Source organism: Rhodococcus sp. FW305-130, from assembly GCF_058788335.1.
Genome location: NZ_JBYTAP010000003.1, coordinates 227547 through 310306 on the forward strand (window position 1 = coordinate 227547; position 82760 = coordinate 310306).

Below are 82760 nucleotides of genomic sequence, written 5' to 3' on the forward strand. Positions count from 1 at the left end.
GATGTTCGCTTCGCTCATTCCTGATTGACGGCAAACACTTTTGCGAAGTAGTCGGAAACGTTCTCCGGGTGACCACGGAATCCGAGGTAGCCGTCGGGGCGAATGACCAGCGCCGCCGTACCTTCGACCCCATACGCGGCGCATACCTGCGAGTCGTTGTCCTCGATGATCGGCACCAACGAATCGACGGTCACGGTTCCCGGTGGCACTATCGCGTAGACGTCCAACATGCGGTGCGCTGATCGAATGGCGGCGTCGGCGACCTTCTCGAGGCTGTTGATGCTCTCTGTGGATCCGTCCGAAGTCAGCAGTAGCGTGTGGTCGACTCCGGACAGCAAGTCGAACAACCGAATTGGATACTGCACACCGTCTCGGCGCATTCCGCGGGCATCGGGTGCACGCTCGCCCGGTTGAACGTGTGGACTCGAAGAATCACGCCCGGTGTTCAGCGGACTCTCCGAGTAGTCGATCAACAATTGAGCCTGGCGCCGCATTGCCGTGTCGATCGAGGACTCTCGCGAACCGATTCCTTCTCGAGCATTTCGGACGGTCATGCCGACGACTTCTTCACCGACCGGACGTCTTTCGGCATCGTAGGTCTCGAGAAGATCTGCTGTTGCAACGCCTTTGACGGCGAGCGCTACCTTCCATGCGAGATTGTGGGCGTCCTGGATCCCGGTGTTCATGCCCTGCGCGCCAGTCGGGGGATGGATGTGCGCGGCGTCGCCGGCGACAAAAACCCGTCCGCGACCGTAAGCGTCGACGATGCGGTGGCTGATGCGGAAGACCGAGGACCATCGCAGCATCGAGGTGGTTGTCGGTTCTGGGGACAGTCTGTCGAGCACGGCCTGGATGTGATGGAGTTCAGGTGTCTTGCCGGTTGAAAAACCGTGTTGTACAGAGGCTTTGTTCGACGATTCGTCCGGCATCAAATCGTCCGGAACGAGCATCGACATGCGGTACCGCTTGTGTCCGGGAAGTGGGATGCAGACGAGTAGGTCGTCGGTGGTTCCGTCGTCGGTGGTGTGGTTGGCGCGGACGGAGTAGCCGCTGGGGATCGACCAGTCGACTTCGACGTCACCGAGCATGTAGCTTTCCGCAAACGCGCCGCCCTCGAAGCTCAGGCCAAGCCCTTTACGGACCACGCTGTGAGCGCCGTCGGAACCCACCAGATACTGGACATTCACGGTGCTGCCGTCGCTGAGTGTGCAGGTGACGGCGCCGTCGGATTGTTCGAATGCGGTGAGACCGACTCCGCGTTCGACGGTTGTCCCCAGCTCGGCGAGTCGCTCGGTGAGGATGCGCTCCGTCGAGTACTGGGGGAGGCAGAGGAACCAGTAAGGAACGTCCTCGGGGAGGGTGAGGTCGACGCGGGCGACCTCGACGCCGTTCGTGTACATGATCTGACCGCGCATCAGTGTCGAGGCGTCGAGTGCATGGCGGAGCACCCCCATGTTCTCGAAAAGTTCGAGAGTGCGTGGCTGAATCCCGACGGCTTTCGCGTATTGCCGCGGTTCGTCGAGGGGGTCGACTATTCGACAGGAGATGCCGCGTCTGCGCAGCTCGATCGCGGTGGTCAAACCGATCGGGCCGGCGCCCGCTACCAATACGTCGGTATCCATGAGGACCCACTCACGTCGGGGACAGTCGGTCATTTCAGTATGGGCAAGCGAACTTCTGTTTTGGGGAAATTGACCCTAATCGGACATTTTGGGGGTTTCCTGCATGGATCGAAGATCGTGGGAAGATCGCGAGGTGAGGGCAGACGAGTTGCATCATGAGCCGCCGGGGTACCGCTGCCCGTTCTGTCGCTACGCGCTCGGTGAGTTCGACGAGTACAACGCGTCGACCGACCTCGTCGCCCGAACCGACAATGTAATTGCTCGGATTTCCCCGAAGTGGTGGCCGGACAACCCTGGCCACGTACTTGTGTCACCGATCGAACACTTCGAGAATCTCTACACTTTGCCCACGAGCGTCGGGCACTCGGTGTTCGACCTGGTTCAGGCTGTGGCTGTTGCAATTCGTGAAGAATACGGCTGTGACGGTGTCTCGACCAGGCAGCACAACGAACCGGCGGGCAACCAGGACGTCTGGCACCACCACGTCCACGTATTTCCGCGCTACGAGGACGATCGCCTGTACTCCCGGCATGGCGAAGCGTCGTACGTTTCACCCCAAGCTCGAGCGCCTTTCGGTGCACTTTTGCGCCCTCGGTTCCTCGAATTCTGATCCAATACGCACTCGGCCGAGTGCTGGGGCAGGCGGAGGAACCGGGTAGTGAATTCGCGAAATGGCCATTTCCGCGTAGGCGTCAGCGTATCGGCTCGAGATCACCTGGCGTCCATGTCTGGTCGAAGAATGGCTTGCCAGGGCCGTAGAGACGAAGGATCACGAAGTAGCCCTTTCCCGGCAGAGTTCGGAGCCAGTTCGTCTCGTCTGCAGCGTTCGGCTTGGTCGGCCCGAAGTAGATGTCGTGTGACCCGTCGGGGTTGATCGTTGGTTTGTCCATCGTGTTGACCGAGGGGAAGGGTTGTCCGTTGTCGAGGCCGGACGCGGTGACGCTGTCGTAGAGAGCAACTGACCAGAAAAGCGCCGCGGGCAAGTCCGGAGGTAGATGAAGTGAGTACGAGTTCCCCCCGTCCAACCAGTTTCCTTCGGAATCTTTCATGGTCGCCGGGTACTTTGCGCCCTTGTCGACGATGTTCACGACCATGCCAGGTGAATTGGAGTACGCCGCAGTGAAGAACGCACCGCGCTGCTCGAGATTCGTGAATGTGCCGCTCGATTGGAACTCGGTATTCTCGCCGGCGAAAGTGTTGACCCACGGTTGATTTGGATAGTAGGTGCCCCCCGGTTCGAGCGCCAGCAAGCTGGTCACGGTCACCTTGGACATCTTGAATGCTGTGCGAGCGGCCTTGTCGAGAAGTTCTCGGTCGTCAGGAGTGGGATCGAATGCTTTTCCCTTTTCGATTCCGAGTGTGTGGAGAAAGCCGCGCAGGTCAAGGTCATAGGGGTCCACGGCCTCGCTCTGGATGAACCTGTCGAGCATCTCGAAGTAGGTGCCGTCCTGTGGAAAGAGCATGTTGCATTCCACCCCTGAAGCGCGAGGGAACTGCATGGGTAACGCGCCGTCCTTCTGTCCGAGGGGATAGATGACGGTGCTCTCGATCCGGTTGACAGCGGGAGACAAATCGGCGGGATCGGCGAAGAACGCACGCCAGAAAAGGAATACGTTGTTGGTGCGTGAGCGGTAGATGTATCCCTCGGCCGGTTCCGGCCCGGAGTACCCGGGTGGCAGCAGCACGTATGTCGCACCGGATCCGGCGTCGGGCCCCGCCAAGCCGACATCACCTTTCCAAGTGTGTCCCTCGATAGTGGGGCCGACGATCGGACGTTGCCAGAAGTCGTCGAAAATCCCCTGGACTCCCGCCGGGGCCTCGACGACCAAAGGGCCGTATTTGTCGAGATCGAGATATCCCATGGCATAAACGACGTCGAAGTTCGGGGTTGTCACGAGAGTCTTTGCATCGATTCGGTTTTGCCATATCGGGAGGACGTTGTATCCGGCACCGAACGTCGATTCCGAACCCTCTTTCATCGCCCAGATGTTGATCGCCGGCAATGACCACAGATAGCTCTGTACGGCTCGTTGGAACACCAACTCGTTTCGCAACGAGATCGAAGTCTCGCGAGTCGGGAATCCGGTCTCGAACTTCGAGTCCGCCAAGTCGTCGTAGTGCCCCATCGTCGATCCTCTCGCTCGGTCGCGGCGTGGCAGTGCGCGCCGACTTCGACCACACAATCACGGTTGGAGCGCTGGGGGATCGCCCGTCAAGGATGAGAACTGCGCTCTGGCGAGCGGATCGACCGGGGATTCCGAAGGCGACACCTGGCCCTCCCCGAGCTTCCAGCGTGTACAAATCAGCATGTTTGTAAAACTTTTACCTTCAAAATCGTTGACAAAAGACCGCAATTTGTCCACTCTCTATACATAGATGTTGTTCGTGTCGCGGGTTGCCGCGCAGGACGCACTCACTGATCCGAACGAGAACTGGAGAATTCGATGGCGGCGTTGGTGTACACCGAGCCAGATGGTCGGCTCGCAACTTGGAGAGACCGGAAACGCTACTTGTGGCTGTTGGCGCTGATTCCGTCATCGGCAACTTTCATCGCCGTGGGGCTTGTTACCGCCACCGGATGGAATGTCTTCTGGTGGACCGGCCCACTGATTGCGTTCGCTCTCATTCCCGTCATCGACATCCTGGCGGGTGAGGACGGGAAGAATCCGCCCGACGAGGTGATCGACGAACTCGAGAACGACCGCTTCTACCGGTGGTGCACCTACGCCTATCTGCCGCTGCAGTACACGGCCTTCTTCCTGTCCTGCTACATCTGGGCACGTTGGGATTTGAGCGTTCTCTCCAATATCGGACTCGCAGTGACGATCGGTGTGACGGCCGGAATCGGCATCAACACAGCCCATGAACTCGGGCACAAGAAGGAGAGCGTCGAGCGCTGGTTGTCCAAAATCGTTCTCGCACAAAGTGCTTACGGTCACTTCTACCTCGAGCACAACCGTGGCCACCATGTGCGAGTGTCGACTCCGGAAGATCCGGCGACCTCGCGCTTCGGTGAGACCCTCTACGGTTTCTGGCCGCGCAGCGTCGGCGGGGGATTGAAGTCGGCGTGGCATCTCGAGAAGACCCGCTTCGAGCGTTTGGGCACCACGCACTGGAGCATCAAGAACGACGTGCTCAACGCCTGGCTCATGTCGGTTGTTCTGTTCGGTGTCGCGCTTGCAGTATTCGGGATCGGCATCGCGCCGTACCTCGTGATCCAGGCGTTCATCGGGTTTTCGCTGCTCGAAGCGATCAACTACCTCGAGCACTACGGACTCCTGCGTCAGAAAACCGCAAGCGGACGGTACGAGCGATGCACGCCGGCGCACAGCTGGAACAGTGATCGCATCTGCACCAACGTCTTCCTTTATCACTTGCAGCGGCACAGCGATCACCATGCGAATCCGACACGTCGTTACCAGGCGCTTCGCAGCATGGAAGAGGCCCCTCAGCTCCCGAGCGGCTACGCCAGCATGATCATGCTCGCCACCGTTCCACCCCTGTGGCGCAAGGTGATGGACCACCGCGTCCTCGAGCACTACCGAGGTGACATCACCCAGGTCAACATCGCGCCGAAGAAGCGCGCCAAGATCCTCGCGGCCTACGGGGTGAATGCATGAACGCCTACATCTGCCCGATCTGCGACTACACGTACACCGAATCGACAGGCGCTGCGCGAGAGGGTTTTCCGCCAGGTACCGCGTGGTCGAGTATCCCGGACGACTGGTGCTGCCCCGACTGCGGCGTCCGCGAGAAGGTCGACTTCACCCTCGTCACGCAATCCTGATCGAAATACCCACCGGTGAAAGGAAAACCGATGTCCGAGACTGCCACTGCTTACAAATTGTTCCGCTGCCTCCAGTGCGGGTTCGAATACGACGAAGCGATCGGCTGGCCCGACGACGGTATCGAGCCGGGTACTCGCTGGGACGAGATTCCCGAAGACTGGTCCTGCCCTGATTGTGGTGCTGCCAAAGTCGATTTCGAGATGGTCGAGGTGGACCGCTGATGACAGCGGTCAGTGAACCCGACACCCGGACCGTGGTGATCGTGGGCACGGGCATCGCCGGTTCCGGTGCTGCGCAGGCCCTACGCAAAGAAGGGTTCGGCGGCAGCATCATCCTGATCGGCTCCGAAACGGAGGAGCCGTACCGACGTCCGGCGCTGTCGAAGGAACTACTGTCCGGGAAAGCGTCGATCGATCGGGTTCGGTTGCGACCGCCGACTTTCTGGACCGAGCAGGGTATCGACCTTCGGATCGGCGTGACTGTCACGAGTATCGACACAGATTCCCGCACAGTATGTTTAGTCGACGGGGACAGCATCGACTACGACGTTCTGATTCTTGCCACTGGTGGACGGTCCCGACGGTTGACCGCGGAAGATTCTGAGCGCGTTCACTATCTTCGGGATATCGCAGACATGCGACGCTTGCAATCCCAGCTGATCGAAGGATCCTCGCTATTGGTGGTCGGCGGTGGCTTGATCGGATCGGAGGTGGCGTCAACGGCACGCGACTTGGGTTGCAGTGTGCAGGTTCTCGAAGCACAACCCGTGCCCCTGTCCAGGCTGCTTCCACCGTCGATAGCGGAGAAGATCGCCGCGCTGCACAACTTGGGCGGCGTCACCTTGCAGACGGGAGTCGACCTCGAGACGCTCACGACGGGTGCCGACGGCGTCACCGCACGTGCGCGTGACGGACGCGAGTGGACAGCGAACTTGGCCGTGGTCGCAATCGGATCCTTGCCCGATACCGATGTGGCTGCTGCTGCGGGTATTGGAGTGGACAACGGGATTACGGTAGACCGATACCTCAGAACGTCTGTCGATGGTGTGTACGCGATCGGCGATGTGGCCAACGTGCCCAACGGTTTTCTCGGCGGCATGCACCGTGGTGAGCACTGGAACACTGCGCAGGACCACGCCGTCGCAGTTGCCAAGACCATTGTGGGGAAGGCGGAACCTTTCGAATCCGTCCCATGGAGTTGGTCGAACCAATTCGGCCGCAACATTCAAGTAGCTGGTTGGCCAGGCGCGGACGACACCGTGATTGTTCGAGGAGACTTGGACTCCTATGACTTCACTGCGATCTGCATGCGCGATGGAAATATCGTCGGTGCTGTGAGCGTGGGCCGGCCGAAGGACATTCGCGCCGTCCGAACCCTTATCGAACGCTCCCCGGACATCAGCGCCGACGTACTCGCCGATTCGAACAGGGATCTGACCGAACTTGCGGCGGGTCTTGTCGCCTTACCGGTGCTCTGAGTTCGTGACTTCTGTTGCTTGCGTGTCCACCGTTTTGACACCGAGCACGGGCGATGGAAATCTTCCCGATATGTCCACCGCTCGTGCCCGTGTCCCGTACCACGAGGCAGCTCGTCAACTTCTCCGTGCGTCAGCGCTCGACGCCACACGCGAACTCTTGACCGAGAAATCGTGGAACGACATCACGATGGCGCATATCGCGGAAGCTGCGGGTATGAGCCGGCAGACGTTGTACAAGGAGTTCACGTCCCGGCAGGGATTGGCGTCCGGATACCTCATCCGTTTCGTCGACGAGTTCCTCGAAGAGGTGGAACGCGAAGTAGCGCTGCACCATTCGGACCCCCGAGGTGCGGTCTCGGCGGCCTTCCGTGCATTCTTCGACGCCGGTGCCCGGGATCCGATGGTGGTCAGTATTGTCGGTCCTCGTCCGCAACATGACCTGCTGAGCCTGGTCACCACCGACGGGACTCCACTGCTCGAACATGCGAGCGCGAGGTTGGCCGAGATCTTCATGACCAGTTGGGCGAACGTCGACCGCATCCATGCCGAGATGTTCGGCAGCACGATAGTGCGTCTGGCGATCAGTCACGTGACGTTGTCCTTCGGTACTCCAGATCAGATCGCCGAGAACCTGGGGGAGATGTTCGGGCCGTTCCTCGATCAAGTCATCGGTTCGGGCACAGTCGAACCGAACTGAGCCGACAGGATCGATACGGTTTCCGAGCTAGGACGGAAGTTCGATCGAGACTGATCGCCGTAGTTCTTTGGTGGGAAGTTTCGCCGATATGTGTGAATCCAAGTCCCGCTTCTCGGTAGCGTGCCGGACGTGCGTCGAGGTGCAGCCCGTGGGCGGCTCTCGTCAGATTCCGTCAACGGTGGAGGGTTTCGAAGATGAAGAGTCGCAATAAGTCTCGAGTGATGTCGACAGTTGCGCTAGTTGCAACATTTGTCATGGCCGGTGCAGGTGTGGCAATCGCCGACGAATCATCGTCAGGGTCTTCCGGCAGCGGATCGCTCGGTTCCTCCGGTGCGGCAGAGGTTGATCCGTTGACCTTCGACGGTTGGGGCACGTGCCCGATCGAGGATCTCGAGGTGACGACGTGCGCCAGCGTCGTAGTTCGCGGAGGGACCATGAAATTGGGCGCGCTTTCGGTGCCGATCCCGGACGGAAGTCTCAAGGTTGCGGGCGGCGTGAAATACGCGACCCAGCCGGACAACAGTTTCATCGAGACGTTCGTCGCCAAGCAGGACGGGTCCAACGGGGTCTATTCCAATCCGATTTCGGTACCCGGAGGTGCTCTCGGGATCGATACTCCGCTGGGACTGACTCAGATCAGCGCGACGGTGGAATCGGTGGGAGTCCCGGATCTGAAGGTTCTCGAGCAGGAACTCACCATGCCTGTTCGATTGAAACTGTCTAATCCGTTGCTCGGTGACGATTGCTACATCGGTTCGGTTTCGAATCCGATCAACCTTCACCTGACCACAACCGGAAACCCTCCGTCGGAACCTATCGGTGAGTTCCCCGGTGCAGTGTTCCCGGCAGTCCCACATTCGGATGCTGTGTTTGCGGCGCCGGGAGCTAGCGGATGTGGACCGCTCGGTGCGCTCAACTGGGCGGTGAATCTACGCGGGGGAGTGCCGGCGGCCAGCGGAAAGAACTCTCTCACCACGTCGAGCGACGTCTACGCGGTGGCCGCACGAAAGGTGCGACCGCCTGCCTGACGGACGCACAGTCGCTGGAACGTAGAACGAGGGCCGACCCGTGGTGGGTCGGCCCTCGTTCTACACAATCAGGTCAGCTGACCTCGGGATCACGGACCGTGATGGTGCCGTCCCTTACTGCGTCGGCGATGCTGTCGTGCAGTTTCGGGCAACCGTCTTTCAATGCCGTCGACTGACCGGAAGCAATTGCCTCTTTGAAGGTGTGGCAACGCAGCGCCGGGTCGGAAGTCCACTGCACGCTGGTGTGTTTGTACGTGTTCTTGCGAACAAGTACGCATGCACCGCATGCCTTGCAGTCGACTTCCTGCAGACCCGAGTCGAGGTATTCGTGCTTGTCCTCGATCGTCTGGGCCGCGATCGCCTCGAGCCGTTCCGTTTGCCCGGCAAAGTCCGGTGCCTTGGCCCAGCGAGCCCACCGTGCGTCGGTTCCGATCGAGGCGCTCACGATTAGACCTCTGCTTCCTTCTTTGCCGCTTCTGCTGCAGCTTCCTTCTCGGCCTTCTGGCGTGCGAGGTTTTCCTCGACCTCGGCGTGCCAGGCCTCGTTTGCCTTGGTGGTGTCCACCTCGAACTCGAAGCGCTGCGTCATCTTCTCGGTGACGTCGGCCTTGTCCACGTAGAACTGCTCGTACCAGCGTCGTAGCTGGTAGACGGGGCCGTCTTCTTCGCAGAGGAGGGGATTTTCGATCTTGGTCTTGTTCTTCCAGATCGCGACGTCCTGTAGGAAGCCCTCGCTGATGCCCTCGGTGAACTTGCCGGCCAACTTGTCGGCCATCTCGTCGGAGACACCCGTCGGCTTCTTGACCGTCACGCCCCACTGCAGCACGAACGAGTCCGGGCTGATCGGGTAGTGGCAGTTGATCAGAACACTCTCGACCTCGTATCCGCTGTAGCTGTTCCACAGGGGATTGACCATGTACGACGGTCCGTAATACGCAGCTTCGGAGCGAAGAAGCGTGTCGCCGCCGTACTGGGAGGCCATTCCGATGTCGGGACGGCCGGTGGTGTTGAGGTACTGAGTGGCGATCTCACCTTCGAAGACGTTCTTGAAGTACGTCGGGAAGGCGTAGTGGATGTAGTAGAAGTGCGCCATGTCGACCACGTTGTCGATGATCTCGCGGCAGTTGGACCCCTCGATGACCATGGAGTTCCAGGTCCAGTCGGTCCATTCGTCGCTGTACGCACCCTCGATACGAGGAATCACGATCTCCTCGGGCGGCGGATTGCCCTCGGGGTCGTTCCAGACGAAGAGCTGACCGTTCTGCTCGAGGGTCGTCCACGCGCGGGTGCGTGCGAGCGGAGGCACGCGGCGGGCATAAGGAATGCCGGTGCACTTTCCGTTGCCGCCCCAGCGCCAGTCGTGGAAGGGGCAGGCGATGGAATCGCCCTTGACCTCGCCTTGTGTGAGGTCACCGCCCATGTGACGGCAGTATCCGTCGAGAACTTTGATGTCGCCCTTGCTGTCGGCGAACACCACGAGCTTCGTACCGAAAGCCTCGATCGCGTGCGGTTTGCCGTCCTTGAAGGTCTTCAGTAGACCCAGGCAGTGCCAACCGCGGGCGAAACGAGTTTGCACCGTTCCGACGTCGATCTCGCGAATCTGCGCCATTGTGACCTCACATCCCTTCTAGCTGTTAGTAGAACACGTTATAGAACTCGATCCGGTTCCGCCAGATTTTGGGGGCACTTGTTACAGCATTGCGGCCACAAACGGGACCTTTGTCAGCGTCTCGACAGAAAAGAGAACGTGTTCTAGTCTCAAGTGTAAGTGAACCAACCGATCGAGGAAGACGGGAGCGTCGAAGTGGGTAACCATGACAGCCACGAGGTGATGCAGAGGCTCGACGCACTACTGCCGGCACTGCGCGAGCGCGCACAGGAGACCGAGGATCTGCGTCGTATCCCCGACGAGTCCATCAAGGGGCTCCAGGAAACGGGCTTCTTCCGCTTGCTGCAGCCGAAGCAGTGGGGCGGGTACGAAGCCGATCCGGTGCTGTTCTACTCCGCGGTCAAGAAGATCGCCAGCGCGTGCGGTTCCACAGGGTGGGTCTCCTCGATCATCGGCGTACACAACTGGCACCTCGCCCTCTTCTCTCAGCAGGCGCAGGAAGACGTGTGGGGCAACGACACTGACGTGCGCATCTCGTCCTCTTACGCTCCGATGGGTATGGGTGAAGTAGTCGAGGGCGGATACAAGGTCAACGGTGCGTGGGCGTGGTCCTCGGGTTGTGACCATGCCAGCTGGGCCGTTCTCGGTGGTCCGGTGTTCAAGGACGGCCGCGCAGTCGATTTCGTGAGCTACCTGATTCCTCGCGAGGACTACCAGATCGACGACGTGTGGAATGTGGTCGGCCTGCGTGGAACCGGCTCCAATACGGTTGTGGTCAAGGATGTTTTTGTTCCCAAGCATCGCGTTCTGAGCTTCCGGGCGATGAGCGAATTGACCGCCCCGGGCCTCGAGAAGAACACTGCACCGGTCTACAAGATGCCGTGGGGAACCATTCACCCCACCACGATCTCGGCGCCGATCGTCGGAATGGCTTACGGCGCTTACGAAGCGCACGTCGAGCATCAAGGCAAGCGTGTTCGTGCTGCGTTCGCCGGCGAGAAGTCGAAGGACGATCCGTTCGCCAAGGTGCGCATCGCCGAGGCGTCCAGTGACATCGACGCCGCGTGGCGTCAGCTCTCCGGCAACGTCGCCGACGAGTACGCGTTGATCCTTGCAGGCGAAGAGGTTCCGATGGAACTGCGGCTGCGCGCTCGACGCGACCAGGTGCGCGCCACTGGCCGTGCGATCGCCTCGATCGACAAGCTTTTCGAGAACTCTGGTGCCACCGCACTGCAGAACGGCACTCCGATTCAGCGTTTCTGGCGCGACGCCCACGCTGGTCGCGTCCACGCCGCGAACGATCCCGAACGCGCATACGTCATGTTCGGAACCGGCGAATTCGGTCTGCCGATCACCGACACGATGCTCTAGAGGAGGCTCAGTGACAACCACCGAAGAAGCTCTCACCTACGAGTCCACTTCGCGGTTCGCGCAAGTGCGCCCCGATCTGAAACTGCACTTCCACGAGGCGGGCGTCGGAAACGACAAGACCATCGTGCTGCTGCACGGCGGTGGCCCAGGCGCGTCGTCGTGGTCGAACTTCGCCCGCAACATTCCGGTGTTGGCGAAGAACTTTCACGTCATCGCCGTCGATCAGCCCGGTTACGGGCAGTCCGACAAGCCGACGGAGCATCCGCAGTACTTCGTGCACAGTGCGTCGGCGCTCAATGATCTTCTGGATACGCTCGAGATCACCGGTCGCGTTGACCTGCTGGGTAATTCGCTCGGTGGTGGCGCTGCTGTTCGCTTTGCGCTCGACTACCCGGACCGTGCGGGTCGCCTCGTTCTGATGGGCCCCGGCGGTCTGAGTGTCAACCTGTTTGCGCCGGACCCCACCGAGGGCGTCAAGAACCTCGGGAAGTTCAGCTACCAGCCCACACGGGAGAACCTCGAAGCGTTCCTGCGGATCATGGTCTTCGATCAGAAGCTGATCACGCCGGAACTCGTCGACGAACGCTTTGCTGCCGCCAGCACTCCCGAGTCGCTGGCTGCGGCCAAGGCGATGGGTAAGTCCTTCTCCAGCGGTGACTTCGAGCTTGGCATGCTCTGGCGCGAGGCGTACAAGCTTCGACAGCGTGTGTTGCTGATCTGGGGCCGTGAGGATCGGGTCAACCCCCTCGACGGCGCACTGGTTGCGCTCAAGATGATCCCGCGCGCGCAACTCCACGTCTTCGGCGGTTGCGGTCACTGGGCGCAGCTCGAGAAGTTCGACGAATTCAACCGGCTCGCAACCGACTTCCTGCTCGACGGAGGTAAATGATGGGTATTCGATCTCTGGCGTACATGCGCATCGGGGCCACCGACATGGCTGCGTGGCGCGAATACGGACTCAAGATCCTCGGAATGATCGAGGGTAAGGGCGTCGACGCGGAATCGCTGTATCTGCGTATGGACGACTTCCCGGCGCGTCTTGTCATCGTTCCGAACGACACGGACCGTCTGCTCGTCTCGGGCTGGGAAACCGCGAATGCGGCTGAGCTGCAGGATATCCGTGACAGGTTGTCGGCAGCCGGTGTTCCGTTCAAGGAAGGCACGGCGGAGCAGCTCAAGGACCGTCGCGTCGTCGAGATGATCGCGTTCGAGGACACCTCGGGCAACTCCCTCGAGGTGTTCCACGGCGCTGCTCTCGAACACCGCCGGATCGTGAGCCCGTACGGGCACAGGTTCGTGACGGGAGAGCAGGGGCTCGGTCACGTCGTGCTCACCACCGACGACGACGATGCTTCGCTGCGGTTCTACCGCGACGTACTCGGATTCAAGCTTCGCGACTCGATGCGTCTGCCTCCGCAGATGGTCGGCCGGCCCGCGGACGGCGACCCGGCGTGGCTGAGGTTCCTCGGCTGCAACCCGCGTCACCACAGCTTGGCGTTCCTGCCGTTGCCCAACCCGACGGGCATCGTGCATTTGATGCTCGAGGTGGAGAACTCCGACGACGTCGGACTGTGCCTCGACCGGGCACTGCGCAAGAAGGTCAAGATGTCGGCGACTCTCGGCCGCCACGTCAACGACGAGATGCTCTCGTTCTACATGAAGACTCCGGGCGGGTTCGACATCGAATTCGGTTGTGAGGGGCTAGAGGTCGAGGACGAAAACTGGATCGCGAGGGAAAGCACGGCCGTGAGCCTGTGGGGTCACGACTTCACGGTGGGAATGAAGCCGTGAGTTCGCCCGACGCGTCGGTGAGTGCGGAGCAGGCTATCGATCCACGCCAGTTCCGCACGGTTCTCGGGCAATTCTGCACGGGTATCACCATCATCACGACAGTCGACGACGGTGAGCCGGTCGGGTTCGCGTGTCAGTCTTTCGCTGCCCTGTCACTCGACCCGCCTTTGGTGTTGTTCTGCCCCACCAAGGGTTCTCGGTCGTGGGCGGCAATCGAGCGGACCGGGAAGTTCGCCGTCAACGTGTTGGCGGAGGAACAGCAGGCGGTGTGTGCTCGTTTCGGGTCGCGTGAGCCGGACAAGTTCGCGGGTATCGATTGGACGCCATCACCGTTGGGGTCACCGATCATCGACAAGTCGCTTGCCCACATCGACTGCACGGTGGAAACCGTCCACGACGGCGGCGATCACTACGTCGTCTTCGGCCGTGTGTCGTCGATGAGTGAGATCAAGACCGAACGCCCGCTGCTCTTCTACCGCGGGCAGTACACAGGCATCGAGCCGGACAAGACTGTGCCGGCTACCTGGCGTGACGATCTGGAAGCGTTCCTGACGACCACGACAGAAGATACCTGGCTGTAGTGGCAACCCCGTGAGTGGTTAAGGAGTCCAGGGGCTCCTTAACCACTCACGGGGCCGGAGGCCCTACAGAGAAAAACAGGTATGACAGAAGTCGTCACCGAACGGCGTCAGCAGGATGCTACGACGCACTATCTTGTTGGATCGTCCGGCTCGCTTGACCGCCTCGATCACCGACGGCTGGACCTCGACCACCTGGTACCGGTCGGCCTCGACGGGCTCGCGTGAGAACGCCACCAAACCGAGCCGATGCAGGTTGTTCAGGTACGCGCTGATGCGGTCCAGATGGCGACATCCCGCCAGTTCTCCGATCATCGACAGACCCTCGTCGATCATCTCCGAGCCGACGCCGAACGGCCGCGCCGTACGTACGTCCACGCTCGGTTGCGCACCTGAAGTGGCCAGCAACCGAAGAATTCGAGCTTCGTCCGGCGCGATTTCGTCGAGGATCCGGTCGTAGGCCGGGTGCAGATCGTCGCGATCGGTCACGTCCGCGGAACGGTCCAGCAACCTGTCGCCGCGTGCCCGCAGCGCCGCGAGAGTGGCTTCGACACTCTGTTTGCGATTGGTTCGAGTTGCCATTGCTGCCCGTAGGTTTTCGGTCCGCGAGCCGTCTCCGCTGGAGTTCTCGGCCCGACGTTCGGATTGAACATTGGCCGATTCAGCGGCCTCTGCCGCGGCTTCGGCGGCAGCCTGAACGATCTGCCGCGTCGCCTCCTTCGCCGTTCCGAAAGCCCAACCCGTCAGCTTGATCGACGTGAGCGTCGTCGTGGCAGTCAGCCCGACAAGGCTGCGGATCAGACGCTTTTCGACGGATTCGACCGGCGCGATGTCCGCAGCCCAGTCGTACGATTCCGCTTCGACGATCAGGCGATGGTCGTGCTCACTCATACTCATACTCCGACTCATACTCCGAATATTGCGAGGTGCAGGAAACCGGCAAACGAGCCCAGCACGGCCCCGTGTACGAACAACAGCCACTCGTCCTGTTTGACGGCTGAGCGTAGTAGTTCACTGAAATCTTCCGGTGAAAGGATGCTCATGCGTTCGGTGACGAAGACACGAATCTTCTCCGACTGGCTCTCGGCGAACTCCGCGTCCTCGAAGACCCTTGGGTACAGATCGAGCACTTCGGTGGTGGCCAGGCCGGGCAGACGCTTGTAGCTCTGCGAACCGACGGTCATCTTGACCACCGACTTTGCCCAGCCGGCGGCGTCGTCGACGGATTCGCGCAGTACCTGATCGAGCATCCGCCGCGTTCGGTCCGAGCGGGGACCTTCGAGGAGTTCGGTGCCGATGTTCTCGAGCGTCACGACGTGATCGGCCAGGGTTTTTGCGTACCCGGCGATGATCTCGGTGCGACGTTTCAGGAAAAGTCCCTGCCGCCACGGCACCCAACGGCTGGGGGTGATCGGTTCGAAGATCATCGTGATTCCGAGGTAGTTCACGATGTACCCGATGATCACGCCACCGATGGGAAGCACCCACCACTGCGGAACCAGATGGAGGATTCCGACGAGCACGAAGCCCATCGGGAACCCGAAGTAGAAGCCGAAGTTCTGCATGAACCTGAGCTCTTTGTTGCCCATCGTGCGGAAGATGTCGTTGAGCAGTTTGGGATGCGAGGAGAGGTAGCGGATCACCATCAGCTTCGCGTCGATGAACTCGTCGATGTCCTCTTCGATGCGGTCGGTGATCATGCGCACGCTAGCCGGCAGATCGTCCTCCACCTTGCGGAAGACGGCTTCCTTCACCGACGTCGGAAGGTTGTGCCACAGCTGAGGATTCTCGGCCGTCATGATTCTGGTGACCACGCCGCGCACTTCACTGCGGGAGATGTTCACCAAGTGCTCGGCGATGCTGTCCGGGTCCAGGACGCGATAGAAATCGGCGATGCTGCCGACTTTCGCGAGGGATTTGTCGACGGCGATCGACGCCATCTTCTCCGCCCGCGAGGGGACGATGCCTTGCCAACCGAATCTGCCGTCGCTGGTGATCGCGGGGATCACCTGGACGCGTCGGGGGAGGAACGGGAAGAGCAGTTTGAGGCCGGGCACTTTGATCCCGTGGAAGTTGATCGGCGCAAACAGCATCAGGACGCCCGACCAATTGGTGATGTACCCGATGATTCCGGTGAACAAAGGAATGGTGATCAACTGTTCGAGCAAGTGGTCCGGCACCGTCGCACATCCTCCTCATATCCGAGAACCTCACGTTCGGACATGATTGCCGAAACTTCGCTCTTCGTGGGTGTTTCGTTGGCTACTGCTGCGCCTTCCCAGTTGCGTCAGCATAGAGGCCCGACAATTCGGGCTGTAGGTGGGTAGGAAGTTGATGTAACCTCACGTACATGGTCAGTATTGCGCACAACACGACGACGCCGGTTCTCTTCCGGCGCATCGTTTAGCAACTGCTGACCGAACCCTTTCAGCCCCGGGAGTTATCGCCCCGGGGCTTTCCTGTTTCGTCGCTCCGTGTGCGTCTCCCCTTGAACGATTTGGAGAGCTCTCATGAGCGTTGACCACCGCGAACTCGGGCGCGACCTGGAGTTTTTCGCCACCACCCCCATAGTCGGAGCCGGCCTTCCGCTCTGGTTACCGGACGGCGCCGTCATCAGGAACGAACTCGAAAAGTTCGCCGCCGAACAAGCAGCGCGCTCCGGTTGCCGGGGTGTCTATACCCCCGTTATGGCGAAGAAAGAGTTGTACGAAAGATCTGGTCATTGGTCCAAGTTCTCGGAAGACATGTTCCCCGAAATGAAGATAGGCGGAGAGTCATTTCTCCTTCGTCCGGCTAACTGTCCTCATCACGCTCAGGTATTCGCCGCTCGCGGTCGTAGTTATCGCGAGCTACCTTTCCGCGTTCGTGAACTCGGCTCGATGTTCCGTAGCGAACTCTCCGGAGTTCTCAGCGGATTGAGTCGAGTCCGACAGATCAATCTCGACGACGCACATGTCTTCTGTAGTCGTGAACAAGTGCAAGTGGAAGTGATCGTCGCGCTCGACGCGATCGAGCGCTGCTACTCGACTCTGGGGATTGCCGAACGGGGGTACCGACTCTCGATCAGAGGGGGAGAGGGGCAGTACCTCGGCACCGACGAGCACTGGGCGGACGCCGAGGATCACCTTCGCGAGGCGCTGAATGCACGCTCGATCGAGTACGTGGAAGCGAAGGGGGAGGCAGCGTTCTACGGTCCCAAGATCGACGTCCAGGTGCGAGACGCGCACGGCCGCGAGGAAACACTCTCGACCGTGCAACTCGACTTCAATCAACCGGAGCGGTTCGACCTCGAGTACACCGCTGAGGACGGATCCAAGGCTCGCCCCGTCATGATCCATCGGGGCTTGCTCGGGTCGATGGAACGCATGACTGCGCTTTTGATCGAAAGGTTCGAAGGGCGGATGCCGCCGTGGCTGGCACCCAACCAAGTCTCGATTCTGCCCGTCGGCGACCGGCACCAGGTTGAGGCCGAGCGTTTGCGGGCCGATCTCGAGGCTCGCGATGTTCGAGTGGCGATCGCGCCTGACGGATCGTTGGGACGTCGCATCCGCGAGGCACGCACTCACCGTGACCCGTACATCGCGGTGATCGGGGACAACGAGGTGCACGGCGGCACCGTCGACGTTCTGGTCCCTGCGCGTGGTGGGCGGGCGGTCGTCGATGCGAGTGTGTTTGTCGCTCAGGTGGTCTCGGGCATCGAGGAGCGTGCCCTGCTTCCGGCAGACTTCTAGCCGACGGGTAGTTCGTGGAGCGCGCGCACCAGTGGCGCGAGTTCGGGTGTTTTGCATGCCTCGTCGAGTGCGGCCTCGAGGGTGGCGTCGTGCGTCGGCCGTGCGCTTTCGAGAAGCTCGCGGCCGGCCGGCGTCAGTTCGGTGTAGATGCCTCGGCGGTCGTCGGCGCACAGGATGCGCGTCAGTAGTCCTCGATCTTCGAGTCGATTGACCAAGCGCGTCGTGGCGCTGCTGCTCAGTGCGGCAGCGCGAGCCAACTGGGCCATCCGCATGTGCCAGCCGTCCTGGCGGCTCAAAGCGTCGAGCACGGTGTATTCGACGACGGACAGTTTGTGCTCACGCTGGAGCGCGCGTTCCAGTTCGGTGTCGAGGGCGCCGTGCAGTGCTGCGAGCGTGCGCCACCCTTGCGAACGGATTTCGACGGCGTCGTCGGCGATCCCCATGTGATTCTCCTTGTCCGTTTCCTGCGACTCCAGGTTACCAGCTTGCGCATGTAGCGCGCGCGTGCAACTATTTATAGCGCGCCTGCAACTACTGCACACGCCCGCTAACGGCTTACGCGTAAATCTGTGAAAGGAACATCGAGATGCCATTGGGTCTCATTGCCCTCGCTATGGGCGGGTTCGGGATCGGCCTCACCGAATTTGTCATCATGGGCCTCCTGCCCGAGGTCTCGGCTGATTTCGAGGTCACCGAGTCCGTCGCGGGCTACCTGATCTCGGGCTACGCACTGTCGGTGGCGATCGGCGCGATCCTCCTGACCGCTGCCGTCACCCGCTTCGAGCGCAAGAAGGTCCTTCTCTCGCTCATGGTGCTGTTCATCATCGGCAACCTGATGTCCGCGCTCGCGCCCTCCTACGAGGTCATGATGGGCGGACGCATCGTCGCGGCACTGTGCCACGGTGCGTTCTTCGGGATCGGTTCGGTGGTTGCCGCCGATATGGTCGCGCCCAACAAGCGTGCTGGCGCCATCGCGATGATGTTCGCGGGCCTGACCATCGCCAACGTTCTCGGCGTTCCGTTCGGCACTCTGCTGGGCCAGCAACTCGGATGGCGCTCGACGTTCTGGGCCATCACCGTTATCGGCGTCATCGCGCTCATCGGAATTGCAGCACTCGTCCCGACGACGCCCGCCAGCACGACCGGCGGCGGATTGCGCGGAGAGTTGGGGGCATTCCGCAACAAGCAGGTATGGCTCTCGATCGCCATCACCATCCTCGGCTACGGCGGAATGTTCGGAGCGTTCACCTACATCGCCTTCACCCTCACCGAGGTCACCGGCTTCGCGACGTCCAGCGTTCCGTGGCTGCTCATCCTCTTCGGCTCGGGCCTGTTCGTCGGTAACTTCCTCGGTGCCAAGGCGGCCGACCGCTCGCTGACGAAGGCGCTGGTCTGGATTCTCGCGATCCTGACCGTCGTTCTGATCGTGTTCGCCGCTACCGCCGAGAGCAAGGTCATGACCGTGATCTCGCTGTTCTTCATGGGCGCCTTCGGTTTTGCGACGGTTCCAGGTCTGCAGATGCGGATCATGAACTACGCGTCGGCCGCACCGACCATGGCATCGGGTGCAAATATTGCCGCCTTCAACGTCGGCAACGCGCTCGGGGCATGGCTGGGCGGAATCACCATCGCCGCGGGACTCGGCTTCACCTCCCCGATCTGGATGGGGGCGGCGGTCACCGTCGCCGGTCTGCTGGTCCTGATCGTCGCGGCGAAGATCGACCGCCCGGCAGCGTCAGAGCAGTCGACGTCGAGCACCTCGCTGCACCCGACCGCCGCCTGAACCTGGCCATTGCGCTCTGACCCCATCGCGTGAACGTATCGCTCCCCTTGTCCAACAAGGGGAGCGATACGTTCACGCGGGTCAGGTGAGGCGGAATTCGGCGGTCACCCCGGAGAAGGGCGAAATCGCGCCGCTACCCCGAGCCTTCGACGCACCGAAGTGTTGGACTCGATACGTACCCGCCGGAGTATCGGCCGGAACATCCCACGTGATGCGAACGACGGAACCGTTGCTCCCGACCCGGCGCCAGTGCAGTTTGGTGGACCAGTCGTTGTCGTCGGCGACCCGTGTCCAGGATCCGCCGGTATTTCGCTGGATCTCGTAGAAGGTCCCGTTTCGGTGAGTGTCGTTCTTGGGGTGGCCGGTGACGAACTCGACGGCAACCTGCGCACCCGGTGAGCTGTCGCCGGGCTGGACGGTCGCATCGCCGAATTGTGTTCCCGGCAAGGGCTCGTCGAAGTCGACGCCAGGTCCGAAGCTGGGTTGGAACCCGGACAGGTCGGCCGGCGCGGGGCCGCGAGGAGGTTCGGTGCCGTCGCGCATCGCGGCTGCGAGAGCGGCGTACCCCTGTTGATAGGCCGGCAGTGTGTAACGGCCGAACATCGTCGAGCCGCCCTCGTACTGCTGCGAATCGTATTCCTGTGGCGTGGTGCAGTAGCTCGAGTACGAGTTCGCGTAGCCCTGGAAGATGACGTTCTCGAGCGGAACTCCAAGCTCCTCGGCGACGGTTCGACGCACTCGTAATCCGGAGACGATGGTGAATTCCGCAGGGCCACCGACGATGTAGAACTGGCCGATCCGCAGGATTTGGATCTTGAGTACGTTCGGCACCCATCCGCCCGGTGGCAGCAGGCCGACCGGAACGACTACGAGCTTGGGGGCCTGTGCATCCTGAAGCCATTGAGGCACAGGAGCATCCATGCCGCCCAAGGCGTCGATCATGGGGTTTCGGGTGCCCTCGGGGAAGATCGGAATTGCCGGCCCGTCCTCGACGCTTCCGGCGCTCATTGCCGCACCGATCGCTGCCGGTGCAGTGCGGTGCTCGCGCCCGTCCGGGGTGAATCTTCCGCTCACCACCTGATTTGCCATGTCCAGGTACATGATCCGACTGTCGACACCACCAGTGACGGTTTCGGAGGCCGAGCCGAAGGCAGTTTGAGCCGCCGCAACCTGGCGCAGCCCGATGATGCGTGCATTCTCGAATTCGTCCTCGGTCGGTCCGCGTCCGGGCTCGAGGAAGAGGTTCGGTGACATGTCGCCGCTGTTGGTCTGCGGAAAAGCGGCAATGAAGCTGGTGTCGCCGTCGAGGTAACGCACACCCCGGTCGTCGTGCTCCCAGAAGTACGCCGCGGCGCCCTTGTTGTCCCCGGAGATGAGATGGTTCTCGTTCGTGAGCGAGGCGCAGTGGGTGGCGAACCAGTTGATCGCCCCGATGTCCTTGCTGCCCCGACTGATCCGCATGACACGCATGTGGTGATCGTTGCCACCGGGGTAATAGGCCTTGTCCTCTTCGGGATTGAGGTCGAACGCCACTCGCGATCGGTTGACGCTGGCATCGGTGAGATCGGACCGCCCGAAACGGACGGAGCCCGGCGCCAGGTTCTCGTGGGCAGCGCTGATCGCCTCGACCATGCCGTTGACCTCGGCTTCGAACACCTGCAGTTCGAAGCCGAGAACTGCGAGGTTGTACGCGTAGTTGTGCGAGGCCCCACCACATGCCGCGTGTGAATGGATGGCCGTCAACATGACGTTGCGTTCGGTGTAGATTTCGCCGAATTTCCCAGCCAGCCGGCGTAGGACCTCGTCGTGAACGGACTGGAAGATCATGCAGTTGTCGACGCACACGTAGGCGACCCGTGACCCGCCGGACTCGAAGATGAAGGCGCGTGCGCGCATTCGCTGGTGCAGGCCTTCGGCGCGTTGGTCGAAGCTCGAGTAGCCCATCATGCCGACTTCGGCGACCGGTCCGGTCACGTCGGAAATTCCGACGCCCACCTGCAGTGACGCCGACGACTTGTCGGTGCGTGCGGATGAAACGGTGCGTGCCGGCGAAGCTGCGACGGCGTGGTTCGTCGACAGAGCGGCGAGCGCAGGTGCGGCGGCAGCGCCTGCCAGTACGGTGCGTCGGGTGATCTGCACGAGTGTCCTTTCGGGCGGTCTGACGCGAGTTGGTCAACCGTCCAGGAGTGTAGCCCGAGTCACACGTGACCGAAAGGGGCGCCGTCGGCCGACACTCAGATCGTTGTCGCCTCCCCGAACGTCATCGCCAGGTTTTTGATGGTCGTGGTCATCAGGGCCCGGCGGGGGAGTCCCAGTTTCCGAAGCTCCGCCGCCATCGGGTGACTACCCAGCTGAACCTCTGCTCCACCAGGGCGCGATTTGACGCCGGTCGGCGCCATGTCCCACGACGTGCACCTGGTTGCGCCGTCGAGATGCGAGTACGCGGCCAACGACATGTTGGCTCCGCCGCCAGGCACGCTGACGCCGGACTTCACACTCAACTGTGTGATGAGTTTGCCGTCGCGCGAGACGGATCCGCGCTTGACCGAGCCGACGTGCTCGGTGTCGAACTCGGCGAGCACCTTCGGGAATCCCCAGATTTCCCGGCCGGCGGCCTTGGTGAACTCTCCGTCCACCGGCAACTCGTGAATGAGTGCCCCTGCAGTTCCGGCAGCGAGCGAACGTAGATCTCCCAGCACCGAGGTTTCGGGAGGCGCAGTGTGGCTGCGCACCATGTACGTCACCCCGAATTCGTTGTACGGCCCTAGATCCCCATCGATGTAGTCGACAAAAACCAGGCCGCACAGCGCCCGGCCGGGACGGTATTGGAGGACGGTCAAGCCGGTGTAATCGATGATCGACTGCGCCGTTGCGCTGGGTACCGAGTACAACGCCATGAAGGCCGACGCGGTGCGAACTTCGACGGGCATCTCGACCTTCTTGCCCAGAATCGTGTAGCTCATGGCGCGACCACCCCGCGGAGTCCGTCGGATCCGTAGACGGGTTCGAGCATCGAGCGGAAATCCGGTCCGCGGCGCAGCATTTGGCCTCCGTCGACGTTGATGATCTGCCCGGTGATCCAGGTGGACTGCGGTCCGAGGAGGAAGGAAGCGAGTCCGGCGACGTCCTCGACCTCGCCGACGCGTTCGAGCGGAGTGTTGGCCAGGTAATCGTCCAGGATGGGGCCACCGTCGGTGATGAGCGCGACCAGATCCGTTCGGGTCAGACCCGGCCGGATCGCATTGACACGAATGTTGCTGGCGCCCAGTTCGTCTGCCGCCAATTGCACCAGGTGGTCGACGCCGGACTTCGAGACGCCGTACGCGCCGAACCAGCGATGTGTGTTGCTGCTGGCGATCGACGAGATCGCGACGATGGATCCACCGCCGCCTGCCGCCAGCGCCCGCGCGCCGTGCTTGATCGTCAGCATGGTCCCCGTGACGTTGAGGTCGACGGTGCGGCGCCACGCGTCGACGTCGAGTTGCGTGACCGGTGCGATGGTTTCGTTCCCGCCGGCGCAGGCCACGACTCCGTCGAGCTTTCCGGTGACGGAGACCGCCGCGGCAACAGCGGCGACGACGTCTGCCTCGATCGTGACGTCGGTAGGGGAGACGCTGACCGATCCTTCCGGACTCGACTGCCGGATCGATTCGGCGGCAGCTTCGAGTTTCTCCTTGTTGCGTCCGCAGATCGTGACGTGAGCGCCAGACGCAACCAGCGAACGAGCGATGCCCAGACCGATGCCACTACCGCCGCCGGTCACCAGTATCGATGTGCCGGTGAAAGTGGGTATGCCCGCTGAGGCGGTGTCGTCGTCCATGTGTGTCTCCTGGTCGTTGCTCCGGCGGGCTCGCGTGCTGATTCTGGAGGTTTTCCGGTTCGGCTTCGGTGAAAACGCCCCACGCTATATAGGAACAGGTTCTACTTATTGTGGCAAGGGTTGTGCGAGAGGTGGAGTGATGGCTACCAGACCGACCTTCGATTTGATCGACGGACGCTTCTACAGCGGAGACCTCGGGAATGTGCGCGACGCATACGCCTGGATGCGTGATCACGAGCCCGTGTACCGAGACGACGCCAACGGAATCACCGCGGCCGCGAGCTACGACGCCGTCGTCGCAGCCGAGCGGGATCCCGAACTGTTCTCCAACGCCGGCGGCATCCGCCCCGAAACGGGTCCGTTGCCGCAGATGATCGACATGGACGACCCGCAGCACCTCACGCGTCGACGCTTGGTCAACGTGGGTTTCACACGTAAGAAGGTCGAAGCCAAGGCCGGCCGTATCCGGGAGATCTGCGATCAACTGATCGACGCCGTCTGTGAGAAAGGAGAAGCCGACTTCGTCGCAGACCTGGCCGCACCACTTCCCATGGCCGTCATCGGCGACATGTTGGGTGTCCGTCCCGAGGAACGCGCGTTGTTTCTGCGGTGGTCGGATGATCTGGTGAAGGCATTGGGAAGCAACGCTTCCCAGGAGCAACTGCAGGCCATGATGGCTGCGTATGTCGACTTCACCGCGTACATGATGCGAACCATTGCCGAGCGGAGGAGCGAGCCGGCCGACGATTTGGTGAGCACATTGATTCACAGTGCGGTCGACGGCGAGGCCCTCTCCGATCAGGAAATCGTCAACGAGTCCCTACTGATACTCATCGGCGGTGACGAGACCACACGGCACGTCCTGAGCGGCGGCATGGAGCAGCTGCTGCGCCATCCGGACCAGCATCGAGCGCTGGCCGACGATCCCGATGCCATTCCCTTGGCAATGGAGGAGATGTTGCGGTGGTCCTCGCCGATCAAGAACATGGCTCGAACTCTGACCCGTGATACCGATTTCTTCGGTGCGCAACTGAAGGCGGGTGAGAAGATGCTGCTGCTCTTCGAATCGGCAAATTTCGACGAGTCCGTGTTCCTGAACGCCGAACGGTTCGATATCGGCCGCACACCGAATCCACACGTGGCCTTCGGCTTCGGAACGCATTTCTGTCTGGGTAATCAGCTGGCCAGGCTCGAGGGACGGATCATGTTCGAGCAACTCTTCGCCAGGCTGCCGGGAATGGCACTTGCCACCGACGCGCCGTTGCAGCGGCGTGCCGCCAACTTCGTGTCCGGTCTCGAATCGATGCCGGTGCGGTTTACCGCTTCGGCGCCGTCAGCCGGGTAGTTGGCAGTTGGGAGGCGCAGCATCTTCGGAGAGGGGGCTGCCCGCCGGATTGACGTAGACGACCTCGAGTACCAATGGTGTTGTCTGCGAGTTGTTTCCGATGTGCACATGATCTGAACCGCTCGGTTCGATCAAAGTATTTCCGGCGCTGTAGATCCCGTCGACGGAGCAATCGGATCGGTAGTGGCTCAACGTGCCCTGCGCGATCAGTGCGTAGAGCGTCCCGTCGTGGAAGTGCCAACCGGTGGAACCGCCGGGGTCGATGGTGATCTGACGCAGGATGTAGTCCTTGCCGTCGAAAGTCACCTGCCCGAGAATTTCACCGTGTACTCCCGTGCTCGGTGTTGCCGACGCATTGATCGGCGTCAGAGACAGCCCGATCGCTGCGGACACTGCAAGCAGAACCTGATGGCGTTTACGCATGAGCGGCCCTCCCAGACGGATGTGCTCCTGAGTGTCCTCCGTCGATGCCCGGTTTATCCCAGTTTTCGTGGATCCAGCACTGCGAAGGCAGAGGTATGCCCTTGAGAGGCGGTTACGCTCGTGCCATGCGGCAAGTCGCGACGAGGCGCCGGAGCCAGCCGCCGCCTGCGCGCTTCATGTTCGAGGCATTGATCGATCCGTACCGCCAACCCGCCCGGCACTGGCTGGAACTTCTCGAGAGCGAGATCGCACCGGAGATCGTCAGGGCTGAAGAACCGGGGCTGGTGATCTGGTCGTCGATCTGGCCGGACCGCCCCGACGCCGTCATCCGATTCGACATCGAGGCGGTCGGAAACAGCACGATGCTGCGTTGGACGCTCTTCCTCGAAGATCCCATACCGTCCGAGGCAGAGGTTGTCAGGATGCGAAAGCGGCTCAATACATTGATCAATGCGAATCTGAGGTCGATCTTCGGCTGACGTGGCGGTCAGATCGTCAGACCACCGGAAGAAGAAACCATGTCGGGCCCGTTCATCGCACTGTGAAGCTGCAAGGAAGCTCAAATTCATCCGTGTATTGGCAGTTCCTCCCACAACGGGAACACTGCCTCTACCGTCGACGGTATGGACCATCGTGCACAAGTATCTGAGTTCCTGCGCACTCGCAGGGACCGGATCAAGCCGGAACAGGCGGGGATTATCGGAGGCGGTCGTCGCCGGGTGTCCGGACTGCGCCGAGAAGAAGTCGCTTTTCTTGCTGGTGTAAGCGTGGAGTACTACGCCCGGATGGAGCGCGGCGACCTGGCCGGTGTTTCTTCGGAAGTTCTCGACAGCATCGCCAAAGCCCTTCAGCTCGACGACGCCGAGATCGACCATCTGGCTGACCTTGCTCGTGCCGCTGGACCCCCACCGCCGCGCCGACGCACCCGGCCCGGAGAGCAGACCGTAAAACCCACCTTGCAGCGTTTCCTGGATTCGGTGACGGGCGCGCCGATGTGGGTGCGGGATCAGCGCATGGACTTCGTTGCCGCAAACTCACTTGGGCGGGCGCTGTACGCGCCCCTCTTCGATGACCCGGCCAACCAGGGAAACTCCGCCCGATTCACCTTTCTCGATCCTGCGGCGCAAACCTTCTTCCCCGACTGGGAGCGCAATGCCGACGACATCGTCGCGACGCTCCGCATCTACGCCGGGCAGAATCCGCTCGATCGGCGGTTGACCGATCTGATTGGCGAACTCGTCACGCGCAGTGAGACTTTCCGGCGCAGGTGGGCAGCTCACAATGTTCGCCACCATCGGGCGGGGATCAAACGTATCCACCATCCTGCGGTCGGCGATCTCGAATTGTCCTACGAAGCGATGGGCCTTCCGGCGAATCCGGAGTGGTTCATGTTCGCCTACACCGCTGAACCTGGCAGCGCCTCCGAAGACCGTCTCAAGCTCCTCGGCAGTCTCGCTGCCACGACACCACCGAAAACAGACGTAAGGAAATGAGCATGAATCTCACTTTGAACAACGGAATCGAAATGCCCGCTCTGGGTTTCGGAGTCTTCCAGACCCCGCCGGAGACCACATCGTCGTCCGTAGCCGCGGCGCTGCGCGTCGGTTACCGACTGATCGACACCGCGGCTTCCTACTTCAACGAACGAGAGGTGGGTGAAGGAATCCGTCGCAGTGGGTTGGATCGGTCGGAAGTGTTCATCGAGACGAAGCTCTGGATCAGTGACTACGGCTATGACGAGGCTCTGCATGCGTTCGACAAGAGCGCGGGCAAGCTTGGTGTCGAACAAATCGACCTGCTCTTGCTGCATCAGCCCCTCACCACCGATTTCGGGAGGACGGTCGGCGCCTACAAGGCGCTCGAGACGCTGCTGACGGATGGAAGGGTTCGCGCGATCGGTGTCAGTAATTTCATGCCAGGCGACCTCGCAGTGCTTCTCGAACAGACCGATGTGGTGCCTGCGGTGAATCAAGTCGAGGTGCATCCCTACTTCACTCAGCCAGAGGTGCAGAAGGCGAATGCGGAGCACGGCGTGCTTACCCAAGCTTGGTCACCGATGGGAGGGATCACCAGCTACCGAGGCGACAGCGACAGGTCGACGTTCAATGATCCGGTGATCGGCGAGATTGCAGACGTTCATGGCAAGACTCCCGCGCAGGTCATGTTGCGCTGGCATGTGCAGGAGGGGCGGTCGGCCATCCCCAAGTCCGTCAACCCGGAGCGGATCGCGTCGAACTTCGATGTGTTCGACTTCGAACTCAGCACCGCCCAACTCGGTGCAATCGACGCGCTCAACACTGGCGTGCGCGGCGGTCCCGACCCGGTTTCGGTGACCCTCGAGGCGTTCCACCGGGACATCCCTGAGGCCTGAACGGACGAGACGGATGGACCCCAGGTCTCGGGGCCAGAAGTGAAAAGGGCGGACGCTCGATCGGTGTTTCGGTTCAAAGCAATCGGCACCGACTGGGCGATCACAACCGAGAACCCGGTGCTGGATGGGTTGCGACAAAGGATCGGCGCGCTCACCGAAGACTTCGACCACGTCTGGTCCCGATTCCGCGCGGACTCGCTTATCACCCGGATTGCGCACGCCGAAAACGGCGGACAGTACGAGTTCCCTGAGTGTGACGTAGCGCTATTCGAACTGTACGACCGGCTGGTTGCCGCGACGGGCGGCGCGGTGGATCCGCTCGTCGGACGCGATCTCGAACTGCTCGGTTATGACGCCGATTACACACTGGCGCCTGACGAGGTCGGGATCGCTCGACGCCAGCGCAGGGAGTATTGGCTTTCGGATATCGACCGGACTGAGTCCACGATTACCACCGTTCGTCCGGTGGTGATCGACGTCGGTGCGGCGGGCAAGGGACACTTGGTCGATCTCATCGCCCAGACGCTGCTGGATGTCGGTATCGGAGCATTCCTCGTCGACGGGAGTGGCGATCTGCGACACTGCGGACCGGAACCGCTCACCGTCGGCCTGGCACATCCTTCTTTGCCAGGGAGAGTCATTGGCACCGTTCCCCTTCGGAACGCAGCACTGTGTGCCTCGGCCACCACCCGGCGTGCCTGGGGGAAGGGGCTGCACCACGTCCTCGACGGACGGACTCGGCAACCTGTTACCGACGTTATCGCAACCTGGGTGATGGCCGCTGACGCTGCGACCGCCGACGGGCTGGCGACCGCATTGTTTGTCAGTGCCCCAGAGTCCTTGCGTTCCTTCGAGTTCAGCTGGGTGCGCATGCTTGCCGACGGCAGAGTGCAATGGTCGAACGACTTCGCCGGAGAGCTCTTCCTCTGACATACCGGCGTGTACCGAAACTCAGCTCACAGTCATCAGAAAGGGGAACTATGAAGTCTCACAACTTTGTTCGCGCGACCTTTGTCGCGGCCGCATCGCTGACCGTGTTGTTGCATGTTGTCGGGTGCAGCAATCCCGGCACCACCACGCCGTCGAACGGTACGGGCTCTCGCATCGCCGAAACGGACTCGCGCAGTAACGAATACGAAGACGGCACTTTTACCGAGAGGGGTATTTACGGTGGCGCGCCGTCGTACATGACCATCACGGTCACGCTCAGTGACGACACGATCAGCGATGTCGCCGTCGAACCGATGCCGGAGAACAACGACACTTCTCGCGGCTACCAGGAGCGGTTCGCTGCCGCTGTACCGGAAGCGGTGATCGGTAAGAGCCTCGATGAGGCGGAGGTCGGCGTTCTGGCCGGCGCCAGCGGTTGCGCCGATGGTTTCAACGACGCCATCGCGAAGATTCGTGAACAGGCGCGCGTGCCCGAGTAGGAAGGGGTGACTGCGTATCGGTGTATCAACGGTTCCTCCCACTTCGGCCCTCTCAGCCGTAGCGTCGAAAATATGGATCAACGATTTTCGGTGGACTCGGTACTCATTGTCGGAGCATCAGGCAGTATCGGCCAGCTTGTCGTGGCCGAAGCCATGCGCGTCGGATTGGACACGACGGCGCTCGTTCGCGACCCGGCCCAGTCCTCCCTGTTCCCAGAAGGCACCCGAATCGCTGTCGGCGATTTCACTCGACCCGACACGCTCGGGGAAGTCTCCGACGGAGTCAACGGGATCGTCTTCACACATGGCACCTACGGCGGCGCCGGTGAAGCTGAGCAGATCAACTACGGAGCTGTCCGCAACGTGCTCGACGCTTTGAAGCATCCGGCCCGGATTGCCCTGATGACGACGATCGGCGTCACCAAACCCACGCCCGGCCACGATTGGAAGCGCCGCGGTGAACGCCTGGTACGGGCAAGTGGCTTGCCGTACACGATCGTGCGGCCGGGGTGGTTCGACTACAACAAACCAGACGAACATCACGTCGGCATGCTGCAGGGTGACCGACGGTGGGCAAGTGATCCCTCTGACGGCGTGATCTCCCGCCAGCAGATCGCAGAAGTCCTCATCGCCGCTCTGAACGCGGACACGGCCGACCACAAGACGTTCGAACTCGTCGCTGAGCAGGGAGAGGCTCAGAGCGACCTCACTCCGCTTTTTGCCGCACTTCAACCGGATTCGGAAACAACTCTCGACGGGCCACTTGATCGCGACAACTTGCCACTGGCCGTCGAGTCTCCACGCGTGCTCAGTGACCTCGACGCCATTCGTGGACGTTTCCAACTGTCCGGACCGGCGTAGTACCTAGAGTGCTCTCGAGTAGATGTCGGCGATGACGTCTGCCATGCCGTGGATGTCTTCGGTGCGGAAGAAAGGCCTGTCCACGCTGCGAGGCGCGTCGAGGTGCCGAGTATCGGCCTTATTAACTGCGCAGCTGATGGTGGTGCCACCTGAATAAGGCCATTTCTTTAGCCCTAAGTCCTTCAAGGACTGTGACATCAAACAGAAATGGAGTTTCTGTGAGAAACGCCCCCGCCGGTGCCAGCCGTCGTAAATTCCTGCTGGGAGCTGCCGGTCTGGCCACAGTGCCGATCGTTGCCGGGATGGCAACTGCCTGCGTGAGCGACCAAACGGCATCGGACCAGTCGACATCTCCCGCCACTAGCGGAGCAGGAGCCGTCGCAGCGGCGACCACGCTCACCGATCGCCGGAGGCTCGGATCCTTGGAGGTTTCGAGTATCGGACTGGGTTGCCAGACCATGGTCGGCACGCTCTACGGCCCGGTCACCAGCCGCGAGGATATGGTCACGTTGATCCGAACCGCCGCTGATCAAGGCGTCACGTTTTTCGATACGGCCGAAGCCTATGGTCCGTTCGAATCGGAACGAATCGTGGGAGAAGCGCTCGAACCCATCCGTGACCAAGTTGTAGTGGCATCGAAGTTCGGATGGAATATCGACCTCGCGACGGGTGAGCGTCTTGGTGGTGTGAACAGCCGCCCGGACAATATTCGCGGGGCTGTCGAAGGGATGCTGGCGCGACTGAAAACTGATCGCATCGACCTGCTCTACCAGCACCGAGTCGATCCGGCGGTTCCGATCGAAGACGTCGCCGGTACTGTGCGGGACCTCATCGACGAGGGAAAGGTGCTCCACTTCGGACTCTCGGAAGCGGGCCCGCAAACTATTCGCCGGGCACACGCCGTTCAACCGCTGACGGCGATCCAAAATGAATATTCCGTACTGTGGCGCGGGCCTGAAGCCGAGATCCTGCCTCTGTGTGCAGAATTGGGAATCGGCTTCGTGCCGTGGTCTCCGCTGGGAGCGGGATTCACAACGGGGACGATCAGTCCCTTCACTCGATTTGCTGCCGACGATTTCCGTGGAGCTGTGCCTCGCAACGCCCCCGACGCGATGGCCGCGAATATGCCGTTGATCCAGTTGCTTCAAGATTGGGCAGTACGTAAGGGTTCCACACCTGCGCAAATCTCGCTGGCGTGGTTGATGGCGCAACAGCCGTGGATTGTGCCTATTCCGAGCACGACTAGGACGCCGCATCTCATCGAAAACCTTGGATCTGAAGAAGTCTCGTTCAGTCCTGACGAACTCCGAGAACTGAACACTGCAATCGCGTCGATTCCGATTCAGGGAGATCGGCTGCCGGCCGGCGCGTTGGTTGCTACCGGTATCGAAGCGCCGCTTCCCTGATTCAGTCACAGTGCTGGCCTCGCTGGCGCAGAGCATGTTCGGCAAATGATCACCGACACAACAGCATTGCTGTTCCCACGAAGGCAGATCGACCTGTGACAGATTCAGCAGAACGAGAACTGGCCACATCGAGGCCAGCGAGGCGAATTGCCGAAGGAGGATTCGGCATCGTCATCGTGTCCATTGTGCTGTTCCTGTCACTCGATGTCCACGCGATCGTGACAACCGGCAGCAGGCTCGAACCAACTATCAGCGCACACGGTCTCGGTGGCGGTCGCTGGATCTTCACCGCTGCGGTAGTCCTTCTGGCGGCCGGATCAGCCGGATTTCTGATCGCCCTCATCGGCCGACAACTCACCGTCTGGAAATCGGGCGTTGCTGCCGCCATGGCAATGTGGATCATCGGGCTGATCTGCATTGCAGCATTTCCCAAGCAAGACTGGTCCCAGCCGGTGAGCATCAGTGGCATCATCCACTGGGCGGCCAGCGCTCTGGCATTTCTCAGCCTTCCGGTCGCAGCGATATTGCTTGCGCGGCCATGGCTTCGGGATCGAAATCATGCACGCTGTGCCCGGAGAACGCTGATCGCCGGAGTGATATCGATTCTGGCCTTTGTACCACTCGTCTATGCCCTGGGTGCTGACGCGGCAACTGGAGTCGACTGGTGGGACGTCGTCACGTTCGGTTACACGGAACGACTGATCGCCGCAGCGGAAGCGGCAACTCTGGTGGTGATCGGCAAATGGGCCCTCGCACGGACCTAGACGGAAATGATGACGAATTCGATCCTCGGATCACTCGAAAAGACGTAGTCATATTCGCAATTGTCATTGTGATAATCAGTGTTGCAACATATTTGGAATCGCGACCGCTTTGAGAATGCGCAACAGGGATATTCCTGTGAAGTCGCAGTAAGCGGTGGTGGTCCTGATCGTTCTCGCCATCTCATCTGCGATTCGCCGGCCCGGAAACAGGTCACCGGAAGGGCTGTAAAGTTCTCTTCCTGACCGCCTATTCGTGGTGCTCGTGTCCATCACGATGGGCGTGAGATCGGCTACCGACCACAATCGGAAAACACTGACCTTCAGGGTTCGTCACCACGGAGACTTTTACGCGACATCTCGGCATTGACCTCCCGTGACGTAGTTGGCGGGTTACTTGGCCTGCGACCTATTTCAGCGCCCGTGGGGTCAGCATGCGGCCGAGCGCGTCGGGGTGCCCGCAAACATCGGCAACGCGGTCGTGTTTCTCACCTGATGAGTGCGTACACATCTTACGTCTTACGGACTGAACTGCATCAATTCGCTCGTTCTCCCTGCTTCGAGTGTGTGCGTCGGCTGTGGCAAGTCGAGTCAATGGTTAGCCCAATCGGACCCAAAGCTCACTCTGGACGTGGTGACGATCACATGCTAGTTTTCCTATGTCCGTAATCACAACCATGTGATCGTAAATACGAACATTTTGGGGATGCGATTTCCCGAACTGGCTCATCGAGGAGAAGCAGAGTACCTATGAGACCCACCAAGCAGAGCCGCCGCGCGGCCGCTATTGCCGTGACCTCGATTCTGGCGCTGGCAGCCTGCGGGGGTAACGACAAACCGGCCACGGTTGACGGTGTCACGTCACTGCGCGTGAACACGTCTATCCCGACTATTACGATCGCCGGTGCGCTCGCGATGGACGCACAGGACATCGACGCAGCTCACGGCCTCGATGTTCAGTTCGACATGGCCGGCGCTTCCAGCACGTTGAGCATCGAGGCAGTCCTTTCCCGCGACGCAGACCTCGCTCTGGCTGGCCCGCCGTCGATTCTGGCCGCGATGCGCGAAGGTGCTCCGCTGACCATCCTCGGTTCGACTGCGAACAACCTGCAGGTGCTGGTGATTCGACAGGACGTAATCGATAGGTTGGGTATCACTCCCGACGCGCCGATCGAGAAGCGCATGGAAGCCCTCCGCGGCCTGACGATCGGAACCAATCCGTCCGGTTCCACCTATCAAACTCTCCTACGAAACGAGTTGGGTCGGTACGGATTGAACCCCGACAACGATGTCAAGCTGATCGGCATCCAGGATTCCAACGCTCTGGTCACGGGTCTCGCTCAGGGGCAGTTCGACGCGGTTGCGACGTCCAGCGGTGTCGTCGAGCAGGCAATCATCAACAGTGGTGCGGTGGTGTGGATTTCGGGACCGCGCGGTGACATCGAAGCGACTGCCGACGTTCCGGTTCTCGCCATGGTCGGCCGCACCGATTGGGTCAACGAGAACGCCGAAGTCGTCGACAAGTTCCGCGCCGCCATGGGGGAGTCGCTCGATTCGCTCGAGTCCGACCGCGACACCCTCGGCCCGATTCTCAAGGAAAAGTACTTTCCCGCGACGGATCAAGGGGTCTGGGACCTGGCGTGGGCGGAGTCTGCAGGCGGGTACCCCGACGAGCCCACCTTCCCGCGCTCCTCCTACGACTTCTGGGTCGAGAACGATCCGAAAGGTGTTGCCGCGTATGAAGATGCCAACTACGAGGATGTGACCTATGCACCCGCGAAGGGCTAGACACACCGCCGCGGCGAGTTGCGGCGCTACCGGGGCAGACTCACGAACCAGGCGTATCGTCGTTGCCGCAGTGGCGTTGATCTTGACGCTCAGCGCATGCGGGAGCGAGAAACGAACCACTGCCGAAGGTGTCACGCCTGTCGATATCAAGATGTCCGTCGCAACCTTCACGAATGCCACTGCGCTCGTGATGGCGGCGCAGGACTTGGACGCCGCTCACGACCTGGACGTCGAACTCGACCAGGCCGGTGTGTCCAGCACGTTGAGCATCGAGGCGGTGCTGTCTCGAGATGCAGATCTGGCGTTGGCGGGCCCACCGTCAGCTCTCGCGGCGATCCGCCAAGGGGCGCCGCTGACGATCCTCGGTTCGATCGCCAACAATCAGCAGGTCATGGTGATCCGTCCAGACGTCATCGCCCGTCTGGGTATCACTCCTGATGCACCCGTTGCGGAACGGATGGAGGCACTTCGTGGGTTGACCATCGGCACCAACCCCTCCGGTTCGACCTACCAAACCCTATTGAGGAACGAGTTGGGCAGGTTCGGCATGAACCCGGACGTGGACGTCAGGATGGTTGGCATCCAGGATCCGAACGCGCTGGTGACCGGGCTGGCTCAGGGTCAGTTCGACGCGATCGCAACGGCCAGCGGCATCGTCGAGCAGGCCATCATCAACAGCGGTGCGGTGGTGTGGATTTCGGGTCCACGCGGTGACATCGAAGCCACGGCCGACGTTCCGGTTCTCGCAATCGTCGGACGCACCGATTGGGTGAACGAGAACACCGAGTCCGTCGACAAGTTCCGCGACGTGATGGCCGATGCGCTCGATGCACTTAAGACTGAACGGGATGCCCTCGGTCCTGTCCTCAAGGCCGAGTATTTCCCCGCACTGGATCAAGGTGTCTGGGATCTGGCATGGGAGGAGTCCGCGGGGGGTTACCCCGACGCGCCGACCTTCCCGCGTTCTTCCTACGACTTCTGGGTCGAGAACGATCCCGAAGGAGTAGCCGCATATGACGATGTCAACTACGAGGATGTGACTTATGGCGCTGCTCAAGACTAGAAACGCACCCGCCGTGTCGGACCGGGAGATCGACACCACGGATCTGCTGCGTGTGGAGAAGGTCGCCGTCAGCTTTACCGGCGATGTGGATGTCCTGTCGGACACCTCCCTTCGCGTCGACAAAGGAGAGTTCGTCACCCTCCTCGGCCCGTCGGGCTGCGGGAAGTCGACGCTGCTGAACATGACTGCGGGAACGCTGAAGCCGAACCGCGGCGAGATATTCTTCGGTGGGAAGAAGATCACGAGCGTCAACCGTCAGGTCGGGTACGTGACACAGGAAGACACCATGCTTCCGTGGCTGACACTCGCCGCGAACATCGGTCTTCCGCTGAAGATGCGCAAGGTCGCCAAGAGCGAGATAAAGGACCGAGTCGACGAACTGCTGCTGAATTTCGGGTTGGACCACGCAGGTCACCGCTACCCAGCGCAGCTCTCCGGCGGAATGAAGAAGCGCGGACTGCTCGCTCGCGCAATGATCTACAAGCCCGAACTGCTGCTGATGGACGAGCCGTTCGCCGCGCTCGACGCCCAGATGCGTGCACAACTCCAGCGTGACCTGCGGGCCGCTGTCCGCGACACCGGTGTCGCAGTCCTGTTCGTCACACACGACCTCGAAGAGGCTGCGCTGCTGTCCGAGCGGGTCGTCGTGATCGGCGGCTCGCCCGGCCACATCATCGACGACATTCCCATCGATCTCGGCCCGGAGCGAGATCCCGACACCCTACGTTTCGACGAAGGCTTCCGCGAAATCGGCCAAACGCTGCACCGGTCGTTGCAGAGAGCGCGAGGAATTACGCCATGAGTACGAACATCGAAGAAGTGGTCACCCCGGACCGGGACGACGCCGTCGCGGCAGTGGCGAAAGCGAGCATGCTGGGAAAGAAGAAGCGTCAGCGAAAGTCGTGGATTCAGACGTCCTCTCGGCTCGGCGCCGTGGTGGTGTTCCTGATTCTGTGGTCGGTGGCGGCCGGCACCCTCGTTGACACGTTCTATCTGCCCGAGCCGACCGCGGTGGCCGAAGAGATCTGGGATTGGATCCTCGACGGCAGCCTGTGGACGAACATCATGGCGACGATGGTGCCTGCCGCGCAGGGTTTCCTCATCGGTGGGATCAGTGCCCTCGTGCTCGGCTACCTGTTCGCGATGTCGAAGACCGTCTCGATGGTCCTCGAGCCGTTCGTCGCTGCGGCATACGGCATTCCCGTCGTGGCTTTAGTGCCGCTGCTGATCCTGTGGCTCGGAATCGGGAGGTCGCTCGCGGTCGGTGTGTCGGCGATCGTGGTCTTCTTCCTGATCTTCTACAACGTGTATTTCGGTATCAAAGACGTCAAGCAAGAATTCATCGACCAGGTCCGTATCGCCGGTGCGTCTCAATGGGACCTTGTGATGCGCGTGCGACTCCCGTCGGCCCTCGTGTGGGTGGTGGCAAGCCTCAAGCTGGCCGTGCCACACGCGCTCGTTGGCGTCGTAGTCGCGGAATTCCTCACCGGTAGTGAGGGATTGGGGTACATGCTTTCGTCCAACGCAGCACAGTTCAACGCCGCAGGCACCTTCGCCTCGGTGGTAGTGCTCGCAGCCATCAGCTTCGCCCTCGACCGCATCGTCTTCATGATCTCGCGCCGCGCGCTCATGTGGAAAGAAACAGCCGAGCGCTGACAACAAAAGTCCTCCCCAAGACTGGCTTTCTCGCCGACGCACAGGCGTCGGCGAGAAAGTCGGTCTGTTCCTTTTTCAGATGCAGGCGCGTCGAATCGAAAGGTAGACAGAAGAAATGAATACTACGAGCAAGAAACCGACCTTCGTCCTCGTACACGGCGGAAGGCACGGCGGCTGGTCGTGGCAGCGCGTCGCAGACAGGCTTCGAGCCGAAGGTCACGGGGTGTACGCCCCGACCCTGACCGGCCTCGGTGACCGAGCGCATCTTGCTTCTCGGGAGGTCGGACTCGACACGCACGTGAAAGATCTGGTGGCGGTGTTCGAGTTCGAAGACCTCACCGACGTGGTGCTGGTCATGCACAGCTATGGCGGAATGGTCGGGTCGGGCGCGATGGAGGTGATCGGCGACCGGGTGCGGTCGGTCGTCTTCTTGGACGCGGTCATGCCCAGGTCGGGAGAGTCGGTCCTCGACCTACAACCGCCAGGCCGAGAGGAGCGCATCAGGGGGACCGTCGAACGGGAAGGGGACGGATGGCTTGTGCCCGCGTCCGATGCGTCCTACTGGGGCATCACCGATCCCGATGACCTCGCGTGGGTCAATCCCAGAATCACAGCTCAGCCGTTTAAGACCTACACCGACCGACTCGGTGAGGTGCGGCGCGTGTGGGAGAAGCCGACCGTGTTCATACTGTGCCAGAACGCAGATGGCGTGGCACACATCGACTCGGCGCGGGCGCTCGAGCGCAGTCACTCCGGCGATTCGAACTTCGAGTTGTGGACCCTGGTTGCCAGTCACGACGCGATGGTGACGCACACCGAGGATGTGGCAGGAATGCTCCTTGCGGCGGCCGAGCGCGAAGTTTCCGCGGTCGTCCATTGACGCGCAACGGCGGCACCGGCGAAAAATCGACGATGATCGAGTATCTGGTCGAGCAGCGCTATTCCGATCTACCGTCGCTCGTGGTGGAGCGCACGAAGATGCTGATATTCGACCAGCTGGGATGCGCTTACGTCGGTGCGGAACTTCCGTCCGGTCGTCTTGCGTTGCAGTACGCCGGCACACTCGGCGAGTCACGGGAGTCCAGCATCGCTCATTCGTCGCGCACTATGGCGGCCGTGACGGCTGCGTTCGTCAACGGCACCGCCGGGCATGCGGCCGAGCTCGATTGCGCGCATGCGACCGAGGACTTCAGGGCCACCGGTCATCCGGCCACCGTCATCGTCCCCGCCGCCGTCGCTGTGGCCGATCGCCAATGTTCCTCCGGTGCAGACCTTGTCGACGCAGTCGCGGCGGGCTTCGAGGCCGGGGGTCGCACTATCTCGGCGGTCGGCGGCCTGTCGTGGATGCGGTCGGAGCACGGCTTGTACGCCGGGTGTCTGCATTCGATCGGAGCGGCGGTCGCGTCGGCCAAACTACTCGGGCTCGACGCCGACACCACCAGGCACGCAGCCGCCCTCACGCTGGGGCAGGCGGTGAGTCCAGTCGCGTTCTTCGGTGAGCGCCGTCATATCAGCAAATCCATCACCAAAGGCGGGCAGCCGGCGACGGCCGGTGTGGCAGGCGCACTGCAAGCGGCTGCCGGTCTCGAAGGCGTCGACGACATCTTCGGCGCACCCGGGGGCATCATCGACACGTGGGGTGAGCCCGGTCGCGAATCCGCGCTGACCGACGGCCTCGGTGAGGACTACGCCGTGTTCGGCGCGAACTTCAAGTTCTACGCCGCGGGTTATCCGATCCATTCGGCGGTCGAAGCGGCATTGAGTCTGCTCGCCGATAACGGTCTGTCCGCAGAGCAGGTGCGATCGGCCACCGTCGGCATGCCCTCGTTCGCCGCCAGCGTGGTCGACTCGCGCAACATGCCCACCATCTGCATGCAGGACATGTTGTCCGTCGCCATGGTGGCGGGCCGACTGGGCTTCGAAGAAGCACACTCGTCTGCGCTGCTCGCGAGCCCGCAGGTCTCTCGGCTTCGCAAAGCGGTCACCGTGTATGTCGACGACGACCTGGAACGGAAGCAGCCGCACGGCCGGGGGGCGCGGGTCACCCTCCGGACCGACTCCGGAGAAGTCTCGCGGCTGATCGAACATCCTCGTGGGCATCGGTTCCGCGAAAACAATGTCACGTGGGACCTGCTGCAGCTGAAGTGGCAGTCGATGCTCGAACCGCGCATGGGCGCACAGCGGTTTGCTGAGCTCGTGACGTCTGCGATGGCGCTGGAGGGCCTGGATGACGTCCGAAGCCTGACCGGCATCTTGGCCGGATGACTGTCGCAGACAACTGACGACCCAACCGACAACCGTGCGGTGGGGCTGCTTGGGACGATGCGTTCGGGCCGACCCCACCGTACTGCTCACTTCACTCTTGACCATCTATGTGATGCGCGCTACATTGCGTTACGTTCCTAATTCGGACTGAAAGTTCGTATATACGGAATCGTGTGTAACTCGGTAGGCCTGCGGTTGCGTTCAGGCCCTTTCGCTCACGAGGAGTTTTCTGTTGACGAATTATTCATCACCCCCATCGGCCGTACGCGGCGTTGCGGAACCGACGGCGACGGTGGACGCGTCCGCACCGAAGAAGAACAAGATGTCGCGGGTCGCGTTCGCCAGCTTCATGGGCACGGTGATCGAGTTCTACGACTTCGGAATCTTCGGAACCGCAGCGGCATTGGTGTTCGCGGACGCGTTCTTCCCCGCATTGGGGACCTATGCAGGCACGATCGTGTCCTTCGCTACCCTGGGCGTCGCGTTCGTGGCTCGCCCGTTCGGTAGCGTCCTGTTCGGACACTTCGGAGACCGCCTCGGGCGCAAGAAGACGTTGATCGCGACGATGATGTTGATGGGTGTCTCGACGGTCATCATCGGCCTGTTACCCACCGCGGCTACGGCCGGGGTTGTGGCGCCGATCGTGCTGATCGTCCTGCGTATCGCTCAAGGCTTCGCAGCCGGCGGCGAATGGGCCGGTGCAGCACTCTTCACATCGGAGAACGCACCGAGCGAGCGCCGTGGTTTCTGGTCGATGTTCACCAATCTCGGCGGCGCGGTGGCGAATATCCTCGCGCTGTCGACGTTCTTCGTGACCGGCCTACTCATGTCCAACGAGACGTTCATCGCCTGGGGCTGGCGAGTGCCCTTCCTCCTCAGCATTCTGCTCGTCTCGGTGGGGCTCTACGTCCGGCTCAAGCTGGAGGAGAGTCCCGTATTCACCGACGAAATGGAGAGCCAGGGCCGAAGCAGCCTTCCGTTCGTGGAGGCGATGACGCACCAGTGGCGGGAAATCCTGCTCGGCGCAGGAGCTTTCGTGTCGTCCTTCGCGTTCGGGTACATAGGCATCGCGTACTTGATCAACTACGGAACAGTGACTCTCGATCTGAACCAACAGGGCGTACTCGCTGCGGGCGTGTTCGGCAACGTGGTGAACGGGGCGTCGATGATCTCGGGGGCCATCCTGTCGGACCGATTCGGTCGCCGACCGGTGCTGCTCGTGGTGAACCTGATCGGCATCCCCTGGGCGCTGATTCTGTTCCCGCTACTGGACACCGGATCGCCGGCAGCGTTCTGGTTGGCGATCACGGTCAGCTTCTTTATCGCGGGACACGGCTGGGGTGTGTGCGGATCGTTCCTGTCGGAGCTGTTTCGGACCCGATACCGCGCAACCGCCGCCGGTCTTGCCTACAGCCTCGCAGCGATTCTCGGAGGCGGTGTTCCGCCACTCGTCGCGGCAACCCTGATCAGCAAGTACGGTGGCGCGGTCTTCGGAGTGTTCCTCGCGTGCTATGCCGCAGTCGGTTTGATCTGCACCTACGTCCTGCGCGAGACGCGCAGCCGTGCGCTCGACGAAGCCCCGCCGGGCGTCGGGTTGGACCGTGCAGGCGATTCGTAACCGTGGACCGAATCACCCGGAGACATCGAGCGGTCGAGCACCGTTCCGAGCAATCGATTCGTTGGAGCCATCAATGTCATTGACCATCCGTGCCTTCTGCGTCGGGCGAGTGTACGGCCTGCCGAAACCGTCGTTCACCTACCTGCGTGGATACGGGGAGACCCAGGATCTTCCCCTCATCATGTACGTGATCGAGGGAGGGGATTCGCCCATTGTCGTCGATACCGGCGCAGACCTCGCCCGTGCGTGGGACGACCACAAGATCAATATGGAACAGACCACTGAAGAGCGGCCGGAGGAAGTGTTGCGAGCCGCCGGAATCGACGTGCGGGACGTGGCGGTGGTCGTCAACACCCACCTGCATTGGGACCACAGTTCGAACAACCACTTGTTCCCGCGCGCGCGTGTGCTGGTTCAGCAGTCCGAACTCGACTACGCACGGAACCCACTTCAGTGGCACTGCAAGCACTTCGAGATCTCCGCCGACATCGAACCCTCGTGGAAGCGAGCCGAGGACCGGATCGATACGGTGAACGGTGACACCGTGATCGCACCCGGCGTCACTCTCGTCACGCTGCCGGGGCACACGCCCGGATCGCAAGGCGTTCTCGTCGAAGCAGAGTCGACGCGATACCTGATCGCCGGCGACTGTATCTACCTGTACGACAACTGGAATGGCGACGCCGAAGCGGACCACATCCCGGTAGGGCTCTTCACCGACCTCGTCGCCTACGACGAAAGCCTGCGCAAAATCGAAAAGCTTGACTGTGAAGTCATTCCCAGCCACGACTTCCGGGTCGTGGAGCGGGCGATCTTCGAATGAAACAACTACATGACAAAGGAAGCGTGAAAATGACTTCGGCTGGATGGACGATCGACGCCGTCGAACTCGGATTACTGCCAGACATTCCGGTCGAACACATTTACTACCAGGACACGTCCGGCCGCACGCTGAACATGCCGCTCATCATGTACGTCCTGCGATCGGGTGGGCGGACGGTGATCGTCGATACCGGCGGCCCTGCCGACGAGGAGAAAATCCTTCGCATGACCCCCTTCGGATACGTGGTGCCCGAATCGAATCGAATCGACAACGTCCTCGACAGGATCGGTGTGAACCCCGCCGACGTCGATCTCGTGATCAACACGCACCTGCACTGGGACCACTGCTCGAACAACAACGTGTTCGCGAACGCGGAAATCGTGTTGCAGGAGAAGGAACTGGCTTACGCACACGCTCCGTGCGAGGCGCATATGCCTGCGTACGGTTTTCACGCTGACGAAGCGCCCATCTTTTCGTTGGCGGAAGACCGGATCCGAACCGTCGACGGCAGTTGCGAACTCGCGCCTGGCCTCGGCGTCGTGCCCCTGCCGGGCCACTCGCCCGGTTCGCAGGGAGTCCGCGTCGATACCGGCGCGGGCACGTTCGTTATCACCGGCGATTGTGTGGACACCTACCGCAACTTCGACGAGTCGCTGCCGTCGGGCCGGTTCTCCGACCTTGACGCCTACAAAGCGAGCTTGGCGTTCCTGAGGGAAACAGGATGGACACCTCTGCCCAGCCACGACCCGAAGGTGCTGGAGAAAGGCCAGTTCGGGCAATGAAGTTCGGTCATCGTCATTGAAGGCGTTTGCAGGCGCTTCAGTTATTCCTGAATACGGAGAATCAATGTCCAAATACGAAATCCCGGAGTACAGCCGGGCCGCAGTGATCACCGAATTCGGCGGCGATCTCGAAGTGCGCGAGGTGCCGATACCGGAGCTGGAGCCAGGCGGCGCCTTGGTTCGTATCGAAGCAGCCACGGTGTGCGGCAGTGATGTTCACGTCTGGGACGGCTCGCTGAGCGCGGGCGGAATTCGCCCTATCGTGCCGCCGGTCATTCCCGGGCACGAGATGACTGGCAGGGTGGTGGCGCTCGGTGAGGGGCGAGTACCGCTGGTCGGTGGTGGAGATGTAGCCGTGGGAGACCGCATCGTGTTCGGGCCCGGTCGCTGCGGTTCGTGCTACTTCTGTGCAGTCGCGAACCAGCCCAGCCTGTGCGCCAATCGCAAGCACTACGGGGACAACTGTGAGCAGTATCCGTACCTTGTCGGTTCGTTTTCCGAGTACACGTACGTCTATCCCTCGTCGAGGAAAGTGTTGGTTCCGGACAACGTGAAGTCCGAATGGTCTTCGGCCGGAAGCTGTGCTCTCCGAACGGTGTTCAACGCGTACGAGCGACTCGGCCGAATCCAGCCCTGGCAGACGGTGGTGATTCAGGGCGCGGGCCCACTGGGATTGTTCGCCACGGCGCTCGCGGCGCAGTCGGGTGCCGAGCGCATCATCGTAGTCGGGGCACCCGACGCCCGTCTGAAACTGGCCACGGCGTGGGGTGCTCACGACGTCGTTTCGGTCGAGGACGCATCCTCGTCCGAGGACCGTGTGGCGGCGGTCCGAGAACTGACCGGCGGCCACGGTGCCGAGATCGTCCAGGAGTGGTCGGGCGGACGCACAGCGTTCGCCGAGGGTCTCGACATGGTGCGGCGAGGTGGGCGTTTCCTGATCGGCGGTCAGGTCGGTCCTCAGCTCGCCGAGATCCAACCGTCCAAGATCATGCGAAATCACCTCGACATCATCGGCTCCATGTCGGCGTCCGAATCGCACTACTGGCAGGCAATGAAATTCCTGTCGTCGACGCAGGACCGTTTCGATTTCGATCAGATGCTGACCGGCCGGTACGGCCTGCATCAAGTTTCGAATGCGTTGCGCGCAATGCAGGATCTCAGCGCAATCAAACCCGTCATCGACCCGACACTCACGGAAAGTGGGCAGCAATGATTCGTCACGAGCAGTTCTACGCCAACGGCAAATGGGTCGACTCGACGGCCACGGAGTTCATCGACATCGTCAATCCGGCAACTGAGGAACTGATCGGCCAAGTGGCGCGGGGAACGAGCGCCGACGTCGACACTGCCGCCGCTGCAGCCTTCGGCGCCTTCGGCGAGTGGTCGACGTCCACGGTCGCCGATCGAGTCGACGTCTTGAGATCTCTAGCGGACATCATCGAGCGCAACGGTGACGAAGTCACCGATTCGATCGTGGCCGAGATCGGACAGCCGCGCGCCTGGGCACAGAAGGCGTCGACCCAGACCACGATCGACGATTTACGTAACTTCGCCGACGCTCTGCCCACCGTCGTCTGGGAAGAACAAGTGGGCACCGCGAACGTCCGCCGACTACCCGTCGGCGTCGTGGGAGCGATCACCGCCTGGAACGGCCCGATCCGATCGGTATGCCTCAAAGCCGGCGCCGCCATCGCGGCCGGCTGCACGGTAGTACTCAAGTCGAGTGAGGTGGCGCCTTTGACGCCCTTTCTGCTGGCGAAGTACACCGAGGAGGCGGGTCTTCCGGCCGGTGTTCTCAACATTGTCACGGGAACGGGACCCGAAGTGGGAGAGGCGATCACACTGCATCCCGATATAGACATGGTCTCTCTGACGGGTTCGGTGCGCGCGGGAAGCCGGGTCATGGAGCTCGCTTCACGCTCGGTGAAGCGAGTCGCGCTCGAGCTGGGCGGAAAGTCCGCGAACATCATCCTCGCCGACGCCGATCTGGAGAAGGCAATTGCGGGCGGCATCGAGGACGCATTCCGGAACTCTGGCCAGGCGTGCGGGGCACTCACACGAATTCTGGTGCCGCGTGACCGCGTTGCCGACGCCGAGCGAGTCGCCGCGGCGAAGGCGGAGTCCTTCGTGGTGGGAGATCCCGTGGACCCGTCGACCCACCTCGGTCCGCTCGCCAACCGCGCTCAGTACGATCGGGTCCGCAGTCACATCGGCCGAGCCCTCGACGAGGGCGTACGGCTGGTCACCGGGGGACTGGATCGGCCGGACGGGTTGGGCGAGAAGGGCTTCTATGTTCGCCCGACGGTCTTCACCGGAACGAATCAGGACCGAATCGCACGCGAGGAGGTCTTCGGACCGGTTGTGGTGATCATTCCGTTCGACGACGAGGCCGACGCGGTGCGGATAGCCAACGACTCCGACTACGGACTCGCGGGCGGCGTGTGGGCCGGGGATCTGGACAAGGCACGCTCGGTCGCGACCCGCATCAGGACCGGACGCGTTCGCATCAACGGAGCACCCATCGACATGCGTGCACCGCATGGCGGCCTCAAGCTGTCCGGCATCGGCCGGGAGATGGGACGTCACGGCATCGAGGATTACCTGGAATATCAGTCGGTTCACGGCTGAGCCCGCGCTCAGTCGTGGATCAGTTCGGTTCTCCGGCACCACCGGTTTCTCAGGTAGGCGTCCGGCGTCGGATCGAGTTGCACACCACCATCGAACAACCGCTGTCGGCTCTGGGATGTCTTGAAGGCAAGGTTTTTACAGGCATATGCCATTCGGGCAACCGCACCGTCTGGGGTGAGTGGGCAGCAATGCTGATCAATTACTACGAGAGGGTCCGATATGGACGGTCGTATCGACCAGTTGCAGGCTCTGGCCCACTTGGATCGGGTCGGCGGCAAGCGACGAGGATGGCTCGCTACTGCGATCGAGTCTGAATGCAGCGACGTCGATCAACCGCTGGTCTCAACGTGACGGCATCCGTATCCTCCGGTGCACATCTGGGCGCGATTCCGGTACGAGTGCGCTTCGCTGCGGCGTCGGGGACTGTTCTCCAGCCCTTGAACTCGTCGATGATCGCAGTGGCAATAGTTGGCATTGCTGCCCAATTCGGGTCGTCGGCGGGGGTGTCGTGGATCATCTCGGCCATGTACATCACCACAGCGGTGTGCGCGCCGATGGCGGGCCGCCTGGGTGTGTTGCTGGGTGCCCGCAGGGTGTTCGTTGCGGGCTTGGTGCTCGTGGCGCTCGGGTCGCTGGCGGGCATGTTCGCGCCAAGTGTGCCGATGCTGATCGCGTCGTACGTCGTTCTTGCGATGGGAATTTCGGTACATATGCCGAACGCGATGACCATGGTGCGCGCGTACGCCGAGCGCTACCGGCGACAGTCGCGAACTGCCCTCACCACCCTCGTCATGTGCGGTCAGTCGGTCGCTGCATTGGGGCCGACCTTGGGCGGACTGTTGGTAGGTACGTTCGGGTGGCAGTCAATCCTGTGGGTCAACCTGCCGGTCGTCGTTCTCAGTGCGATCGCGGTACTGCGCGCCGATCTCGGGGGAGTGCAGAGTGGCCGCTTGACCGCGCGAAACGCTCTGCACGCGTTGGACGTTCCGGGTATTGCTCTCTTCCTGGTGGCCATCACGTCAACGATGCTGTGGTTGGTGTCGATGCGCGCGCAGCCGACGTGGTGGTTGCTCCCCGTGGCGGTCGTGTTCCTCTCACTGTTCGTGTGGTGGGAACGGCGGGCAACGGAACCGTTCATCGATGTTCGGGCTCTGGTCCGAAACCGGGCTCTCAGTGCGACTCTCGCACGAACACTCGTCACCTATTCGTGCTTTTACCTCATTTTCTTCGGCATTCCGCAGTGGCTGCAATACTCGCGGGGGATGACCGCGATCGAAGCGGGCCTGACGATGCTGCCCGTGGCCGGCATGAGCGTCTTCGCCACCGTACTGGGAGCCCGGACCTATCGACGGTACGGCCCACGGGTTACGTTGCTGATCGGCACGTTCGCGCTGTGCGTCGGGGGTGTTCTGATCGCGCTCGTGGAGAGCAGTACGGCACCACTGGTGGTGCTCGCTCTCGTTGCGTTGGTCCTCGGAATACCCAATGGGTTCAACAACATCGGCAATCAGAGCCTGGTTAACTCGGTGACCACGGTCGAAGAGGTGGGCACCGCGATCGGAATGTACCGCACTGCGGCGTTCATCGGTGCGAACCTCGCTGTGGTCACACTGCAGATGACCGCAGGCAATGTGGTGGACGACGCCGGACTGCACCGCACCGGGTGGTTCATCGCCGGGGTCTCTGCACTGCTGCTCGTCGGAATCGGTTTCTCACGACACATGGGCAACGCGATCAGGTCGGAAGTCATCGGTCCGTGAGGGCGGTCGATACGAAGTGAGTCCGGCCAGCACAGCGACGATCGAGGCAACGATCACGACCACGACGTACCCGGTTCCGATGTCGGGCAACGCGATCGTATTCGTCAACCGCCCGGCGACGAGACCGGGCACTGCACCTCCGGTGTAGGAGATGAGATAGAGAGTGGACAAAGTGCCGGCGCGGTCTTCTGCCGGCAGGCCGGCCAGAACGCCGCGCATACCACCGCTGTTTGCGGCTCCCTGTGCGAAACCCGCAGTGGCACTGGCGATGAGGAAAGGCGCGATTGCTGCATAGTGTAGCGAGACGACGGCGCCGATGGCACCGGCAACGAACAAGGCGAGACCCATTCGCTGAGCCGAGGAGGGGCGCCACCGTCCGGTGCAGATCCCGCCGAGCGGCGACAGGATGACGACCGACGCGAACACTACAGCGATCATCAGGGCGTCGGTGGTACCCAGGTAGTCCGCGGTGAGACCAGGCGCGAACGCTTGGTAGAAGCTGCTGAACGACCATGTTGCGACCAGGGTGCCGCCGGCGGCGAGCACTGCGCGTCCGGCTCCCGTGGGGACGTGCACGCGGGGCAGTAGCGATCGGAGTGCGCCCGGTCGGCGCCGACCGGATTCGGGGCACGCGAACATCAGCAGGGTGAAGAACGAGAGCACCACGGCGACGGATGTGAAGCCCAGTTGGCGCGGTGCCGGACCGAACTCGATGAGCGCTCCGGAGATGAGCGCTCCGAGGGGAATCGCGAATGCCGGTGCACTACTGGTGATCACCGCAGGCAACCATGGATACCGCCGGGTCGGAGCGAGATCGATCACCATGGCGCCGATTGCACTCGATGCGATCCCACACGCCAGGCCTTGAAGTGCACGGCCACCGACGAGCATGGGCAGCGTGTGGACCTGCGTCAGAATCGCAGTGCCCGCGATCGAGGAAACCATGGCCATGATCGCCATCGGGCGCCGCCCCAGATGGTTGGACAGGCGACCGAACATGAGGAGCGACAGCGCGGTCACGCACAGGTAGGTGACCGTCGTGAGGGCCAGATCTGCGTCGGTCAGCCCGTCCTCGACGCGAAAGGTGTTGTACAGCGGGATAGGTGTACCGGAGGAAAGGAAGATCAGCATCAGTGATGCCGACGCGACTACGAACGCAGCCGAGCGTGGCAGGGTGACCCTCGACGGGCTGATCATCGTACGGTCACGCACTTCATTCGAAAACTCCGTTGTCCTGGAAATCGCTACGCGTCCCAGCCAACCTCGCGGGTTCGAAGAGGAGAAGGGTCTGTCGATACAGGTACTGGCAGTGCCTCCTTCTGTGCGTCCGAAGACATTACCGTCGAGAAGTTCGGGTGTGGCATCCCCGAAGCTCGACTGCAGCTGAACCGACCCTGCCCCGTGATCGGAGCCGTTCGTCGAACCTTGACGTGCGACGTCGGTCACAGCTACTCTCGGCGGTGTTCTTTATTACGAACTGCAGTGCGCATATTTGAACAAATGGAAGGTCGGACCACCGACCGCCATTTCGGTGATCGAGGAGTGTGTCTGGTGATCGAACGCGATCAGATCTACATCAACGGCGCGTGGGTGCCGTCTACGGGGACCGATGTCCTCACCGTCGTCAACCCGGTGACAGAGGAGCCCGTTGCGACGATTCCGGCGGGCACGGTGGAGGACGTAGACAAGGCAGTAAAAGCGGCTGCGGCCGCGTTTCCCGCCTGGTCCCGGACTTCGGTAGAGGAGCGCATTGCGGTGCTGCAGAAGCTGGCGAAGCTCACCGCCGACCGGGCCGATGAGATCACGGCGGCCATCGTGAGCGAGATCGGACAACCCGCCCACATCGCAGCGGTTTCCCAGGCAGCAGGAGCAGTGCAGGACCTCGAGAGCATTGCAGAGAGCCTGCCGACCATTGTCTGGGACGAGGAGATCGGCAACACGACGGTGACGCGAGACGCCGCCGGCGTGGTCGCCGCGATCACGCCTTGGAACGGACCGATGCGCATGGTCTGCATGAAGGCGGGAGCGGCTATTGCAGCCGGTTGCACCGTGGTTCTCAAGGGCACCGAAGTTGCGCCACTGAGTTCGTTCATCTTCGCCGAGATGGTTGCCGAGGCCGGACTGCCGGACGGTGTGTTCAACCTCGTCTCCGGCGATGGACCGGTCGTCGGTGAAGCATTGGTGACGCACCCGCTCGTCGACATGATCTCGCTGACGGGATCAGTCCGCGCTGGTAGCCGTGTCATGGAATTGGCGTCGCGCTCGGTCAAGAAGGTTGCCCTCGAGCTCGGAGGTAAGTCCGCCAATGTCATTCTCGAGGACGCCGATCTGGCTGCCGCCGTCGACGACGGGATAGACGACGCGTTCCGCAACTCCGGCCAGGTGTGTGGTGGTCTCTCGCGCATGCTGGTTCCGCGTGCGCGACTCGCCGAGGCGGAAGAACTCGCCGTACGCAAGGCCGAGAGTTTCGTTCTTGGCGACCCGTACGACCCCGCCACTACTCTCGGGCCGGTTGCCAACGTGAATCAACGAGATCGTATCCGGGGTTACATCGAGTCCGGCCTGTCCGAAGGCGTCCGTCTGCTGACCGGTGGACCCGAAGCCCCCGAGGGCCTGGAGACGGGTTTCTTCGTCCGCCCGACAGTGTTTTCGGGTGACAATACCTCGCGTATCGCTCGCGAAGAGATCTTCGGTCCCGTCATCGTCATCGTGCCGTTCGACGACGAGGACGACGCCTTCCGTATCGCCAACGACACCGATTACGGTCTTGCAGGGGCGATTTGGGCGGGCGACGCCGAGCGGGCGAAGTCACTCGCCAAAAGGCTGCGTGCCGGACGTATACGCATCAACGGGTCGCCGATCAACCCGCACGCTCCGCACGGAGGGTTCAAATTGTCCGGTATCGGACGCGAATTCGGCCGGTACGGTATCGAAGAGTTCCTCGAGTACAAGTCGGTCGGCTGATCAGCAGACTTTTCGAAACGAGGTCAACGAGATGTTCACAGTGAATGCCCGCTCCACGTCTGCCCCGGGAGCTCCCTTCGAAGCAGTGGTGATCGAGCGACGCGATCCTGGTCCCGGAGATGTGGTGATCGACATTGCATTCTCGGGGATCTGTCATACCGACGTGTCACGGGCGCGGAGCGAGTTCGGGACCACGCACTATCCGCTCGTTCCTGGACATGAGATCGCCGGAGTTGTGTCAAAGGTCGGCTCCGATGTCACCAAGTTTGCGGTGGGTGACCGCGTCGGCGTCGGTTGCATCGTGGACTCGTGCCGCGAATGTGATTACTGCCGAGCGGGTTTGGAACCGTACTGCCGCAAAGATCACGTGCGCACCTACAACTCCATGGGGCGAGACGGGCGAATTACTCTCGGCGGATACAGTGAGAAGATCGTCGTGGACGAGGGATATGTCCTGCGCATCCCCGATGCCATCCCGCTCGACCAGGCAGCGCCACTGCTGTGCGCTGGGATCACCATGTATTCGCCACTGCGACACTGGAAAGCGGGACCGGGGTCTCGGATAGCGATCGTCGGATTCGGCGGCCTCGGCCATGTCGGAGTGGCGATCGCTCGGGCTCTCGGAGCCCACACCACAGTGTTCGATCTGACGATGGACAAGCATGACGACGCGATCAGGCTTGGCGCCGACGACTATCGTCTGTCGACCGACGCCGGAATCTTCAAGGAATTCGAAGGCGCCTTCGAGCTGATCGTGTCCACCGTGCCGGCAAACCTCGACTACGACTTGTTTCTGAAGATGCTGGCCCTCGACGGGACGTTCGTTCAGCTCGGGGTTCCGCACAATCCGGTCAGCTTGGACGTGTTCTCGTTGTTTTACAACCGCCGCTCGCTGGCGGGCACTTTGGTCGGCGGAATCGGAGAAACGCAGGAGATGCTCGACTTTTGCGCCGAGCACTCGATCGTCGCCGAAATCGAAACAGTGGGCGCCGACGAGATCGACAGCGCGTACGACCGCGTCGCCGCCGGAGACGTTCGGTACCGAATGGTGCTCGACGTAGGAACGCTTGCGACGCAACGGTAAGTAACGGTCGCCCGATGCGCCCCGCACCTCGAGGTGCGGGGCGCATTGCGTTCGTCGGTTGACCTGAAGGTGGCTCCACTGCGCGTGCGCTGAAACACTCACGCCTGTATGGAGTTTCATCCACGCAGTCCTCGAAGGCGCGTATCTGGTTTCCGTTGCTTGTTCCGTGTCGGGCGCTCCCTGGGGGTCGCATATGTGACAGCGAGATCCGTGCACCTTGACGAGTGACTGCGACCACATTAGTGTTCACATTGGTTCCTGATAAGGAACACAAATACGTATATACGCACAATACGGAGAGCCGTTCAGTGTCGTACTCGGTTGACGCAGGAGAGGAAATCGCTCATGAAGGTAGGGTTCATCGGCCTCGGAGGTATGGGGTCAGGGATGGCGCACAACCTCCTGAAGGCGGGCTACGACCTGATCGTCTTCGATCTCGATCGTGACCGTGGAACAGAGTTCGTCGACGCCGGCGCAACGTGGGCGGAGTCGATCGCGGACCTCGGTAGGTCGGTCGACATCGTCTTCACCTCCCTCCCTGGCCCGGTCCAGATGAAAGAGGTCGGGCTGGGCGAGAACGGTTTGATCAGCACGCTGCACCGCGGGGCCGTCTGGTACGACCTGACCACCAACTCCCCGACGGTCGTCCGAGAGGTCGACGTCGCATGCCGCGCGGCCGGGATCGAACTCTTCGATGCACCGGTCAGTGGCGGACCCAAAGGGGCCAAGTCGGGCAAGCTCGCCATCTACATCGGCGGTGACAAGGATTCGTTCGAACAGCACGGCAGCATCCTCGATGCCATCGGAGACAAGGTCCTGTACGTCGGAGAGGTCGGAGCCGGCAACGTGGCCAAGCTCGTCCACAACTGCGCCAGCATCACCATCCGGGCGGCCATCGCCGAGGTCATGACAATGGGTGTGAAAGCCGGGGTCGAGCCCGAGTCGCTCTGGCACGCGATGCGTCAAGGTGCCATCGGACGCGCGCGCACGTTCGACCGCATCGGTGATCGGTACCTGCAGGGCGCGTACGAACCGGCTTCCTTCGCTTTGGCGTTGGCGGACAAAGATCTTCGGCTCTCGCTCGAGTTGGCCGAAGAGCACGACGTTCCGATGCGACTCGCCGAACTCGCGCAGGCGGACTTCAAGGAAGCGCTTTCGCGCGGATGGGGAGGACGCGATTCGCAGTCTCCGATGGAGCTCCAGAACGAACGCGCCGGCGTCACCATCAAGCTGTCTGCCGACGAGGTCCAGAGTGTCCTCGACCGCGGCTGATTTTTCCCCCACCCTCTACCCCATAGGAGCACGCGTTGAGCACCACCAGAGAAACCGGCCGTCAGATCTTGGGCGAACTGATGGGCCCCGATTACGTCGAGAAGAAGGACAAGAAGCGCAACTCCTTCAACGACGTCATTCAGGACTACTCGGAGGAGGTGTGCTTCGGGCGCACCTGGTCACGTGACGGCATCAGCCGCAAGCAGCGGAGCATTCTCAACATCGCAATGCTGACGGCGTTGAATCGGCCGGCTCAGCTGGCACACCACATCGAGGGCGCTCTCACCAATGGGTGCACCGTCGACGAACTGAAGGAGATTCTGCTCCAGACCGCGGTGTACTGCGGACTTCCCGCCGCCGGAGAGGCTTTCCGGGTAGCCGAGGAAGTTCTTCGCGCCGGTGGGCATCTCGACTGATTCATTCCCTCCAACTAGGAGCTACACCCCATGACACAGAGATCGGACGCAGTCACGGATCCCGCCGTGCCGCCACCGTCGACCGGCGCTACCACGCCACCGAAGATGAAGAAGGTGGCTGCAGCCAGCTTCGTCGGCACCGTCATCGAGTTCTACGATTTCGGTATATACGGAACCGCTGCGGCACTGGTGTTCCCGACGTTGTTCTTCCCTGCGCTCGGCACCGCTGCTGGAACTGTGGCTTCGTTCGCGACACTCGGTGTGGCATTCGTCGCCCGGCCGTTCGGTAGTATTCTGTTCGGCCATTTCGGTGACAAGATCGGCCGTAAGAAGACGCTGATCGCCACGATGCTCCTGATGGGCATCTCGACCGTTCTGGTCGGTCTCATGCCCACGGCGAACACGATCGGTGTGGCAGCACCGATCATCATTGTGTTCCTGCGCATCTTGCAGGGGCTCGCGGCCGGTGGCGAGTGGGGCGGCGCAGTCCTGTTCGTCTCGGAACACTCACCGAAAGCCAAACGCGGCTTCTGGTCATCCTTCCCGTCGTTCGGCGGTGGCATCGCCATCATCCTGTCCAATGCCACATTCTTGATCACGGCGCTGACGATGAGCGACGAGACGTTCCTGAACTGGGGTTGGCGTGTGCCGTTCCTCGCCAGCTTCCTACTGATCGGTGTCGGCCTCTGGGTTCGGCTCTCGATCGACGAAACACCGGTGTTCGCAAAGCAAGCCAAGGTCGTAGGCGTCACCCGCACCCCGTTCTTCGACGCGTTCAAGCATCAGCCTCTGCAGATCCTGTTGGCCACCGGCGCCACCGCGATGACCCTGTCGCTCACCTACGTGGGTGGTCCATACCTGGTCAGCTACGGAAGTGGCACCCTGGAGTTGGAACGCCCGTTCGTGTTGACGATCGCCGTTCTCGGCGGCGTGGCGATTTCGGTCGCCGTTCTCCTCGGTGCCGTGTTGTCGGACCGTATCGGCCGTCGCCGGATGATTTTGATCGCCGGTGTCCTAGCCGTCATCTGGACGCTGACCCTGTTCCCGCTTCTCGATACCCGATCGCATCTTGCGTTCGCCCTCGGCGTGCCGGTCACGATGTTCATCTCCGGGCTCGCGACAGGGCCGCTCGGCGCATTCCTGTCCGAGCAATTTGCGACTCGATACCGTTATACTGCAACGGGATTGAGCTACAGCCTGGCCGGAATGCTCGGTGGAGCAATTCCGCCCCTGATCGCGACACCGATCATCTCCACCTGGGGAAGCTTCGCATTCGGGTGTGTTATGGCGGGCATCGCTTTGGTCTCCATCATCTGTGTTCTCGTGATCGGTGAGACCAAACAGTACGAACTTGACTCGGATGAAGTGTCACGTCGATCCGCGGCCCCCACCCCCAGTTGAGAGAATCCGACCCGATCGCCGCTGCGCCCCGACCGGGCGCAGCGGCGATCGACGTCGGTGGAACACGAGGAGATTCAGTATGCCCGGCACACATCTGATCCTGTTGCGCCACGGCGAAAGCACGTGGAATGCCGACGACAGGTTCGCTGGATGGGTGGACATTCCACTGACCGATGGCGGTCGCGAAGAGGCGATCCGCGCCGGCCACGCAATCACAGAGGCAGCCGTCCTTCCTGATGTCGTACACACTTCGCTTCTGCGACGGGCGATCTCGACAGCAAACACCGTTCTCGACACGACGGATCGCCACTGGATTCCGGTACGCCGCACGTGGCGGCTCAACGAACGACACTACGGCGCGCTGCAGGGTTGCAGCCGTGGGGATATTCGAGACAAGTTCGGCGCGGATCAATTCAAGCGATGGCGTCGATCGTTCGACGAGGCGCCGCCTCCCCTCGAACCGGGATCGCCATGGGGGCAGGACCGTGAGATCCGTTACCAATCGTCATGCGTGGATGTGCCGAAGACGGAATCGCTCCACGACGTTACGACCAGGCTGCTGCCGCACTGGACGGGCTCCGTTGTTCCCGACTTACGTTCGGGAAAGACAGTTTTGGTTGTCGCTCACGGGAATGTGCTGCGCACGTTGTTGATTCACCTGCATGGCATACCCAGGTCCGAGGCGGATCAGATTCAGATATCCACCGGTGAGCCGCTATGGCTCACGCTCGACGAGTCGTTGCGCCCGATGTGAAACGGGCGCCCGTTGAATCAACGATTCAACGGGTCTTCGTGGCGCGGTTCTGCCACTTCTGAACATGTTCGAGCAGCAGGGCGCGAAGTTCGTCCGCCCGAGGCTCCATGCGGGACGTGGGGCCGACCAGAGTGACTTCGGCCGCCGCCTTCCCGTTCGGGCCGCGCACGACGGTGGCGAGTGCGTAGCGGGTGCCGTTGTGCAAGGTGTTCTGGGCGATTCCAGTGCGTTTGATGTCGTCGTACTGGGTGAGGAATTCGTCGACTAGATCGTTCTCCTCGCGCCCACGCCGACGCAAATAGGCGTCGCGATGTTCGGGGGCCAGTTCCGCGAGCAACGCCTTGCCGCCGGCTGTCTCGAGCAACCCGCGTCGGATGTTGGACCGAGCTGCGAAACCCGCGAGGAGATCGGCACCGACCTCGGAGACGTAGATGAGATCGTCTCCCGCCTGAACTCCGAGGAACACGGTGACTCCGGCCGCCTCGTGTAGCGCCTGCAGATCGGCGTCAGTGACGGACCCGGCGCGCAGATGTCCACTGGCCAAGGTCAAGCCGTGCAACGCGGGTCCGATGTAGAAACGAGTGTTGTCCTGATACAACCAACCTGCGGCGACGAGACCACGGATGAAGCCGTACACGGAGCTCTTCGGCGCGTCGATCGCGCGCGACAGCTCGGCGAAGGTCATGCCGGGGTTGTAGACGACCTCTTCGAGGATGCGTGTCACACGGTCGATCGTGCGATGGTTCTGAGGTTCGCGGTCTTGGCCTGCACTCGGTTCCTCGGTCACAGCCACCATTTAACCTCATCCTCACTGTAGGTCCTCGTCCGCCGCAGGTCGGCGATCATGATCCGCTGAATTCCGGTGGTCTCTTCCCGATGGATGCGGCTACACCTTCAGCGAAGTCAGCAGAGTGAAGAAGTGCGGTCTGCGCCGTAGCTTCCTCGTCCAGCGCTGCGACCACACGCGAGGCCAGGTCACGCCGGAGGGTGGACCTGATTGCGGTGAGGGACAACGGCGCCGACCGGGCGATATCCGTCGCCCAGTCGAGAGCCGTGGTGCGGGGATCGTCATCGGTGATTCGGTCGACGAGCCCGAGCGCGAGCGCTTCCGCCGCGTCGACATTACGGCCGGAATACAGCAAGTCGAGTGCGTATTGCTGGCCGATTGCCGCCGGCAACGTCACCGACAGTCCGAACCCGTGATGAAAGCCCAGCCGAGCGAAGTTCGCAGTGAGCCGTGCCCTGGGCCCGGCCACGCGGAAATCCGCCGCCATCGCGAGTCCGAGTCCGCCGCCGACCGCCGCGCCCTGAATGGCCGCGATGATCGGTTTGCGAGTGGTGAACAATTGCGACGCCGCGCGATAGACGCGTCGCAGCATGTGCTGATCGACGCCGCGCAAATCGGCGCCCGCGCAGAAGCTCTTGCCCTCCGCGCACAGAACCACGACGCGCACGGATGGATCTGTGTCGAGGTTGACGAGCGCGTCCGCCAACTCCTTCAGGCTGTTCTCATCGAAGAAGTTGTGTGGCCCGCGGCGTATCTCGACGATCCCGACGTTGCCTTGCACATCGACTGCGATCGTCTCGGTGGTGACGGTCTCGGCTGTAGTCGTCATCGGGACTCCACCTTCGTGCGTGCATCGGCAACGACGGCGTTCTTGTCGATCTTGCCTGCGTGGTTGACCGGAAAATCCTCGGTGACGACGATCCATCGCGTGGGGACGGCGAACGAGGCGATGGTGCCGCGCAGTCGATCACCGAACTGCGTCGGGTCGACATCGGACTCGAGTACGAGAGCCGCCGCCACTTCCTCACCGAGATCCGAGTGCGGTACCCCGAAGACGACCGCGTCCTTGACCTCGGGCAGGCGTACGAGTGCGGCCTCGACAGAAGCCGGGGCAATGTTCTCGCCGCCCCGGATGATCATGTCCTTGGATCGGCCGGTGATCCAGAGGTACCCCTCGTCGTCGAGGTGTCCCAGGTCGCCGGTGTGCAACCAACCGTCGCTGTCGATCGGGGATTCGATTTCGCCGAGATAACCGAGCATCTGGGTGGGGCTGCGCAGCAGGATCTCACCGTCGGGGAGTTCGGGTCGCGGTGCGATGGAGATCTCGACGCACGGCAGAGCCCGTCCGGTCGTCCCTGGGTGTTTGACGGTGTCCTTGCCGGACGCCGCCACTCCCTGGCCACCGTTCTCGGTCAGTCCGTAGCCGGTGGCGACGCGAGGTTCGACGCCGGGCAACCCGGTGCGCAGTCGTTCGAGAAACTCTGCGCCGACAGGGGCTCCGCCGACGGTGACAGCTCGCAGCGTTGTCAGGTCACGAGTCCGAACGTCGGGATGTTCGAGCACGCGGGTGACCATGGTGGGCACCGCACTCCATCGTCGGATCTTCCAGTCCTCGACGAGCCGGATGGCTTCGGCGGGGTCGAATCGGCCGGCAGGCATGACAAGCGTGTCTCCGACGCAGATCGCCCGCAGCAGGGTCTGGACGCCGCCGACGTGGAACATCGGACCGGTGTGCAGTGCGGACTCGCCGGCCGTCTCGTCGACCAGGTGGGGTAGTCGCCGAGTGATGTCGAGCAGCATCTGCAGTCCGGAGAGCAATGAACGGTGAGACAGGACAACACCTTTGGGCTTGCCCGAGGTTCCCGACGTGAAAATCACCACCGCTGGGTCCTCTTCGGCTGTGCCTGGGTCAACGAATGGAGTGGCTGCGGTCGGCGACGGATCGGCCGTGGGCGACCACGTGGCGACCTTGTATCGGTCCGGAACGCGGGAAGCGATGCGCTCGTCCGCGAGGACCAACACAGGTTCCACGAGTTCGAGGGAGCTGACCAACTCTTCCTCGCTCCACCACGCATTGGCGAGAACGGCGACGCCGCCCACAGCTACGGTGGCCCAGAAGTTGACGATCCACTCCGGGCTGTTGAACCCCAGCAGAACGACCCGATCGCCGGATCCGATTCCGGCAGAGGTGAACTCGTGGGCGCGGGCATCGACCGATGCGCGGAACTGCTCGAACGTCACCACCCGCTCACCCTGCACGATGTGCGCGCGGTCCCCCCACCGGGACGCAAACGTGAGGAGCGATCCCAGCCGGTGCGGACGCTCGGAGTACATCCGGAATGTCAGGTCGCCGACCGTCACGGGTTCGATGTCGGAGCCCCATCTTTCGGACTTCGACGTGGCCGATCTCGCGGCTTGCGTGGTGGTCACTTCGCAGCCGCCTCGGCGCGGTAGGGGAGACGGATGACCGCCGAACCGGGCATCACGGACTGCTCGCGCTGGTTGGTCGCCCAGGTCTCGACCTTGACCACATGATCGCCGTCGCCGTCGACAAGCTTTTCCGTGACCTTGCCCCCGAGCCTGACCACGTCGGAGAGGTAGACGTGCGAACGGTACTGGTCGTGCAGCGATTTCAAGAACCCGTCGTCGCCCATCCAGTTGGTCAGGTGATGAATCTGCCAGCAGGTGCGTTGGATGCCCACGTCATAGGCCATCTGTGCGCCCTGGAGGCTCGCGGCGTAATCGTTGTAGTGGACCGAGTACACGGGCTCGAGTGCGTGCGTGTTCGGGTCTCGGAATGCCCACTTGGGGTGCTTCTTGTATCGGCGCAGAGCGACACCGTGTGCGGCGAGCCGGGGGATCGGTGCGGCACCGGAGGCGACGAACGCGATCTCGTCCGTCAGACCGATCGGGCCCTTGGTGATGATGCCGAGGTCGTCGCCCACCTGAACGTCGTCCCAGTAGCGCTTCTCGGCGCCGCGTGGCGACTCCGCCAGCACATCGGCGTCGACCCTCGCCAGTTCGGCATCGGTCCACGGGTGTGGCAATTCGATCTTGCGTGACTCTCGCTTGGCCTGCATCTCGGTGCGCTCGAATCGCATGCGGGAGCAGATGAACGTGGCGACAAGTTCGTCGTTCTGGTTCCGGTATTCCTGCCGCAGGTAATCCTTGATGCGGCGGCCGGCGAACTTGCTGGCGTCGATGGGCCCGTCGAATCCGTCGAACACCACGCGCGCGGTGATCTTGTCCCCGACCCTGATGGGGTGGTGGAACTCCATGTTGGTCTCGGCGTGGAAGCCGCCCAGTCCGGGCCATCCGACCTGGACGGAGCCGAGGCAGGCGAAGATGAAACTCGGGGGAGCGATGAGTTCGCCGTGCGCAGTGCCGGCGGCGTATGCCTCGTCCGTCCACAGCGGGTTGTCGTCGCCGATGCCCTCGGCGAACCGAAGGATTGCCAAACGTGTGGCGTATTCGTTGTTCACGGAACCGGCCGTGCGTAGCTCGGTGCCGATCAACGCACGCATCTTCTCGAGCATCTCGTCCGTGAACTTGCCCTCTGCCAGGCTCTTGCCGATTTCAGGTTCTGCAGTCTGCGTCATAGTGTCCGTCCGTAATTAGAAAAGAAAGTTCGTATTTAAGAACTTATATGCCGTATCTGCTGTGGTCAATGGCGGATTACGCCAGCGTCGACACCACGGACTTCGTCTCGAGGTAGCTGTCGAGGCCGTCCAGTCCGTTCTCTCGGCCCCATCCCGACTGCCGGTAGCCGCCCGCAGGCATGTACACACCACCGGCGCGATGGACGTTGATTCCCACGCGGCCCGCACGTAGACGTCGGGCAATGGAGTGGCCGACCGAGCCGTCCGCTGTCCATACACTCGAAGCGAGCCCATAGGAGCTGTCGTTGGCGAGCGCCACTGCTTCGTCGATGTCCGAGAACGGCATCACACCGAGGACCGGTCCGAAGATCTCCTCGCGCATGACGCTCATCGACTGATCGACGTCGACGAGTACGGTCGGTTCGAAGAAGTACCCTGCGTCGCCTACGCGGTTGCCACCGGAGAGGACGGTTGCGCCGGCGTTGACACCGGCATCGACGTAGGACGTGACCCGGTCGAGCTGTTTGCGGGAAATCAACGGTCCGAGATCCACGTCGGGCTGGGTTCCGTATCCGATGCGCAGTTTGCGGCCCTCGGCCGCGACACCGTTGACCACTTCGTCGTAGACCGACTCGTGAACGAACAGTCGCGTTCCTGCAGCGCACACCTGGCCCGTGTTCCAGAACACCGCACCCGCAACTCCGGGAATTGCGGCGGCGAGGTCGGCGTCAGGCATCACGATGACCGGCGACTTGCCGCCGAGCTCGAGCGAGAGCTTCTTCATGTTGCCCGTCGACGCGTGGACAATGGTTCGGCCGACGTCGGTGGAACCGGTGAACGCCACGGCGTCGACATCCGGGTGGGCAGTCAGGGCAGCGCCCACTGTCGGACCGGGGCCGGTGATCACGTTCACCACGCCGTCTGGCACGCCGGCCTCGGTGAGAATTTGTCCCAGCCACAGCGCAGTCAGTGGGGTTTCGTCGGCGGGCTTGAGCACGCACGTGCACCCGGCCGCAAGGGCGGGAGCGAGCTTCTTCGACGCAGAGATGATGGGAGCGTTCCACGGGACGATCATCGCGACGACGCCGACCGGCTCGCGGAGCGTGTAACCCTGGATGCGCTTCTCCCCGGGTCCCAGATCGATGGTCTGACCGTGGATCTTGTCCGCCCAGCCGCCGTAGTACTGATATTGAGCCGCCGCTTCGAGCACCATCGACCGTGCCTGCGGAACGGGAATTCCCATGTTGCGGCTCTCCAGCGCGGCGAGAGCATCCACGTTGTCCCGCATGATCTGCCCGGCCTGCCAGAGGATCGCGCCCCTCTGCTGAGGAGCCAGGCGCATCCACCGTTGTTCGTCGAACGCGCGCCGCGCCGCAGCGACTGCGAAATCGGTGTCCTTTTCCCCGGCGAGCGCCACGTTCGCGATCACCTCACCGGTGCCCGGGTCGTAGGTCGGGAACGTCTCGCCGGATGCGGCCTCGATCCAGGCGCCGTCGACGAGCATCGGCACGCTGTCCGCTTCCTTCAGGCTCTCCGGGTACGCCCAAGCATTTGCTGGTGAGAGCGACATCGTTTCTCCTCTTGAATTGATCTTTCGGTCCACGCTTATGCGGGCAGTGATCGAATCGGTTGTCTCGTGCAGGTGGGGTGAGTCGGCCCCGAAGGAATGACGGGATTCGTTCTCACTCCATTCTGTGTTCTTATATAGAAACATCAGTCCTGATTTATGGATACTTTGAACGTATCGACCGCCTGCGGACTGTGTCAAGGCTCACGATCTCTTGATGTTGCAGCGTGGGCCACTTGACGCCCAGTGATTGACAGCACGTTGCGGCCGTCCTAGTGTTCTTAATAACAAACCATTGTCCGTAAATACGAAGTTGGAGGTCTGCCGATGCCGGCACTCAGCGGTGTGAAGGTCATCTGTGTAGGTCAGTTCTACTTCGCCCCCTACTGCTCCATGTTGCTCGCTCGTCTGGGCGCAGACGTGATCAAGATCGAGGCTCCCGAGGGCGATCCCTACCGCCGGCTGCCGAGCGCCGACCACGACGGCTCATCCGTGCAGTTCACCATGCTGAACTCCGGAAAACGGGCGATGAAGGTCGACCTCAAGCATCCCAAGGGGCAAGAGATCGTTCGCAAGTTGGTCGAGCAAGCCGACGTTCTCATCCAGAACCTCTCGCCCGGCGCGATGGACAGGTTCGGGCTGGGATACGACGCTCTGTGCGCGATCAACCCACGGCTGATCATGGCGTCGGGAACCGGCTTCGGATCGTTCGGACCCTATGCGGGTGAACCCGCGATGGATCTGACAATTCAGGCCCGCACCGCGATCATGAGCACGACGGGGTTCATGGAAGGCGCACCCGTGCGCACCGGACCGTCAGTCGTGGACTTCATGGCAGGCACCCACATGTTCAGCGGGGTCCTGGCCGCGCTGTATCAACGTGAACACACCGGCCGCGGACAACACGTCGAGGTCGCGCTGCAGGATGCGATCCTTCCGGCGCTGTCGTCGAACATTGCCGGTCACATCAACAGCAACGGCGCCATGCCCGAGCGCACGGGCAACCGGCACGGCGGGCTCGCCGTGGTGCCCTACAACGCGTACCGGACCACCGACGGCTGGGTGACAGTGCTGTGTCCCACCCAATCTCACTGGGAGAGGTTGTGCGGAGTCATGGACGACCCGGATGCCAAGGACGATCGGTACAGCACCATGTCGGGTCGTACAGCGCACTCGGACGAGGTGGACGTGCTGGTGGAGCGGTGGACGTCAGCGCACACCAAGCAGGAAGTCGCACACCTTCTGTCGAGGACGGGAATCCCGACCGCACCGGTGCTCAGCCTCGCCGAACTGATGGATGATCCGCACGTTCAGGCGCGTGGGGTGCTGAGGTGGATGGACGACGAGTCTGGCAGGTGGTTGACGCTGGGCAGTCCGTTGTTTTTGTCCGACTCTCCGATGGTCGAGCCGGATCGTGCGCACGGACTCGGTGCCGACACCGACACGATCCTGCGGGACGAACTCGGAATGACGGAGGACGAGGTCGCAGCCCTCCACTTCGAAGGCGCGATCTGAGTTTTGTAACCAAGAAGGCAATCGAAAGGTAGATCATGATGCAGGGCTTGGTATTCGAAGGCGATCGGCAGATCTCGTTGCGCGATTTCTCCGATCCGAATCCTGGTCCGGGCGAGGTGTTGCTTCGTGTAACTGCCTCCGGAATGTGCGGGTCCGACCTCCACTATTACCGAGCAGAGGCGAGCGCGCCCGACGCGCCGGTGTGTATCGGCGGCCACGAGCCGGCGGGTGTGATCGAGGAACTCGGTGCCGGCGTCGACCCCGTGCGGTTCGCCGTCGGCCAACGCGTGATGGTCCATCACTACGCCGGGTGCGGCGGTTGTGAGGCCTGCAGGTCGGGATGGACACAGATGTGCACTACCGGTCCGGCGACGGTGTACGGCAAGTCGGCACACGGTGCGCACGCTCCCTTCATGACGGTCTCTACGCAGTCCGTCCTGCCGCTGTCCGACAGCTTGTCCGATATCGCGGCGGCCGCCATCGGTTGCGGTACGGGCACCGCCTGGGGCGCACTCGATCGGGTGGGCGACGTCGGTGGGGCGGACCTCGTCGTGTTCGGCCAGGGGCCGGTCGGTTTATCCGCCACGATGCTGGCCACTGCGCGTGGCGCTCGAGTCATCGCAGTCGATCTCGCCGACAGCCGACTCGAACAGGCCCGTGCCTTCGGGGCCGCGGAGACGATCAACTCGGGCTCGGTGGACCCGGTCTCGATGATCAAGCAACTCACCAGCGGCGGAGCCACGGTGGCGATCGAAACTTCCGGTGCGACAGCCGCAGCGACTGCCGCGCTGGAATCTCTCGCCCCGTGGGGCCGACTGGGCGTCGTCGGTCTCGGCGGGCGCATCGAGGTCGACGTCCGCAAGTTCCTCTCGCGTCAGGTCACCATTGCCACGTCGTGGTCGCTGTCGAGCGTTCAGCAGATTCAGTGCGCGAATTTCGTCGATCGGCACCATCTGCCGGTCGATGATCTCTTCAGTCATCGCTGGACCCTCGCCGACGCCGTGGAGGCATACGCGGAATTCGACAAGCAGACGTCCGGCAAGGGCGTCTTCACCTTCTGACCGTCACCTTTTGACTGACAATCCAGAACTTCGAGAAAGCGAAACACTCACATGACCGACACTCCGAACCTCGAATTGCGCCACGCGACACCTGCCTTCCGCACGTTTGCCGGCGAGAAGGCCATGTCCGCGCTTCCCCGTGAGCTCGACCGCGTCGGAGCGAGCCGAGCGGTCGTGATCACGGTCAAGCCCATCCTCGACTACCCCGAGGCGATGCAGCGGTTGTACGACGCCCTGGGATCGAAACTCGTCGGGCTGTTCGACGGCGTCGTCGAGCACAGCCCGCTACCGGCGGTGAACAACGCGCGTCAGTACCTCGAAGACATGAAAGCGGACGCGATCATCGCAGTCGGCGGTGGATCGTCGGTCGTCACCGCGCGTGCATCGTCCATTCTGCTGGCCGAGGACAAGGACATCCGCGAGCTGTGCACCCAGCGCGGAGCCGACGGAAAACTTACGAGCCCGCGCCTGTCGGCTCCGAAGCTACCGCAGTGGGTCGTCCCCAGTACTCCGACGAGCGCCTACGCGAAAGCTGGTGCTGCGGTGCGCGATCCGGAGACCGGAGAACGGCTGGCATTGTTCGACCCGAAGGCGCGCGCGCAGGGGGTCATCCTCGACCCGGTCATGGCCGTGACGGCACCGGAACGGCTCGCCTGGTCGGCCTCTCTGAACGTATTCTCCATGGCGATCGAGGGCCTGCAATCCAGTACAACCGACCCCCTCGCGGACGCCCTGCTGATGGGAGCGCTTCGTGGCGTCAACGAGTGGCTGCCCCGGCTTGCGTCCGACCCCAAGGGTGCACAGCCGCGGCTGAACCTGATGCTGTCGTCGTTGCTGAGTGGTCAAGGTAGTGATTTCACCGGTGGCGGACTTGCACAGGCGCTTTCGCATGCGATCGGACCCAGGTCCTCGGCATCCAACGGCGTCGTCGAAGCGCTGATGCTTCCACATGTCACGCGCTGGAATGTGCCCGTAGCCGCCGAACGTATCGCAGGCATGGGGGCAGGCCTCGGGATCGTCGACCGAAGTGTCGACGGTGTCATCGCTGAAATCGAGCGCCTGCTCGAGGTATTCGGGGTGCCCACCCGTCTGCGTGATATCGGCGTCGAGAACGACGACATCGCCGAGGTCGCGGACCACGCACTGGACGACTGGTCGATCACGACCGGACCCCGCGCCGTGGACCGTCAGCAACTCATCGAATTACTGACGGCCGCTTGGTAACTCGCAGAATCAGACCTGGGTGGACGGGCGCAGGAGAATTTCGTTGATGGCCAGGTGACGAGGCCGACCGATGGCGAACGCAATGACCTCAGCGATGTCATCGGCAGTCACCTCGGCCTTGCTGTACATCTCGTTGACCGCAGTGTTGGTCGACTCGTGGGTGATATGGGTCGGAAGTTCGGTAGCGACGACGCCGGGCTCGATCAAGGTGACGCGCACAGTCGGAAGCAGCTCCTGCCGAAGAGCTTCCGACCAACCGTTGATCCCCCACTTGGTCGCCGCATAGACGCCGTTTCCGGACCGAGCGGTGCGGCCGGCCACGGACGAGATATTGATGATGTCCGCGCGGCCGCTGGCGGTGAGCTGGTCGAGGAAGACTTCGGTGGTGGTTATGGCGCCGAGAAGGTTCACCTCGATCATCTGCCGATAGTCCCCACGCTGGTCCGCCGAGAACGGCCCGAGGAGCATCACGCCGGCGTTGTTGACGAGCACGTCGGCGCCACCGAGTTCCTTCTTGACCTGCTCCGCCGCAGCAACGAGGGCATCGCGGTCGGTGACGTCAGCCTCGATGGCAAGCGCGCCGTCGCCGAGGTCTGCTGCGAGCGCGTCGATGCGATCGCGCCGACGTGCGAGGAGTGCAACCTTGAAACCGGCGGCGTGGAGATGGCGCGCCGTCGCCTCACCGATTCCGGACGACGCTCCGGTGATAACGGCTACACCTGCAATGGAAGAGGTCACGATGTTCCTTTCGTTCGGGTCTTCGGTGAGACCAGTCAACCTGGCCTCTCGTGCGGGTGGGAGGGCTTGCCGATACAGGTAACAGCAGTGCCTCCCTGGTTGGCACGACGGGTCGTACCGTCGGTGTGATCCGGGGGCACACGCACAACGACTCGAAAGGCAGACGATGGAGATCGACCCGCAGAAGCCGACAGTCAAGAATCCCGCAGCACGATTCGCCGGGGACGTCTGGCTCGACCCGATCGCGTTTCCCCGCGAGGACGGTCAGCGCATGACCGTCGCGAAGGTGCGATTCGCTCCTGGAGCGCGCACGGCGTGGCATTCGCACGCGGTGGGGCAGACGCTGCACATTACCCAGGGCGTGGCCTGGGTCGGCACTCGAGGTGGTACGAAAATGGAAGCACATCAGGGTCAGACGCTCTACTGCCCGCCGAACGAGGAGCATTGGCACGGAGCTTCCGCGGACTCGTTCATGGAACACCTTGCAATGCTCGACAACGCCGAAGACCCTTCGACCACCACCGCCTGGTTCGAGCACGTCACCGATGACGAGTATCGCGCATGACCGGCGAACCGGCGTTCTTCTCGGTCGACAGGACGCCGCACGGCGATGTTCTAACTCCACTGCCCACTGCGGCGGGCAACTGGGGCCCGAACAGGATGCGAGGGCTGGCTGTCAGTGGCGCGCTCGCGCGCGCCGTCGAGCATGCCGTGCCAGACTCCGAATTCCGGCCGGTGCGTTGGACACTGGAACTCTGCCGCGTTGCGACAATGGATAGATGTCACGCGGACGTCAGGATTATTCGCACCGGTAAACGGATCAGTCTTGTCGAGGCAGACCTGCTGCAAGGGGATACCAAGGTCGCCACCGCCAGGGCACTGTTCCTCAAACCCGACCCGGATGTCTCCACCGCAGATGTGTGGTCACAGACTAGCCAGCTGCAGTGTCCACCGACTGATCTGAGCCCGGGTACCGAAGAGCCGCGGCTGCATTACAGCGATGACACAGGATGGGTGTCCACTCCGGCATCCGACCACAACGGCACCCGAAAAATCATGTGGGTGTTGGGAGTTCGGGTGGCGGAGGACGAAGCGCTTTCAGCCTTTCAATTCGCTGCCAGCGCAGCCGATGTGGCGAGCGTGGTCGGTAACTGGGGAACTGCAGGCATGCAGTTCATCAATGCCGACGTCACCCTCGCGCTCGCCCGGCTACCGCAGGGACTCGAGATCGGCCTCGCCGCAACGGATCGCGTCGAAACAGACGGAATCAGTACGAGCACCGTCACCGTTTTCGATCGGAGCGGGACTCTGGGTACCGCGGTAGTGTGCGCTCTCGCCAACGTGCACGCTTCCGTCGACCCGCGCATGCGCTGAACGTGGCAGACAGCATCGAGCCTCCGGGCAGGCACTGGCAGTACCTGGTACGCCAGTAACTCCCCTCGGCCGCCGAATCACTCTTTACTGGACGTATGCAGCAGACACCCCACAGCCAATCCCACCGACCACGTCAAGTTTCGCGACGGTCCGCCGTCGGGGGCACTCTCGCCCTCGGGGTGGCCGGGTTGGCCGGAATCGCAGCCGGATGCGCCCCCGATTCTGGCGTGAACGTACCAACGAGTACTGCGCCTAGCCGGACCACCGACCCGACCCGACGCGCAGCATCCGGGTCGGTGTTACTCGCCTACTTCTCGCGATCCGGAGAGAACTATTACTACGGAGATCGGACCGAACTCGAGATTGGCAACACCGAGGTTCTGGTCGGGATGATCCGTAGTCGCCTCTCATGCGACGTGCACAAGATCGAACCGGCCGACCCGTACCCGTTCGACTACGAGGAAACGGTCGAGAGGAACAGGAACGAGCAACGCGACGACGTGCGGCCCATCATTGCCAACCAGCTGTCCTCCTTCGGGACACATTCGATCGTTCTACTGGCAAGCCCGGTGTGGAACAGCAGCGCACCGATGATCATGCACACGTTCGTCGAATCCCTGGATTTAGCTGGCGTGACCATCTATCCGATCACCACTCACGCGGTCAGTGGGCTGTCCGGAGTGCCGAGTGTCTACGAAGAACTGTGTCCCGACGCGATCATTGGCGCCGGATTCACAGCTCGGGGGGAGGCAGTGGCCGAGGCAGGGGGTGCACTCGACGACTGGCTGCGCCAGGTTGGGCTCGTTTGACGCTGGGGCGAACGGTCTCGACCCGTGGTGCCCCCAGAACTTCGTGGGCAACCGTCGACGACACCAGCACCGCCGAGGCCTGAGGTCAAAACCCATAGGCCTGAACTGATTATCTGGTGCTTAATGTCAGACGTCAGACGTCCGCGTCGGAGCTACTCGATAACTCGAGAAATCTGGGATCAACGTTCGGCACTGGTGTCAGATCAGCTCCGGATTCTCGGCGTACACCTCTTCGAGGATCGACATGTCGAACAGTTGGTCCGCCGTAATCTCCAGTCCCGCTTTCGACAGTGCTGCGATGTTCTGTTCGATCAGTTGGGGTGTCATCGTGAACAACCCGTTTGCTTTGGTATCTGCCGACACCACAAGATCGTTCTGTGCGGTGGCTTCCTTGATCTGCTCTTCGAGTTCCAGGTTCTGGTCCTTGCCGTAGACCTCGACGGCAAGCCGTGCCGACTCTGCCGGATCAGCGACCGCATCCTTCCATCCCTGGATCTCGGCCTTCAGGAATGCCTTGAGCTTGTCCCTCTCGTTGTCGATGGTGGACTGGAGAACCGTGAACGATTCGGCGACCAACGGCAGGTTGTAGTCCGCGAAGAGGAAGTGGGCGTTGGGGAAACCTTTGGCGGCCAGTGTGATCGGCTCGTTGGTCACGTAGGAGACCCAGCCGTCCACCTCGCCGTTTGCCAGGGGGCTCGGATCGAACTGCGCGGGCACGATCGTCATCTGGCTTTCGGTCAGGCCGTTGGCTGCCAGGAGAGCTCCGAAGACGAGCTGATTGGAATCCTGGACGCCGATCTTCTTGCCGATCATGTCCTGCGGTGAGTTGATCGGTGCCGCAGCGGAACTGACAATCGCAAACGGATTCTTCTGGAACGTCGCCCCGACGATCTTTGCCTCCAGTCCGTCGAGTACGGCGGGTGCTGTGAGCTGCGGTGCGGACATTCCGATCCACACCTTGCCGGTGTCCAAGCCGGCTTCGACGCCGGTACCGGCTGCGCCACCTGCCACCAGGTCTACATTCCCGAACCCGGCATCCTTGTAGTACCCCTTGTCGAGAGCGAAGTACTCACCGGCGAACTCGATGTTCTTGATCCAGGACAACTGCACTGCAACTGTTCCGAATTCGGAACCGTCGTCCGTGGTTCCGCCACTCGAACTGCTGGAGTCACTGCTACACGCGAGCAATGACGCACTACCGGCGACTGCGATGCCGGTCAGCGCGGAGTAGCGGAAGAAGGCCCTGCGGTCCAGCTGGCGGACGGGCTTGAATGGCGTCATGAATCGGAACACTAAGGCCAGTCGGTTTCGTTCAGTTTGCTTGGGAGAGAGAGTTTGTTGAGGTCGTGTTAACAGATGTCACGACTTGCCCGCCGAAGGACCGAAACGAGACAGAGCGATGCTTTCGAAGATCCCGACCACGGCGTAGAGGACGATCGACACCACGGTGATCACCACGATAGATGCCCACAATTCGTTGTACTGGTAGCGCGGAATGGCTTTGATCATGCTCGAACCCAAGCCTTGACCGCTACCGAGCCATTCGCCGATCAGTGCTCCGATCAACGCGCCGGGCACTGACACCCTAGCGGCGGCGAACACCGCCGGAAGTGCGGACGGTACGGACACCATTCGCAATGCGGTCCAACGACTCCCGCCGTACACAGCGATGAGGTCTTGTGCCTGAGCTGGAGCGGCGCGCAGACCTACCATGATCATGACCAGGGCCGGAAAGAACACCACTATCGCAACCATGACCGTCACACCCACGATTCCGCGGCCGAATATCAGGACGATGATCGGGGTCATCGCAACGAGAGGAACAGATCGTAGAAGCATTGCAACGGGCATGAAAGTCTGTTCGACAGTGCGGGAAACGACGAAGATCGATGCCACCACGAGCGCGGCAGTCATCCCGACGGCAAAGCCGACACCGGCGTCGCGCAGAGTGATGAACAGGTTGTCGATGATGCCCGAACGAGCGTCGGCGGATTTAGGACCGGAGAACAGGTACTCCCAGACGTCGGCCGGCGTCTTTCCCACACGCGGGCCGACCTGGGGGAAGGCGTTGAGGAAGACCACCCAGATGACAAGCAGCAGTGCCGAGGCGATGGCAATCGGAGCGAGGAATCTCAATGTTCCTCGTACCGCGGTCATTTCTGTGCTCCCGGAGCGCTCGTCCACGGGGTGACGAGCCGGGCGATCGCTGCGACGACGGCGTATCCCAGGCCGGCGAGCAAGGCGGCGGCGATGGCCATTCCCCACGTTCGCGGGACGTTGTACGACGTCTGAGCGGCCGTGAGTGCGACGCCGATCCCGCTGTCCACCCCGCCGAGATACTCTCCGAGGATGGCACCGAGTACAGCCGAGGGTGCAGCAATCTTGAGGGCGGCAAAGGTACTCGGAAGTGCGCTCACCAGTTGAACTTTGGTGAACTTCTGCCAACGCCCACCGCCGTAGGCGGCAACGAGATCGAGACTCGTCTTGTCGGCCGATCTCAGGCCAGCGAGTGTGCCGACCATCGTGGTGAAGAAGCAGTACATCGCGGCGAGAAAGATCGTGGGGGTCCGGCCGCCGAAGACGACCAGGATGATTGGGCCAAGCGCCAACAGCGGTGTGCAGTAGCTCAGGATCGCCAATTGTGTGGCCAATCCCTCGATGGGCGGAATGAGGACGACAAGCACGGCAAGCGTGATCGCCAGCAGATTTCCCCAGAGAAAGCCCTGCAGCGCACCGGAAGCCGTGACGGTGAAATTGGGTCCGTACAGCGACCAACCGTCGTCGAACATCGTCGAGACAACCACCCACGGCGTCGGAATCGTGCCTCCCGCAACACCGGCCGCCGCCAGAATCCACCAGAGAGCGATCAGTCCGCAGATGCCGACTGCACCGCCGAACCACGTTGGACGCTTCAATCGGATCCGGCGCGGTACAGATTGCTGCGCCGCCGCGGTCGCGACGTTCTCGATATCGGTAATTGTCATGCGACGCCTGCTTTTCCGAAGAGCAGTCCGGAGAGGTAGTCGTGGATCTCGTGGAACTCGGGTGTACGCATCATCTCGGGTGTACGCGGGCGCGGGAGGTCGATCGGCACGACTTCGAGGACGCGTCCGGGCCTCGGCGTCATGACGGCGACGACGTCGGAGAGGAACACGGCTTCGGCGATTCCGTGAGTCACCATCAACGTGGTCGCCGGTTTCTGGGTCCAGATCCTGAGCAATTCGATGTTGAGCCGTTGGCGGGTCATGTCGTCCAGCGCGCCGAAGGGTTCGTCGAGTAGGAGGACACTCGGCTTGACCACGAGCGATCGTGCGATCGACACACGCTGACGCATACCGCCGGACAATTGGGCGGGCTTGGCCTTCTCGAATCCCTCGAGGCCGACGAGCGCGATCAGGTCTGAAATCAGCCCGGGGTCGGGATCGATGCCGGCAACCTGCAGCGGCAGTTTGATGTTGGAGGCCACTGTTCGCCACGGCAGCAAAGCTGAATCCTGGAAGGCGATTCCGAGTTCGCGGCGCTTGCGTAACTCGGCGGGTGACTGTCCGTTGACAAGTGCTGTTCCCGACGTCGGAGTGTCGAGGCCCGCAAGGATGCGGAGAACGGTGGACTTCCCGCATCCGGACGGCCCGAGCAGAGACAGAAAGGATCCTTCGCTGGTTTGAAGGGACACGTCGGTCAGCGCGGTCACCGACCGACGACCCATCTCGAAGGTCTTGCCGAGGCCGGAGATGTCGAGACCGGTTCCAGCGGGGCGAGGTGTGGTGACGGGACTGGTCATTCCCGCACAGTACGAACGTCCGGTTGCGGTCATGTTGCCTGCGCGTCACCGCTGCGTGAGGCTGGTTCGGCGTCTCCTGTCACAGCGCCGTGGTGAGATGGACGTCTGGACGGAGTGAGGGGAGCGAAGATTGCTGAAGTTGTACCGGGCCGAGCGTTCGGACACCTTGGTCTCGGCGTTGGCCACGCTCCTCCGTACACCGCTGTCGGATCCATTCGCCCGGGAAACTGTTGCGGTGCCGGCCAAGGGCGTCGAGCGTTGGCTCAATCAGCGGCTGTCCTCCCAGCTAGGCACGTCCGGACCGTCAGCAGTGGACGGTATTTCTGCGAACATCGCGTTTCCTTCACCCGCGCGCCTGGTCGCGGAGTCCGTGGCCGCGGTCAGTGGAATCACGGCTGACGACGACCCATGGTCGCCGACGCGATTGGTGTGGACGGTTCTCGACGTGATCGACGAGTCCCTCGGCGAGCCCTGGTGTGGAGTCCTGGCGAAGCATCTCGAAGGCCATCGTGAAGGTCGGCGGTTTGCCTCCGCCACACATGTCACCGAACTCTTCCGCAGTTATGCCGCGCAACGCCCGCAGATGCTGATCGACTGGGCCGCCGGGCGGTTGACCGACGGACACGGATTGGCGCTGTCGGAGGATTTCGAATGGCAGGCACGTCTGTGGTGCATCGTCGCGGACAAGATCGACGTTCCGGGGCCCGCAGAGCGACTGGGGCAAGTGAGCCGCGCGCTGGTCGAGGACCCGGCCTTGGTCGACCTACCGGAACGTCTGTCGGTCTTCGGGCCGACCCGGCTGCCGGTCGATCAGCGAATGATCTTGAGCGCACTCAGTGCGAATCGGGACGTGCACATCTGGCTCCCGCATCCCAGCCCCGCGCTGTGGACCAAGATGAGCTCGCGCATACCGCCTCGAAGTGAGAGCACGATTCGACGTTCGGAAGACGGGTCAGCGCTGATATCCGCCAATCCGTTGCTGTCGAGTCTTGCTCGCGACGTTCGTGAACTTCAGATCAGCCTCGGTGCCGCCGAGTTCGAGTCGGTGCATCTTCCCGAACCAGCCGGCCCGAAATCCCTCCTGGCGACGGTCAAGGCCGATGTCATCGCAGATCGTGCTCCCAGCGTTGCAGCGGAACCGGATGGGACAGTTCAGGTCCACGCTTGCCACGGGCCGGCACGGCAGGTCGAGGTGCTCCGCGAATGCCTGCTCCGATTGTTCGAGGACGACCCGACATTGCAGCCGCGCGACGTACTCGTGATGTGCCCGGACGTCGAAACGTACGCACCTTTGGTTCGTGCTGCATTCGGGCAAGGCGTCCATGGCCACCCGGGGCATCTCCTTCGAGTAAGGCTGGCAGACCGCGGATTACGTCAGACCAATCCTGTCCTGGCCGTTCTCGGCTCTCTCCTCGAATTGGCCGACGGCCGGGCTACAGCCAGTGAGGTTCTCGACCTGGCAGCGGCTGAGCCCGTCCGCACACGTTTTTCGTGGGGCGACGACGAATTGGAAAGACTGCGGGAATGGACGACGGAAGCGGGTGCTCGCTGGGGAATCGGTAGTCGGCAGCGTGCCACATTCGGTCTCGATGCATTTCCGCAGAACACCTTCAACACCGCCATGGACCGAATCTTGTTGGGGGTCAGCGCGGACGAATCGGAAAATGCCTGGTTGGATCTCGCGGTGCCACTCGATGACGTGGACGGCACAGACATCGATCTGAGTGGACGTTTCGCAGAGTTCGTAGATCGCCTGGCAGTCTCGCTTCGCGATCTTGCCGGTCCACATTCGCCGGCCGAATGGCTTCGTGTGCTGATGCGGGCCCTGGATCTGCTGACCGACACTGCGCCCGCCGATTCCTGGCAGAGTGCGGGGGCCCACCGCGAACTGGTAGCTGCTGTCGAATTCGGCGGAGAGACGGTGTTACGTCTGGCCGATGTTCGCGCGATGCTCTCGCGCAGCCTCGCGGGCAGACCTACGCGTGCCAACTTCCGAACCGGCGAACTGACGGTGTGCACGATGGTTCCGATGCGTTCGGTGCCGCATCGCGTGGTCGTTCTGATCGGGCTCGACGACGAGGTGTTCCCTCGAACCGGTGGAGTCGACGGCGACGACATCTTGTCCCGTGATCCCGTTGTGGGGGAGCGTGATCTGCGCAGTGAAGACCGGCAACTGCTTCTCGATGCCGTGATGTCTGCGGGCGAGCATCTGATTCTGTTGTATACCGGTGCCGATCCGGTCACCGGTGTCGTCAGACCACCGGCGATCCCCCTCAGCGGCCTTCTCGACGTACTCAGTGCGACGGTAGGTCCGGACGCTGTGAACGGGGTGCTGACACGGCATCCGTTGCAATCGTTTGACAATCGAAACTTCGTGCCGCACAAGCCGTTCAGCTTCGACACGGCAGCCCTGGCCGGTGCCAGGGCTGCTGCCGGAACACCGATCGAATTGCCGACAGTCTTGTCGGCCAAGCTACTCGAGGTGCATCCGAAGGAAGTGAACCTTGCCGACCTGGTGAACTTCCTCGTACACCCCGCCCGTGGTTTTCTGCGCCAGCGCCTAGGCGTCCGGGTACCGGAACTCGACGACGACATCGCGGATTCGCTGGCAACCGAGCTCGATCCACTGTCCACCTGGGCTCTGGGTGACCGAATGCTTCTCTCGCGCTTGGCTGGACGCAACTCGGCGGATTTCCGTGCAGCCGAGTGGCGCCGCGGTACTTTGCCGCCCTACAACCTGGGCGCCTCGGTTCTGGGCAACGTCGAGTGGGTGGTAGACCAACTTGCCGGTCTTGCATTGCCACACCTCGAGGGCGACTCCGAGGCTGTCGACGTCGACATCGACCTCGGTGACGGGCATCGTCTCACCGGAACGGTAACCGGTGTGCACGGCAATTCAGTGGTGCGGGCGTCGTATTCCTCACTGGCGCCTAAACATCGGATGACGGCCTGGATCAACCTGCTCGCCTTGAAAGCACACGGCCGACCCGGTGCGCTCGATGCAGTCTCCATCGGACGGGGCCGGGGAAAGATAGCAGCGGCACGGTCGGTGCTCGATGCGCCAGGCAATGCGGCCGAGATCCTGCAGCAACTGGTGGACCTACGCGAGCGGGGGCTGCAGCGTCCGTTGCCGATGTGGGCCGCTACTTCAGCCGAATATGCGCGCCGACGCTTTGGTGGCGAGTCGGTCGACGATGCGACAAACGGTGCGGACACCCAGTGGACGGGGCAGTACGGCGAGATGATCGATCCGAGCAACGCTTACGTTTTCGGAGAAGCTCGAACACTGGCGGAGTTGGCTGCGGATCCGCCGTCGGACGACGAATTCGTCTGGGCCGAGGAACCGACTCGATTCGGAGTTCTCGCCCGACGACTGTGGGATCCGTTGCTGACCAACGAAAGAGCGGAGTAACCCGTGGACTTCGACCTTTTGGGGCCACTACCGACCGGCACCACGGTGTTGGAAGCGAGCGCCGGAACTGGCAAGACCTACGCGATCGTCGGACTCGCGACCCGTTGTGTTGCCGAAGGTCTCGCTGACATTTCGCAAGTTCTGCTGGTGACATTCAGCCGGGCCGCCACTCAGGAACTTCGTGAGCGTGCCAGGGAGAGGTTCGCCGGAGTGTCCGCCGCTCTGGTCGACCCGGAGGCGGCGAGGCGGTCGGATGATGATCTGGTGGCGTACCTCGCCACAGCTGACGACGAGGAGATCGGCGTGCGGCGTCGTCGACTCCTGCGCGCTCTCGCGGAGTTCGACGCCGGCACCATCACGACAACCCACAGTTTCTGTCAGAGGATGCTCGACGGACTCGGCATCGCCGGGGAACGCGAACCCGACACAACTTTTGTGGAGTCGGTCGACGACCTGATCAGTGAGGTCGTCTCGGATTTGTACCTCAGCCGCTACAGCCGGACGGACTCGTCTCCACCGTTTTCCACGAAGGACGCGCTGGCCATTGCCCGAAGCGCAGTCGGCGATGGCCAGGCAATTCTCGAACCCGACGGCGAGGAGGAGACCGCTCCCGGTCAGCGAGTCCTGTTCGCGGCGGCTGCTCGTCTCGAGGTTGAACGACGTAAGCGGACCAAAGGAATTCGCGACTTCAACGATCTCCTGACGCTGCTGCACGGCGTGTTGACGGATCCGGAATACGGCCCCGTCGCGTGCCGTCGGGTGCGCGAGAAGTTCAAGGTCGTGCTGATCGACGAGTTCCAGGACACCGATCCGTTGCAGTGGGACATTCTGCGGTTGGCCTTCCACGGTCACACCACCCTGGTCCTGGTCGGTGATCCCAAACAAGCCATCTATGCGTTCCGCGGGGCAGAAGTCCTGAGTTATCTCGATGCGGTCAATCAGGCGGATGCGCACCAGGAGTTGACCACCAATTGGCGCAGCGATCCAGGGTTGTTGGCGGCACTCGAACACCTCTACGGCGGCGCCGCACTGGGTAACGAGGGCATCGTCGCGCATCCAGTAGAGGCTTCGCACAAGAAGTCTCGGTTGTCCGGCCCGGTGCCGATGCGTGTACGCCATCTGCCCCGTACCGGAGCCGGACCGCTCAATCGTTCGGGATTTCCGGCCGTAGGCAGACTTCGCAGTCGCGTCGCGGACGACGTCGCAGCAGACGTGGTCGGACTGCTGGGCAGCGATGCCCGCTTGGCGGTCGACGGTGATCCGCGCCCGGTCGAGCCGGGAGACGTCGCGGTATTGGTGCGCACCCACAAGCAGGTGGCGATGATTCGCGATGCCCTCGATGCCGTAGGTGTACCGTCCGTATTGACCGGCGGTTCCAGTGTTTTCGCGACACCCAGCGCAACACAGTGGCTGTGGCTGCTGCAGGCGATCGAGCAGCCGCACCGGTCCGATCGCGTCCGGTTGACCGCCCTCTCTCCGATTTTCGGGCGCACCGCCGAAGAATTGGACGTCGACGGCGACAACGTCGTCGCGGAACTCGCGGGTCAACTGCGCTCATACTCCGGGTTGTTCGCACGCGTCGGGTTCGCGGCCGTGTTCGAAAGGATCTCCGCCGAAACGAATCTGGAGAAGCGTGTACTCGCGGCCCCGTCCGGCGAACGAGATTTCACCGATCTGCGGCACGTCGCACAACTTCTCGGCCGCGTCGCCACCGAGGAAGCGTTCGGGTTGAGCGCATTGGTTCGCTGGCTCTCCGATCGGATCAAGGACCCGACGTCCGGGAGTGCCACCGACAGAAGCCGTCGCCTCGACAGCGATGCTGCCGCTGTACAAATCGCAACCGTGCACGCCACCAAAGGGCTCGAATTCCCGATCGTCTACGTCCCGTTCAGTTGGGAGAGCGTGGGCGGCTTCAACTCTCCGACGCAGTTGTTGCACGATCCGGATGGGCGCCGCATCCTCGACGTCGGTGGGCAGGAAGGCCCGGGGCACAACGCCAGAAAGACTGTTGCGGAGGCTGAAGAAGCGGGCGAAGAACTGCGGCTGCTGTACGTGGCGCTGACCCGGGCGCAATGCCAACTTGTGCTCTGGTGGGCGCCAAGCTACGGGACCTCACGCTCGCCACTGCACCGGTTGATGCTCGGACGTACACCCGGCATCGCCGAACCTGCTCGGGTAGTGAAGGTGCTCGACGACGGTACAACCGCAGCACGACTCGCGACGTGGCCGGCAGCAGCTTCCGATGTGATCTCGGTGGAACCAGTAGGTCCACATCCACCGTCGCCCGTCCAGTGGTCCGGTGCAGCCGCGAACGTGACCGAACTGGCCGCGGCGCGTTTCGATCGAGACCTGGACACTCTCTGGCGTCGTACGTCGTACTCGGCACTGACCGCCGGAGCGCACCACGCGGTCACGAGCACCGACAGTGAGGTAGAGGATCCCGAAAAGGACGACGAGCCAGAGGATTCCGTAGACGTCGGGACCGTCACCCCCTCGCCGCTGGAGGCGTTGCCTTCACCGATGAACGGTCTTCCGGCGGGCGCCGCATTCGGCACGCTGGTGCATGAAGTGCTCGAGGTGGTGGACACGGCTGCTTCAGACCTGAGAGCGGAACTCCGTATACGCTGCGCCGAGGCGGTCTCGGTTCGGGCGGCCGAGGTCGACTCCGAAGCACTCGCGGATGCGTTGTTGCTGGTGATGCAGACTCCACTGGGATTCGGAACCTTGGCCACGATCGCGCCGAAAGATCGTCTTCCCGAACTCGATTTCGAACTCCCACTGGCCGGTGGCGACGATCCGGTGTCGATGAGTGTCACACTTCGCGGAGTGTCGGAACTGTTGAGGCGCCACCTTCCCCCGGACGACATTCTGGCGTCGTACGCCGACCATCTTGACCGTGTCGAGACGTCACCGATGCGCGGGTTCCTGACGGGCAGTATCGACGCCGTCTTGCGGATCCCGGGCCCGTCGTTCGTGATCGTCGACTACAAGACAAATCGGCTGGGCCGCGGCGATCTGACGGCTGCCAACTACACGCGCGAACTCATGGCGACGGAGATGATGCGCTCGCACTATCCCCTGCAGGCGCTGCTGTATTCGGTTGCGTTGCATCGGTATCTGCGGTGGCGACTGCCCGACTACGATCCGCATCGCCATCTCGGGGGTGCGCAGTATCAATTCGTTCGGGGGATGCTCGGCCCGGACAGTCCGCCGGAATGTGGTGTATTCGAATGGAAACCGCCTGCTCAGCTGACGGTTGAACTATCGGATCTGCTGGCCGGTCTTGATGCGTCCCACACAGTAGGGGAGAAGATTCGATGACCGAGGCGCAATTGGCGCAGCGCGCCAAAGGGATCGTGCGAATCTTCAACGAAGCCGGGGTTCTGGTTGCCGCCGACGTTCATGTCGCGACGAGAGTGTGCAGCCTGGGCGGTGAAACTTCCGAAGAAGTGATGCTAGCCGCGGCGTTGGCAGTTCGGGCCGTGCGATCAGGTTCGGTGTGCCTCGATCTACGACGGATGCGTGATGTGAGCGTCGACAATGCGACGGAAGACGAACTCACGTCGTTGCCGTGGCCCGAACCGTCGGAGATCGTTGCCGCCCTTCGCCTGAGCCCTCTGGTGATCGGCGGCAACGCCGGACCGCTCAGGCCCCTCCGGTTGGTCGACACGGACGACGGTGAGCTTCTCTACCTCGATCGGTACTTTCTGCAGGAGCAGACGATTCGGCGAGTGCTCGACGAGCGTGCGTCCACGTGGCCGCCCGCCGACCTGAAAGCGGTCCGAACGCGCCTGGATTCGCTGTTCGTCGACGAGAACGGGCCGACCACCGCCCCTGATCGTCAACGGATAGCCGCTGCTCTCGCCGCGACACAGTGGACGACGGTCATCGCCGGTGGGCCCGGAACCGGCAAAACCCATACGGTCGCACGTATTCTCGCTCTCCTGTCGGAGGAACTGGGTTCGAAGGCTCGCATCGGGCTGGCCGCACCGACGGGCAAAGCCGCAGCACGTCTGCAAGAGTCCGTACGTGAGCAGACCGCGAGCCTTGGCCTTCCCGAAGAACTAGCGGCCATGACCCTGCACCGGCTACTCGGTTGGCAGCGGGGGAGTTCGAGCCGTTTCAAATACAATGCGACCAACAGACTTCCATACGACGTGGTCGTCGTCGACGAGACGTCGATGGTCTCCCTCACCTTGATGGCGCGCCTGCTCGAGGCCGTTCGCCCCGATGCCCGTCTGCTGCTTGTCGGCGATCCCGATCAGTTGACCTCAGTCGACGCCGGCGCTGTTCTTGCTGACCTTGTCGCCCGCCCGGTAGAAGTCAGTGGAAATCCGGCGCTGACACAGTTGGTGGGTGACGATCTCACGGCCACTGGTTCCGAAGAGGCGCTGAGTGCGGATGAGCAGGATCGTCTGCGGGGCGGGATCATTCAACTCTCACGTGGGCGCCGCTTCGACGGAACCATCGCGTCGTTGGCCAGGGCAGTTCGAGCGGGAGATTCCGCTGAGGTTCTGCGCATCCTGCGTAGTGGCGATCCCGCAGTCTCCTTCCATTCTCCCGAGGACGTTGACGCATTGCGCGCCGATATCGTTGCGAGTTCAGAGGTGGTGACGAGGTCGGCTGAGGAGGGTGATGCGATCGGCGCCCTGAAAGGCCTGGAATCGCACCGCCTTCTGTGCGCGCACCGTGACGGACCGTACGGTGTCGGGCGGTGGGCGCAGCAGGCGATGGAGTGGGTCGGCACGGCATCAGGGCAATTCCTGGATCCGACGAGGTGGTATCCGGGCCAACCCCTGTTGGTGACGGCCAACGACTACGAGGCCAAGATCTACAACGGGGATGCCGGGGTGATCGTGCAGCGTGAGGATGGCGTTCCTATTGCCGCATTCCAGCGGGGGAGTGATGCGTTTCTGATTCACCCGAGCCAACTCTCGTCGGTGCAGACCGTTTACGCGATGACGATTCACCGGAGCCAGGGCAGCCAGTACGACACGGTATCGGTGATGCTGCCGGCCGAAGCGTCGTCACTACTGACCCGGGAGTTGCTGTACACGGCGATCACTCGCGCCAGAAACCATGTGAGGGTAATCGGCACGGAGGATTCCGTGAGGGCGGGAGTTCAGCGACAGGTGCTCAGGGCAAGTGGGCTGCGTCGGGAGATCCGTCCGTACGACGGGCCGTGAAAGTCGGATGTTGCGGATTCTCTTGGTCATTCGTTGTATACGACGAACACCTTGCGTACGGTCTCGGTGACCGTCCACGTACCCTTCCATCCGATTGGGAAGATTGCACTCGTACCGGCAACGAGATGTACGGGATCGCCGTCGTCCTCCTCGACGGTCATGGCGCCGGAGACGATGGTGATGATCTCGCCGCGGGTGAGGAACTCCCACCGCGACTTTCCCGGTTCGCTCTCCCAGACTCCGGATTGAATGCGGCCGTCGTCACTGGTGAACTCGACATCTGCACGAGTGATGATGTCTCCGCCGAGTGGCTCTGCACTGGGTTGGCCGAGCAGTGCTTGCTGGAAGATCCCACTTGCGCTGTTCAACTCTGCGGCACGGAAGGTAATGGTCACAATTCAATCCTGACTTTCGAAACTCATGTGAATCATCGGACTTGTCGATGATGTCGTGTGTCTGCTGGGTCGGGATAGGTTCACTTGTCGCATCTTTCGGCACTTCGCTCGTACAGATGTCGAAAGTGCGATCGGCCACCATTCAACCGGGGTTCAGAGACCCGGCTCGCGCCGAAACGTGACCGAGCCAATGGCAAAGGGCCCCGCGTCGGTGATTTCGAACGAGGGTGATCGGTTGTGAGGCCTTACGTGGTGGTCGTGGTCAACGAGGTGATGAAGCGCTCGGCTGCCGCGTCGACCTCGGCGTCGGGGGTGAGCAACCTCTGCAGCAACAGTCCTCGCAGACATGCGGTTGCGATGATGCTCTGCTGCTTTGCATCCACCACTGTGAATCCTTCGCGAAGTGCTGCCGCTTCGAGGAGGTGAGCCAAGTCGTCGAGGTCGGCGGCGAAATCTTGAAATGCTTTGTGCTCGTAAACCGCAAGTCCGGCCAGGTGAAAAAAGGTGCGGCTTCGATCTTCATGCTCGGCGTTCGAGTAGAAACTCCAGATCGCCCTGCACAGGGCCGGGAACCCGAGATCCTTGCCCATCGCGGCTATGACGAGGTTGTCACGGCGGCGCGCTTCCGACAGTACGGCGCTGAGGAGACCTGGTCGTGATCCGAAGTGATAGGTCAGAAGCGTGTGGTGCACTCCGAGTCGCTCCGCTACTTGGCGCATCGACAGCTTCGGACTTGGGCCGGTTTCACCGAACTCGTCGAACAGTGCTTGTAACAGTCGCTCTCGACCCTCCCCAACCGGCGATCTCACGCTACCTCCATTGACGGGTTCACCACTGTTGAGTACGGTACCGCATATCGAATTCACCAGTGTTTAGGAGAGTGGTTTCTAATGCTCGGGAGGTCCCTTTGACTGACGTATGGTTTGCCGGCGGCATGGTCGCGGATGGATCGGGTACCGACCCGGTCGAAGTCGACGTGTGCGTGAGTGGCGGCATTGTCACAGCGATCGGACAGGCGCCGTCGGGTTCGACGACAGTTGACTTGGACGGCATGCTTCTGACTCCGGGGCTGATCGATGCTCATGTCCACCTGGGTATTTCGAGTCCGATCCGAAGGCAATTCGGGTTTGAGCTCTCGGCAGCGGAACTGGCTGCGGGCATCTTCGCCACCGCGGGCGATGCCCTCGACGCGGGCTTCACCACGGTGCGAGACGTCGGTGGCATCGACGGCGGAGTCGTCGACGTTATTGCGAGCGGCAAGGTGCGTGGTCCGCGTGTCCTCTCGTGTGGTCCTGTGCAGTGCCAGACCGGTGGACACGGCTACTACGGGGCCGCATGGGAGCCGACCGAGCTGTGGAACATGCACCACATTCCAGGGCTCTGCGCCTTGTCCTTGATGTCGGGTAATGCCGACGAGCTACGACGCAACGTGCGCGAATCGTTCCGCCGAGGGGCCACATTTCTGAAACTGTGCGTCACCGGCGGTGTCGTCGGAGGCCATGACCGCCTCACCGACACACAGTTCACCGTCGAGGAAATCTCCGTGGCAGTGGAAGAAGCAGCGTCGCGCGGCACCTACGTCACGGTCCACGCGCACAACAATGCGGGCATTCGCAACGCAGTGCGGGCGGGAGTGCGGTGCGTGGAACACGGCACCGACATCGACGCGGAGACTGCCCAGTTGATGCGCGAGCATGACGTGGCTCTGGTCCCTACCTTCGCCGTGGTCGAGCAGTTGACGGACACCGAAAGCATGGACCTGGACCCTGCAATACGAGAACGTGCAGCCGGAGTGCGTCAACGCATGGCCAGAGCGCTCGCGGCCTCTCGCGCAGCAGGCCTGAGGATCGGCCTGGGCTCGGACCTCATCGGGCCGCACCAAAAGCGCCGAGGTGAGGAGTTGCGCTTGCGCGCGGAGTTGGAGTCGCCGATGCATGCACTCGTTTCGGCCACCAGCGTCAATGCCGACATTCTCGGTATCGGGAAAACCGTCGGGACTATCCGCGTCGGTATGCAGGCGGACATGGTTGCCTGGCAGCAAGACCCACTCCGAGACGCAAAGGTGTTCGCCGATCCGGACATGGCTGCTCTCGTCGTGAAGTCCGGCAATATCGTCAAGGGAGACGTTCGATGAGCGCAATGCTGCACGGATGTTTTGCAGACACGGAGTACTTCGAAATAACGGCGAAGTCGGGGCACAGCTACGGCGTCTGGGTGACCACACCCCCCGGCTACGCGGACTCCACGGATCCCTTACCGCTGATCTACGTGATGGACGGCAACTGGGCTGTAGGTCTTACCGCCCCGCTCATCGTCACGCAGGCAGACCCGTACCTGACGGTCGCCCCGTACATTCAGGTCAGTGTCGGATATGCCGGTGAGGAGGCCGCCAACTGGGCACGGCTCCGCAACCGCGATCTCGTGCCGCCTGGGGAACCGGTAGGCGAAGAAATGATGGCTACTCTTGCCGCTGCTCGCGACTCGGGTGCAATGACCCAGGAGTACGTGGACGCCTACCTCGAGGAGCTGGCAGACACCCACGGGGACGTCTTCCTCGACTTCCTGACCAACGAACTCCACCCTCGCCTGTACTCGTCGGAGCTACGTGTCAGCGAGTCCGGGCACGGACTCTTCGGGTACTCGTACGGAGGCCTTTTCGCCCTCTACGCATGGCTGCGCGACGCGCCCCCATTCGCGACCTTCGGTGCGGGTAGTCCCGGAGTTGTGAACGCTGACAGCCAGATCCACACACTGGTCGAGGCGCTGCCCGAGCGTGGCGTGGGCTCAGTTGTGCCGCAGCTGCACGTTACGCTGAACGAAGCCGAACTGACTGGACCAATTCCGATCTATCGCGGACTGTCACGCAACGTTCTCGCCGTCGTGGAGCAGTTGCATGGCAAGGGACGGTCGCAGGATGTTTCGACCGCGTTGTTGCACGAGACGCACGTTACCGGGCTGCAGGCATCGTTCCTGAGCTACTTGAAGACCTGCCATGCACGTTAGAGCTCTCCGTCCCGGAGACGATGTGCCGCTGACACGTTCTAGGGCGATTTTCCGTAGACGCCGTTGAAGGAGAAGTCGGCTGTGGGTGTCCCCCACGTGGTGGACACCCCGTCCCTTCTCCACATCTCCCAGCCCCCAAGACCC

The 82760-nt window shown here is 62.2% G+C and carries 76 protein-coding genes (1 of these 76 only partly in view); 52 read left to right on the forward strand and 24 right to left on the reverse strand.

Annotated features, from left to right (window positions below):
- Positions 1-28, forward strand: the 3' portion of a protein-coding gene (locus AC3WQS_RS11085; protein ID WP_020906146.1) for a VOC family protein. The gene continues 461 nt to the left of window position 1, outside the view; 28 of the gene's 489 nt are visible here — the last part of the coding sequence; its start codon lies off the left edge, out of view; its stop codon occupies positions 26-28.
- Here AC3WQS_RS11085 and AC3WQS_RS11090 read toward each other — a convergent pair.
- Complete coding sequence (locus AC3WQS_RS11090; protein WP_492712722.1) at positions 15-1622, reverse strand: FAD-dependent monooxygenase; 1608 nt, start codon at positions 1620-1622, stop codon at positions 15-17. The genes AC3WQS_RS11085 and AC3WQS_RS11090 overlap by 14 nt on opposite strands.
- A 103-nt stretch (positions 1623-1725) precedes the next feature.
- Between AC3WQS_RS11090 and AC3WQS_RS11095 the strand changes: the two genes are divergently transcribed.
- Positions 1726-2232 carry an HIT family protein gene (locus tag AC3WQS_RS11095; protein ID WP_259349049.1) on the forward strand — a complete coding sequence of 169 codons (507 nt, stop codon included), beginning with the start codon at positions 1726-1728 and terminating at the stop codon, positions 2230-2232.
- 82 nt (positions 2233-2314) lie between these two features.
- On the opposite strand, the gene AC3WQS_RS11100 is transcribed toward AC3WQS_RS11095, so the two are convergent.
- Positions 2315-3748 carry a DUF1254 domain-containing protein gene (locus AC3WQS_RS11100; protein WP_020968429.1) on the reverse strand — a complete coding sequence of 478 codons (1434 nt, stop codon included), beginning with the start codon at positions 3746-3748 and terminating at the stop codon, positions 2315-2317.
- Positions 3749-4066: 318 nt separating this feature from the next.
- Here AC3WQS_RS11100 and AC3WQS_RS11105 point away from each other — a divergent pair, with 318 nt between their 5' ends.
- The 6 genes from AC3WQS_RS11105 (at position 4067) to AC3WQS_RS11130 (ending at position 8612) form a co-directional block, all read left to right on the forward strand.
- A complete protein-coding gene (locus AC3WQS_RS11105) occupies positions 4067-5242 on the forward strand; it encodes an alkane 1-monooxygenase (RefSeq protein WP_003945652.1) in 1176 nt (391 codons plus the stop codon).
- Positions 5239-5409 carry a rubredoxin gene (locus AC3WQS_RS11110; protein ID WP_153213507.1) on the forward strand — a complete coding sequence of 57 codons (171 nt, stop codon included), beginning with the start codon at positions 5239-5241 and terminating at the stop codon, positions 5407-5409. The genes AC3WQS_RS11105 and AC3WQS_RS11110 overlap by 4 nt, the downstream gene beginning before the upstream one ends.
- Before the next feature lie 30 nt (positions 5410-5439).
- Positions 5440-5631 (forward strand): rubredoxin, encoded by a 192-nt coding sequence (locus AC3WQS_RS11115; RefSeq protein WP_007734094.1) that lies wholly within the window; start codon positions 5440-5442, stop codon positions 5629-5631.
- Positions 5631-6887: an NAD(P)/FAD-dependent oxidoreductase gene (locus tag AC3WQS_RS11120; RefSeq protein WP_492712723.1), complete on the forward strand. Its 1257-nt coding sequence runs from the start codon at positions 5631-5633 to the stop codon at positions 6885-6887. Before AC3WQS_RS11115 ends, AC3WQS_RS11120 begins: the two co-directional genes overlap by 1 nt.
- 70 nt (positions 6888-6957) lie before the next feature.
- Positions 6958-7584 carry a TetR/AcrR family transcriptional regulator gene (locus AC3WQS_RS11125; RefSeq protein WP_020906152.1) on the forward strand — a complete coding sequence of 209 codons (627 nt, stop codon included), beginning with the start codon at positions 6958-6960 and terminating at the stop codon, positions 7582-7584.
- 194 nt (positions 7585-7778) lie between these two features.
- Positions 7779-8612 carry a hypothetical protein gene (locus AC3WQS_RS11130; protein WP_031332836.1) on the forward strand — a complete coding sequence of 278 codons (834 nt, stop codon included), beginning with the start codon at positions 7779-7781 and terminating at the stop codon, positions 8610-8612.
- 73 nt (positions 8613-8685) lie between these two features.
- Here AC3WQS_RS11130 and AC3WQS_RS11135 read toward each other — a convergent pair whose 3' ends face one another.
- Entirely contained in the window at positions 8686-9057 is a 372-nt protein-coding gene (locus tag AC3WQS_RS11135) for a hypothetical protein (RefSeq protein WP_007734099.1), read from the reverse strand.
- Positions 9058-9059: 2 nt separating this feature from the next.
- A complete protein-coding gene (locus AC3WQS_RS11140) occupies positions 9060-10220 on the reverse strand; it encodes a 3-ketosteroid-9-alpha-monooxygenase, oxygenase component (RefSeq protein ID WP_003945847.1) in 1161 nt (386 codons plus the stop codon).
- A 195-nt stretch (positions 10221-10415) separates the two neighbouring features.
- Here AC3WQS_RS11140 and hsaA point away from each other — a divergent pair, with 195 nt between their 5' ends.
- Genes hsaA through hsaB form a run of 4 tightly spaced genes read left to right on the forward strand, consistent with a single transcriptional unit; the run spans position 10416 to position 13963 of the window.
- On the forward strand, positions 10416-11591 hold the full coding sequence (gene hsaA, locus AC3WQS_RS11145; RefSeq protein WP_492712747.1) for a 3-hydroxy-9,10-secoandrosta-1,3,5(10)-triene-9,17-dione monooxygenase oxygenase subunit: 1176 nt from the start codon (positions 10416-10418) through the stop codon (positions 11589-11591).
- Between the two features lie 10 nt (positions 11592-11601).
- The gene (gene hsaD / locus AC3WQS_RS11150; RefSeq protein WP_019746906.1) at positions 11602-12480 is read left to right on the forward strand and encodes a 4,5:9,10-diseco-3-hydroxy-5,9,17-trioxoandrosta-1(10),2-diene-4-oate hydrolase; all 879 of its coding nucleotides are present in this window, start codon (positions 11602-11604) and stop codon (positions 12478-12480) included.
- The gene (hsaC, locus tag AC3WQS_RS11155) at positions 12480-13382 is read left to right on the forward strand and encodes an iron-dependent extradiol dioxygenase HsaC (protein ID WP_003945585.1); all 903 of its coding nucleotides are present in this window, start codon (positions 12480-12482) and stop codon (positions 13380-13382) included. Before hsaD ends, hsaC begins: the two co-directional genes overlap by 1 nt.
- Positions 13379-13963, forward strand: coding sequence for a 3-hydroxy-9,10-secoandrosta-1,3,5(10)-triene-9,17-dione monooxygenase reductase subunit (hsaB, locus tag AC3WQS_RS11160; RefSeq protein WP_003945677.1), 585 nt, complete (start codon positions 13379-13381; stop codon positions 13961-13963). The genes hsaC and hsaB overlap by 4 nt, the downstream gene beginning before the upstream one ends.
- 63 nt (positions 13964-14026) lie before the next feature.
- Here the strand turns inward: hsaB and AC3WQS_RS11165 are convergent, their stop codons facing one another.
- Entirely contained in the window at positions 14027-14851 is an 825-nt protein-coding gene (locus tag AC3WQS_RS11165; RefSeq protein WP_037125407.1) for an Abi-alpha family protein, read from the reverse strand.
- A 14-nt stretch (positions 14852-14865) separates the two neighbouring features.
- Positions 14866-16140, reverse strand: coding sequence for a DUF445 domain-containing protein (locus AC3WQS_RS11170; RefSeq protein WP_019746908.1), 1275 nt, complete (start codon positions 16138-16140; stop codon positions 14866-14868).
- Positions 16141-16470: 330 nt separating this feature from the next.
- On the opposite strand from AC3WQS_RS11170, the gene thrS reads away from it, so the two are divergent.
- A complete protein-coding gene (gene thrS, locus AC3WQS_RS11175) occupies positions 16471-17691 on the forward strand; it encodes a threonine--tRNA ligase (RefSeq protein WP_492712724.1) in 1221 nt (406 codons plus the stop codon).
- Here the strand turns inward: thrS and AC3WQS_RS11180 are convergent.
- Positions 17688-18134 carry a MarR family winged helix-turn-helix transcriptional regulator gene (locus AC3WQS_RS11180; RefSeq protein WP_003945852.1) on the reverse strand — a complete coding sequence of 149 codons (447 nt, stop codon included), beginning with the start codon at positions 18132-18134 and terminating at the stop codon, positions 17688-17690. The two genes, thrS and AC3WQS_RS11180, sit on opposite strands and share 4 nt — an antisense overlap.
- Positions 18135-18277: 143 nt before the next feature.
- On the opposite strand from AC3WQS_RS11180, the gene AC3WQS_RS11185 reads away from it, so the two are divergent.
- Positions 18278-19474, forward strand: a complete 1197-nt coding sequence (locus tag AC3WQS_RS11185; RefSeq protein ID WP_020968434.1) for an MFS transporter — start codon at positions 18278-18280, stop codon at positions 19472-19474.
- An 81-nt stretch (positions 19475-19555) separates the two neighbouring features.
- On the opposite strand, the gene AC3WQS_RS11190 is transcribed toward AC3WQS_RS11185, so the two are convergent.
- The 3 genes from AC3WQS_RS11190 to AC3WQS_RS11200 all read right to left on the reverse strand — a co-directional run bounded on the left by AC3WQS_RS11190 (position 19556) and on the right by AC3WQS_RS11200 (position 23294).
- Positions 19556-21613 carry a neutral/alkaline ceramidase gene (locus tag AC3WQS_RS11190; protein WP_408988878.1) on the reverse strand — a complete coding sequence of 686 codons (2058 nt, stop codon included), beginning with the start codon at positions 21611-21613 and terminating at the stop codon, positions 19556-19558.
- 95 nt (positions 21614-21708) lie between these two features.
- Positions 21709-22437 carry an acetoacetate decarboxylase family protein gene (locus tag AC3WQS_RS11195; RefSeq protein ID WP_007734116.1) on the reverse strand — a complete coding sequence of 243 codons (729 nt, stop codon included), beginning with the start codon at positions 22435-22437 and terminating at the stop codon, positions 21709-21711.
- Positions 22434-23294, reverse strand: coding sequence for an SDR family oxidoreductase (locus AC3WQS_RS11200; RefSeq protein ID WP_336505094.1), 861 nt, complete (start codon positions 23292-23294; stop codon positions 22434-22436). Before AC3WQS_RS11200 ends, AC3WQS_RS11195 begins: the two co-directional genes overlap by 4 nt.
- 139 nt (positions 23295-23433) lie before the next feature.
- Between AC3WQS_RS11200 and AC3WQS_RS11205 the strand changes: the two genes are divergently transcribed.
- Positions 23434-24639 carry a cytochrome P450 gene (locus AC3WQS_RS11205; protein WP_492712725.1) on the forward strand — a complete coding sequence of 402 codons (1206 nt, stop codon included), beginning with the start codon at positions 23434-23436 and terminating at the stop codon, positions 24637-24639.
- Here AC3WQS_RS11205 and AC3WQS_RS11210 read toward each other — a convergent pair.
- Entirely contained in the window at positions 24628-25062 is a 435-nt protein-coding gene (locus AC3WQS_RS11210; protein WP_003945598.1) for a cupin domain-containing protein, read from the reverse strand. The two genes, AC3WQS_RS11205 and AC3WQS_RS11210, sit on opposite strands and share 12 nt — an antisense overlap.
- 125 nt (positions 25063-25187) lie before the next feature.
- On the opposite strand from AC3WQS_RS11210, the gene AC3WQS_RS11215 reads away from it, so the two are divergent.
- The 20 genes from AC3WQS_RS11215 to AC3WQS_RS11310 all read left to right on the forward strand — a co-directional run bounded on the left by AC3WQS_RS11215 (position 25188) and on the right by AC3WQS_RS11310 (position 46274).
- Positions 25188-25541: a hypothetical protein gene (locus AC3WQS_RS11215; protein WP_041814655.1), complete on the forward strand. Its 354-nt coding sequence runs from the start codon at positions 25188-25190 to the stop codon at positions 25539-25541.
- Between the two features lie 144 nt (positions 25542-25685).
- Entirely contained in the window at positions 25686-26555 is an 870-nt protein-coding gene (locus AC3WQS_RS11220; RefSeq protein WP_020906174.1) for a helix-turn-helix domain-containing protein, read from the forward strand.
- Entirely contained in the window at positions 26552-27433 is an 882-nt protein-coding gene (locus AC3WQS_RS11225) for an aldo/keto reductase (protein ID WP_020906175.1), read from the forward strand. The genes AC3WQS_RS11220 and AC3WQS_RS11225 overlap by 4 nt, the downstream gene beginning before the upstream one ends.
- Positions 27434-27496: 63 nt before the next feature.
- Positions 27497-28363 (forward strand): FAD:protein FMN transferase, encoded by an 867-nt coding sequence (locus tag AC3WQS_RS11230; protein ID WP_060938431.1) that lies wholly within the window; start codon positions 27497-27499, stop codon positions 28361-28363.
- Between the two features lie 50 nt (positions 28364-28413).
- Positions 28414-28863, forward strand: a complete 450-nt coding sequence (locus AC3WQS_RS11235) for an FMN-binding protein (RefSeq protein ID WP_020906177.1) — start codon at positions 28414-28416, stop codon at positions 28861-28863.
- A 72-nt stretch (positions 28864-28935) separates the two neighbouring features.
- Complete coding sequence (locus AC3WQS_RS11240) at positions 28936-29724, forward strand: SDR family oxidoreductase (RefSeq protein ID WP_020906215.1); 789 nt, start codon at positions 28936-28938, stop codon at positions 29722-29724.
- 218 nt (positions 29725-29942) lie between these two features.
- Positions 29943-31130 carry an aldo/keto reductase gene (locus tag AC3WQS_RS11245; protein WP_060938430.1) on the forward strand — a complete coding sequence of 396 codons (1188 nt, stop codon included), beginning with the start codon at positions 29943-29945 and terminating at the stop codon, positions 31128-31130.
- Between the two features lie 95 nt (positions 31131-31225).
- Entirely contained in the window at positions 31226-31894 is a 669-nt protein-coding gene (locus AC3WQS_RS11250; protein WP_492712726.1) for a DUF998 domain-containing protein, read from the forward strand.
- A 747-nt stretch (positions 31895-32641) separates the two neighbouring features.
- Positions 32642-33679: an ABC transporter substrate-binding protein gene (locus AC3WQS_RS11255; RefSeq protein WP_020906218.1), complete on the forward strand. Its 1038-nt coding sequence runs from the start codon at positions 32642-32644 to the stop codon at positions 33677-33679.
- The gene (locus tag AC3WQS_RS11260) at positions 33660-34742 is read left to right on the forward strand and encodes an ABC transporter substrate-binding protein (protein WP_197941153.1); all 1083 of its coding nucleotides are present in this window, start codon (positions 33660-33662) and stop codon (positions 34740-34742) included. The genes AC3WQS_RS11255 and AC3WQS_RS11260 overlap by 20 nt, the downstream gene beginning before the upstream one ends.
- A complete protein-coding gene (locus AC3WQS_RS11265; RefSeq protein WP_020906220.1) occupies positions 34723-35544 on the forward strand; it encodes an ABC transporter ATP-binding protein in 822 nt (273 codons plus the stop codon). Before AC3WQS_RS11260 ends, AC3WQS_RS11265 begins: the two co-directional genes overlap by 20 nt.
- The gene (locus AC3WQS_RS11270; RefSeq protein ID WP_060938429.1) at positions 35541-36398 is read left to right on the forward strand and encodes an ABC transporter permease; all 858 of its coding nucleotides are present in this window, start codon (positions 35541-35543) and stop codon (positions 36396-36398) included. The genes AC3WQS_RS11265 and AC3WQS_RS11270 overlap by 4 nt, the downstream gene beginning before the upstream one ends.
- A gap of 115 nt (positions 36399-36513) precedes the next feature.
- A complete protein-coding gene (locus AC3WQS_RS11275) occupies positions 36514-37278 on the forward strand; it encodes an alpha/beta fold hydrolase (protein ID WP_060938428.1) in 765 nt (254 codons plus the stop codon).
- Between the two features lie 32 nt (positions 37279-37310).
- Complete coding sequence (locus AC3WQS_RS11280; RefSeq protein WP_459114090.1) at positions 37311-38663, forward strand: MmgE/PrpD family protein; 1353 nt, start codon at positions 37311-37313, stop codon at positions 38661-38663.
- A gap of 232 nt (positions 38664-38895) precedes the next feature.
- A complete protein-coding gene (locus AC3WQS_RS11285) occupies positions 38896-40281 on the forward strand; it encodes an MFS transporter (protein WP_020906224.1) in 1386 nt (461 codons plus the stop codon).
- A gap of 73 nt (positions 40282-40354) precedes the next feature.
- Complete coding sequence (locus AC3WQS_RS11290; RefSeq protein ID WP_020906225.1) at positions 40355-41104, forward strand: N-acyl homoserine lactonase family protein; 750 nt, start codon at positions 40355-40357, stop codon at positions 41102-41104.
- Between the two features lie 29 nt (positions 41105-41133).
- On the forward strand, positions 41134-41886 hold the full coding sequence (locus tag AC3WQS_RS11295; protein WP_492712727.1) for an N-acyl homoserine lactonase family protein: 753 nt from the start codon (positions 41134-41136) through the stop codon (positions 41884-41886).
- 64 nt (positions 41887-41950) lie between these two features.
- Positions 41951-43099, forward strand: coding sequence for a zinc-binding dehydrogenase (locus tag AC3WQS_RS11300; RefSeq protein WP_020906227.1), 1149 nt, complete (start codon positions 41951-41953; stop codon positions 43097-43099).
- The gene (locus tag AC3WQS_RS11305; RefSeq protein ID WP_020906228.1) at positions 43096-44514 is read left to right on the forward strand and encodes an aldehyde dehydrogenase family protein; all 1419 of its coding nucleotides are present in this window, start codon (positions 43096-43098) and stop codon (positions 44512-44514) included. Before AC3WQS_RS11300 ends, AC3WQS_RS11305 begins: the two co-directional genes overlap by 4 nt.
- A 347-nt stretch (positions 44515-44861) precedes the next feature.
- A complete protein-coding gene (locus tag AC3WQS_RS11310) occupies positions 44862-46274 on the forward strand; it encodes an MFS transporter (RefSeq protein WP_024488181.1) in 1413 nt (470 codons plus the stop codon).
- Here AC3WQS_RS11310 and AC3WQS_RS11315 read toward each other — a convergent pair.
- Positions 46227-47486 (reverse strand): MFS transporter, encoded by a 1260-nt coding sequence (locus tag AC3WQS_RS11315; protein ID WP_020906230.1) that lies wholly within the window; start codon positions 47484-47486, stop codon positions 46227-46229. The genes AC3WQS_RS11310 and AC3WQS_RS11315 overlap by 48 nt on opposite strands.
- 288 nt (positions 47487-47774) lie before the next feature.
- Between AC3WQS_RS11315 and AC3WQS_RS11320 the strand changes: the two genes are divergently transcribed.
- The 6 genes from AC3WQS_RS11320 (at position 47775) to AC3WQS_RS11345 (ending at position 54165) form a co-directional block, all read left to right on the forward strand.
- Positions 47775-49238 (forward strand): aldehyde dehydrogenase family protein, encoded by a 1464-nt coding sequence (locus AC3WQS_RS11320; RefSeq protein ID WP_169801338.1) that lies wholly within the window; start codon positions 47775-47777, stop codon positions 49236-49238.
- 31 nt (positions 49239-49269) lie between these two features.
- Positions 49270-50322 carry an NAD(P)-dependent alcohol dehydrogenase gene (locus AC3WQS_RS11325; protein ID WP_020906232.1) on the forward strand — a complete coding sequence of 351 codons (1053 nt, stop codon included), beginning with the start codon at positions 49270-49272 and terminating at the stop codon, positions 50320-50322.
- Positions 50323-50667: 345 nt separating this feature from the next.
- Entirely contained in the window at positions 50668-51594 is a 927-nt protein-coding gene (locus AC3WQS_RS11330; RefSeq protein ID WP_020906233.1) for an NAD(P)-dependent oxidoreductase, read from the forward strand.
- A gap of 35 nt (positions 51595-51629) precedes the next feature.
- Entirely contained in the window at positions 51630-52010 is a 381-nt protein-coding gene (locus AC3WQS_RS11335; protein WP_020906234.1) for a carboxymuconolactone decarboxylase family protein, read from the forward strand.
- Between the two features lie 30 nt (positions 52011-52040).
- Positions 52041-53411 carry an MFS transporter gene (locus AC3WQS_RS11340; protein WP_020906235.1) on the forward strand — a complete coding sequence of 457 codons (1371 nt, stop codon included), beginning with the start codon at positions 52041-52043 and terminating at the stop codon, positions 53409-53411.
- A 79-nt stretch (positions 53412-53490) separates the two neighbouring features.
- Positions 53491-54165 (forward strand): 2,3-bisphosphoglycerate-dependent phosphoglycerate mutase, encoded by a 675-nt coding sequence (locus AC3WQS_RS11345; RefSeq protein ID WP_020906236.1) that lies wholly within the window; start codon positions 53491-53493, stop codon positions 54163-54165.
- Positions 54166-54190: 25 nt separating this feature from the next.
- Here the strand turns inward: AC3WQS_RS11345 and AC3WQS_RS11350 are convergent, their stop codons facing one another.
- From AC3WQS_RS11350 to AC3WQS_RS11370, 5 genes are all read right to left on the reverse strand, one after another.
- Complete coding sequence (locus AC3WQS_RS11350; protein WP_020906237.1) at positions 54191-54961, reverse strand: IclR family transcriptional regulator; 771 nt, start codon at positions 54959-54961, stop codon at positions 54191-54193.
- Positions 54962-55007: 46 nt separating this feature from the next.
- Positions 55008-55781, reverse strand: a complete 774-nt coding sequence (locus AC3WQS_RS11355) for an enoyl-CoA hydratase/isomerase family protein (RefSeq protein WP_020906238.1) — start codon at positions 55779-55781, stop codon at positions 55008-55010.
- A complete protein-coding gene (locus AC3WQS_RS11360) occupies positions 55778-57382 on the reverse strand; it encodes a class I adenylate-forming enzyme family protein (RefSeq protein ID WP_020906239.1) in 1605 nt (534 codons plus the stop codon). Before AC3WQS_RS11360 ends, AC3WQS_RS11355 begins: the two co-directional genes overlap by 4 nt.
- On the reverse strand, positions 57379-58551 hold the full coding sequence (locus AC3WQS_RS11365; RefSeq protein ID WP_020906240.1) for an FAS1-like dehydratase domain-containing protein: 1173 nt from the start codon (positions 58549-58551) through the stop codon (positions 57379-57381). The genes AC3WQS_RS11360 and AC3WQS_RS11365 overlap by 4 nt, the downstream gene beginning before the upstream one ends.
- A gap of 76 nt (positions 58552-58627) precedes the next feature.
- On the reverse strand, positions 58628-60121 hold the full coding sequence (locus AC3WQS_RS11370) for an aldehyde dehydrogenase family protein (protein WP_020906241.1): 1494 nt from the start codon (positions 60119-60121) through the stop codon (positions 58628-58630).
- 324 nt (positions 60122-60445) lie between these two features.
- Here AC3WQS_RS11370 and AC3WQS_RS11375 point away from each other — a divergent pair, with 324 nt between their 5' ends.
- Genes AC3WQS_RS11375 through AC3WQS_RS11385 form a run of 3 tightly spaced genes read left to right on the forward strand, consistent with a single transcriptional unit; the run spans position 60446 to position 63918 of the window.
- On the forward strand, positions 60446-61633 hold the full coding sequence (locus tag AC3WQS_RS11375) for a CaiB/BaiF CoA transferase family protein (RefSeq protein WP_020906242.1): 1188 nt from the start codon (positions 60446-60448) through the stop codon (positions 61631-61633).
- Positions 61634-61668: 35 nt separating this feature from the next.
- Entirely contained in the window at positions 61669-62694 is a 1026-nt protein-coding gene (locus AC3WQS_RS11380) for a zinc-dependent alcohol dehydrogenase family protein (protein WP_020906243.1), read from the forward strand.
- A 51-nt stretch (positions 62695-62745) separates the two neighbouring features.
- The gene (locus AC3WQS_RS11385; protein WP_020906244.1) at positions 62746-63918 is read left to right on the forward strand and encodes an iron-containing alcohol dehydrogenase family protein; all 1173 of its coding nucleotides are present in this window, start codon (positions 62746-62748) and stop codon (positions 63916-63918) included.
- A gap of 9 nt (positions 63919-63927) precedes the next feature.
- Here AC3WQS_RS11385 and AC3WQS_RS11390 read toward each other — a convergent pair whose 3' ends face one another.
- Positions 63928-64656: an SDR family oxidoreductase gene (locus AC3WQS_RS11390; RefSeq protein WP_020906245.1), complete on the reverse strand. Its 729-nt coding sequence runs from the start codon at positions 64654-64656 to the stop codon at positions 63928-63930.
- A 166-nt stretch (positions 64657-64822) separates the two neighbouring features.
- Here AC3WQS_RS11390 and AC3WQS_RS11395 point away from each other — a divergent pair, with 166 nt between their 5' ends.
- The 3 genes from AC3WQS_RS11395 (at position 64823) to AC3WQS_RS11405 (ending at position 66839) form a co-directional block, all read left to right on the forward strand.
- Positions 64823-65221 (forward strand): (R)-mandelonitrile lyase, encoded by a 399-nt coding sequence (locus tag AC3WQS_RS11395; RefSeq protein WP_020906246.1) that lies wholly within the window; start codon positions 64823-64825, stop codon positions 65219-65221.
- Complete coding sequence (locus AC3WQS_RS11400) at positions 65218-66030, forward strand: acyl-CoA thioesterase domain-containing protein (RefSeq protein ID WP_020906247.1); 813 nt, start codon at positions 65218-65220, stop codon at positions 66028-66030. Before AC3WQS_RS11395 ends, AC3WQS_RS11400 begins: the two co-directional genes overlap by 4 nt.
- Positions 66031-66257: 227 nt before the next feature.
- Entirely contained in the window at positions 66258-66839 is a 582-nt protein-coding gene (locus AC3WQS_RS11405) for a flavodoxin (RefSeq protein WP_050768647.1), read from the forward strand.
- 198 nt (positions 66840-67037) lie between these two features.
- On the opposite strand, the gene AC3WQS_RS11410 is transcribed toward AC3WQS_RS11405, so the two are convergent.
- The 4 genes from AC3WQS_RS11410 to AC3WQS_RS11425 form a co-directional block, all read right to left on the reverse strand.
- Positions 67038-68120 (reverse strand): ABC transporter substrate-binding protein, encoded by a 1083-nt coding sequence (locus tag AC3WQS_RS11410; protein WP_020968444.1) that lies wholly within the window; start codon positions 68118-68120, stop codon positions 67038-67040.
- Between the two features lie 78 nt (positions 68121-68198).
- Positions 68199-68996, reverse strand: coding sequence for an ABC transporter permease (locus tag AC3WQS_RS11415; protein WP_492712728.1), 798 nt, complete (start codon positions 68994-68996; stop codon positions 68199-68201).
- Positions 68993-69823, reverse strand: a complete 831-nt coding sequence (locus AC3WQS_RS11420) for an ABC transporter permease (RefSeq protein ID WP_317558049.1) — start codon at positions 69821-69823, stop codon at positions 68993-68995. The genes AC3WQS_RS11415 and AC3WQS_RS11420 overlap by 4 nt, the downstream gene beginning before the upstream one ends.
- Positions 69820-70653, reverse strand: coding sequence for an ABC transporter ATP-binding protein (locus tag AC3WQS_RS11425; protein WP_492712729.1), 834 nt, complete (start codon positions 70651-70653; stop codon positions 69820-69822). The genes AC3WQS_RS11420 and AC3WQS_RS11425 overlap by 4 nt, the downstream gene beginning before the upstream one ends.
- Positions 70654-70750: 97 nt before the next feature.
- On the opposite strand from AC3WQS_RS11425, the gene recC reads away from it, so the two are divergent.
- From recC to recD, 3 genes are read left to right on the forward strand one after another with little or no spacing between them, the layout of a single operon-like run.
- Positions 70751-74032: an exodeoxyribonuclease V subunit gamma gene (recC, locus tag AC3WQS_RS11430; protein ID WP_492712730.1), complete on the forward strand. Its 3282-nt coding sequence runs from the start codon at positions 70751-70753 to the stop codon at positions 74030-74032.
- 3 nt (positions 74033-74035) lie between these two features.
- Positions 74036-77353, forward strand: a complete 3318-nt coding sequence (locus AC3WQS_RS11435) for a UvrD-helicase domain-containing protein (RefSeq protein ID WP_492712731.1) — start codon at positions 74036-74038, stop codon at positions 77351-77353.
- Complete coding sequence (recD, locus tag AC3WQS_RS11440; protein ID WP_336505085.1) at positions 77350-79218, forward strand: exodeoxyribonuclease V subunit alpha; 1869 nt, start codon at positions 77350-77352, stop codon at positions 79216-79218. The genes AC3WQS_RS11435 and recD overlap by 4 nt, the downstream gene beginning before the upstream one ends.
- A 26-nt stretch (positions 79219-79244) precedes the next feature.
- On the opposite strand, the gene AC3WQS_RS11445 is transcribed toward recD, so the two are convergent.
- Entirely contained in the window at positions 79245-79613 is a 369-nt protein-coding gene (locus AC3WQS_RS11445) for a cupin domain-containing protein (RefSeq protein WP_007734139.1), read from the reverse strand.
- Between the two features lie 245 nt (positions 79614-79858).
- Complete coding sequence (locus AC3WQS_RS11450) at positions 79859-80422, reverse strand: TetR/AcrR family transcriptional regulator (RefSeq protein WP_408988873.1); 564 nt, start codon at positions 80420-80422, stop codon at positions 79859-79861.
- A 98-nt stretch (positions 80423-80520) separates the two neighbouring features.
- Between AC3WQS_RS11450 and AC3WQS_RS11455 the strand changes: the two genes are divergently transcribed.
- Together AC3WQS_RS11455 and AC3WQS_RS11460 are read left to right on the forward strand one after the other, a co-directional pair.
- The gene (locus AC3WQS_RS11455) at positions 80521-81747 is read left to right on the forward strand and encodes a metal-dependent hydrolase family protein (RefSeq protein ID WP_225320273.1); all 1227 of its coding nucleotides are present in this window, start codon (positions 80521-80523) and stop codon (positions 81745-81747) included.
- On the forward strand, positions 81744-82616 hold the full coding sequence (locus AC3WQS_RS11460) for an alpha/beta hydrolase (RefSeq protein ID WP_020968453.1): 873 nt from the start codon (positions 81744-81746) through the stop codon (positions 82614-82616). The genes AC3WQS_RS11455 and AC3WQS_RS11460 overlap by 4 nt, the downstream gene beginning before the upstream one ends.
- The last annotated feature ends 144 nt before the right edge of the window (positions 82617-82760 follow it).

Bases quoted from the DNA above. Each gene is read 5' to 3' on its own strand.
- AC3WQS_RS11320 (WP_169801338.1), top strand. From the start codon at position 47,775: ATGGAAGGTCGGACCACCGACCGCCATTTCGGTGATCGAGGAGTGTGT.
- AC3WQS_RS11300 (WP_020906227.1), top strand. From the start codon at position 41,951: ATGTCCAAATACGAAATCCCGGAGTACAGCCGGGCCGCAGTGATCACC.
- hsaC (WP_003945585.1), top strand. From the start codon at position 12,480: ATGGGTATTCGATCTCTGGCGTACATGCGCATCGGGGCCACCGACATG.
- AC3WQS_RS11375 (WP_020906242.1), top strand. From the start codon at position 60,446: ATGCCGGCACTCAGCGGTGTGAAGGTCATCTGTGTAGGTCAGTTCTAC.
- thrS (WP_492712724.1), top strand. From the start codon at position 16,471: ATGAGCGTTGACCACCGCGAACTCGGGCGCGACCTGGAGTTTTTCGCC.
- AC3WQS_RS11265 (WP_020906220.1), top strand. From the start codon at position 34,723: ATGGCGCTGCTCAAGACTAGAAACGCACCCGCCGTGTCGGACCGGGAG.
- AC3WQS_RS11125 (WP_020906152.1), top strand. From the start codon at position 6,958: ATGTCCACCGCTCGTGCCCGTGTCCCGTACCACGAGGCAGCTCGTCAA.
- AC3WQS_RS11425 (WP_492712729.1), bottom strand. From the start codon at position 70,653: ATGACCGCAACCGGACGTTCGTACTGTGCGGGAATGACCAGTCCCGTC.
- AC3WQS_RS11220 (WP_020906174.1), top strand. From the start codon at position 25,686: ATGGACCATCGTGCACAAGTATCTGAGTTCCTGCGCACTCGCAGGGAC.
- AC3WQS_RS11185 (WP_020968434.1), top strand. From the start codon at position 18,278: ATGCCATTGGGTCTCATTGCCCTCGCTATGGGCGGGTTCGGGATCGGC.
- AC3WQS_RS11260 (WP_197941153.1), top strand. From the start codon at position 33,660: ATGCACCCGCGAAGGGCTAGACACACCGCCGCGGCGAGTTGCGGCGCT.
- AC3WQS_RS11215 (WP_041814655.1), top strand. From the start codon at position 25,188: ATGCGGCAAGTCGCGACGAGGCGCCGGAGCCAGCCGCCGCCTGCGCGC.
- AC3WQS_RS11305 (WP_020906228.1), top strand. From the start codon at position 43,096: ATGATTCGTCACGAGCAGTTCTACGCCAACGGCAAATGGGTCGACTCG.
- AC3WQS_RS11410 (WP_020968444.1), bottom strand. From the start codon at position 68,120: ATGACGCCATTCAAGCCCGTCCGCCAGCTGGACCGCAGGGCCTTCTTC.
- AC3WQS_RS11180 (WP_003945852.1), bottom strand. From the start codon at position 18,134: ATGGGGATCGCCGACGACGCCGTCGAAATCCGTTCGCAAGGGTGGCGC.
- AC3WQS_RS11280 (WP_459114090.1), top strand. From the start codon at position 37,311: ATGATCGAGTATCTGGTCGAGCAGCGCTATTCCGATCTACCGTCGCTC.
- AC3WQS_RS11120 (WP_492712723.1), top strand. From the start codon at position 5,631: ATGACAGCGGTCAGTGAACCCGACACCCGGACCGTGGTGATCGTGGGC.
- AC3WQS_RS11460 (WP_020968453.1), top strand. From the start codon at position 81,744: ATGAGCGCAATGCTGCACGGATGTTTTGCAGACACGGAGTACTTCGAA.
- AC3WQS_RS11115 (WP_007734094.1), top strand. From the start codon at position 5,440: ATGTCCGAGACTGCCACTGCTTACAAATTGTTCCGCTGCCTCCAGTGC.
- recD (WP_336505085.1), top strand. From the start codon at position 77,350: ATGACCGAGGCGCAATTGGCGCAGCGCGCCAAAGGGATCGTGCGAATC.
- AC3WQS_RS11210 (WP_003945598.1), bottom strand. From the start codon at position 25,062: ATGCGTAAACGCCATCAGGTTCTGCTTGCAGTGTCCGCAGCGATCGGG.
- AC3WQS_RS11370 (WP_020906241.1), bottom strand. From the start codon at position 60,121: ATGTCGCTCTCACCAGCAAATGCTTGGGCGTACCCGGAGAGCCTGAAG.
- AC3WQS_RS11385 (WP_020906244.1), top strand. From the start codon at position 62,746: ATGACCGACACTCCGAACCTCGAATTGCGCCACGCGACACCTGCCTTC.
- AC3WQS_RS11165 (WP_037125407.1), bottom strand. From the start codon at position 14,851: ATGAGTGAGCACGACCATCGCCTGATCGTCGAAGCGGAATCGTACGAC.
- AC3WQS_RS11365 (WP_020906240.1), bottom strand. From the start codon at position 58,551: ATGACGCAGACTGCAGAACCTGAAATCGGCAAGAGCCTGGCAGAGGGC.
- AC3WQS_RS11090 (WP_492712722.1), bottom strand. From the start codon at position 1,622: ATGGATACCGACGTATTGGTAGCGGGCGCCGGCCCGATCGGTTTGACC.
- AC3WQS_RS11275 (WP_060938428.1), top strand. From the start codon at position 36,514: ATGAATACTACGAGCAAGAAACCGACCTTCGTCCTCGTACACGGCGGA.
- AC3WQS_RS11095 (WP_259349049.1), top strand. From the start codon at position 1,726: ATGGATCGAAGATCGTGGGAAGATCGCGAGGTGAGGGCAGACGAGTTG.
- AC3WQS_RS11345 (WP_020906236.1), top strand. From the start codon at position 53,491: ATGCCCGGCACACATCTGATCCTGTTGCGCCACGGCGAAAGCACGTGG.
- AC3WQS_RS11205 (WP_492712725.1), top strand. From the start codon at position 23,434: ATGGCTACCAGACCGACCTTCGATTTGATCGACGGACGCTTCTACAGC.
- AC3WQS_RS11400 (WP_020906247.1), top strand. From the start codon at position 65,218: ATGACCGGCGAACCGGCGTTCTTCTCGGTCGACAGGACGCCGCACGGC.
- AC3WQS_RS11235 (WP_020906177.1), top strand. From the start codon at position 28,414: ATGAAGTCTCACAACTTTGTTCGCGCGACCTTTGTCGCGGCCGCATCG.
- AC3WQS_RS11140 (WP_003945847.1), bottom strand. From the start codon at position 10,220: ATGGCGCAGATTCGCGAGATCGACGTCGGAACGGTGCAAACTCGTTTC.
- AC3WQS_RS11290 (WP_020906225.1), top strand. From the start codon at position 40,355: ATGTCATTGACCATCCGTGCCTTCTGCGTCGGGCGAGTGTACGGCCTG.
- AC3WQS_RS11200 (WP_336505094.1), bottom strand. From the start codon at position 23,294: ATGGACGACGACACCGCCTCAGCGGGCATACCCACTTTCACCGGCACA.
- AC3WQS_RS11395 (WP_020906246.1), top strand. From the start codon at position 64,823: ATGGAGATCGACCCGCAGAAGCCGACAGTCAAGAATCCCGCAGCACGA.
- AC3WQS_RS11270 (WP_060938429.1), top strand. From the start codon at position 35,541: ATGAGTACGAACATCGAAGAAGTGGTCACCCCGGACCGGGACGACGCC.
- AC3WQS_RS11130 (WP_031332836.1), top strand. From the start codon at position 7,779: ATGAAGAGTCGCAATAAGTCTCGAGTGATGTCGACAGTTGCGCTAGTT.
- AC3WQS_RS11110 (WP_153213507.1), top strand. From the start codon at position 5,239: ATGAACGCCTACATCTGCCCGATCTGCGACTACACGTACACCGAATCG.
- AC3WQS_RS11100 (WP_020968429.1), bottom strand. From the start codon at position 3,748: ATGGGGCACTACGACGACTTGGCGGACTCGAAGTTCGAGACCGGATTC.
- AC3WQS_RS11355 (WP_020906238.1), bottom strand. From the start codon at position 55,781: ATGACGACTACAGCCGAGACCGTCACCACCGAGACGATCGCAGTCGAT.
- AC3WQS_RS11325 (WP_020906232.1), top strand. From the start codon at position 49,270: ATGTTCACAGTGAATGCCCGCTCCACGTCTGCCCCGGGAGCTCCCTTC.
- AC3WQS_RS11295 (WP_492712727.1), top strand. From the start codon at position 41,134: ATGACTTCGGCTGGATGGACGATCGACGCCGTCGAACTCGGATTACTG.
- AC3WQS_RS11330 (WP_020906233.1), top strand. From the start codon at position 50,668: ATGAAGGTAGGGTTCATCGGCCTCGGAGGTATGGGGTCAGGGATGGCG.
- AC3WQS_RS11105 (WP_003945652.1), top strand. From the start codon at position 4,067: ATGGCGGCGTTGGTGTACACCGAGCCAGATGGTCGGCTCGCAACTTGG.
- AC3WQS_RS11195 (WP_007734116.1), bottom strand. From the start codon at position 22,437: ATGAGCTACACGATTCTGGGCAAGAAGGTCGAGATGCCCGTCGAAGTT.
- AC3WQS_RS11420 (WP_317558049.1), bottom strand. From the start codon at position 69,823: ATGACAATTACCGATATCGAGAACGTCGCGACCGCGGCGGCGCAGCAA.
- AC3WQS_RS11340 (WP_020906235.1), top strand. From the start codon at position 52,041: ATGACACAGAGATCGGACGCAGTCACGGATCCCGCCGTGCCGCCACCG.
- AC3WQS_RS11225 (WP_020906175.1), top strand. From the start codon at position 26,552: ATGAGCATGAATCTCACTTTGAACAACGGAATCGAAATGCCCGCTCTG.
- AC3WQS_RS11240 (WP_020906215.1), top strand. From the start codon at position 28,936: ATGGATCAACGATTTTCGGTGGACTCGGTACTCATTGTCGGAGCATCA.
- AC3WQS_RS11350 (WP_020906237.1), bottom strand. From the start codon at position 54,961: ATGGTGGCTGTGACCGAGGAACCGAGTGCAGGCCAAGACCGCGAACCT.
- AC3WQS_RS11380 (WP_020906243.1), top strand. From the start codon at position 61,669: ATGATGCAGGGCTTGGTATTCGAAGGCGATCGGCAGATCTCGTTGCGC.
- AC3WQS_RS11255 (WP_020906218.1), top strand. From the start codon at position 32,642: ATGAGACCCACCAAGCAGAGCCGCCGCGCGGCCGCTATTGCCGTGACC.
- AC3WQS_RS11415 (WP_492712728.1), bottom strand. From the start codon at position 68,996: ATGACCGCGGTACGAGGAACATTGAGATTCCTCGCTCCGATTGCCATC.